The organism is Enterococcus plantarum (assembly GCF_001730295.1).
In the GTDB taxonomy this organism is placed as follows: domain Bacteria; phylum Bacillota; class Bacilli; order Lactobacillales; family Enterococcaceae; genus Enterococcus_L; species Enterococcus_L plantarum.
The window spans coordinates 1-115,343 of sequence record NZ_MIKA01000034.1 but is presented as its reverse complement, the minus strand read 5'-3'; the positions used below and the strand labels follow the sequence as shown (position 1 = coordinate 115,343).

The 115,343-nt window shown below is 35.3% G+C and carries 99 protein-coding genes, 1 tRNA gene, 2 other RNA genes, 5 pseudogenes and 1 other annotated feature (1 of these 108 running past the window's edge); of the genes and pseudogenes, 22 read left to right on the top strand and 85 right to left on the bottom strand.

Annotated elements, in window-relative coordinates; translation table 11 throughout:
* The 4 genes from BCR22_RS10310 to BCR22_RS10295 form a co-directional block, all read right to left on the bottom strand.
* Positions 1-363, bottom strand: partial view of an ABC transporter permease gene (locus BCR22_RS10310; protein WP_069654814.1) — the start only. 525 nt of this gene lie to the left of the window's left edge; the window shows 363 of its 888 coding nt (coding positions 1-363); it begins with the start codon at positions 361-363; its stop codon lies beyond the left edge, outside the window.
* An 18-nt stretch (positions 364-381) separates the two neighbouring features.
* Positions 382-1,371 carry a tryptophan ABC transporter substrate-binding protein gene (trpX, locus tag BCR22_RS10305; RefSeq protein ID WP_069654813.1) on the bottom strand — a complete coding sequence of 330 codons (990 nt, stop codon included), beginning with the start codon at positions 1,369-1,371 and terminating at the stop codon, positions 382-384.
* Positions 1,372-1,724: 353 nt separating this feature from the next.
* Positions 1,725-2,312 (bottom strand): GNAT family N-acetyltransferase, encoded by a 588-nt coding sequence (locus BCR22_RS10300; RefSeq protein ID WP_069654812.1) that lies wholly within the window; start codon positions 2,310-2,312, stop codon positions 1,725-1,727.
* A 112-nt stretch (positions 2,313-2,424) separates the two neighbouring features.
* Positions 2,425-3,069 carry a hypothetical protein gene (locus BCR22_RS10295; RefSeq protein WP_069654811.1) on the bottom strand — a complete coding sequence of 215 codons (645 nt, stop codon included), beginning with the start codon at positions 3,067-3,069 and terminating at the stop codon, positions 2,425-2,427.
* A 412-nt stretch (positions 3,070-3,481) separates the two neighbouring features.
* Here BCR22_RS10295 and BCR22_RS10290 point away from each other — a divergent pair, with 412 nt between their 5' ends.
* On the top strand, positions 3,482-4,600 hold the full coding sequence (locus tag BCR22_RS10290; protein ID WP_069654810.1) for a 5-methyltetrahydropteroyltriglutamate--homocysteine S-methyltransferase: 1,119 nt from the start codon (positions 3,482-3,484) through the stop codon (positions 4,598-4,600).
* A 500-nt stretch (positions 4,601-5,100) separates the two neighbouring features.
* A complete protein-coding gene (gene efbA / locus BCR22_RS10285) occupies positions 5,101-6,807 on the top strand; it encodes a fibronectin-binding protein EfbA (RefSeq protein ID WP_069654809.1) in 1,707 nt (568 codons plus the stop codon).
* 18 nt (positions 6,808-6,825) lie between these two features.
* On the opposite strand, the gene BCR22_RS10280 is transcribed toward efbA, so the two are convergent.
* From BCR22_RS10280 to BCR22_RS10225, 12 genes are all read right to left on the bottom strand, one after another.
* On the bottom strand, positions 6,826-8,640 hold the full coding sequence (locus tag BCR22_RS10280) for a penicillin-binding transpeptidase domain-containing protein (RefSeq protein WP_069654808.1): 1,815 nt from the start codon (positions 8,638-8,640) through the stop codon (positions 6,826-6,828).
* A gap of 349 nt (positions 8,641-8,989) precedes the next feature.
* Entirely contained in the window at positions 8,990-10,438 is a 1,449-nt protein-coding gene (locus BCR22_RS10275) for a DEAD/DEAH box helicase (RefSeq protein WP_069654807.1), read from the bottom strand.
* A 388-nt stretch (positions 10,439-10,826) separates the two neighbouring features.
* On the bottom strand, positions 10,827-13,070 hold the full coding sequence (locus tag BCR22_RS10270; protein WP_069654806.1) for an ATP-binding cassette domain-containing protein: 2,244 nt from the start codon (positions 13,068-13,070) through the stop codon (positions 10,827-10,829).
* A gap of 254 nt (positions 13,071-13,324) precedes the next feature.
* Positions 13,325-14,617, bottom strand: coding sequence for a hypothetical protein (locus BCR22_RS10265; protein ID WP_069654805.1), 1,293 nt, complete (start codon positions 14,615-14,617; stop codon positions 13,325-13,327).
* Between the two features lie 22 nt (positions 14,618-14,639).
* A complete protein-coding gene (locus tag BCR22_RS10260) occupies positions 14,640-17,420 on the bottom strand; it encodes a hypothetical protein (protein WP_069654804.1) in 2,781 nt (926 codons plus the stop codon).
* A gap of 28 nt (positions 17,421-17,448) precedes the next feature.
* The gene (locus tag BCR22_RS10255) at positions 17,449-18,129 is read right to left on the bottom strand and encodes a hypothetical protein (RefSeq protein ID WP_141706567.1); all 681 of its coding nucleotides are present in this window, start codon (positions 18,127-18,129) and stop codon (positions 17,449-17,451) included.
* A gap of 49 nt (positions 18,130-18,178) precedes the next feature.
* Positions 18,179-18,991: a hypothetical protein gene (locus BCR22_RS10250; RefSeq protein WP_010761511.1), complete on the bottom strand. Its 813-nt coding sequence runs from the start codon at positions 18,989-18,991 to the stop codon at positions 18,179-18,181.
* An 83-nt stretch (positions 18,992-19,074) separates the two neighbouring features.
* Positions 19,075-19,773, bottom strand: coding sequence for a hypothetical protein (locus tag BCR22_RS10245; RefSeq protein WP_069654802.1), 699 nt, complete (start codon positions 19,771-19,773; stop codon positions 19,075-19,077).
* Between the two features lie 29 nt (positions 19,774-19,802).
* Entirely contained in the window at positions 19,803-21,017 is a 1,215-nt protein-coding gene (locus BCR22_RS10240) for a hypothetical protein (protein WP_069654801.1), read from the bottom strand.
* Positions 21,018-21,071: 54 nt separating this feature from the next.
* Positions 21,072-21,869: a signal peptidase I gene (locus BCR22_RS10235; protein ID WP_010761514.1), complete on the bottom strand. Its 798-nt coding sequence runs from the start codon at positions 21,867-21,869 to the stop codon at positions 21,072-21,074.
* Between the two features lie 41 nt (positions 21,870-21,910).
* Positions 21,911-22,579, bottom strand: a complete 669-nt coding sequence (locus BCR22_RS10230; protein WP_010761515.1) for a winged helix-turn-helix domain-containing protein — start codon at positions 22,577-22,579, stop codon at positions 21,911-21,913.
* A gap of 287 nt (positions 22,580-22,866) precedes the next feature.
* Positions 22,867-23,994 (bottom strand): tyrosine-type recombinase/integrase, encoded by a 1,128-nt coding sequence (locus tag BCR22_RS10225; protein ID WP_069654800.1) that lies wholly within the window; start codon positions 23,992-23,994, stop codon positions 22,867-22,869.
* 1,050 nt (positions 23,995-25,044) lie between these two features.
* On the opposite strand from BCR22_RS10225, the gene BCR22_RS10220 reads away from it, so the two are divergent.
* Positions 25,045-26,637: a helix-turn-helix domain-containing protein gene (locus BCR22_RS10220; RefSeq protein ID WP_069654799.1), complete on the top strand. Its 1,593-nt coding sequence runs from the start codon at positions 25,045-25,047 to the stop codon at positions 26,635-26,637.
* 103 nt (positions 26,638-26,740) lie between these two features.
* On the opposite strand, the gene BCR22_RS10215 is transcribed toward BCR22_RS10220, so the two are convergent.
* The 22 genes and pseudogenes from BCR22_RS10215 to BCR22_RS10110 form a co-directional block, all read right to left on the bottom strand.
* Positions 26,741-27,724, bottom strand: a complete 984-nt coding sequence (locus BCR22_RS10215; protein ID WP_069654798.1) for an aldo/keto reductase — start codon at positions 27,722-27,724, stop codon at positions 26,741-26,743.
* Between the two features lie 219 nt (positions 27,725-27,943).
* Positions 27,944-28,264: pseudogene (locus BCR22_RS10210) on the bottom strand (CorA family divalent cation transporter); the annotation flags it as partial.
* Between the two features lie 79 nt (positions 28,265-28,343).
* A complete protein-coding gene (locus tag BCR22_RS10205; RefSeq protein WP_069654797.1) occupies positions 28,344-29,303 on the bottom strand; it encodes a LacI family DNA-binding transcriptional regulator in 960 nt (319 codons plus the stop codon).
* Positions 29,304-29,316: 13 nt separating this feature from the next.
* A complete protein-coding gene (locus BCR22_RS10200) occupies positions 29,317-32,622 on the bottom strand; it encodes a GH36-type glycosyl hydrolase domain-containing protein (RefSeq protein ID WP_069654796.1) in 3,306 nt (1,101 codons plus the stop codon).
* A gap of 14 nt (positions 32,623-32,636) precedes the next feature.
* Complete coding sequence (gene bglX / locus BCR22_RS10195; RefSeq protein WP_338030539.1) at positions 32,637-34,796, bottom strand: beta-glucosidase BglX; 2,160 nt, start codon at positions 34,794-34,796, stop codon at positions 32,637-32,639.
* A 10-nt stretch (positions 34,797-34,806) separates the two neighbouring features.
* Positions 34,807-35,637, bottom strand: coding sequence for a carbohydrate ABC transporter permease (locus BCR22_RS10190; RefSeq protein WP_010761523.1), 831 nt, complete (start codon positions 35,635-35,637; stop codon positions 34,807-34,809).
* A 14-nt stretch (positions 35,638-35,651) separates the two neighbouring features.
* Complete coding sequence (locus tag BCR22_RS10185; RefSeq protein ID WP_010761524.1) at positions 35,652-36,536, bottom strand: carbohydrate ABC transporter permease; 885 nt, start codon at positions 36,534-36,536, stop codon at positions 35,652-35,654.
* A 117-nt stretch (positions 36,537-36,653) separates the two neighbouring features.
* The gene (locus tag BCR22_RS10180; protein ID WP_069654794.1) at positions 36,654-37,895 is read right to left on the bottom strand and encodes a sugar ABC transporter substrate-binding protein; all 1,242 of its coding nucleotides are present in this window, start codon (positions 37,893-37,895) and stop codon (positions 36,654-36,656) included.
* Between the two features lie 267 nt (positions 37,896-38,162).
* A complete protein-coding gene (locus BCR22_RS10175; RefSeq protein ID WP_034682678.1) occupies positions 38,163-38,852 on the bottom strand; it encodes an alpha/beta hydrolase in 690 nt (229 codons plus the stop codon).
* A 213-nt stretch (positions 38,853-39,065) separates the two neighbouring features.
* Entirely contained in the window at positions 39,066-39,803 is a 738-nt protein-coding gene (locus tag BCR22_RS10170) for an SDR family oxidoreductase (protein ID WP_069654793.1), read from the bottom strand.
* A gap of 26 nt (positions 39,804-39,829) precedes the next feature.
* Positions 39,830-40,546: a dihydrofolate reductase family protein gene (locus BCR22_RS10165; protein WP_083241818.1), complete on the bottom strand. Its 717-nt coding sequence runs from the start codon at positions 40,544-40,546 to the stop codon at positions 39,830-39,832.
* 2 nt (positions 40,547-40,548) lie between these two features.
* Complete coding sequence (locus tag BCR22_RS10160; RefSeq protein WP_069654792.1) at positions 40,549-41,709, bottom strand: MFS transporter; 1,161 nt, start codon at positions 41,707-41,709, stop codon at positions 40,549-40,551.
* A 43-nt stretch (positions 41,710-41,752) separates the two neighbouring features.
* The gene (locus BCR22_RS10155) at positions 41,753-42,067 is read right to left on the bottom strand and encodes a carboxymuconolactone decarboxylase family protein (protein WP_010761530.1); all 315 of its coding nucleotides are present in this window, start codon (positions 42,065-42,067) and stop codon (positions 41,753-41,755) included.
* Between the two features lie 28 nt (positions 42,068-42,095).
* Positions 42,096-42,503 carry a cupin domain-containing protein gene (locus BCR22_RS10150; RefSeq protein ID WP_069654791.1) on the bottom strand — a complete coding sequence of 136 codons (408 nt, stop codon included), beginning with the start codon at positions 42,501-42,503 and terminating at the stop codon, positions 42,096-42,098.
* A 29-nt stretch (positions 42,504-42,532) separates the two neighbouring features.
* Entirely contained in the window at positions 42,533-43,039 is a 507-nt protein-coding gene (locus tag BCR22_RS10145; RefSeq protein ID WP_069654790.1) for a flavodoxin, read from the bottom strand.
* A 112-nt stretch (positions 43,040-43,151) separates the two neighbouring features.
* Positions 43,152-44,036: a LysR family transcriptional regulator gene (locus BCR22_RS10140; protein ID WP_069654789.1), complete on the bottom strand. Its 885-nt coding sequence runs from the start codon at positions 44,034-44,036 to the stop codon at positions 43,152-43,154.
* Between the two features lie 77 nt (positions 44,037-44,113).
* A complete protein-coding gene (locus BCR22_RS10135; protein WP_069654788.1) occupies positions 44,114-45,166 on the bottom strand; it encodes an NAD(P)-dependent alcohol dehydrogenase in 1,053 nt (350 codons plus the stop codon).
* A gap of 26 nt (positions 45,167-45,192) precedes the next feature.
* A complete protein-coding gene (locus BCR22_RS10130) occupies positions 45,193-45,531 on the bottom strand; it encodes a MerR family transcriptional regulator (protein ID WP_069654787.1) in 339 nt (112 codons plus the stop codon).
* 13 nt (positions 45,532-45,544) lie between these two features.
* Positions 45,545-46,180: an NAD(P)H-binding protein gene (locus BCR22_RS10125; protein ID WP_069654786.1), complete on the bottom strand. Its 636-nt coding sequence runs from the start codon at positions 46,178-46,180 to the stop codon at positions 45,545-45,547.
* A 30-nt stretch (positions 46,181-46,210) separates the two neighbouring features.
* Positions 46,211-47,194, bottom strand: coding sequence for an aldo/keto reductase (locus tag BCR22_RS10120; RefSeq protein ID WP_069654785.1), 984 nt, complete (start codon positions 47,192-47,194; stop codon positions 46,211-46,213).
* A gap of 18 nt (positions 47,195-47,212) precedes the next feature.
* On the bottom strand, positions 47,213-47,977 hold the full coding sequence (locus tag BCR22_RS10115; RefSeq protein WP_069654784.1) for a carboxymuconolactone decarboxylase family protein: 765 nt from the start codon (positions 47,975-47,977) through the stop codon (positions 47,213-47,215).
* 187 nt (positions 47,978-48,164) lie between these two features.
* Positions 48,165-48,557 (bottom strand): MerR family transcriptional regulator, encoded by a 393-nt coding sequence (locus tag BCR22_RS10110; RefSeq protein ID WP_069654783.1) that lies wholly within the window; start codon positions 48,555-48,557, stop codon positions 48,165-48,167.
* Positions 48,558-48,706: 149 nt separating this feature from the next.
* Between BCR22_RS10110 and BCR22_RS10105 the strand changes: the two genes are divergently transcribed.
* Positions 48,707-49,537, top strand: coding sequence for an SDR family oxidoreductase (locus BCR22_RS10105; RefSeq protein WP_069654782.1), 831 nt, complete (start codon positions 48,707-48,709; stop codon positions 49,535-49,537).
* Between the two features lie 86 nt (positions 49,538-49,623).
* Here the strand turns inward: BCR22_RS10105 and BCR22_RS10100 are convergent, their stop codons facing one another.
* The 5 genes and pseudogenes from BCR22_RS10100 to BCR22_RS10085 form a co-directional block, all read right to left on the bottom strand.
* Complete coding sequence (locus BCR22_RS10100; RefSeq protein WP_069654781.1) at positions 49,624-49,992, bottom strand: nuclear transport factor 2 family protein; 369 nt, start codon at positions 49,990-49,992, stop codon at positions 49,624-49,626.
* Positions 49,993-50,054: 62 nt separating this feature from the next.
* Positions 50,055-50,597 (bottom strand): annotated as a pseudogene (locus BCR22_RS15865) (aldo/keto reductase).
* A gap of 8 nt (positions 50,598-50,605) precedes the next feature.
* Positions 50,606-51,019 (bottom strand): aldo/keto reductase, encoded by a 414-nt coding sequence (locus BCR22_RS15860; RefSeq protein ID WP_276205061.1) that lies wholly within the window; start codon positions 51,017-51,019, stop codon positions 50,606-50,608.
* A gap of 35 nt (positions 51,020-51,054) precedes the next feature.
* Positions 51,055-51,900, bottom strand: a complete 846-nt coding sequence (locus BCR22_RS10090; RefSeq protein ID WP_069654780.1) for an aldo/keto reductase — start codon at positions 51,898-51,900, stop codon at positions 51,055-51,057.
* Between the two features lie 263 nt (positions 51,901-52,163).
* Positions 52,164-53,315, bottom strand: coding sequence for a hydroxymethylglutaryl-CoA synthase (locus BCR22_RS10085; protein WP_069654779.1), 1,152 nt, complete (start codon positions 53,313-53,315; stop codon positions 52,164-52,166).
* A 184-nt stretch (positions 53,316-53,499) separates the two neighbouring features.
* On the opposite strand from BCR22_RS10085, the gene BCR22_RS10080 reads away from it, so the two are divergent.
* From BCR22_RS10080 to BCR22_RS10070, 3 genes are all read left to right on the top strand, one after another.
* Entirely contained in the window at positions 53,500-55,917 is a 2,418-nt protein-coding gene (locus tag BCR22_RS10080) for a hydroxymethylglutaryl-CoA reductase, degradative (RefSeq protein ID WP_069654778.1), read from the top strand.
* A gap of 1,078 nt (positions 55,918-56,995) precedes the next feature.
* The gene (locus BCR22_RS10075) at positions 56,996-57,214 is read left to right on the top strand and encodes a DUF378 domain-containing protein (RefSeq protein ID WP_069654777.1); all 219 of its coding nucleotides are present in this window, start codon (positions 56,996-56,998) and stop codon (positions 57,212-57,214) included.
* A gap of 359 nt (positions 57,215-57,573) precedes the next feature.
* Entirely contained in the window at positions 57,574-58,572 is a 999-nt protein-coding gene (locus BCR22_RS10070; RefSeq protein ID WP_069654776.1) for an IS30 family transposase, read from the top strand.
* A gap of 70 nt (positions 58,573-58,642) precedes the next feature.
* Here the strand turns inward: BCR22_RS10070 and BCR22_RS10065 are convergent, their stop codons facing one another.
* Positions 58,643-59,125 carry a GNAT family N-acetyltransferase gene (locus tag BCR22_RS10065; protein ID WP_069654775.1) on the bottom strand — a complete coding sequence of 161 codons (483 nt, stop codon included), beginning with the start codon at positions 59,123-59,125 and terminating at the stop codon, positions 58,643-58,645.
* A 618-nt stretch (positions 59,126-59,743) separates the two neighbouring features.
* On the opposite strand from BCR22_RS10065, the gene BCR22_RS15755 reads away from it, so the two are divergent.
* Positions 59,744-60,175: a hypothetical protein gene (locus tag BCR22_RS15755; protein WP_240485875.1), complete on the top strand. Its 432-nt coding sequence runs from the start codon at positions 59,744-59,746 to the stop codon at positions 60,173-60,175.
* Positions 60,176-60,304: 129 nt separating this feature from the next.
* Here BCR22_RS15755 and BCR22_RS10050 read toward each other — a convergent pair whose 3' ends face one another.
* The 7 genes and pseudogenes from BCR22_RS10050 to BCR22_RS10020 all read right to left on the bottom strand — a co-directional run bounded on the left by BCR22_RS10050 (position 60,305) and on the right by BCR22_RS10020 (position 64,837).
* Positions 60,305-60,682: a YxeA family protein gene (locus BCR22_RS10050; protein ID WP_069654773.1), complete on the bottom strand. Its 378-nt coding sequence runs from the start codon at positions 60,680-60,682 to the stop codon at positions 60,305-60,307.
* 370 nt (positions 60,683-61,052) lie between these two features.
* A tRNA-OTHER gene (locus BCR22_RS10045) sits at positions 61,053-61,129 on the bottom strand.
* A gap of 86 nt (positions 61,130-61,215) precedes the next feature.
* Positions 61,216-61,314: pseudogene (locus BCR22_RS10040) on the bottom strand (cold-shock protein); the annotation flags it as partial.
* 283 nt (positions 61,315-61,597) lie between these two features.
* Entirely contained in the window at positions 61,598-61,945 is a 348-nt protein-coding gene (gene rplS / locus BCR22_RS10035; protein WP_069654772.1) for a 50S ribosomal protein L19, read from the bottom strand.
* A 144-nt stretch (positions 61,946-62,089) separates the two neighbouring features.
* Positions 62,090-62,839, bottom strand: a complete 750-nt coding sequence (gene trmD, locus BCR22_RS10030) for a tRNA (guanosine(37)-N1)-methyltransferase TrmD (protein ID WP_167351527.1) — start codon at positions 62,837-62,839, stop codon at positions 62,090-62,092.
* Positions 62,829-63,353, bottom strand: coding sequence for a ribosome maturation factor RimM (gene rimM / locus BCR22_RS10025; protein WP_069654770.1), 525 nt, complete (start codon positions 63,351-63,353; stop codon positions 62,829-62,831). Before rimM ends, trmD begins: the two co-directional genes overlap by 11 nt.
* 116 nt (positions 63,354-63,469) lie before the next feature.
* Entirely contained in the window at positions 63,470-64,837 is a 1,368-nt protein-coding gene (locus BCR22_RS10020) for an Nramp family divalent metal transporter (protein ID WP_069654769.1), read from the bottom strand.
* A 603-nt stretch (positions 64,838-65,440) separates the two neighbouring features.
* Here BCR22_RS10020 and BCR22_RS10015 point away from each other — a divergent pair.
* A pseudogene (locus BCR22_RS10015) lies at positions 65,441-65,830 on the top strand (TVP38/TMEM64 family protein); the annotation flags it as partial.
* Positions 65,831-65,920: 90 nt separating this feature from the next.
* Positions 65,921-67,723, top strand: coding sequence for a glycerophosphoryl diester phosphodiesterase membrane domain-containing protein (locus tag BCR22_RS10010; RefSeq protein WP_069654768.1), 1,803 nt, complete (start codon positions 65,921-65,923; stop codon positions 67,721-67,723).
* A gap of 55 nt (positions 67,724-67,778) precedes the next feature.
* Here the strand turns inward: BCR22_RS10010 and nth are convergent, their stop codons facing one another.
* The 7 genes from nth to BCR22_RS09975 all read right to left on the bottom strand — a co-directional run bounded on the left by nth (position 67,779) and on the right by BCR22_RS09975 (position 73,497).
* Positions 67,779-68,426 (bottom strand): endonuclease III, encoded by a 648-nt coding sequence (nth, locus tag BCR22_RS10005; RefSeq protein WP_069654767.1) that lies wholly within the window; start codon positions 68,424-68,426, stop codon positions 67,779-67,781.
* 11 nt (positions 68,427-68,437) lie between these two features.
* A complete protein-coding gene (locus tag BCR22_RS10000; protein ID WP_069654766.1) occupies positions 68,438-69,154 on the bottom strand; it encodes a DnaD domain protein in 717 nt (238 codons plus the stop codon).
* 36 nt (positions 69,155-69,190) lie between these two features.
* Positions 69,191-70,690: a carboxypeptidase M32 gene (locus BCR22_RS09995; protein WP_069654765.1), complete on the bottom strand. Its 1,500-nt coding sequence runs from the start codon at positions 70,688-70,690 to the stop codon at positions 69,191-69,193.
* Between the two features lie 10 nt (positions 70,691-70,700).
* On the bottom strand, positions 70,701-71,864 hold the full coding sequence (locus BCR22_RS09990; RefSeq protein WP_069654764.1) for a THUMP domain-containing class I SAM-dependent RNA methyltransferase: 1,164 nt from the start codon (positions 71,862-71,864) through the stop codon (positions 70,701-70,703).
* A gap of 127 nt (positions 71,865-71,991) precedes the next feature.
* An RNA gene (gene rnpB, locus BCR22_RS09985) (RNase P RNA component class B) lies at positions 71,992-72,406 on the bottom strand.
* A 23-nt stretch (positions 72,407-72,429) separates the two neighbouring features.
* Complete coding sequence (gene gpsB, locus BCR22_RS09980; protein WP_069654763.1) at positions 72,430-72,861, bottom strand: cell division regulator GpsB; 432 nt, start codon at positions 72,859-72,861, stop codon at positions 72,430-72,432.
* A gap of 96 nt (positions 72,862-72,957) precedes the next feature.
* Complete coding sequence (locus tag BCR22_RS09975) at positions 72,958-73,497, bottom strand: SLOG family protein (RefSeq protein WP_069654762.1); 540 nt, start codon at positions 73,495-73,497, stop codon at positions 72,958-72,960.
* A gap of 61 nt (positions 73,498-73,558) precedes the next feature.
* On the opposite strand from BCR22_RS09975, the gene recU reads away from it, so the two are divergent.
* Together recU and BCR22_RS09965 are read left to right on the top strand one after the other, a co-directional pair.
* Entirely contained in the window at positions 73,559-74,200 is a 642-nt protein-coding gene (gene recU / locus BCR22_RS09970; RefSeq protein ID WP_069654761.1) for a Holliday junction resolvase RecU, read from the top strand.
* Entirely contained in the window at positions 74,190-76,523 is a 2,334-nt protein-coding gene (locus BCR22_RS09965; protein ID WP_069654760.1) for a PBP1A family penicillin-binding protein, read from the top strand. The genes recU and BCR22_RS09965 overlap by 11 nt, the downstream gene beginning before the upstream one ends.
* Before the next feature lie 52 nt (positions 76,524-76,575).
* Here the strand turns inward: BCR22_RS09965 and BCR22_RS09960 are convergent, their stop codons facing one another.
* From BCR22_RS09960 to BCR22_RS09945, 4 genes are all read right to left on the bottom strand, one after another.
* Positions 76,576-78,177 carry a CTP synthase gene (locus BCR22_RS09960; protein WP_069654759.1) on the bottom strand — a complete coding sequence of 534 codons (1,602 nt, stop codon included), beginning with the start codon at positions 78,175-78,177 and terminating at the stop codon, positions 76,576-76,578.
* A gap of 242 nt (positions 78,178-78,419) precedes the next feature.
* Positions 78,420-80,090, bottom strand: a complete 1,671-nt coding sequence (locus BCR22_RS09955) for a peptide ABC transporter substrate-binding protein (protein ID WP_069654918.1) — start codon at positions 80,088-80,090, stop codon at positions 78,420-78,422.
* A 31-nt stretch (positions 80,091-80,121) separates the two neighbouring features.
* Positions 80,122-81,492, bottom strand: a complete 1,371-nt coding sequence (locus BCR22_RS09950; protein ID WP_069654758.1) for a transglutaminase-like domain-containing protein — start codon at positions 81,490-81,492, stop codon at positions 80,122-80,124.
* Between the two features lie 16 nt (positions 81,493-81,508).
* A complete protein-coding gene (locus BCR22_RS09945) occupies positions 81,509-82,573 on the bottom strand; it encodes a dipeptide epimerase (RefSeq protein ID WP_069654757.1) in 1,065 nt (354 codons plus the stop codon).
* Positions 82,574-82,874: 301 nt separating this feature from the next.
* Here BCR22_RS09945 and BCR22_RS09940 point away from each other — a divergent pair, with 301 nt between their 5' ends.
* Both BCR22_RS09940 and BCR22_RS09935 read left to right on the top strand, forming a co-directional pair.
* A complete protein-coding gene (locus BCR22_RS09940) occupies positions 82,875-83,441 on the top strand; it encodes a helix-turn-helix domain-containing protein (protein WP_069654756.1) in 567 nt (188 codons plus the stop codon).
* A gap of 186 nt (positions 83,442-83,627) precedes the next feature.
* A complete protein-coding gene (locus tag BCR22_RS09935; protein WP_069654755.1) occupies positions 83,628-83,969 on the top strand; it encodes a metal-sulfur cluster assembly factor in 342 nt (113 codons plus the stop codon).
* A gap of 326 nt (positions 83,970-84,295) precedes the next feature.
* On the opposite strand, the gene BCR22_RS09930 is transcribed toward BCR22_RS09935, so the two are convergent.
* The 6 genes from BCR22_RS09930 to ppdK all read right to left on the bottom strand — a co-directional run bounded on the left by BCR22_RS09930 (position 84,296) and on the right by ppdK (position 91,495).
* Entirely contained in the window at positions 84,296-84,640 is a 345-nt protein-coding gene (locus BCR22_RS09930) for an EamA family transporter (RefSeq protein WP_240485874.1), read from the bottom strand.
* Positions 84,640-85,008 carry an EamA family transporter gene (locus tag BCR22_RS09925; RefSeq protein ID WP_069654753.1) on the bottom strand — a complete coding sequence of 123 codons (369 nt, stop codon included), beginning with the start codon at positions 85,006-85,008 and terminating at the stop codon, positions 84,640-84,642. The genes BCR22_RS09930 and BCR22_RS09925 overlap by 1 nt, the downstream gene beginning before the upstream one ends.
* Before the next feature lie 15 nt (positions 85,009-85,023).
* Positions 85,024-85,992, bottom strand: a complete 969-nt coding sequence (locus BCR22_RS09920; RefSeq protein ID WP_069654752.1) for an alpha/beta hydrolase — start codon at positions 85,990-85,992, stop codon at positions 85,024-85,026.
* A gap of 259 nt (positions 85,993-86,251) precedes the next feature.
* On the bottom strand, positions 86,252-87,553 hold the full coding sequence (gene lysA, locus BCR22_RS09915; protein WP_069654751.1) for a diaminopimelate decarboxylase: 1,302 nt from the start codon (positions 87,551-87,553) through the stop codon (positions 86,252-86,254).
* A 91-nt stretch (positions 87,554-87,644) separates the two neighbouring features.
* Positions 87,645-88,751: a serine hydrolase domain-containing protein gene (locus BCR22_RS09910; protein WP_083241816.1), complete on the bottom strand. Its 1,107-nt coding sequence runs from the start codon at positions 88,749-88,751 to the stop codon at positions 87,645-87,647.
* A gap of 134 nt (positions 88,752-88,885) precedes the next feature.
* Positions 88,886-91,495 (bottom strand): pyruvate, phosphate dikinase, encoded by a 2,610-nt coding sequence (gene ppdK, locus BCR22_RS09905; protein ID WP_083241815.1) that lies wholly within the window; start codon positions 91,493-91,495, stop codon positions 88,886-88,888.
* 175 nt (positions 91,496-91,670) lie between these two features.
* Between ppdK and ccpN the strand changes: the two genes are divergently transcribed.
* The 3 genes from ccpN to BCR22_RS09890 all read left to right on the top strand — a co-directional run bounded on the left by ccpN (position 91,671) and on the right by BCR22_RS09890 (position 95,094).
* Positions 91,671-92,306 carry a transcriptional regulator CcpN gene (gene ccpN, locus BCR22_RS09900; protein WP_069654749.1) on the top strand — a complete coding sequence of 212 codons (636 nt, stop codon included), beginning with the start codon at positions 91,671-91,673 and terminating at the stop codon, positions 92,304-92,306.
* A gap of 65 nt (positions 92,307-92,371) precedes the next feature.
* A complete protein-coding gene (locus BCR22_RS09895) occupies positions 92,372-93,184 on the top strand; it encodes a pyruvate, water dikinase regulatory protein (protein WP_069654748.1) in 813 nt (270 codons plus the stop codon).
* A gap of 14 nt (positions 93,185-93,198) precedes the next feature.
* Positions 93,199-95,094, top strand: a complete 1,896-nt coding sequence (locus tag BCR22_RS09890; RefSeq protein WP_069654747.1) for a fructose-bisphosphatase class III — start codon at positions 93,199-93,201, stop codon at positions 95,092-95,094.
* Positions 95,095-95,139: 45 nt separating this feature from the next.
* Here BCR22_RS09890 and BCR22_RS09885 read toward each other — a convergent pair whose 3' ends face one another.
* On the bottom strand, positions 95,140-95,799 hold the full coding sequence (locus BCR22_RS09885) for an ABC transporter ATP-binding protein (RefSeq protein WP_069654746.1): 660 nt from the start codon (positions 95,797-95,799) through the stop codon (positions 95,140-95,142).
* Positions 95,800-95,814: 15 nt separating this feature from the next.
* Positions 95,815-97,350, bottom strand: a complete 1,536-nt coding sequence (locus tag BCR22_RS09880) for an ABC transporter permease (protein ID WP_069654745.1) — start codon at positions 97,348-97,350, stop codon at positions 95,815-95,817.
* A 324-nt stretch (positions 97,351-97,674) separates the two neighbouring features.
* Between BCR22_RS09880 and BCR22_RS09875 the strand changes: the two genes are divergently transcribed.
* Positions 97,675-98,631, top strand: a complete 957-nt coding sequence (locus BCR22_RS09875) for a serine hydrolase (protein WP_167351526.1) — start codon at positions 97,675-97,677, stop codon at positions 98,629-98,631.
* Between the two features lie 46 nt (positions 98,632-98,677).
* Here BCR22_RS09875 and BCR22_RS09870 read toward each other — a convergent pair whose 3' ends face one another.
* The 10 genes from BCR22_RS09870 to BCR22_RS09825 all read right to left on the bottom strand — a co-directional run bounded on the left by BCR22_RS09870 (position 98,678) and on the right by BCR22_RS09825 (position 108,035).
* Positions 98,678-99,313: a V-type ATP synthase subunit D gene (locus tag BCR22_RS09870; RefSeq protein ID WP_069654744.1), complete on the bottom strand. Its 636-nt coding sequence runs from the start codon at positions 99,311-99,313 to the stop codon at positions 98,678-98,680.
* A 6-nt stretch (positions 99,314-99,319) separates the two neighbouring features.
* Positions 99,320-100,696 carry a V-type ATP synthase subunit B gene (locus tag BCR22_RS09865; RefSeq protein ID WP_069654743.1) on the bottom strand — a complete coding sequence of 459 codons (1,377 nt, stop codon included), beginning with the start codon at positions 100,694-100,696 and terminating at the stop codon, positions 99,320-99,322.
* Complete coding sequence (locus tag BCR22_RS09860; protein WP_069654742.1) at positions 100,689-102,470, bottom strand: V-type ATP synthase subunit A; 1,782 nt, start codon at positions 102,468-102,470, stop codon at positions 100,689-100,691. Before BCR22_RS09860 ends, BCR22_RS09865 begins: the two co-directional genes overlap by 8 nt.
* 156 nt (positions 102,471-102,626) lie before the next feature.
* The gene (locus BCR22_RS09855) at positions 102,627-102,938 is read right to left on the bottom strand and encodes a V-type ATP synthase subunit F (RefSeq protein WP_069654741.1); all 312 of its coding nucleotides are present in this window, start codon (positions 102,936-102,938) and stop codon (positions 102,627-102,629) included.
* Positions 102,928-103,929 carry a V-type ATPase subunit gene (locus BCR22_RS09850; RefSeq protein ID WP_069654740.1) on the bottom strand — a complete coding sequence of 334 codons (1,002 nt, stop codon included), beginning with the start codon at positions 103,927-103,929 and terminating at the stop codon, positions 102,928-102,930. The genes BCR22_RS09855 and BCR22_RS09850 overlap by 11 nt, the downstream gene beginning before the upstream one ends.
* A gap of 36 nt (positions 103,930-103,965) precedes the next feature.
* On the bottom strand, positions 103,966-104,547 hold the full coding sequence (locus tag BCR22_RS09845) for a hypothetical protein (RefSeq protein ID WP_069654739.1): 582 nt from the start codon (positions 104,545-104,547) through the stop codon (positions 103,966-103,968).
* A gap of 13 nt (positions 104,548-104,560) precedes the next feature.
* Complete coding sequence (locus BCR22_RS09840; RefSeq protein WP_010760283.1) at positions 104,561-105,034, bottom strand: V-type ATP synthase subunit K; 474 nt, start codon at positions 105,032-105,034, stop codon at positions 104,561-104,563.
* A 15-nt stretch (positions 105,035-105,049) separates the two neighbouring features.
* A complete protein-coding gene (locus BCR22_RS09835; protein ID WP_069654738.1) occupies positions 105,050-107,050 on the bottom strand; it encodes a V-type ATP synthase subunit I in 2,001 nt (666 codons plus the stop codon).
* On the bottom strand, positions 107,037-107,363 hold the full coding sequence (locus tag BCR22_RS09830) for a hypothetical protein (RefSeq protein WP_069654737.1): 327 nt from the start codon (positions 107,361-107,363) through the stop codon (positions 107,037-107,039). The genes BCR22_RS09835 and BCR22_RS09830 overlap by 14 nt, the downstream gene beginning before the upstream one ends.
* A 164-nt stretch (positions 107,364-107,527) precedes the next feature.
* Positions 107,528-107,575: a sequence feature (sodium ion sensor (DUF1646 type); this cis-regulatory element may regulate processes involved in with the transportation of sodium ions), on the bottom strand.
* Between the two features lie 142 nt (positions 107,576-107,717).
* A complete protein-coding gene (locus BCR22_RS09825; RefSeq protein WP_069654736.1) occupies positions 107,718-108,035 on the bottom strand; it encodes a hypothetical protein in 318 nt (105 codons plus the stop codon).
* A gap of 888 nt (positions 108,036-108,923) precedes the next feature.
* Here BCR22_RS09825 and BCR22_RS09820 point away from each other — a divergent pair.
* Positions 108,924-109,838, top strand: coding sequence for a helix-turn-helix domain-containing protein (locus BCR22_RS09820; RefSeq protein WP_069654735.1), 915 nt, complete (start codon positions 108,924-108,926; stop codon positions 109,836-109,838).
* Positions 109,839-110,136: 298 nt separating this feature from the next.
* Here BCR22_RS09820 and BCR22_RS09815 read toward each other — a convergent pair whose 3' ends face one another.
* Positions 110,137-110,712 (bottom strand): DapH/DapD/GlmU-related protein, encoded by a 576-nt coding sequence (locus BCR22_RS09815; RefSeq protein ID WP_069654734.1) that lies wholly within the window; start codon positions 110,710-110,712, stop codon positions 110,137-110,139.
* 123 nt (positions 110,713-110,835) lie between these two features.
* Between BCR22_RS09815 and BCR22_RS09810 the strand changes: the two genes are divergently transcribed.
* The 3 genes and pseudogenes from BCR22_RS09810 to BCR22_RS16105 form a co-directional block, all read left to right on the top strand.
* The gene (locus BCR22_RS09810) at positions 110,836-111,702 is read left to right on the top strand and encodes a LysR family transcriptional regulator (protein WP_069654733.1); all 867 of its coding nucleotides are present in this window, start codon (positions 110,836-110,838) and stop codon (positions 111,700-111,702) included.
* A gap of 280 nt (positions 111,703-111,982) precedes the next feature.
* Positions 111,983-112,117: a hypothetical protein gene (locus tag BCR22_RS15855; RefSeq protein WP_276205058.1), complete on the top strand. Its 135-nt coding sequence runs from the start codon at positions 111,983-111,985 to the stop codon at positions 112,115-112,117.
* 239 nt (positions 112,118-112,356) lie between these two features.
* Positions 112,357-112,744, top strand: a pseudogene (locus BCR22_RS16105) (transposase); the annotation flags it as partial.
* 142 nt (positions 112,745-112,886) lie between these two features.
* On the opposite strand, the gene ssrA reads toward BCR22_RS16105, so the two are convergent.
* The 4 genes from ssrA to BCR22_RS09790 all read right to left on the bottom strand — a co-directional run.
* Positions 112,887-113,254: a transfer-messenger RNA gene (gene ssrA / locus BCR22_RS09805) on the bottom strand.
* A gap of 135 nt (positions 113,255-113,389) precedes the next feature.
* Positions 113,390-113,713, bottom strand: a complete 324-nt coding sequence (locus BCR22_RS09800) for a DMT family transporter (protein ID WP_069654915.1) — start codon at positions 113,711-113,713, stop codon at positions 113,390-113,392.
* Between the two features lie 159 nt (positions 113,714-113,872).
* On the bottom strand, positions 113,873-114,349 hold the full coding sequence (locus tag BCR22_RS09795; RefSeq protein WP_069654732.1) for a GAF domain-containing protein: 477 nt from the start codon (positions 114,347-114,349) through the stop codon (positions 113,873-113,875).
* Positions 114,350-115,119: 770 nt separating this feature from the next.
* A partial coding sequence (locus tag BCR22_RS09790; RefSeq protein ID WP_141706565.1) for a family 1 glycosylhydrolase occupies positions 115,120-115,343 on the bottom strand: 224 nt, incomplete at its 5' end.

Here is a 115,343-nt window from a genome sequence, read left to right as displayed (position 1 = left end):
TTGTAAAAAGAAATCTTGAATTTTAGGTTTATTCAACAACGATAAATTTGGAGTTTGCATCACATAAAGAATAACCGAATTCAAACCGGACATCACCAAAATTCCTGCTAATATTACTGGAATTTTTCCTTTCGTAAAGAGTAATCCAGTCACAAGACCTGCACACATACCTGCCAAAACACCTAATAACGTTGCAAAAATAGGATGGATTCCTGATGTGATAGCCGTAACACAAACTGCCCCTCCCAGTGGAAACGAACCTTCTGTTGTCATATCTGGAAAATTTAAAATACGATAGGTCATAAAAATTCCTAACCCTAATATTGCCCATAACATTCCTTGTCCAATTGCTGAAACTATCATTTGATCCTCTCCCTGTGTTTAATCTATGATTTTTGCTTTTGATGTGACATTTTCAGGGATTGATATTCCCAGTTTGTCTGCTTGTTTTTGATTGATGATAATATCTCCTGTTTTAAAGGTATAAATCGGTGTTGTTGCAGGCTTAGCTTTTCCTGATAAAATATCTGCTGTCATCTTACCTGTTTGGACACCAAGATCAAATTGATTGATTCCAACTGTAGCAAGTCCGCCTTGTTCAACCATTGTATCAACAGAAGGAATAATCGGTGTCTTTGTTTTATCAGCTTCACTGACGACAGTTTGCATGGCATTGGCTATTGTATTATCTGTAGGAATATAGATGAAGTCAACTTCACTCGTCATCACTTGAACGGTTTGCGCGATTTCGTTACTGGATGGAACCGCAAACGTTTTTACCGTCATTCCAATTTTTTCAGCGATTCTTTTTGCCTCTTCCACTTGGTATTTGGAATTTTCTTCAGATGAAGCATATAAGATGCCGACTTTTTTCCTTTTTGGTAAGATTTGCGTTACTAACTCAAACTGAGCGGTGACAGGTGATTTATCACTTACACCCGTAATGTTCCCACCTGGTTTTTGATTATCTTTGACTAGTCCAGCACTAACAGGATCCGTAATGGCTCCAAGTATGATTGGTATTTCTGAAGTTGTATTAGCAAGTGCTTGAGCTGCTGGTGTTGCGATTCCGATCAAGACATCGGATTTTTTTTCTTGTACTAATTGCTGACTCATTGTTGCTAGCTTACTTTGGTCTGCTTGACCATTTTGAAAAGCAAGCGTCATGTTTTTACCATCTTCATATCCTTTTTCTTTTAAACCAGCCTGAATCCCTTTATAAATCTGATCCAACGCAGGGTGGCTAACAAACTGCAAAACTCCGACTGTCGGTATATTTTGCTTTACCGTTTCTTGCTTCTCGATAAAAAATGACCCTATCAAAAATACAACAATAATTGCTACAACGACTGATAAACGATTTATTCTCATCCTTTTCCTCTCTCTCTAAACATATAAATAAGTCAAAACAAAAAACAACGACAAATCCTAGAAAGGAGCGGTCGTTGTTATATAAACAAAAACCACATAGAAAACTCATCTATGCGGTCAAAAAATCATCTTGAATAAGCCGACATAGATACAAAATTTAGAACTTGTCATCTAAAGTTGTATCTACGAGAGTATCATACATACAACTATCTACGCCAGTTTTGCCATGAATTATTTAATTGCTTCATTGGTTTTGATAGTCTTTCCATGTAATCACTCCTATAGTTTCTGTTGCAATCAGTGTACACTAAAAAGAATTTATTCGTCAAGTCTAAAACTGTTTTTAACAGCAATTATTTCAAATTGTGTTTATCCTTTTTGAGATTTTTTAATCGTTTTCGGTAGCTCCAACTGTCTTTATTTTCTTTAAAAGGAAAAAAATCTAAACGTGTAAACATCTTTTGCGATGCCTTATTCCAATTGAATATCTCACTGACAGTCATAAAATCTCGACCCATTTTTTTTGATTTATAGATAAAGTACTTAGTGACCATCCGTCCAATATGTTGATCACGAAATGCTTTGTCGATCACGATGGCATAGTCATCTTCAGCGAGCCAGACATCCCCTATTATTTGAGTTTTTTTATCCTTTTTATATTCAATGTAATAAAGTAACCCATGCTCATTTTGCCACTCATACATTTGTTGGATTTGTTCTTTTGTGTACGTAATTCTGACTCCTACGATGTTCCGCATACTTTCTGGATCCTGATACCATTTTAAAGACTCCTCACGAAGCGTATCAAAAGGAATCAACCGAACAGTTTCAGACAATCGAACTTTTTTTGGTGTCGTACGATTGAAAGAGGACTCAGGCTTAGACCGAGTCCTCTTTTTAGCTAGATCTGTCGCCAAAGTCCGCCATTTAAAACTTGTCACGTCGTTCACTTCTTACATACACACGCTGTAATCTAGGTTTTATCACAAAAAGTCCCAATAAACTGAATAGAATAAATTCTCTCATATCAAGCCCTTCTTTCTGAAATTGATTTTATTGTGCTACTGAATCAGCTTCCACAGATTGATCTAACGTTTGCTCAGATTCACTAGTCGCTGGTTCACTTGTAGTGCTTGTTGTTGAATTTGATGTAGCAGATGGCTCTACTATACTAGACAATGACAACTGATTCAAAGATGGGATAAGCATCTTTTTTGTGTCAAAATTTTCATCAATAGAGATTCTATTTTTTTCTTTTCCGTTTTCAAAGAAAACAATCGCTACTTCATTTTTTTTGATTTTGTATTTTTGCTCGATTTTCTCTACATCATAAACCATCGGATAAAGGTAAATACTACGGTTAAAATCTTTCATTAGTTCTGAGTCTTTTAATACATTCATCACGTTACCATAAGTACGGCCACTTGGCACTGAAAATAAAACGGTCATTGCTGTTTTTTCACTAATTTCTTTATCTGCTGTTTTGGGATCTAAATAATTTGCCTTTTTTGATAAATTCTCTTGGTTTACTAAAGATTTAATTTCAGAAGCACGAATATTCGCCTGTACTTTAGGTACTACCATGAACAAGCTTATTATAACTAGAACTATTACAACTAAAATAATTGCCGTCAGTTTCTTCTGTCTATTAATGAATTCTATAATATTATCTTTAACATTGATAAAATCTTTCTTCATTTTGTCTCTCCTCTACTACGTATAATCCTATTATACTAGTAGTTCTTTCCTTTGCCTAGTATAACAAATAATGCTCCAGCTATTTTTAATAAAAAATAGATTTTTTTCATTTTAATCTATATAAATGTTAAAAAACAACAATAATAGCAAATGGTTTCACTCATTGACAAACTAGTATTCCTAACCTATACTTTCACTAAAGATCGATAAATTAAAATACGATGAAAAAAGATCGTGCTATTTTAGTAAAATGATGAGAGAATCTCAGCTGATGAAAAGATAGAAGGTGAAAAAAAGAAGAATAACCTATAAAACACGAACAAGCTCGTTCAGTTATCCGTTATTTTTACTGAGTGTACTTGATTTATTATGTATATTTTTATAAATTTAACTAAAAAATGGAGGACTATTTATGCCAAACAACAAGCAAAGAATCCCTTTCCGTTATGATATTGTCGGTAGTTTTTTACGCCCTGACTATTTGAAAAAAGCACGTGCGGCTTTCCTTGACGGGACTATTACAAAAAATGAATTAACAACCATCGAAGATCAAGCAATCATTGATTTAATTGAGAAACAAAAAAATGCTGGACTTTATGCTGTAACGGATGGTGAATTTCGCCGACGTTGGTGGCATTTAGATTTTATTGCAGGCTTAAATGGTATTACTGTCTATGATTTCCAAACAACTGCTTTTGGTATTACGACAGACGCTCAAGGAACATATGTAAGTGGCCAACTATCTTTTTCAAAAGATCATCCGTTTCTTGATCATTTTCGTTTCACTCAAAAATATGCGTCGCCTCTTTTGGCTAAACAGACCATTCCTGGACCCAATATGATATTTTTAGATTCACTGATTTTATCCAAACAATACAATCAGAATCCTATTTATAGTTCTTTAGAAACGTTCAAAGAAGATTTAATTAAAACCTATCAAGACGCAATCCAAGCTTTTTATGATGCTGGTTGTCGTTACTTACAATTAGATGATACAAGCTGGGGTGGATTATTTGATGATCGCTTTCGTGAATTGATTTCGAATAACGGTCTGGATGCTGATCAACTATTGAATGCTTTTCAAGACGTAACTGAAAAATGTTTAGTAAACAAGCCAGCTGATCTTGCTGTTACCTTTCATTTTTGTAAAGGTAATTTCCAATCCCATTGGCTTTATAACGGCTCTTATGAAACAATCGCAAAAAATTTATTTTCTATTGAAGCATTTGACGGCTTCTTTTTAGAATATGACGATGAACGTTCAGGTGGTTTTGAACCTTTGAAGGAATTAAAAAATCAAAAAATCGTTCTAGGACTAATCACCACTAAAAAGGGCGAACTTGAAGACGTCTCAAGCGTTGAAAAGCGTATCAAAGAAGCGAGCAAATTTGTGCCGTTGAATCAAATTTGTCTCTCTCCTCAATGCGGTTTCGCATCGACACACGAAGGAAATCACCTAACTGAAGAAGAGCAATGGGCTAAAGTTCGACTAGTCGTTGATATAGCTAAAGGTGTTTGGCAAGACGCTTAACTAAAGGAGGATGGAACAGAAGCTTATTTTCAAAGGCTTTTGCTCCTGCTCCCACTGTTTATTCGCATTTAGGGTGTGAAACAAAAGTGATTTTTACTTTTGTCTCGCACCCTTTTAAACAGTAAAAATCTGTTTAGTTTTCTTTACAAATTTCATTATTTTTTTACTTTATCGATTTACTAAATGTGCCATATAGGTAATCCTATGATGCAAGCCACGAATCGCAACGGATATTTCATAAATCAACCTTAGGCAAGCCCTTAAACTATTCCGACTGCTTATGATAATAAAAAAACTGTGCTTACTTGGCATAGACTTCCTCAACTTCGTTTAAACCAACTGGCTCATCTACACTAACTATATTAAAAAAGAAAGCGTATTTATTTAGTAAAGCGATTCATTCATTTCATATTATCAGGATTTTATTCCTCACTTCCTTTATAAATAAAAAGAACTCCGTTATAATGGTATTATTATGTATATAGAATTGAGGGATGTTTATGTCATTTGATGGCGTATTTACTCATGCAATGGTCTCCGAATTATCAGAGACTTTAGCCACCGGCCGAATTTCAAAAATTCATCAGCCATACGAAAATGAAATTATTTTAGTGATCCGGACTAAGGGAAAAAATCATAAATTACTATTATCAGCTCATCCAAGTTATGCTCGAGTCCAGCTAACCGAAATCGCTTATGCCAATCCAGATACACCGCCAAACTTTGTCATGATGTTGCGGAAGTTTCTTGAGGGTGCTATTTTAGAACAGATTCACCAAGTCGAAAATGATCGTGTGATCCACTTTACCTTCACTAAAAGAGATGAACTCGGAGATCTCCAAAATATTGTTCTGATTGTTGAATTAATGGGCAGACACAGCACGATTGTTTTGGTCAACAAAGAAAACGGCAAAATTTTAGATGCTATCAAACATATTGGTAGTTCACAAAATAGCTATCGCTCGTTGTTACCAGGGGTTGAATACATCGATCCACCGAAACAAACCCAACAAAACCCATTCGAATCAAGTAAAGAAAAAGTCTTTGAAATTCTTTCAAAAGCAAGTGAACTTAATGGAAGCTATTTACAAAGTCAATTTCAAGGGTTGGGCAAAGATACTGCTGACGAGATTGCCTTTCGTTTAAATGAACGTCCTAATGAGAAAATGCTTGTGTGGCAGTCATTTTGGTCTTCTCTTGAACATGAACTCGCACCCACGTTAACAATCACAGAGAAAAAAGAATTTTTTACCCCTCTTCCATTTTCATCACTTGAAGGTAAGCAAGAAAATTTTGTGAACCTCAGTGAATTACTCGATACTTTTTATGGTGGAAAAGCAGAAAAAGACCGCGTTAAGCAACAAGGTGGCGAACTGATCCATAAAATTGAAAATGAACTGAAGCGAAATCAAAGTAAACTGGTTAAACTCCAACAAACCTTAGCCGATACTGAACATGCAGAAAATTATCGTCGAGATGGTGAACTTTTAACAACTTTTATGGCTCAAGTTCCAAAAGGTGCTGCATTCGTTGAATTACCAAACTATTACGAAGAAGATAAGTTGTTGAAAATAAACCTGAACCCAGCACTTACACCAAATCAAAATGCTCAAAAGTACTTTCAAAAATATCAAAAACTGAAAAATGCTGTCAAAGTGGTGCATGGCCAAATTGAACAGACTAATCAAGAAATCCGCTATTTAGAATCCGTCCTATCACAATTGGAAATAGCAGGCCCAATGGATATTCAAATGATTCGTGAAGAATTAATCGAACAAGGCTATGTTAAAAACCGCGGTGCAAAAAAACAGAAACAACCAAAGAAAAGCAAACCAGAAGAGTTCTACTCATCTGACGGTAGCCTGATTCTTGTAGGGCGTAACAACCTGCAAAATGATCAATTGACGCTTAGAACAGCTAAAAAGACAGATATTTGGTTGCATGCAAAAGATATTCCTGGCTCTCATGTGATCATCAAAGAGAGCGATCCATCTAATGAAACATTAGTAGAAGCAGCAAATCTTGCCGCTTATTATTCTAAATATCGTTTATCTGCACAAGTTCCCGTAGACTATGTACAAGTAAAACATGTCCATAAACCTAATGGAGCTAAACCTGGATATGTCATTTATGAAAATCAAAAAACGATATATGTTACTCCAGATGAACAATTACTTGAAACATTAAAAACGAACACACCTCATTAAGAGGGATGTTCGTTTTTTTTAATCGCGAGCAACCATCGCTCGTTTTACTAAATTATTAGAAACCTCAGAAATAATATCGTTCGCTGTTACACCTTGCAATAACGGTTTTTTTAGCGTCATATAAAAAATATACTTTGGATCTTCCGTTGGAGTAATCGTCACAACCGAATGTAGATATTCTTGTTTTTGATAAATACCATTTTCAAAGAATTCTGCTGTTCCCGTTTTAGCGGAGACATTGATTCCGTCCATAGCATATTCTTTCCCCATACCATATTTAGGATCTATCGTAACATCTTTCATATACTCCAAGACTTTTCCAGCTGTTTCGCTTGAAATCGGTGTTCCAACTACTTCTGGTTGAATGATGGTTTCTTTTCCATTCGAAGAAACAACTTTACTGATCATATTAGGTTTTAGCATTTCCCCTCCGTTAGCAATGGCTGTGTAAGCCTGAAGCATCTGTAAATGAGTCACTGAAATTCCTTGTCCATATGATGTCATTGCTCTGTCGACTGTTGTTTTATTCTGGATTTCTCCAGTGGCCTCACCCGTCAACCCGAAATTTGTACTTTGACCAAAACCAAATTTTTTTAGATATTCTTGCCATAAATCAGGCATCCGCTCTTGAAGTGTCACCATTCCGACATTACTTGACCAAGCTAGACCTTGTCTAAATGTCATATTGCCCTCTCCAACGCCATTATTCCAATCATTGATTTGTGTACCGTCGATTTTGATATTTCCTGAAAGGAACTGCTCATTTTCACTGAATTTATTTTCTTCGATTGCACTTGCTACCATCATACTTTTCATCGTTGAGCCTGGTTCATAGACATCCTCTACAAGAATATTGCTCCAACGGGCTGTATTCGGATCTTCTAACCCTTTTCTTGTGTCTAATTCAAAAGAGGGTCTTTGTGAGGTCGCTAATATATTACCAGTTTTTGCTTCCATCAAAGTAGCTGTGATATGCTCAGGTTGGTATTTTTGTGCTGCATCATTTAATAGTTCCTCTAGGTAAAATTGTAAGTTGCTATCCAATGTCGTATAAATATCACTTCCGTCAACGCGTTTTTTCTCTTTCGCACTTCCCGGTTTTACATCACCGAATGCAGAATTTTTTTCATAACTACGAGAACCATTTTGACCAGATAATTTGTCATTATAAGCCTCTTCGATTCCCATCACACCTTGTTCGTTGCCTTTATCATCTTGATTGGTATAGCCAATAAAATAAGAAGCGAAGTTCCCAACTTGATAGGCACGTTTTTTCTCTTCACGGAAATAAATACCTGAAATCTTTTTCTTCTTTAATTCTTCTTCAATCGTTCTTTTTGTTTCAAAATTCAAATTTTTGCCATTTGTCCCAAATTCGACCGTTGTAACCTGTTTTCCCTCTTTATTTACACTTGGTTTTAATTGTTTTAATGTTAGTTCTTTCTCGATTTTTACATATTTTTCAAAGATTTCAGCAATTGTTGGCCAATCTTTTTCTTGGACATACAACTTGTTTCCTTCTAAATCAGTATAGTTTTCATCTAAAATAGCATATAACGAAAATGCACTCGAATCTTCGACTAAGACATTGCCATCTTTATCCAAAATCGATCCTCGTCTTGCTTCTAATGTCTCATGAACTTCATACAACTCTTTCGTTTTTTCAGAAAGAGAAATTCCTGCAACTTTCCCTGTAATGAGAATATAGGAAAGTCTAATTGTAAAGAGTAAAAAGATCAACATCGTCAAAAATAAAATTATCACACCAACACGTTTTCTATTTTTAATTGTTGAAAGATTATGATTCCTTATTATACCTTTTATTTTTTTCATTCTAGCTTATCTCCAAATTGAGTTTTTGTGTTCATCTCTACATAAAATTCCCTATTTATAGGGAATCTTATAGAGAAGAGTATGCATTCATTTTACCTCTTTTATTTACCGATTTTCTGCTTCTATTTTGCTTCTTAAACAAAAATTAGAGTATTGAAAAAAACACGGCCCTTTTCCTTAGTTGGGCTTTTTTTATCTGTTCTATTCTTCTCTCTTGAAATTCTAAAAAGCTACTAAGTTGATAAATGAGTCGAAGTCACATCTAACGCGTCTGTTAAGAAAGAATCGATCAATATACCGTTAAAAAAGAACATAGCCCAAAGCTCTTTGAGTTATGTTCCTGCTTTACTTATTTTTTTCTTGCTACGTGTACTTTCAATTGCTTACCTTTAATCGTTCTTTCTTTCATTGCTTGAATAACCAGTGGGCCTTTTCCATTTAAAATATCAACGTATGTCACATTTTCTTGGATAGTGATGATTCCGATATCTTCAGATGTGATTCCTTCGATTTTTGAAATAGTACCTACAAAATCAAGTGCTCGTAATTTCTTTTTCTTACCGCCATTAAAATAAACTTTTGTAATTTCTTCATTCACACGTTTGGCTTTTTGGTGCTTTGGCTTTTGCTTAGTTGTTATTTTCTTCTCAAATGCTGCTTTATTTCTTGCTACTTGTTTAGCATTCGGTAGCGTGATTCGTGTCATTGTTAATTCACCAAAAGACTCGATTTCTTTTTTTAAGGAATCTTCTTTTGATGTGACAAATGTTAATGCATACCCTTCTCTACCTGCACGACCAGTTCTTCCTACACGGTGAACATAACTTTCTTTTTCAAATGGAACATCTAGATTAATAACATGCGTAATATTCTCAATATCGATACCACGGGCCGCTACATCTGTTGCTACAAGGTAACGAAACTTGCCTTTTCTAAAAGCATCCATTACGTCAAAGCGATCTTCTTGCATCATACCACCATGTAATTTTCCAACAGGATATCCTGTTTTGACTAAGAAATCGTATGTGTCATTGACTTTTTCTTGAGTATTAGCAAAGATGATACATGTATCTGGATTTTCAACGATCGTTACTGCCTCTAAAGCAGCAAATTTATGTTCTTCTGTTACATCTAAAAAGGCATGTTGAATCTTTGGTGTTGTTTTTTCTGATGCTTCGATTTTTACAACAACTGGTTCACGTAAATACGCGCTACTCAGTTTTTCAATTGTTTTTGGCATCGTCGCAGAGAAAAGCAGCGTATTTTTAGCTTCTGGTAATGCCGCTATAATCTCTTTTACTTGTTCAATAAATCCCATGTTCAACATTTCATCTGCTTCGTCGATTACTAAACAATTGATTTTTTCAAGAGGAAGCGTTCCTTTTAGAATATGATCTAACACTCGTCCAGGCGTTCCAACGACGATATGGCTTTTTTGTTTTAATTCTGATTTTTGTTTTACGTAAGACGCTTTCCCGTAAACAGCCGTTGCTTTTATTCTTTTATAGCGACCGATATTGATTATATCTTCTTGCACTTGTTGAGCTAACTCTCTTGTTGGCTCTAAAACAAGGACTTGTGGTTTATTTTCGACCCAGTCGACTTTTTCGCAAAGCGGGATAGCAAAACTAGCAGTTTTCCCGCTGCCAGTTTGAGATTGAACTAAGACATCTTTTCTATCCAAAACAGCTGGAATTACTGCTTGTTGGACTGGTGTTGGTGTTTCATAGCCTAAATCTGAAATGGCTTCTAGGATTACGTCACTTATAGGATATGTATTGAAATTTATTTTATTCATTGTTTCCCCATTCTTCTATTTTTATCGATCAAAATATTTTGCACACAGTAAAAACTTTTTTCGTGTGAGTTGAATTTTACTTTTAATTGTCTGAATATTTTTTAGGCTCAGTTCCTTATTATCCATGAAAAGTCACTGAACTGCAAGAGGCTAAATTATTATTGTTGTTTTGTGTGAATCGATTTAACGGTGTTTCAAAAAATCTATTACCAGCTAAAATTCTTTATCTTAAAGAAAACAAAAAGAAGACGAGACAAAAGCATTTAGCTCCGAGAAATAAGAGGGAATTCACGAAAATTGCTTTTTAAATTTTTGTGAATTTCAGTTAATTTTCAAAGGATCTGCTTTTTTTCTCGACTTTTGTACTTTTTTCACACTGTTAATTCTATTACAAGTAAGGTTTTGTGATTTCATCATTTGAAGTTGATAGCTCTTCGGGTGTTCCGCTAAATATTAATTGACCACCTTTTGCACCGCCTTCTGGACCAATTTCAATGAGCCAATCAGCTTGTTTGATGATACTCAAATGATGTTCTAAAAGAATCAAACTACTTCCTTCATCAACCATTTGATTAAAAAGCCTCAATAAATTGTTGATGTCTGCTAAATGTAAACCATCCGTTGGTTCATCTAATAAATAAATCGTTCCTTTCTTATGCAGCTGGTTTGCTAATTTCAAGCGTTGCAACTCGCCTCCAGAAAGTGTTGTTAAAGACTGGTTTAACCTTAAATAACCCAATCCAACTTCCATTAATGTTAATAATTCTTTTTTGAAGGGCTGACTGGAAAAGAATTGGCCACTCTCATTGACTGTCATTTCTAAAACATCGACAATCGTTTTACCTTCATATGTGTACTTCAGAACTTCTGGATCATAACGTGTACCATGACAGACTTCGCACGTTGTCACAATATCTTCCATAAAAGCCATATCAGAAATGATTACACCTTTACCGCGACACCTTGGACAAGCGCCTTTTGAATTATAGCTAAATAAAGCAGCACTTACACCATTTTCTTTGGCAAATAGTTCACGGATTTTCCCGAAGATATCTAAATACGTCAACGGAGTAGAACGCAAATTGATTCCAATGCTTTTTTGTGAAATCGCTACAATCTCTTGATTTTCTTCAACAGAAGTCTGACGGATGACCTCACCCAATGATGATTTACCTGAACCTGCAACACCACAAATAACCGTCATGACACCTAATGGTATTCTTGCGGAAAAGTTTTTTAGATTATGAAGATTGACATTTTTTATATCCAAAAAGTTCTTTGGTTTCCGTGTCTTCTTCTTTATTTGTATCGTTGTCTGCAATGCTTCACTTGTGATGGTTTTGGCTTCAAGGAACTTAGAATAATCGCCCGCAAATTGAAGCTCTCCTCCGCCTTCTCCAGCACCAGGTCCCATATCAAGAATATAGTCTGCAGAGCGAATCAGTTGAGGGTTATGTTCTACTAAGATGACTGTATTGCCTTTATTTTTCAAAGAAAGCAACGCTTTGTTGATCCGATCGATGTCTTTTGGGTGAAGACCAGCACTTGGCTCATCTAAAATATACATCATATCATTTAGTGCGCTATTGATATATTTCGAAATTCTAATACGTTGCGCTTCCCCTCCAGAAAGACTGCCAGTCGATCTCCCCAAAGTTAAATAGCTTAAACCAATTTCCATTAATGCCTTTAAGCGCTTTTGAATTTCGGGTTTAATATCTACAGCCAATGGGTCTTCGATTTTTTCTATAAACGATGTTAATTTATCAAGCGAATAGGTGACTACATCAGCAATACTTTTACCAAAAATTTTACAACTTCTCACTCGTTCGTTTACTCGAGTGCCATAACAAGCTGGACACGTTTCAATAGTAACGAAGAGATCTAATTGTTTTTGGTGCCTTTTCCCTTCGTCTGATTGAAGAATACTTCGTCTCATCCTAGGTATCAATCCTTCAAAAAGTGCAGTGTGAGGCCATTTTTCTGGTGGATTTTTTAATTTTTGTTGCGGTGCATACAAAAATAAATCTAGCTCTTCTTTCGAATAGTCTTTTATTTTTTTATCCAAATCAAATAGTCCACTGTCCGCGTAACGTTTCCAACGCCAAAAGCCTGAATGGAAAGTTGGAAAATCTATAGGTCCCTCGTTTAGTGATTTATTAAAATCGACTAATTTATGAATATCAATAGTTGTTACAGTGCCGATGCCATCACATTCTGGGCACTTACCGTCCGGATGATTGAAAGAAAAAGTATCCGAATAGCCAACAAATGGTTTGCCTACCCTTGAAAAAAGTAACCGTAAAAATGTATAAATATCTGTATATGTTCCGACTGTTGATCTAGAATTTGAAGATAATTTCTTTTGCTCGATCACGATCGCAACAGGTAAATTTTCAATGTTATCTACGGTTGGTCTGCCATATTTAGGTAGATATTTTTGTAAGAAACTTGGGAAAGTATCATTTAGTTCTCTTCTAGATTCAGCAGCTAACGTATCAAAAATTAGAGAAGACTTTCCAGATCCAGAAACACCTGTTACAACAGTTAATTGATGTTTTGGTATTTGTGTTGTGACGTGTTTTAAATTATTTTGAGTAGCATTTTTGATCTTAATGAATTGATTTTCCATAAACTTTTTCTCCTACATGAATTTTACTAGTAAATGATGTTTCATTTTAGCGTTTTATAATACCTCTATTTATTATAAAGCTAATTATGTAGCATTGCGAATAAAGAGATAGTTTAACTCTAGATAAAAGAAATCAAACATTTTTTCCAAAAAAAAAAATAGAGCGGGTTACGCCACTCTATTTTCAGTATGATAATATTGTTTAGATGTCTAGCGAAACAAACAGCCTTTCAATTATAATTTAGGTGCTAAATTTATCGAACAAAGCGCATGTTACTTATTCTTCCGTAATTTTGCATTTGGAATTGTGTTTTAAATTGATCGTTATCAGCATAGTCTATTGTTGATCGAGCAATGACTGAAGATCTATTCGGATTGTCTAAGGTTAAGCTTACATTAGAAATAGGTCTCCAAAGATTTGTTGGTGTCGGAGTAGTCGTTTTCCCTCTATTCACCCAACCTTCAATAAAACCTCTATCCATATTAATATTCAGAAACCCAATACTTGTATTTCTCATTGAGATAGGTGTACATCTATAGTATTGATTATTAAAATCAAACCCTCCATTGTCGATATCGATGGAGCCATATTCCCCTAAATCAATATTTCTAACATTCGTTTTATTTGGAGAAGTCACGGTCAGCTTACCATTGCTTCCTACAACACCAGTTCCTTGTACGGAAATATTCTGAATAGACAGGACGCTATAAAGTACGCCAGGTCGCATTTTACTTCCGTCTGATTGGATTATTACATTGGCTCCATCAGATACTGATAATGTTCCTTTTGGGGCATAAACACCATTAGCTATTCCATTTACATTTAGTTTCGCACTATTGTTCACAACGATTGAATGCTCTCCATTAAGAACGATACTTCCATGATCCATTCCCATCGATCCGTAAGTTCCTGTAATTGTTAGTTCACCTGAATTAACAATCAAATCACCGTTGTTCACTTTTATTGGTCCTGAAGTTGTCTGTGCACCTTGGTACTTGATACTCCCAGCTTCAATAGTAAAATTATCATATCTTGATTCTATTTCTAATTTGTTGTTACCAAATAATGTTACACTTCCCGGAACTTTTACTAATGGTTTATTGCCAGAATAGTTTACCGAATCAAGTTCAATCGAACCAGTTTCATTAAAACTATCTTCTATCAAACTTTTTGTTCCGCTAGAAGTAACACTTATTCTTTTCAAAACTATTTTAGTAAAATTACCATAGTCTGTATTTAATCTATAGCCATTTGTTATTAATCTTCCGGAACCATTAATTTCTAAATCTCCATCCACGTAAACATCGTCCGTGAAAATAATGGTTCCATTCACAGTGATTACAGTTTCACCCGATTCTATTAGCTGTTTAAATTGTTTAAAGTTATTAGCTATAACTCTTGCTGCTCTTTGTTCATTTGTATTAACCTTCATTTCACTTGACGCTTCAGCATTCGCAGTTGTTGCATTGCTAAACAATAATAAGCCTGTTGAAACTAAAGCTACGGTTAAAACACTTTTTTTTACAATCCCTTGAGTATAGTTCATTTTATTCTCCCCACTTATTTCATTAATTTACTTTTCCGATTTGATTAAACTTTAAAGAACCACTAAAAGGTTTTTCAAAATCTAAAGATGTTTTATTTACTGGTTCATAAATAAACGTTACATATTTTGTTTTCGTAATATCACCTGTCCAAGTAGTATTCGTTATATCCGGTAAAATACTTTGATTTTCATTTGTGACTCCTTGGGGCACAGGAAGTTGATCCTCTATTTTCATTCCAACGTATCGATAATACATAGGCTGTTCTACTGCTCTGATCGATACATCTTTCATCGATAGTACATTACCTGCAACTTTACTTGGAACAATCACTTCTGTAAAACTGCTCGGCAACCCGTACTGTCCTCCAAAAGTAACACCCGTGATATTATAATTATAACTGACTATTGGCATAGAAAAATTATAGCTATTATTCGCTGTGATACGAGCATAACCTGGCGTTGGAATAGGTAATGTTGGTTTTACCAATATCGGTTTTACACTGGTTTCATCCGTTCGCATAACCTGTCTTAAAAATAGATGGGCATCCGTTTGAGTTTCTTTTAGTAAGGTTACATCCGCATCGGTCAATTTTGTATTTCCCGTTGCGTTTATTCCTTCGTAATCTGTATCAAAATCTATTTGAGCTTCATTTTTTTTGATGACTTGATTTCCATCTTCTGTTTTAAATGTATAAACAGATTTCGCATAGAACTCAATCATAACTTTGTCTCCTGGGTTTAAAGGATAAGGAAACCCTTTTTGTCCCCCTTGATAAGATGGCCATTCGAATTGATCTAGTTTAGAAGTAGATACACTTGATTTCCAAAAATTGTCAGCTTGTTGTCCGCTAATCGGAAAACCTGATTTTACATTGCCACTTGCATTCATTATGTTGATTGTTGTTCCTGAACTTTTATTATTTGAATCATATGGAATGTATTCAAAAGGCTTATCTGCTATTTTAGATAAATCATCTGTAATATTAAACTGAGTAATTTTTTTATTATCAGATGCATCATTTTCAAATTCGATTGAAAACTTACTCGTTTTTTGAGATAAATCACTTGGTGGTGTGTCTTCTTTATAAACTATTTTATCTGGAGCAGCAGTTTTCTTAACATTTGTTTTTGGTTCATCATTCAAGTTATTGGTTCCACGTCCAGGTATGATTGTAGGTAAAAGGTTTTGATCAACACTCCCACCCTTTCCATATCCTGCAACACCTGTGGAAGACGTTACTTCAAAATACACAGTATTATCTGAAGTCTTAAACTCTTGTTGGATATTGATTCTAGCTGGTTTTTCAAACCTTGCAATCACCCCTTTAGGACTTCTATCAACGTTAAGATATTTAATTGTTGAAATTCCAGAGGCTGCTCCCAACTGAGGATTTATACCTGAGCGATTAAAGTCAGAATCTAAAGCGTATACTGTTGCTGATAAATCCCCTTCTGTAACTGGAGCAGAAGGATTAGTTTGATTTTTAAATGGATCCCAAGTAACTTCCATATACCGCCACGCACGTCCACCTTTTAAAAGCCCTTCTGACTTAGTAGGAATTACTTTATCCCAAACTGGTCCTACTGGTGTTCCATCTGCTGCAGAAAAGTAATTATGATACGCATTGGATTGTGGCTCTACATTCGTAATAATACCCGATTTAAACTGTTCTGGTTTGATCATTGCCATATGACCTGAAAGACGTGATGGCGCTTCAGAATAGATGTACTGATTATAGGCACTTCCTAGTGGACCATTTAAACTTGCTTCTGGATTTTGACCACCATTAAAATCTAGTTCAATAGAAACTGCATTTTCAATATAATCCGTTTCATATTTTTTTGCACTAAGGTTGTCCAGATTCCAGCCACTTAATCCCCAAGTACTAGTGTTACTGGATCCAGATACTGAATTAGCATAACTTTTTTCTATATAGGTTAAAGGATAGGCCCCTAGTCCAAAACCACCACCGCCAATAGGTCCAAACATACTCTCAACTAATGGATCTGACAATTCGTTTCCTGTGGAAGGTTTAAAATTGGTATCATTGTGTAAGGTAGCAGTAAATCCTGGTCCATCAACACTACTGCGGTAATAAAATCCCATCACTTGTTTTTTATTTAAATCTAGTTTCTGTCTATAGAGAAATCCAGCAGGTCTATACCCTAAATATTTACTTGTATACATATCAACTTGATACGGCATCGTCCGATACATTTTAAATTCAGAATAAGAATTCAAAGTCTTAGGACCTATACCAGCAATTTGAACATACTGATATTGCCAGTCATTTCCAAGATCTCCCAGCTTACCAGTAAAATAGTCAGTCCCATACTCTCCTGTATAAATACTGTTATAAGGAGGCCATTCTCCTTCAAATCCAGAAGGTCTAGTTATCGAAACTCCATTATACTTATATAGATCAGGTATATAATCATAATAATGACCTGCATAAATACCAAACGGCGTGATTGAAGAAGTAGGATTATCCACTCCCTTTTTTTCTTTATCAGGAGCAGTAATTTTCTTTGCAGATTCTTTTGAGTCTTGTGTAGACGCTGAAGTAGTAGAGGATGATGTTTTTTTCGTATCCAATTCTTTTTCTGAGTTGCTGGATTTTTGACTTTCTGAAACTTGAGTCGAACTTTGTTTCACTGTTTCTTCCGAAAAAACAACTGAACTTTTGAAAAAGCAAATAGAAGCTAAAGATAGAGCTAAAATTACCATCAAATAAGTCATTTTTATCTTTTTACTGATGAAAAAAAAGCGTGTAAATAGATTCTTATTAGAATGATGTTTCAAGTTTGATTCACCTCCAATTCTTTATCGCTTAATTTACTAATCCATCTAACCGACTTCTAATTGTTGTATCAGTCGGTCCATTCCATGCATCAATGAATGCCTTTTGACCTTCACGTTTGCTATATGCACCAATTGCTTCAATTTTAACATCCATATTTAATTGATAACCTTTAAAATCCGTCATGTTATTCGGTTTTGTCACTCCATTTATTAAATTATCTGTCGACTCACCTTTATTAAGAACGGCTAAATAATAATAATAGCCATCACTTCCCAAATACCATTTTGTTCCTTGGCTGTTGATTGCAATCGTATTTATCCCTGCAGATTTATCAATTACAACAGGCAAAATCGAAGATTCTTTTAAGAGATCACTTCGCTCTTGGTTTGCGGTTTCAGTTTTTTGGAAAGTCGGGATGACTAAAGCTCTAACAAATACTGCCGTCTCGCCAGTATTTGTTACTTTTGCTTTTTTGCTAGCCAACATATTTTCTGTACTACCATTTGGATCACTAACAAAACCTTGTTCATCAAGTACAACCTGTGTTGTAGGTACAGTTAATATATTATCTTTTTGATCTTCACTAACCTGCAAAGCGTATGCAATACTTGCTGAAAAAAATAATAAAAAAGCAATACTACTAGCTGCAACTAAACATTTTTGTTTTTTCGTGTTCTTTTTTTGTATTACATTAACAAAATAATCCATTGACTCACCTACTTTAATTTTGTTAATCAGATTTAGGTGCTCTCTCTTATTACCACGAATCATTTTTTGATAGTCCTTCTACTTTAATTATCAAATCATAAAGAGAACCTTTAAAATAGTTAGGCGTTTCATTTGATAATGTTAAGCTTCTCAACAATGGTGTTTTTGTTTTTTCTCCTGGATTAAGTATAGTAGAATAGTAAAAGTATCCATTTTTATAATACCAATACTCCCCTCCACCACTTTGATTTGACTGAACATAGGGTCCAAAATTAATGCGAATCCATTTTGACATTTCAGTCTCTCTATTTCCTCCATTAAATCCTATTTCTGTTGTACCACTAGTTGGAATTCTCTTACGTCCTTCATAATAATGCTCTTGTTTTTTTTCATCTAAAGATTTGTACTTTTGTCCTACAATCCATGTCTGACTATTACTTTTCTCTATCGTCGCTGAACCTTTTCCTGCTTCGTATAGGTCACCATAATCGTAGCTATCTTTAGCATATTCGGCTCGTGGATAAACTTCATAGGTCATTTTGAATTGTAATAGTACTTCTTTTAAGGATACTCTTATCTGGGCATCTATTTCACCAGTGTTGATTATGTTTACTTCTTTTTTTGTTTCTATGTTTGGTATCCAATTAGGATCAAAATCTTCTTCAACTTTGACTTCTAAACGCTTCTCTGTTCCTTCTGATTGGGTGTGGTTTTTTGTCCACTCAGCATAACTGGTCCATGCTAAAGTCGCTCCGACAACTAATACAAAGGAAAATAATAGCGCAAAACTACCGAAGAAAAGTTTATTTTGATTTAATCTCAACCCTTTTTTATAAAAAAATCTTTTTTTTCTATTCTTCAATGTTTCACTTCCTTTCTCTGAAATTCAATTTTTACAATACTTGTAAAATTCAAAAGATCAGATAAGATTCGACCGTGTGTTCTTTAACGACGCCTATTTCTATTCCTTTTTATCGTAACAACAATTACTAAACTTATAAAAAGTAGACCTAAGATAAATCCTAAAAGAACATTCCTTAGATCTTCACCCGTTTGAGGGAATATTCCAAAAGGTTTGGACGGCTTAGGGTCTGGTTGCAATTTAGTATCTTCACTCGCATAGAATACCCAATAAAAGTCGGATTGACTTATTTCACTCCAATCGTCGTCACTATCATTTCTTACAAAAAAATTAACGTTCAAGGTTTCTGTTTGACCTGGTTTAAAAGTTCCCAAATCAATAGCTTTATTTTTTGCATCTGGTAATCCATTTCCAATTAGATCACCAGCGTATAACGTTTTACCACTCATTGTCATGGTGACAGAAATTGCTCTATTCAAATCTATTTTTCCTTCTTTAAAACTTGAATGATTGTCATCACCTTCAGAAAATCTTAAAGATAGGCGATATGGTTTTTCTTCTATACCATAGTTACTAATCATAATAGCTCTCTCAAATGTTAGTTCAGGTTTAATTTCATTGTGTTCAATAAAATATTTACCTTTTTCATTCGCGTGGATTCCATTTTCATCTGCAATAACTAATCCAGGAGGAAGACTCTCCGCAGCATTTGCGGAAAGTCCGAATCCAGTGAATATGATTAGTCCTGCGACTAAAATGATGATAGCATGAATTCGCTTCATAATTGTTCCTCCCAGAATGTGTTACTTCATTACTCGGCCATGCCTGGTAAAGCAGTAAAGTAAGCTTTCGCTTGAGAAGACATGTTGCTCCAGCCTGATGAACCTGATCCAATTTGACTGCCATCAAAAGCAATATCTAAAGCCGCTTTACTAGCTGGAATAGAGTCTAGACCAACCCATAAATCGTATGAAGACAATTTCCAAGTGGTATCTGCAGCGCCAATATTAATATTTTCTAACACTGAAGATTCTGTTTTAGCACCATCAGCCAGTACTTTATCATAATAGAAGTAACCATCACTATAGAACCATTTTCCTTGACCTGAACTTGGAATCGTAGTTACTACATTTGGCATATCAAACGTAATATCTGAATTTACAGAAGACACTTTAGCTGAGCCAGCTGCTGGAGTCATCGTACCCACTGTTCCTGTAAAGCCTGGATAATTAGTACTATTAAGATTTAAAACAGGGTTTTTCCAATCATTTGCAGTATCGGTATAAGTAGAAGCATATGTGAAATATTTAACATCACTCAACTCATAAGTACCAGTCGCGCCTGCTCCATCTTTAAGCGTAGCTTTTGCAGTAACCTTTTGTTCAACCGTTGCACCTGTTGCATCTGCCCATTTTGTTCCATTGATTGTTGGAATTGTATATTCTGGACCCGATGTTTGGAAAGCTTTTGGCAATTCTACATTGCTATCAGCTGGTTTATCAGCATAGTATTTCAATCCGCTTGTTTGGTTTACCAGCATTGTACTATTTCCATTAACAAATAATTTCAAATTAGCTGGTTTAGCAGTAGATGTACCATTTTCATCAAGAATTGTCACAGGACCTGTAACTTCCGTCCAACCTGATGCATGAGAATCAGGATTTACAATCACAGGAAAGGCAGTTTTACTAGGTGTATATGCGGCATTCCCAGCAGTTGTTTCCCCAGAAGTTAGTTTACTTAACATTTCTTCAAATGATACACGAACAATAACATCATTTCCTGATGCATTTTGAACGTCAACTTTCTTTTGGATCGTTGCATTAGCATCTAGCTCTTGTCCTGGTGGGAAGACCTCGACGATATTTACTGCCCCTTTTTCATACCCCGCAGATTGCATATGATTTCGAACCCACTCAGTGTACGATGTGAAGGCGAAAGTACCTGCTACTACCAACAACACAGCCGAAGCTGCTGCTAGTGACCCCACTTTCTGTTTTTTACTTTTGTTTTTCCATTTTTTCATTGAAAAAACCTCCTATATTTCTTTTTATTTATAAATCCCTAAATTTCAGGGAGTTTATACTGATTTAGACTTTGCACTTGGAAGACTCAAATAATATTTAATCGTCAAACTAAAGGCAAATATTGCACATAATAAAACAAGAACGATGATTAGATTGTCTCGAATAAATTGAATAATTCTTCCTATATACTCAATATGAAATACTACCTTACCTACATATTGATTTGAGTGTATTGGAGAATCTGGATTATCATTCGCATCACCTTGTGTTGTAAAAAATAAACCTGTTTCTTGGTTTAATTCTTTATCTATTTTAATCAACCTATGGGTCAAATAGATTTCCTGTTCACCTTCAAAAGGTTTGTAGGTGATAATATCTCCCACTTTCAATTCTTCTGGTGGAATACTTTTTAAAAAAATCATCGCTCCAGCCTCAAATCCATCATTATGTTTTGGGCGATCTTTCTTTTGAGCCATGGAATTTGTTTTGACTGTCATAAATCGGTAACCAAAGAATGATTTACTCTCACTATCATTAAATGAAAACATTACAGCACCAAATAGCATGATTAAGATAAACGTATAAAAAACGAGATTCCAACCTCTTGCTAAGATCCGTTTTCTTCTTTTTTTCTTGATTTTTTCTCGATTTATTTTCTTTTTTCTATTTCGCTTTATAACTGAGTCACTCATTTGACCTCTATTTTGTTTAGCTTTCTGCTTGGATTTTTTTGCTGTACTATTTTTTTTCACACGTTTCTTCCTCATTTTTTGTTCAACTTCAATATGTTCAGCCGTATCATTCTTTTTCAAAGAACGTGCCTTTTTCAATACTTTTTTTTGTTTTTCCAAAAGTCTCCTCCATTCATAATGACTTTATTGTGAAGCGAAAACTATTCGACAAATCGATACCCTTTAGAACGAATTGTTTTGATATATTTAGGATGCATTTTATCTGTTTCAATTTTTGATCTTAAATGAAAAATTAAGTTAGAAACTCGATATGTTGATTGTTTGAATGGTTTATTCCAGATACTCTCGTAAAGTTCTTTATACGTGAGTGTTCTATTAGGATTTTCCATCAATAGTTTTATTAATTTATATTCTAGTTTGGTCAATCCCACATGGTTATTTCCGTCTATTATTATTTCTCTATTACTTTTATCTAAAACTAGCAAAGAATTTTTTTCTGATTTTTTTTTAAAGTAATTACGGTTCTTCAATGCATTTAAGACAATTAATCGATATTCATCTATTGACTCTTGCTCACAAAAATTGCCATTGACCCCTAACTGTAGATAGACAATATTCGAAATAGTATTTTTTTCTTTTGATATGGTCCAAATCAGACAATTTATCTGTCTTTTAATTTTTAAGATTAAATCACATACTTCTGAAAACTTCGCTGGATCTTCATTAAAGATCAAAATTCCATCTATATCATTTGTTTGTGAATAAATAAGCGTCTCATTGATTTCAGAGATTTGACATTCTTTTTTTAGCGCTTTTAAATATGGATCCAAATCAAAAGTAGCCACTTTTATATAACACAAGTTATACATTTTCCTACCTCCGTTTATATTTTTTATAATTTCCGTTTAAACGTTTCATTTCTCATTACTTTTTCAAGCATTATTGTTTTTAAGTTTATGATTTTTCGTTATAATATAGTTAGCATTATTTTTCCTTATTCTTTGAAAATAAAGAAACAGACGAAAAAATAGTCTAAAATTCATGGTGTATTTTTTTTTGACGGTTATTAAGACGGCTTATATAGAAAAAACAAAATGGAGAACACTATAAAATAGTCATTCTCCATTCTGTTTTCAGCTCTTTATTATTTAATTGTTTACGTTTTACTTTCAACCGAACACCATAGCAAATCAACTGCTGAAATAACCGCACGCCGATTTTCGAACATTGAATCAGTATATGTATCTAATGTTAACTTAGCCGAATTATGTCCAAGTAATCGACTTAAACTCGCTATATCAGCTCCCTGCTCTAAGCATCTTGTAGCGAAAGTATGTCTTAAAGAATGGAAATGAATATCTTTTATATCTGCATCTTTTAAAAGCTTCTTAAAACGATAATTAATCGTTCTAGGCTCTACACAATTTCCATTAGACGATATTACATAATCACAATCTGATTTCTCTTTTTTTTCTATTAAATAATTTTGTAAGTTTTTTGACATTGGAATTGCTCGTTTTGAACTTTCTGTTTTCGGACTTCCTTCAATCAAAATAGTCTTTTTGTTATTTTCTTTTATGTCTGAAATTCTATATACTGTTCTTTTTACATAAATAACTTCTTGCTCAAAATCAATATCCGACCATTTCAAACCACTAATTTCACCAATTCTCATTCCAGAATAAAGAGCCAATATAATGGCAGAGCACTCGTCCAATTTTAAAGCAGCTCGTTCCAAATTTTGTTGCTCATTTAATGACAATGCGTGGACTGGCTTCATTTTCATTTTTGGTAATTTCACATATTTTAATAAATCTTGATCAATAAAGCCTAGCCTTTCAGCCTCTTTCAACCCCTTTTGTAGAAGGTTAAAAACGTTTCGAATATAACCAGAAGAAAGGTTTTGTTCTTCCAGTATGTTCACAAATGTTTGTATTTTTTGCTTATTCAATTGTCGAATTCTTATTTTTCCAAAATAAGGAATCAAGTAGTTCTGTGCCATATTTGAGTAGACTGAAAAGGTAGTTGGCTTAACTTTCTTTTTTAAACTTTTATTCATCCAAGATTCAAACCATTCTAAAAAAAGACTATCCGGAACGATACTGTGTTTTCTGCTTTCAGCCTGAGTGGCTTTCAAATGTACTAAACGTTCCTTTACATCTTTATATTTTTTTCCATATATATATCCATATTGGATTTTCCCGCTGGGTTTCCGATATTTTATATAGCGACCTTCCCAACGTCCATCTTTTCTTTTATATATATTTTCACCTTTTTTAGCCATAGAATCTCACCCTATCTGATAATTATTTTGACGCTAATTTTGACGGCTTATTTTTAAAATCGCCAATTTAATGTACAAATAAGTCATTTCGTTGTTATTATTTTAAAAAAACTGTTATTTCTATCATTTTTTTAATAAAACATCTAAAAAAATGATAGAAATCAACGTAATATCACATTGACTATTAATCTTTTATCCATTATCATAAATATATAAACGAAATGTCTTATTTAACTGACTTCCTTATTTTCAAAGAATAAAGATAACTATATAAATTATTTATTCAAATAAATTTGACTTACTACTAAGGCTCAATTTTCCTTAGTATTTTTTTATACAAAAAACCTGTTTGAAAATAACTAATATAACTTGTAAATTTAAATACTGAAATGCAAAAAATATCAATAGTATCCCAAATATCAGACTGAACATGGTCTGAATAAGAAAATAATTTTGATATACATCAGTTGTAGTAATAGATTATATAAATTCAGATTTATTTTAGTTAAAAACCTCGTTATGTGTCCAAAGATCATCAATATTTACTGATACGTACCTGTTATAATTAAAGAAAACTGCATACGTATTTTATTTTGATTAGACTTTTCAACCGATTTTTCCATCTGAATACTACCTCAAATCTTATTTATTCGCCCTTCTTTATTTAAAACACAATTTCCTAGTATATTAGTGGGTCTATAAATGTATAAACAGTGATTACTGCTCATTTATCTGCATATGAATTTTTTTTGATTCCGTTACATTGAGGCTATAATTTTAACGTTCTTTAATAAATAATTAACAAGTTAAATAGCAATATATCTAATAAAAATATGTATGTTCTTCTACCCTATTTACCTTTTGTCTCCTCCTCATCTAATCTTTTCATTATTTTTCTCTTTCAAATTATCACATAATTTTATAACAATAATTGCTCAATTTTTATTATAAAATATCAAAAATATTGATTTTTTTCCGATATTAAAGTGTTCTTTTAATACACAATTTTTTTAAAAGTGGTATCAACTGATTTTTCACTTTGTACTAAAAATGATAACTCCATGTATAACTTCCAATCTTTTAATACATTTTATCGAGTGGCTAGTTTGTGATGTATTTGATTTTATAGTAGAATCAGTTGGTGGAAATAAAAAGGGAGGGCTATTTATATATTACTTAGATGAATTGTACGATAGTGTTCTAAAAACCAAAATTGATATTATGGATTGTTTACTTAATTCAACTGAAGGTAGAACTACAATTGAGCTTAGCCAACATCTTGATTTATCTTCTACAACCGTGACAAAATACATTAAAGAAATCAACTCTGATTTGATGTATCCTGGTCATGAAGTTTCTATTAGAACAAGTGAAAATAACATGCTTTTTTTAGAATATTCAGATATTTTATATTACAAGCAATTTAGAAGAAATCTTATTTTTGAAAATTGGAGTATAAAACTATTCTTGCGATTATTGTTGGGTTACAAGGTCAACAGAATAAAGTTTGTTCAAGATAATTTTATTAGTGAGGCTACTTATAGAAGATCTATTGCAACTATAACTAAACAGATTTCGGCATACAAGTTAATAATAAAATCGAATAAAGGATTCAATTATCTGATTGGTGATGAAAAAAATACACGATTATATGCAAATAAAGTTTTCTGGCAATTATTTCATGGTGAAGTGTGGCCATTTGATGAGATAGATGAAGACTTAATATCTGACATTGTTAAATCCAAAAAAAATGAATCCTATATAAAAAATGTCAATAATATTAATATTAAACAAACTATGTATTCATTATCAATACAAATCATTAGGTATAGAAATGGTTATGAAGTAGATATCCCTTATTATTTAAGAGATGAGGCTGAATACATAAGTGAAAAGTTTCATTTAGATAAACTTAAATCTACACTTTCAAAAAAAGAAATAGAATTTTTTTTCTTACGTTTATTTAGTTACCCTAGATTTATGAATACTGAGCTAGGAAGACATTTTATTAAAAATGCTAAATTGAACAATACTTTTCTTTCAAGAATTTCTTCAGAATTTTCCTATTATCTTTCAACTAACTATCTTAACCTTTCTCTCGACGATCAAAAGAATATTGAATCTAGTGTCTATTCAGCCCATGTAAATGCCTTGCTATACCCTACATGGAGCGACACTGAGAATAATCATTATTTCGAAGAGTTCCCAATGTTAAAAAAGAATATGAACATTATAGCTTTTCATTTATCAGAGAAATTTGGCTTATATAACATCGTTAGTAATAACTATATTTTAAATCAATACATGTTAATTTTCAGTCAGTTAAAAGATTTAAGTTATTTTGAACCTACTGTAGATATACTTTTAGACACAGAATTTGGTATTTTTACTGAAAATATCATAAAGAAAACATTAGATGGCAGACTAAGAGCCTATTTGAATATTTCTATCCATACCTCACTCGCTGATTTTGTTGATTCAATTGCTGATCTTAAAATAGTAGTTACCACCAGTAAAACACCTGAATTAACTAGACAGTTCAAGGCAGAAAATATCCTTTATATCAATGAAGTACCCACAGATGAAGATTACCATACAATCTATACATCAATAAAACATCTCATAACAAAATTGTCTAGCTAGCTCTTGTCCAGTAACAAAATTTTTTTTGGTGGCATTAATAAAACGTATAGTATTTTATTAACGCCACCAATTTTTAAGAGCACTCTAACTATAGAAACACTTTTTAGCGTCCGGTACGTTTTTTCTCAGATTCTGGGTATCGATCTCCGACAATCCGAATTTGCTCTAATGCTTTCGAAATTATGACTCTTTCGTCTGGGCTAAACGTTGTATCGGTTGCTGTAATATTTTCTAAAATCCGGTCCTTTTTAGTAGTTCCTGGAATTGGAACAATCCACGGTTCTTGATCAAGTATCCAAGCAATCGCAAGTTGAGCAGTTGTGATATTTTTCGTATCCGCAATTTCCTGCATAAAATCAAGCAATACTTGATTCGCTCTCATGGCTTCTTGAGTAAATCTCGGTAATTCTCCTCGATTGTCATTTTCATTAAAACGGGTATTTTTATTTAACTTTCCTGTGAGATATCCTCTCCCTAATGGACTATATGAAACTAAACCGATTTCCAGCTCTTCCAAAACTGGTAAAACTTCTTCTTCAACTTCCCGCCACCAAATAGAATATTCACTTTCAACTGCTGCTAACGGTTCTACCTTGTGAGCTTTTCGAATCGTTTCGGCCCCAGCTTCAGAGACCCCCCAATGCAAAATTTTACCTTCCTGTTTGAGCTTTTGGATCGTTAGAGCGACCTCTTCGATTGGTGTATTTGGATCAATTCGGTGAATATAGTATAAATCGATATAATCCGTTTTCAACCGTTTTAGCGAGCCTTCTACAGCAGATATAATCGCTTTAGAGCTGCTATCTGGTTGATTTTTTAGTCCGTCGATTTTAAATCCACCTTTGGTTGCAATTTGAACTTGATTTCTTTTTCCAGCCAATGCTTCCCCAACTAATTCTTCATTTGTATAAGGCCCATAAACCTCTGCTGTATCAAACATTTTGATCCCTGCATCGATTGCTGTACGCACTACTTCAATCATTTCATTTTTATCTTTAGCAGGTCCTCGATGATAATTCAGTCCCATGCAGCCAAATCCAATTTCTGAAGTAACTAATCCGTTTTTACCAAGTTGTCTTTCTTTCATAATTAATCAATCCTTTCTAATTGTTTATGTATCCAAACTATATCAATTAGAGTGCACTATAAGTCAAGGGTTTTCTCTCAATGATCTTTTTAATTGTACATTATATGAAACATCAAAAAAATTAATCTTTACTGAAAAAAAAGTGCTGGAATTATTTCCAGCACTAAAAAATACAATTTTCTTAGTTCAGAGTAACGTAACAATTATATTTTTAATCTCTTATTTTAATATAAGACGCAACATAAAAGATAAGCCAAACCAACCAAGCAAACTTATTCCAATTGCAATCACCCATCCTAAAATATTATGTTCCAGTGGTAAAGGCATATTCATCCCGAAAAAACCAGTTACGATTGTTGGAATCGTTAATAAAATCGACAGTACTGTCAAAATTTTCATCGTGTCATTCAAGTTATTATTCAAGATATTGTTATACGTTCCAGATAATTGCTGTAGAACTTGTGATGTTAACTGCACCATTTCGACTAGTTGTCTTGCTTCAATCAGAGTATCTTCCCATTGTTCTTTTTCAACCTCATTTTATAAAAAGGTGTGACAAGACTGAAAATCGCCTTATCACACCTTTCACAATTATTCTATTGATCTATTCTTTGCCTACTCAAGAAAATGAAGACCCATCAATAAAACTTGTATAAATATGGTCATCTTCCGTTTCTTCTCCCGTAATCAATTGAATGATTTTTTCAGCAGCCAACATACCCCAACGATGTTTAGAATATGAAATCGTCGCTAATCGCGGCTGAATAAATGCACTGATATCAATATTATCAAAACCGATCAAACGAATATCCTTGCCAATTTCATACGGTGTTTCTTCAAAATATTTATAAATGCCGATTGCCATTTCATCATTCAACGCAAAAATATCTACAGGAAACTTAGGCTCACTTCCCATGATTTCCTTAGCTGCCCGATAACCAGAAGGTTCTGTAAAATCTCCTGAAATAATATCATAGTCAATTGAAAAGCGTTCTAATTCTTTGATACTGGCATTTAATCGTTCCTGACTATCATAGCTTTTTTGGGGACCAGAAACTAAAAATATTTTTTTCGTTTGACTGGCCACAGCTTTTTCAATGGCTAACGTTGCGCCACCTTTATTATCTAATAAAACTTTACGCACATTTTCATGAGTAATCAAACGATCTAAAATCACTAAAAAATGACCTCGATCTGCATATTGTTCAATTTCTTTGTTTTTGAACGTCCAGTCTAAAATAATTGCACCATCAATCATTCGCTCGGGAATAAACAAATGTGATTTATTCCCACTGCAAACAATCATTTCATAGTTCTGGGCTTCCAGTCCTTTTTTTATGCCATCCAATAGTTCACCATAAAAACTACCACCGTAATCAGCAAGATATACACCGATAATATTGGTTTGTTGCCTTTTTAACGTACGAGCAGCCATGTTAGGAATATAGTCCAATTCCTCTGCAATCGCTTGGATTCTTGCTCGAGTTGCTTCAGTAACTTTTGGACTGCCATTTAATGCATAAGAAACAGTTGAAATCGATACCCCCGCTTTTTTTGCAATCTCTTTGATTCCTACCATGTACGCTCATCTCCTAGCAAAAAATATCTATTTGGTTTTCTTTCTTATCTAAACAAGCAATGAGTTCATCTAAAGGAACGATATACCCACCTTGGCGATAAGGATTTTCTTCTCGTCTTATAGAAAACTCAGTTCCGTTTGCGAGAACTGCCTCTTTTTGTCCCACTAAATGAAAGACAATTCTCACGTCTTTATCAGCAATTTGATACCCCATCGCTAGACCATCTAACTCTTTAGGTAAAATTGGATCGAAGATCATATTCTCCTTATCTTCCCGAATGCCTAAAACATTGGTCAACAGTTGATTCATATATATTCCAGGACCACTGGAATATATTCGCCAGCCACCTTTAACTCCAACACTGCCATCTTTCAGCTTGGTAAAGTTTTCTTGCGCATCGTATCTTGTTTTAAAATCACCATCGGAACTACTGAAATAGGCATTGGCTTGACGTATCTCAGCATTCTCAACATGCTCTTTTATTTGAATCGGATTAATGCTATTCAAGGCTCGCCACGTTTCATCAGGTTTACCAAGTTTAGCCATCGCTTCTGTGAAACGAATGTGCGCATGAACATATTGTAACCCAATTTCACGTCCGAAATTAGCTGATTGTTCCGCACGCTTAAAGTTGGTGCTGACACCACCTTGATAGGTTGCTGGTCGATTCATCAAACGGACGCCATCTGGAAATTGCAAATGTTCTTTAATAATAGCATAGTGATGTTTAGCTTGTTCAGCTGTTAATAGCTCAGCGATCATACTACGTGTCATTGGCAGTAAACGATATTGAATTCCTGTTTTTTTATCTGTTGGATGAATCATAAATTCCACATGATCTGTGTCTTCCATATAAATAAAACCAGGAATTGTTTCAGTCGATAAAATATACTTTTCAAAGTCATTTTTAATATTAACAGCTAAAACTTGTAAATGCTCGCCAAATACGGCGTCGACCTCCATTAATAAATTGGATAATTTATTCACGATTTGATACGTTAACGCAACTGTCCAACTACTTGCCATATATTTTTTCAACTTATTATCATAAGGTTGTAGCGTATCGTCCCAATCTCCATCACTATAACAAGATAAGTATGTTCCTTCTAAAAAGTTATTTTCAATAAATTGAATTTCTTTTTTTATATGCTCAAACAAGGTGTAAGTCTTCGTTGTTTTTAAAAAGGTTTTACGATCAGTATAGGGAATTTTTTCCTCTAAAATACTGAAATCTTTTGTTTTAGCCAAATAATCAGCCACAATCTTCATCGGCCAAACGATCACATCACCATGGCTCTCATCGGCTTTTTGTTTTTCATAGCGATCAAACATAAACCACTGCGGCCAATTTCCATCATCTTCAAATTGATTTGCATAGACATTTTTAATGATTGAATGGACAACTTCTGGTCGATTGACGGCAAAGAAAAATTCTGTTGGACCTTGTGAAACATCTCGTGTTCCCCAAGCAGCACCCCCATACTGTTCTAATCCGTGTGGTGAAAGATAATGTACCAACATATTGTGTGTATACCAGCGAGACAACACGTTTATTGATTCAACTTCTTCAGTTTTATGTGTTAACTGGAAATTATTTAATAGCTCATTTACAAAGTCTAAGAATTGCTTGATTTCTTTTTCGTATGCGGTCGTTATTGTCTGAAATGGTTCTCCCGTCAAGCTTCCTTGGATAGCCATAGAAAATTCTGTTTGTTCTTTAATCACAAAAATAGTTAAAACTCCTGCAGATTTACTAGATAAAAACAAGCGCTCATCCGTTAGTTCAAAAGGTTTATCTAACGAATAATAATAAGTTAAATCAGGATACTCTTCATGGATCACTGACTCTGGTAAAGCTTTTATACTTACCAATTCGTTTGATTTAGTCACTTCATAGGTTGGCTCTTCTTCATCTGCATTCATCACCAATTGATTGGTTACAGCAAAAGTATATTTCAAGCCTCGTTGACTTATCACTTCTGTACGGATTTCTTTAGTATCACATAACGTAAACGTTCTCACCATAAGTATATCATTCTCTAATTTATAATACCATGTAGCGGAGTTTAATCCCATTACAAATGCAGAGGGCATTGTTAATAGACGCCAATTTTCTGCATCTTTGATATAAATTCTTTGACCTGATTGTTTCATGATATTTAGTGAATTGCGGCTGTTGCTCATTAATTTGTTCATAGATGTATTGCCTAAAACAATTTGAGAATTGAAAAGACCATACATATAAACAGTCGTGCTCAGGATGGGACGCTCTACATCTAGTTCTGTTCCACTTAATAGAATATGCCCGTGAGCTCTTTCCATGGCTATTTCCTTTTCTTTCAAAACCACATGATGATACTCATCTGTAAAGAAAGAAGCTACTTTGCCATCAATTGTTTCGACTAGGTTTTGATTAGGAAATAATTCGTCGCGTTCTATATCCGTCAATGTTTTACCTGTAATTGGTTCACCTATTTTTTTCTCATAGTTTGTTGATTGCTCATCAATTTCTTCAAATTTTAATGCATCATAATTTTTTTGGATATCTGCTTTAGAAATAAGTGGCTCTTTAATGACTGTTCTTTGGTTGTCTATTGGTGCTCCATAAAAAACAATTTTAGTCTCTTTCTCACTTACATCGTAGATTTCAGTCTGTAACGCAATATAGGCAAATTCGTATTGATACACTTCATTTGCTAAAGATGCTTTTTTCAAAGCTTGAGCTTGATTTGTTTCCTTATACTCGCGACCAAAAAATTGGTAACCATCTGTAGAAAAAGCAACCAACGAATTTAAGCTTCCTTGCTCGATTACTGGAAAATTTCCTTCTTGCGGTTGATTTTGTCGAGAAGAAATAGTAATTGTTTCATTTTCTTTCCAGACATGATGATCCACGTATTGTGACATATACGCTTCATTTGATCGAACAGCACCTTTTGTCGCATTACCGATATCTTGACCATAAATAACATCAACTTTCTGCCCAGAACCTGTCAATGTCACTTGCCAAAACCAAATACCCATTTCAGTTAATTTAAAATCAACTTGGTAGTTCACGTCGAAAAAATTGCCGAACCAAGTCGCTTGTTCTTTTCCCATCAGAAATGTACTGGCTGAATTTGAGCCGATCATGGGGGCACTATGAATACCATTATTATCATAAACTCTCAAATAGAGTTGGTTGCAACTTCCATCTAATGCATTCCCATTTAGTTGGTTGATCATGATATGTCCATGTATTATTTCGTATAGATCTCCCGTTTCTAAAAACGAAACGGTCGTCCCACCATTTTTAATTGTTCGTTTTTGATGCGTCATCTCACTCTTCCTATCTATTTCAATAATTTGAATGTTTTTGTTAAGACATCTCTACTATTTGATCCAATCATTACATCAAAAGTTCCTGCATCGCTAGCAAACGTTTGGTCACTATGCACATATCGAAGAAGTTCTTCAGTAATCGTAAATTGAACCGTTTTTTTCTCATGTGCTTGTAGGGTTATTTTTTCAAAGCCTTTTAATTCTTTGACAGGACGAACAACTTCACCAATTTGATCTCGAATATATAATTGAACTGTTTCTTGACCCGAGATATCTGATTGGTTTTCTACAGTGATAGAAACGGTAATTGTTTGATCTGAATTCATTTGATGCGAACTTAATTCAAAATCAGTGTAAGCAAATTCGCTATAGCTTAAACCAAAACCAAAGGGATATTTTGCAAAATTGGAAACATCTAAATATTTAGTTACATATTTTTCATCACCTAGTTTATATGGTCGACCTGTATTATCGTAATTATAATAAACAGGTACTTGTCCCACTGTTTCAGGGAATGACATACTTAAACGAGCGCTTGGATTATACTCTCCGTATAGAATATCAGCTAATGCTGTCCCAGCTTCTGTCCCTGGGAACCACGCCTCAACGACGGCTTTGGCTGAATCGATTCCTTTTAGATCTAAAGGACGACCATTATACAAAGTCACAATGATATTATTATTGACAGCTTGAATAGCATCGAATAAGTCTAGTTGCGCTTGTGGAAGTCGAATATCACTGCGACTTGATGCTTCCCCACTCATCCAATCTTCTTCACCGAGTGCTAAGACAACTTTGTCAGCCTCTTTGGCTAAAGCCACAGCTTCATCAATCGCTGCTTGACTTGGTTTAAAATAATCGAACGCTTCTTTGCCAATCACATATTCTGCGCCAATTTGAGCAACACCTTGTGCTAAAGAAATCGCTTCGTCTTTTTTACCTTGCCAAGACCAAACACCAATTACATCGTGAGAATCAGCAGCGGGGCCTACAATAGCAACTTTCTCTAATTTCGATAAGGGTAATACATGCTCATTTTTTAATAAGACAATTGATTTTCTCGCAATATCCCTTGCAATATCACGATGCTCTTTTGACAAAACAACTTCTTTTTCTAAAATCACGTCAGCGCCTCTATGGGGATTTTCAAATAAACCTAAGTCATTTTTCAACGTGAGAATACGTAGAACAGCTTCATCTAAGGTAGATTCAGTTACGATATTTTCTTCAATCAGTTCTTTTAGATTTTCGGTATAACAGGTTGTCATCATTTCAATATCCACACCTGCTTTGATTGCCAGTTCAGCAGCCTGTTTTTTATCTGCCGCTACACCATGAGGAATCAACTCGATGACTGCTCCCCAGTCTGAAATAACGACTCCATCAAAACCAAACTCTTTTCTCAACACCTCTCTAAATAGCCATTTATTTCCTGTTGCTGGGACACCATCCACTGTGTTAAAAGAAGTCATCACTAATTTTGCCCCAGCATCAAGTGCTGCTTTATAACCAGGTAAATAGCTATCTCGTAATTGTCGTTCAGACATATTGACTGTATTATAGTCACGACCACCGATTGCTGCACCATACGCCGCAAAGTGTTTAACACAAGCCGCTACACGAAAGAAATCATTTTTCAGGTCATTCCCTTGGTAGCCTTTAACAAATGCTTCCGCAAAACGACTATTTAAAAAGGGATCTTCCCCAGTTGATTCCATTACGCGACCCCAACGTGGATCACGAACCAAATCGACCATTGGTGAGAATGTCACGTGTAAACCTGAAACTGCTGCTTCTTTCGCTGAAACTTCCGCTACTTTTTTTGCAGCTTCTAGATCCCATGAACTACCCAAACCAAGCGGAATAGGGAAAGCCGTCCGAAAACCGTGGATGATATCTGCCATTAAAATCGTTGGTATTCCTAATCGATTATTCTCCATGTATGCTTTTTGTACTCGAATTGCTTCTTTTGCACCTGAAATACCAAGGGTTGTCCCTGCATTATTAATGTCTTCATGTGTCAAACCAAGATCCGTCATGGGTCCTGTTTTTTCCTCCGCCTTTTCAGAATAAAATTCAGCTGCGAGTTGAAGCAATTGTCCAACTTTTTCATCTAATGTCATTTGCTCCAGTAAATCGATTAATTGCTTTTGTTCCATTTTTATAGTCACCTTTTCTTTTTTATTTTATTCCGGAAACGTTAAATCCTTGTAAAATGTATTTTTGAAAAATCGAGAATACGATCAAAATTGGAATAACCATAAATGTCGCTCCAGCCATTTGTAAGGCATAATTTGAACCATGTTGTCCTTGTAATAGTTGTAAGCCAACAGATAATGTATAATATTTTTCATCATTTGCGATAATCAACGGCCATAAAAATGAATTCCAGCCACCGATAAACGTCAAGATGCCCTGAACTGCTAAAATTGGACGACTGACTGGTAAAATTATTTTGAAAAAGATGTACCACTCACTAGCGCCATCAAGTCTTGCTGCTTCAAGCATTTCATTTGAAATAGTATTCATAAATTGTCGGAATAGAAAAATTCCAAATGCACCAGCTAGTCCTGGCAAAACGATTCCGATTAATGTATTCGTCAAACCAACTGAATTCAACAATAGATACACGGGGATCATGGTTACTTGTCCTGGGATCATCATTGTGGCTAATACCATCAGAAAAAGTCCATTTTTTCCTTTGAAATCAAACTTAGCAAACCCGTAACCTGCCATAGCGTTTAATAACAAGCCGATAAAAGAACAAGCCGTAATGATCAACGTATTTTTAAGATAGGTGCCAAAATTCAATCTGAAAAATAACTCTTTAAAATTATCAAATGTCGCATCTTTTGGGAATAAACTAGGTACGATCTGATTGATTTCCGCATTGGTTTTAAATGAAGAAAAAATCATCCAAAGAAACGGGAAAAAAGTCATGATGCCCAGAACGCCTAAGAGGATACCAATAAAAAGCTTAAAACTCATTTGCGCATTTTTATGTGAATTCATATCGTTCTCTCCTTTTATCCTTCATTTTCTTTTTGTTTTGTTTGGATTTTCATTTGGATACTTGTCACAATAATGATCGCAATGAATAAAATGACAGAGCCTGCTGCTGCATACCCAAATTTGTTGTATTGGAAACCTCTTTGATAAATAAATAACGCAACGGATAACGTACTATCCAATGGACCACCTTTGGTCATAACGAACGGCTCATCAAAGAATTGGAACCAACCGATCAAGGTCGTTACTGTTACGAAGAAAATCGAAAATTTTAGCAATGGGATCGTGATTTTTAAAATTTGCTGCCATTTGTTTGCACCATCAATTTCTGCTGCTTCATAATATTCTTTTGGAATGCCTTGAATCGCCGCTAAAAAGATCAGCATATTTAAGCCAATTGCTTTCCAAACTGCAATGATAATTAATGAAAGTTTCGATGTACTTGGATCTGTCAGCCACATAATCGGGCCAATGTTTAAAAAAGATAATAAATGATTTAATAGGCCAATTGTTGGATTATATAAATACATCCATACAACTGATACAGCCACTGTATTTGTGATTGAAGGGCTATAGAATACTAAACGCATAAAAGAGAAAAACTTATTCTCCCCAAAGTTGATCATAATAGCTAACGCTAATGAAGAAAGAATAACTAGGGGCACACCGATGACAACATAATAAGCAGTGTTAAACATCGCTTGTCCAAAAACTTTATCGTTGAAAATGTTTAAATAATTATCTAAACCTACAAATTTAATCCGAGAAAAATCTGCTAATCCTGCTAAACTCATATCTGTAAAACTAATTGTTATAGCGATAAAAATCGGTATGATAGAAAATACCAGTAACAATGCAACGGCTGGAGCAATAAAAAAATAAGGTGATTTTGATTTTTTCATGGTTTCGTTCCTCCTTACTAAATCAATAAAAAGAACAAAAGACAAGTTTACATTTATCATTCACTAGATGCATGATCGATAACATATTCTAGCCTTTTGTCCCTTCACTCCTTAAGATTATTTAATCAAGCTTTCCGTTTGCTCATTTAGTTCATCCATTGCGTCCTGAAGATTTTTTCCGCTCACAACAACTTGTTCCCATTGCTTCATAAAGTTTTGAGAAATTTCATCCCATTGTTTTAATAATGGCATCGGTTGTGATTCGTTTAGTTGTTCTCCAAATACTGAAATCAATGGGTCATTTTTGAATACATCTGAATTCCATGATTCTTTATTGGTTGGAAGTGAATTCGTACTTTCAAAAAATTTCGTTTGATTTTCAGGTTTTGATAGATATTCAATCAACTTCATCCCATCATCTTTTTTCTTAGAACTACTAAAAACTGCTAAATTGGCTCCACCTGTTACTGACATATTGTTCACAGGTCCTTTAGGTAACTCAGCCACTCCCCACTTCCCGTCAATATCAGGAGCGGAATCTTTGATACTATTGATCATCCATGGACCACTGATAAACATCCGTACAACACCTTCTCCACCGAAGCTTTGTCCGATCTCTAATCCTAAATCTGTCTTAGGTGCAGAACCATCTTGGACTAACTTATCTAAGAATTTTAAGGCATCTACCATTTCAGGTTGATTAAATAGTGGCTTATTATCTTTATCAAATAGCTCGGAGCCATTTTGACGAGCGAACATAAAACCAAATGTAGGCTCTTTTAGCTCAACACCAAAGCCGTATTTATTGTCTCCACGAGCTGCTAGTTTTTTTGCTGCATCAGCTAATTCATCCCATGTTTTGGGTGCTTCTTTGTAACCAACACTTTCTAACAAATCTTTTCTATAATATAGCCCACGAGTTTCGGTATACCAAGGTACTGCATAGGTTTGACCATCAAATTGAGTTGTTGCAACAGAACCATCGAAGAAATTTTCTGATTTCATGACGTCACTTTTTTCTACATCATCTGATATATCCAACAATGCACCAGCATCAACAAATTCACTCATATACGTCGTTCCCATTTGTACAACATCTGGTCCTTCTTTAGAAGCCACTGCCGTTAGTAATTTATCTCTCGAGGTAGACCACGGAATACTTTGGATTTTGACTTTGATTCCAGATTCCTTCGTAAATTCATCCACAATCGGCTTGATTCCTTGATCACCATCACCCATATACCAAAAGGTTAGTTCATCCGAAGCGCTTTCTTTACTTCCCGAAGAACAAGCTGCCATAACACCTACAGTCGCAAATAAAGTTGTTCCTAATAAGCAAAGCTTTTTCCATGATTTCATACTTCCACTCCTCAATAATATTTAGTGAAACGTTTCTGCAAAAATGATTATATTCCTCATTTCATTTAAAAGCAAGCGTTTTCTTTCGGGTCGAATCCTGATATTTCCGGAATCGGAACAACATTAAATAGAAACGTTTCACTAGAAACTAGATATATACACTCTTTGCAGTGAAAATCTTAATAAAATTTACTCAAAATAAAAAAATTCTCATTATAAGTATTTTTCACTTAATTAATAAGAATTTTAAATAAGGTAAAGATTCAATTATTCGTGGAGGATAAATTTTTTTATATCTTCCACTGCAATATTTTTATTTTCTCCTAAAAACAATTGATGCCTCCCATTCTCATATATTTTTAGAGAAACTTGTGCTTTACTAGCTTTTGCAAGGTAATACGCACTTTTATAATATGTCGTTTCATCCTGTCTATTCTGTAGAATGAGCATTCTTTTATTCGTTGTTGATTGCGTTTCGTTTTTCAACTTTTTCTTTGTTTTTTGAAGTAACGATAAAAACTGGAAGCAAGAACGAATAGAGGCTGTTTTGGCAGAGCTAAAATAATAATCCAATTTCTCTTGCTTTTTAAAGAAGATGCCTCCCGCGATATCTTGCATAATCACGTTAACATTATAAAGATAAATCGGAGTACTGCATAAAATGAGTTGATCTACTGATGCTCTTTCTGAAGCTTGGATTGTGAGTAAGCCCCCCATTGAAAAACCAATGCACGTGATATATGTATACTGTTGTTCCAGTTCATCTAATTTACGCTTAACATCTGCTAACCACTGGTCGGATGTCGCTTTTGAAAAATTTTGTTTATTTCCATCGTGTCCAGTTAATTGAATCCAAAATGAATCAAGATTATTTTGTTTTAAGTATTCATGTAAATAAAGAATTTCTTTCTCATTGCCGCCAAACCCATGAATAATCAATATCGCTCTTTTTTCCATTTTGACCAACTTTCTTGTAAATGAATAATTGTTTAATTGAAAGAGTGTCTTAACATTTTTTTCAACGTTTTTATTTTACCTTGAAAGTGTACGCTCATTCTTCATACCCTGACTAAATTTAATAAAAATTTAGTATCCAACACATTTTAGCGATAAAAAAATAAAAGTAAAACGAAGTCTAATCTATGCGTTTTACTTTATTACTTTTTATTTTTAAGCTTGTTTCGTTGGTAAAATCGTCATTTCTGTAATACCAACTGAATCCGGCTGCGAAATGGCAAATAAAACTGTTTGCGCCACCGCATCTGGTGTAATAGCAATTTGATAAAACTGCTCCATCCCATTTTTTACTTTTGGTGTGGAAATTGTTTCTAGCAATTCAGTTGCAACTGCTCCTGGATAAAGAGTAGTTGTTCGAATATTCGTTCCTTCCATTGCAGATTCCATGCGAAAACCATCCATAATCGCACGAACCGCATGTTTGGTTCCCGTGTAAATACTATTACCAGGGAAAACCTTAAGTCCCGCAATCGAACTTGTCGTAATCACGTGACCTGATTTTTGAGCTGTGAATTCTGGTAAAACTGCTGCTAATGAATTGAGCACACCTTTGATATTAATATCAACCATGTCATCCCATTCGTCTGTTTTCAATTCACTCATATTTGAAGCTGGCATAATTCCTGCATTCGCAAATAACACGTCTACTTTGCCAAATTTATCTTTTGCAACTTTAACAAGTGTTTCTACCTCTTTAGCGTTACGAACATCTGTCACAGCGTAAATACTATTATCTCCGAGTTTTTTCACAAGTTCTTTCAACCGTTCTTCTCTTCTAGCGCCTAAAACGACTTTTGCACCATTCTCAATCAATAATTGAGCTGTTGCTTCCCCTATTCCAGATGAAGCACCGGTAATGACTACAACTTTATCTTTTACATTGTTATTCATTAATAAGACTCCTTTAATTTCGTTTTTTATTTATCCACGCCATATCTCAACCATAGCCTATCTTCTTCGATGATATCGACTGACTTTAATGTAAACCCAACTGGTGCTATTTCAGGCAGGTTATCTGCTCTTTCAAAAATCGTATTGGTATCTGTTCGTCCGTCAGTTACTGGTGTCATCACAATACTCACTTCATCAATCAATCCCTCTTGTAAAAATGACCAATTGATATATCCGCCGCCTGAAACCATTAATGTTTTAATACCAAATAAATTCAATAGTTTTTCTGAAGCGAGTGTGCAATCAATCAGCACTTGTCCTGCAAAAATATAAGAGATTTGTCGCTCTCGAAGATAAGCGACATACTCATCACTAGCTTTATCCGTTAAAATTTCAATAACGTGGGCTTCTGGACGATTTTTGTATTGAACGGTGTTTTCAATCCAGCCAACTTTACCAGCAGGATCAGCTGAAACAATATACATTTGGGCGTTTCCTTGTGCAACGTAATCTGTTCTAGGATAAGGTGTTTCTATTTCTTTCAACTCAGGTTTATGGAAATGAGTAAAATTCTTTTCCATCGTGACTCTACCACATAACCAGGCTTGACTATGGTAGCTGCCATTGGTTGTTTCATAAGCTTCGCTGCCAGCAATGGCATATTTTGAATTCATATAAGCACCGCTAATTTTTCCATTGATAGAAGTTAGCATATGACAAATAATTTTTGGCCTTTTCATCATTGTTACTTTCCTCCATTATTTTTTTGTTTTTTCGTTATGGTGCTGATTACAGTACAAAAAGCCAACAGCATCATGATCATACCTTCTGCCATAAAAATGTCCGTATTTTCTTTAGAAGGAAGAATATTTCCTAATAGTGAAATCGAAATTGGGGCAAAAGCTGCGCCAATATTGAAACCTATCAATAACAAAGATGTACTCTTTTCTGAATTGCCATTGCTATCTTGATTCACCTCATTAAATAAATATGGGATAAAGGTGCGGAAAGAAAATCCACACAACAATACAGCAAATGAAATTGACACTAAATTTTGAGAATAGGCGATCATAAACATTGAAAAACTTAAAACAATAAATGATAGTGGTAATGTCCATTTTTTAGTTATTGTAACGATTGACCCAAATGATGCACCCGCAGTCATAGCACCTAAACCTACCAATGCAATCAAATTACTGCCATCAGTTGCATTTCCAAAACCTTTTTCTAGCAGTAAGGAGGTGATTTTCACTGTCACTGACATATAAATAGTGACAACTATTATCAATAAAGCAATATAGCCATAAGTTGAAGGAGTGATTGTCTGATTCACTGTTTTACTTTTATTCTCCTCTTTCTCAAGAGCAACATCTGGGACAAACCCTGTAAATAAAAGTAAAACAGGTAAAGCTAGTAAATAAGCTAAAAATGAACTACGCCAATTCATTATCAACAGTTGACCTACTGTAAAAGTAATAATCATACCACCAATTCCTTCGAATGCACTTTGAAAACCAATCACAGATGAAAGTTCTTTTCCTTGGTACATTTTTCCAGCTAGAGAAAAGAGTAGCGGATTAAATAATCCAATGCCAATCCCAAATAATATTCTGCTGAAAAATAAAAACCAAAAGGACTGTGCAAAGACAGGTATAATCCCTGCGCCTAATACAATACCAATACCAAGCTGTACAGATAGCTTGTAACCAATTTTTTTAGCGAAGATATGGCTAAATGGCACGGTTAAGATAATAAACAAAGAAGGGATTGTGGTAATCAATTCTACTAAAGTAGGATCGATCGTCGGATAAGCTGTCATAATCGCTGGAATATTCGCAGCAATTGCGCCACCCGATACCACAAGTAATGACACAGATAATAACGAAAACTTGGTTAGTTTATTCACTGAGTTGTCTCCTTTACAATACGCAAAAGATAGTCCGTATTTTTTATTCACCAAATATTTCTTTTGCTAGAGCAAACGCGGACCATGCTTTTGGCCATCCTGTATAAAAAGCTAAATGAGTGATTAATTCCACCATTTCTTCTTTTGTCACACCATTTTGTTTGGCGATGTTCATATGGGCTTCTAATTGAGGTACGCCTTGTGTTAATAAGCTTGAACAAGTAATCAAGCTACGTTCACGTGGTGAAAGTTGTTCTTCTCGCGACCAAACTTCACCAAATAATACATCATCGTTTAATTCTGCGAATTTTGGTGCAAATGCACCTAATTGATCTCTGCCAGCTGTTTGTTTTTTCATTAGGTAGGACTCCCATCTTTTATTCATTTTATAATTGATTATATAATTCATCTGAAACAGGTTCTAACCATTCTGGCGTGCCTGCTGTAATGGCTAAATGTTCAAACCAGCTATCTTTTGCCGCTCCATGCCAATGTTTCACACCATCATGAGTCACAATCACATCTCCAGCTGTTAAAAATTGTGCAGCCTTGCCCTCTTCTTGATACCAGCCTTCCCCGCCAGTTACTAATAACAATTGAAACCCATCATGGTGAATATGCCAATTATTGCGGCAACCAGGTTCAAAGGTAACATTGCCTACACCTACATTAACCTCTGGATCTGCAATTAAATTGTTTAAATAGCTTTGACCGATAAAATACTGCGCATATGCCTCATTTTTTTCTCCTACAGGAAAAATCACACCGTTTTTCACTTCTTCAAATTTTGCCATTTTTTATTCCTCCAATTGATTTTTTTTGGTTATTCATGTTGTAACCAGTTTTTGATTGCGATATCTGCTTTTTCAACTCTGGAACCCCGAATTGGTAAGCCAATGTGGATGTTTGCATTGGAACATAATTGCTGTAAGTCATGAATACTATTGCCCATGCCACTTCCTTCATGAGTACAGAAGGGATAAATATTTTTTCCTGATAAATCATTTTTTTCTAGAAAAGTTGCAACAATCATTGGAAACGTTCCCCACCAATTTGGATACCCTAGATAAATCGTTTGATGTTTTTCCAAGTTAAGAGAGATTGGCTTATATTTCGGTCGCTCGTTCATTATTTTTTCCTGTTCAGCTTGAGCAAACACTGCTTGATATTTTTTTGGATAGGCAGTTTTTGGAATAAGTTCAATTGTTTCCGTATCGAGTATTTCAGCAATTTTTTGTGCAACGATTTTCGTATTTCCTACATGTAAATTTTCTTTCTCTCCATCAATCAAATTTTCAAATGCTCGAGAAAAATATACAATTGCAGTCATCTGATCACCTTCTTTATCATTTGCTATGCAAAAAAACAGGCTGCATCATCTACTTACAAATAAATGATACAACCTGTTTAACTGTCCGTCTAATGCCTAAATCATCCAATTACTATGCCTTAAAAGCATCATTAAACCGTTGGATAAATTCTTTTACTGCAGGTGCTTGAAGTCGATTTTTTTTCCAAACAAGAACACAATTTGTTTTAACTTCAGGAGTTAATGGAACAAACGTCAACCCGTCATGCTGACCATTGATTGTTGCCCCCTCAATCGTCAAAGCTGAACCTACGCGATTTTCTACTAAAGAGAATACATTAAAAATCAAATTAAAGGTACCAACTACATTTAAAGCATTTAATGGTTTATCCAACCAACTTTCAAGCATCCACTGGACTTCTGAACGATTTGAGCTTAGTAATGGAATTCCTTCTAGATCATCTGGATGAATCGCTTTTTTTTGTGCAAGAAAAGAATCATTGGACACTAATAAGCCCCATTTTTCTTCTCGCGGCAAAACAATTTTTTCAAACTTAGTCGTAGCAATAGGTTCTAATAAAATGGCTATATCCAAAATTCCCTTTTCTAGTTTATCGCTAATATCATCGCTTGTGCCAGAAACAATGTTGAAGGTCACTTGGGGATAATCACTCACCAATTCCTCCAACATCATAGCCATCGTATCTGAATTATCCGCTTCAACACAACCAATCGAAAAATGTCCACTTAAAAAGCCTTTGCTTTGTTCTTCAAATACACGTTCTGTTTGGTCAGCTAAGGTTAAAATTTCTGCTGCTCGTTCTTTTAAAAAAAATCCTTCTTCTGTTAATGTCAACTGCCTATTTTCTCTACTAAAAAGTGGTGTGCCTAATTTCTCTTCTAATTCTTTGATTTGTCGGCTTAAGGTTGGCTGTGTAATATGCAGAACTTTTGCAGCTTTTGAAAAATTTCTTTCTTCTGCAACAGTCCAAAAATATCGTAGTTCTCTTAATTCCATAATGGTTCTCCTTTTTAAGTTCACATGCTTATTTTACAATCAAATAGAACAAATTTCTAAAAGAACCGTTTTCTACTTTATAAGGTTTCCATATCAATTACGAAACGATATTTAACATCACTATTCAACACACGTTCATAAGCAACTGGCACTTGATCCACCGTAATCATTTCAATCCTAGGCAACACATTTTTTTCAGCTGCAAAGTTGATCATTTCTTGCGTCATTGGAATTCCCCCAACATTGGAAGCTGTGATAGTTGCTTGGTTTCCGAATAGATTTCTCACATGGAAGGTTTGTGCTTCTGTAGCCAAACCAACATAAACCATCGCTCCATTGACTGTTAATAAACTTAAATATAAATCAACATCTAAACTCACTGCGACTGTATTTAAAATAAAATCAAACTGACCTTTTAATTGCTTGAATGTTTCTAGATCACTAGTTAAACAATACGCGTCCGCTCCAAATTGTTGTGCTTCATTTTTTTTACTTTCAGAATGGCCTAAAACAGTTACCTCAGCACCTAATGCGTGTGCAAATTGAACAGCAATATGTCCTAAACCGCCCATTCCGATAATAGCGACTTTTTTACCTGGTCCAACATTCCAACGTTTCATTGGTGCATACGTCGTGATTCCAGCACATAAAAGCGGACTCGCTTCAGCTAAATCAAGACTCTCAGGTACATGAATCACAAAGCGGTCTTTCACAACAATACTTTGACTATAACCACCATAGGTCAAGTTTCCATCATAATCTTTTGAGTTAAAAACAACAACCACACCTTGGCTACAAAATTGCTCTTCTCCTCTTAGACAATATTCACATGCTCCACACGAATCGACAAAACAACCAACCCCGACACGATCACCCACTTTAAATCCAGTCACTTGATCACCAATTGCGGAAACAATCCCGGTTATTTCATGACCTGGAACCATTGGGTATACGCCGGAACCAAAATCATTGTCGACTTGATGAATATCCGAATGACAAATGCCACAATATTTAATATCGATTGCCACATCATCTGGTTTTAATGCTCTTCTTTCAATCACCGCTCGTTCAAAAGAGCCATAATTGCTATCTGTTGCTTGTAATACTTTTGTTTGGCATTTTTCACACATAAGAAAACTCCTTCTATTCCTCTTATTTATTTTGCTACTATTCGTCTTTGAAGTTCGTCTTTTGCTGCTTCTAGTAAATTGATTTGTGCTTGCAATTCATTTCTTTGTTCAGTCAATAGTTCTTTTCTAGCTTGAGCTGATCCTTCTGGTTGCTTAGATAATGTTACATATTCAATCAATCCTTCGATAGAAAGATCAACCTCTCTCATTTGCTTGATGAAACGAATCCAATCAGCATCAGCTTCATTAAACTCTCTTAATCCATCACGATTTCTCTTTACCTGTGGAATCAAGCCAATTCGCTCAAAATAACGAATGGTATTGATTGGCGTATTGGTTTGCTTGCTTATTTCTTTACTATTCATATGCTGAACTCTCTTAATAAAAAGAGGGTTTTTCCCAATCAGTATTAGGCTCGCTTACCCCTAAACTGGTCTTCGCGTATTTAACTGGTTCATGAATAATCGTCATAATCAGTCTAGCCACAGCATCTCTTGTAACTTGAGCACCAATAAATGGTTCGCCTTTTTGAGTCAATTCATAGTCTTCATTGCCTTTTTGATTGTATAACCAAGTTAATCTTAAAATAACATAATCTAACGAAGACTGCTCTAGCGCTTCTGCTGCTGCTAAATAGTTATGGGTAGCTGAACCAACCATATTAGCATTCCACCGTCCAAATGCCCCCGCAACTTCATTGTAAATGCCTAAAACATTCGCACCTATCAAATAATTCACACCAGAATCTTCCATTGCTTTCACAATTGATTGGGTCGCAGCTGGTGAACTCATATCATTCAAATACGCAATATCCACTCCGATTAAGGCTTGTTTCAATTTGTCTTGATCATTAAAATCACCTTCAATAATGACTTCTCTCGTTGGATTTTTCACAGAAATCCGACTTGAAAGATTGCGACCATATAAAACAAGGTCGTGATCTGTTTCTGTTAAAATCAACTCTGTCACCATTCTTGAAATTTGACCTGCTGCACCTAAAATTAGTATTTTCACTTTAATCCTTCTTTCTAAATCACTCTCTTTTTATTGATGACCAACAATAACATGGGGAACATAAGGTTCTTCTAGGTAGTGCACTTCTTCTTCCGTCAAAATTAAATCCAATGCAGGAATTGCATTCGTCAAATGACTTTCTTTTGTTGCGCCAATAATTGGTGCGACAACTGGTCCTTTTTGAAGCAACCAAGCAAGCGCAACTTGGACACGTTCCACCCCACGTTTTTCTGCAATTTCCGCAACTCTCTCAACGATGATACGATCTTGATCTGCTGTTGTGTCATATTTTAATCTCGCTGTTTTATCTGTTTCAAAACGTTTAGTTTGTGCGCTCCAATCACGAGTTAAGCGACCTGATGCCAATGGACTATAAGGTGTTACCGCGATTTTTTGATCTTCACATAACGGTAGCATCTCTCTTTCTTCTTCACGGTATAACAAATTCAAATGATCTTGCATGGAAACGAATTTTGTCCAACCATTTTTCTCTGCTACTGCTTGGGCTTTAGCAAATTGCCACGCAAACATCGCAGAAGCACCGATATAACGGACTTTTCCAGATTTCACGACATCATGTAAAGCTTCCATAGTCTCCTCAATAGGTGTATTGTAATCCCAGCGATGGATGATATATAAATCAACATAATCCATCCCTAAACGTTCTAAACTTGCATCAATTTGATGGAATATTTCCTTTCTTGAAAGACCGCCACTGTTGGGAACCTCTTTTTTCATGGTAGTAAATAATTTAGTTGCTACCACGATTTCATCACGATTCGCATATTCATTCAATGCCTTGCCAAGAATTCGTTCACTTGCACCATATGAATAAACATTGGCTGTATCAAAGAAATTAATCCCTAAATCTAACGCTTTTTTGATAACTTTTTTACTTTCTGCCTCTTCTAAGACCCACTCGTGAAAGCCACTATTCGGATCACCAAACCCCATTGCTCCTAAACAAATTCTTGAAACTTCCATTCCTGTATTGCCAAATTTTACATATTCCATTGTGTTTCCTCCTCTATTTTATTTTTCGTTTTCTTCGGGTAAGACTTCATTGATGTAATTTAATGCGGTTAATGTTCTTGGATAACCGATAAATGGCAGTAAAACGGTCATCGTCTCGATTAATTGTTGCTTATCATTACCAACACGTTGATTGTTGCGGATATGCCCTTTTAGTTGTGCATCCGCTCCACCCATTGAAGCCAGCATTGTGAAAATCAGTAATTCACGTTCTTTCGATGTTAGCCCATTTCTTGTAAAATAATCACCAAAACAATTATCCGCTAAAAATGTAGCAAAATGTTTTTGATTTTCAGGCATCGTTGTGAGCATCTGATCCACAGCATCTCCAGCAACTTCACGTACAACTTCCAACCCTTTTTCATAACGATTTTCGTTGGTGGTTGTTCCTTGTTTTTCCAAAGGAAGTGAAATCCCTCTTTCGGTTAACACTTCATTGGTCGCGTGTAAGAAATCGAACAGCTTCCCTAAACCGGCATATGGCACTGCTTGATAGACAATTTCTTTTATCTCAACTGCTGAAACACCCACATTTAAAGCTGCATTCATCATTGCTTTGTACTCATTAACACATTGCATTACGATTAAAGAGGCCAGCGTTACTTTCATACGTAACCTTACATCTAGGTTTGAGTACTGAAACACTTCATCGAACGTAAAATTGTCAAAAATTTCAATAAATTCTGGATCCGTTTTAGCTAAGGCTGACTCATGGTTTGGAAATAATTCATCATGATTCTTCTGTGCAGTTTGACTGATTAACATAGCATTCCTCCTCGATTTAAAAGCAGTATGACAAATGAGCACTTTTTCTTACTAACAACAACAGTTTAGCTCTTGAAGTTCACTCCAAGTCAAGTGATTTGCTAAAATAAACAAAAAAACTTCTAAATTCAAACTTCCTCTAATAAAATTAGAAGAAAGACTCGATTTAGAAGCCATTCATTTTCTATTATTTATTCATATTAAAATCTCTTAAGGCATTTTCAGCTGGAATCATATGCTCATCATAGTTGGCTAATTTAAACTCTAACCGTTCAATAGCTGTATTTAATTCCGAGGCTTTTTCTTTCAATTCCCCAATTTGATCTGCAATAATTTCTTTACGAGCAGGCACTGTTTCATTTCCCACTTGAAATAAGGTTAAATATTCCACTAATGATTCAATAGATAAGCCCGCATTTCTCATTTGTCTACTAAAAACAATCCAACGCAAATCTTCTTCATCAAAATTGCGAATCCCATTATCATTACGTTTCACAGGTGGAATCAACCCAATTCGCTCATAATATCTGATGGTATCTGCAGAAACTCCACTTAATTCACTTACTTTCTTTATGTTCATGCCCTATTCCTCCTCTAGCCATTCCTTAACTCGTCTACTTCTTTTTCATTATAAAACAAATTTAGCCTCTTTTACAAACTTTCTTATTGACTTAGAGTGCACTTAAAGAGATAAACTAGCCTCAGAATGAACAATTGGAGGAATGCAATATGAAAAAACAAACTTGGCTAATTACTGGTGTCAGTAGTGGATTTGGCTTAGAATTAACAAAGCAATTATTGGCGAATGGACAAACTGTTATCGGGACGGTACGCAAGGATACAACTGTGCAAGAATTAATGGCACAATATCCAGAAACCTTTGATCGAGAATTTTTAGATGTAACCGATGCAACTGGTATCAAAACCTTGGTAGATAAAGTTTATGAAAAATATGGCGCAATCGATGTGCTGGTAAATAATGCTGGCTACGGATTATTTGGAGCGGCGGAAGAATTAACCGATCAAGATGTAGCTAAAATTATCGCAACCAATTTAACAGGCTCTATTCAAATGATACGTGCTGTGACTCCATTTATGCGTGAACAAAAAGCTGGACGCATCATTCAAATTTCTTCATATGGCGGACAAGTCGCTTTTGCTGGAAATTCTATGTATCATGCAACTAAATGGGGAATTGAAGGCTTTTGCGAGTCTATCGCTCAAGAATTGGCACCATTTAATATTGGCGTAACGATTGTTGAACCTGGTGGTGCACGTACAGAATTCCGCTATGGCAGTGCACAAGTTGCTGAGTTGATGCCTGAATATGACAATAATCCAGCGCATGCCTTTTTAGCTATGTTAGACCCAGCAAATGGATTGGCCGCTGGTGATCCAGAAAGAATGGCAACAAGAATTATTGAAAGTGCGGCGATTGAACCTGCTCCATTACGGATGGTTTTAGGATCACAAGCCTTGGATAGTACAATTCAAACCTTGGAAAAACGAGTGGCAGATTTTAAAAAGCAAACTGAATTGGCCGCTTCGACTGATTTTTAATTACTCGGATACATTGAATGATAGAATAAGAAAAGTCAGAAATGTCATTTTCAGAACGTTTCTGACTTACTTTTAGTACATTTCTATTAATACATGCTTGCCTCTTGCCGAACAATCACCCAGGCTCCTGCTTTTTTCTCAAAAATCATTTTCATTTCTAAATTCCATGTGTTTCGTGAGCCATAAATTCGCGCATCTACTTTGTTTTGTCCAATAAAGCTTGCATGATTTCCCTCAATTTGTATCTCTTTGATTGCCTCTTCTTCTGATAAAAAATAACGCATTTGTTCACTCTCAATTTGCTCTAACCATTCTTGCTTTGTTTGGTCATATCCGGTCATATGAATCAAATGCATGTCATCAGATAAAATCTTTTTTAATATTGGTAAATCCTTCTCAACCATTGCTTGATTTTCTTGACGATATATTCTAATGATTTGTTGCTTATCATCCATAGACTTTCTGACATCCTTCCTTCGCTATTATGAAAAAACAAAAATTCGTGGAAGCTGCAATGTTAAAAATGAGTCTCGTCAATCGTCATTTCAGCTAATGCTTGATTAATTTGAAGACGCTCTTCATTTGTTATTAGGATATTCATCGCACCAAGATTTTCTTTTAATCGATGTATTTTCGTAGTACCTGGAATAGGAACAATAAAGTCGCGTTGCGCCAATTCCCAAGCTAAAACAATTTATGCTGATGTGGCTCTTTTACTTGCCGCAATATCAGTTAAAAGATCTAAGACTACCTGATTTTTTTCCATTACCTCAGGTTTAAAACGCCCCATAAAGCTACGGAAATCGCCTTCCTCATACTTGGTTTCTTTAGCATACTTACCACTCAAAAAACCATTTCCTAAAGGGCTATAAGCTACAAAGCCAATCCCTAATTCTTCACAAATTTTAAACATCTCTGCTTCAGGTTCTCGCCAAATCATTGAATACTGGTTTTCTATCGCTGTGATTGGACTCACTGCATGGGCTTTTCTTACATAATTTTCTGGTGCATTAGACAAGCCCCAGTGTAGAATTTTTCCTTCTTTGATTAATTGATTCATTGTTTCTGCTACATCTTCTGGAGCGACGTTTGGATCAATTCGATGCTCTGATAATACAAATCGATATAATCTGTCTGCAAACGGCGCAGTGACCCTTCTACCTGCAGACGAATTGATTCTGGTCGGCTATCTACAATATTTTCTAAACTGTTCCCAATCCTTTGTTGCCCGGTAATCCCAAATTTTGTTGCAATGACCACTTGATTGCGAATTTTCTTGGTTGCTTGCCCTAACACTTTTTCATTCTCTTCACCATAAACAACTGCTGTATCAAAAAAATTCCCGCCTAGTTCAACCGATTCTTGAATCAAACGAATCATCTCAGCTCGATCTGCTGGTTTACCATAAGCATGATCCATTCCCATCAAGCCTAAACCAATCGCTGATACTTCAAGATTTTTACCTAAAATTCTTTTTTTCATCAGATAGCCTCCTTAATTAGAAAAAAGTGTTTCGATTATCTTGCTAATCCTGTTAAAAATTTCACTGTTTCAGGATCATAATGAGAGAAGAATAAACTTTCCTTTTGGTTTAATTTTAAGATTTCGTTCATATCGTCCTCTGTTAATGCAAAGTCAAATACATCAACGTTTTGTTCCATACGGTTTTTATTGACCGTTTTGGGAATAACGACCACTCCTCGTTGAATTAAATAGCGCAATGCCACTTGTGCAGCTGATTTATTGTACTTTTCACCCACTGCTTTTAATGTTGGATTATGAAAGAAATCATTTTTTCCTTCTGCAAAAGGACCCCAAGATTCAATTTGAGTATTGTATTCCTTCATGATTGCTTGTGGTTCAATTTGTTGGTTAAATACATGTGTTTCCACTTGATTGACCATTGGTGTGATTTCACTGAATTCTGCAAGATCAATAAAACGATCCGAATAAAAATTACTTACACCGATTGCACGCAATTTCCCTGCTTTATAATATTCTTCCATTGCTCGATATGTGCCATAATAATCATTAAATGGTTGATGAATCAGCAAAAGATCAATATAATCGGTTTGTAATAGCTTCAAAGATTCTTCAATAGAAGCTTTCGCTTTTTCATACCCAGCATTTGTGATCCAAACCTTTGTTGTGATAAAAAATTCTTCACGAGGCAAGCCACTTTTTTTAACTGCTTGCCCCACAGCCGCTTCGTTTCCATAAGCTTGGGCTGTATCAATCAAGCGATATCCTATTTGAATCGCTTCACTGACAACTCGTTCGCATTCTGCTAAGTCAGGTACTTGATAAACACCAAATCCTAAAATCGGCATTTCAACACCATTTGATAAAGTAACTGTTTCCATAATTGTATTCCTCCTAGTAAAAATAACCTTGTGATACGCTATTCTCTTTTCTACATTTTTAAATTACCACTTAGAGTTCACTTCAAGTCAAGCATATTATGCTTTAAAAATAATAATGATCAAGGTTATAAATCTTTTGTAAGGTACAAAAAAGCTGCAACACATCCACTATAGGAATGATGTTACAGCTTGAATTTATAAAAGTATAATACTTTATTAGTATCCTTAAGATGCCTAAAAAGCATCTTTACTATTTTTGTACGTTAATTTTCTTTATATGCTCTAACCGTATTTGAAATAGAAGCGATACTATACAGAAGTGAATCATCATACTCACTATCCGCATCTGTATCCAAAGTATCTTTAAACATCTTTTCATACTCAACAATGGATAATCCTTTTCGTTCCGCTAACTGCTTTTGATGAAGATCAGTGAATAAATACTTTTGGTATCCTTCAACTAAATTACCGCTAAAGAATTCTGCAACAGTGCCTGAACCATAACTGAATAAGCCGATTTGTTCTCCTGCATTCAATTGAGCGTTCTCTAATAACGAAATCAATCCAAGATACAACGAACCAGTGTAAAGATTACCTATTTGTCTACTATAGACAATACTTGCTTCATATTTTTTTAAAATTCGTTCTTGCTCTTCTGACGACTCATTTTCTAAAGCTGCCAACAACGCTTTTTTTCCCATTTTCGTGTACGGGATATGGAAAGCTAACGCTGCAAAATCAGCAGTTGTTTTCTTATGTCGAAGCTGATATTCTTCCCAAATCTTTTGAAATGCTTGGATATACGTTTCATTAGATAATTGCCCATCTACCATTGGATAATCATGTCCAACTGGACGCCAAAAATCATAGATATCTTGCGTTAGCGCCACACTATCATCATTTACTACGATTATTCTTGGGTCAGCTGAAACGAGCATGGCTACTGCTCCAGCACCTTGTGTTGGCTCACCGCCAGAAGCTAATCCGTATTTTGCGATATCAGAAGCAACAACCAACACTTTGCTTTCTGGATGCGTTTTAATATGTGCGAGTGCATATTGTAATGCCGCTGTTCCTGCGTAGCAAGCCTCTTTTACCTCAAAAGCACGAGCAAATGGTTGGATCCCTAACAATCGATGTAAGACCACTGCAGAAGCTTTTGACTCATCAATACCAGATTCAGTCCCGACAATCACCATATCGATTTTCTTTTTATCTTCATCGGATAAAATATTCTTTGCGGCATTTGCAGCAAAGGTCACGATATCTTGAGTCTTTTTATTAACAGCCATTTTATCCTGCCCAATTCCGATATGGAATTTATTCGGGTCCACCTCTCTTGCTAGTGCCAAATCGGTCATGTCCACATAAAATGGTGGGACAAAAAAACTAATTTTATCTATGCCAACGTTCATTCTATATCTCCTCTATTATTATTCTCTTTCATTACATACTATAATTTATCATATTTTCGAGTAAGATTGGTAGAAATAAGAATAATTTAAAATTTGTTAAAGAATTTCAGAAGTTTTTTTAATCTGATTTATAGAGTATTATTTTTTCACAAAGCATGGTATATTTCATATTGGAGGTGACGTCGTGGAAATCGTAATTATCGACGCCTTGAGAACACCTATAGGTAAGTATCGAGGGCAATTAAAATCATTATCAGCAGTGGAGCTGGGAACAGCTGTTACAAAAGAGTTAATAAAAAGAAATGCACCAATAGCTGAACATATAAACCAAGTAGTTTTTGGTAACGTATTACAAGCAGGAAATGGACAAAATCCTGCAAGACAAATTGCACTCAATAGCGGATTAGGCTTTGACGTACCCGCTTTCACCGTTAATGAAGTGTGTGGATCAGGTCTAAAAGCAATCAGCTTAGCCAAACAAGCGATTCAATTAGGTCACGCTGAAGTTGTTATAGCTGGTGGAACCGAGAGTATGACAACTGCTCCTGCCATCACATACAAAGAAGAGGATACTTATTCAAAACCCGTTCCAACTATGATGGTAGACGGTTTAACCGATGCATTTAGCGGAAAAGCGATGGGATTGACAGCGGAAAATGTTGCTGAACAGTTTTCTATCACTCGTAAGATGCAAGATACCTTCGCAACTCGATCACAAATGAAAGCGGCTAAAGCCCAGACAGAAGGAAAGTTTGTGAATGAAATCGTTCCTCTTTCTATCGATGACACTATTTTTGAATACGATGAAGGTGTCCGAAAAGAGACTACTGTCGAAAAATTAAGTACATTAAAAACAGTTTTTAAAGAAGATGGCTCTGTCACAGCAGGTAACGCATCAACCATCAACGATGCAGCTTCAGCCATGATATTAGCGTCAAAATCGTTCGCTGAAGAACATCAAATCCCTTACCTCGCTATTGTTAGAGATGTTACAGAAGTTGGGATCGATCCAAGCATAATGGGCATATCCCCTATTAAAGCCATCCAAACCTTATTGAAACGCAATGATTTAACGATTGAAGACATTGATTTATTTGAAATCAACGAAGCTTTCGCCGCCTCTTCCATTGTTGTTCAAAATGAATTGGACATTCCCGAAGAAAAACTCAATATATGGGGCGGTGGTATTAGTTTAGGCCATCCGATTGGTGCTTCTGGGACTCGAATCGTAACCACTTTAACATACCAATTAGAAGATAAGGATGCTAAGTACGGTGTTGCTTCTCTCTGTGTTGGTGGTGGTCTTGGACTTGCTATACTAATAGAACGCCCACAAAAAAGAGAAACTGATAAAAAGTTTTATCAACTATCAAAAGAAGAACGCTTATTGTTTTTACAAGACATGGGTCATCTTTCTTCAGATAGCAGACAAGAATTGGAAAACGTATCTTTAGATGCAGATACTGCAAATCACTTGATTGAAAATCAAATCAGTGAAATGGCTTTGCCGATGGGAATTGTTCCAGAAATTTTAGTGAATAATAAAACCTATCAAGTTCCGATGGCAACAGAGGAACCTTCGGTTATTGCTGCATGCAGCAATGGTGCTAAAATGATTCGAAATTCTGGAAGTATTCAAAGCGAATTAACCGAAGGCCTTTTGCGTGGGCAAATCGTTTTTATGAATGTTACAGAGCCTGCGTTGTTAGAAGAAAACATCAACCAGCTTTCAGATGAGATTTTCAAACAAGCTGAAAAAAGTTATCCCTCTATCGTAAAACGAGGCGGGGGTTTAAAAAGAATTCAAATTCGTCATTTCCCAGAAGACACTAACTTTGTATCGGTAGATTTACTCGTTGATACGAAAGACGCTATGGGCGCTAATATCCTGAATTCCATTTTAGAAGGGGTCGCAGATTTATTCCGTCAACGGTTAGAAAATGAACAATTATTTAGTATTTTAAGCAATTATGCAACGGAATCTATTGTCACAGCGACGTGTGACATTTCATTTGCTAGTTTAAGTAAGACAGGTGATTTAGAAGCTGGCAGATTCGTTGCAGAAAGAATTGTGGCAGCTTCTCGATTTGCCCAATTAGATCCCTATCGTGCTGCCACACACAATAAAGGCATTATGAATGGTATCGAAGCTGTAGTTTTAGCAACTGGTAATGATACTCGCGCAGTAGCCGCCGCAGCACATGCTTATGCCTCTACAAATGGCTATCACGGATTAAGTCGATGGAAACTGACTGAGCATGGCTTAAAAGGCGAAATAGAATTCCCCTTAGCGATTGGAACTGTTGGTGGTGCTATTAGTGTTTTACCAAAAGCCCAAGCTGCTTTAGAAATTTTAAATGTCGCAGATGCAAAAGAATTGACTGAAGTTATCGCAGCTGTTGGGTTAGCACAAAACTTGGCTGCCTTACGCGCTTTAGTCTCAGAAGGCATCCAACAAGGTCATATGTCTTTACAAGCTCGTTCTTTGGCTATGTCCGTTGGCGCAAAAGGTCCAGAAGTAGACATCATCGCAGAAAAGCTAAAAACTGGCTTGATGAATCAAGAGAAAGCTTTGGCATTTCTATTAGAATTGAGACAATAATAGAGCAAACAAAAATAAACCGAAACCAGGAACTGATCTTCTTAAGCTCCTTGTTTCGGTATTTATAGTTGCCTTGTCATCATCAAAACATCTAAAAATACTACCTTACTGTTAAACAATATGCCTTCTTACCTTCTATTCTCTCTCCCATTAGAATTTACTTTGTCGAAACCCCTAATTTTTGCTAATTTTTATTTTAAGCTGTTACAATTAGTTTTGAGGTGAGAAGTGTGATTTTATCAATAATTTTCTTTACTTTAGGTATCTTATCATTCATTAAGTACAAAACAACAAGGGAGAAATTATATCTATATATTGCTTTATCTTACTTTATTTTTTCACTCGTCATAGGGTTTATCGTTCATCGTTTTTTTGTTTAGCTACCTTATAACGGATGATAAATGCAAAGAATAGATGAATGTGTCTAATATAATATTAAAAAATAAAAAGACAAAACAATAAAGCTCCTGATAAACAAGGGATTCATTGGTATTTACTAACACGTTTTCAACAACGATTTTCTTTAATACGGGCTGCTTTACCATATAATACACGTAAGTTTTAAAGTGTATTTGCATCATATGTCAACAATAAAAAAAGGGGAAGTATTGTCATCATACTTCTCATTTATATCCACTACTCTGGATTATTGAATAAGCTTCCTCTGCTACGAAAAATAGCTTTTGGCGGAACCGATCCTCTATTTGGCACTTTAGCTGGAGTTAAGATAGCTCCTTTCGTTTCAACCTTAAGCTATGTATGCCAAACTACATAGCTACTACTAGTTTTATCTGCAATGTCATGCTAGATGTTAGAACTTTGTAAAACTTGTGAGATTCCTATATCAACTAATCCTTACCTTAAGTGGCCCCAAACTTTTTTTATCTCAGGCCTCTGAAGTACTTTTTCTTTATCTACAAACCATCCCATCAAAAAAGATTATTTAAACGAAAAAAACACCTAAAACATACTATCATATTAATTAAATTTTTCAAAAAGATAATTCTCATGAGCATTGTATATGAAAAATTCTTCCTTATGACTTATACTTAAAAATATTAAAGAAGGAGGAATACTTATGAAAGCTTTAGACTCAGTTGCATTAGCATTAGTTATCGTTGGGGGATTGAATTGGTTATTGGTCGGACTCTTTGAATTTGATTTAGTAGCTGCAATCTTTGGTGGACCAACTACTATCCTTGCTAAAATTGTGTATGTATTAGTAGGTCTATCTGCGATTTATTGTTTAAAATTATTTCCACTGATTGCTAATAAAGATAAAGTAGATACAATGTAAATAATCGTTAATCTGCAGCAGCTACCGAAAAAGGTGGTTGCTTTTTCTTTTTCAGAAAATAAAAAATCTCATCTCAAAAAATACGAGGATACTTTAGAATTTGTTCATCTCGTGGGTAGTTTGAAGAGTATTACGGAGTTGTATGCGTTCTACGTCTTGTTTGTTTTAATCTCGTCAAACTGCTCTTTTACTTGTTCTGCCTCTTCTAATATTTCTTCTGTTATAGCTTCTTTAAACTTTTGTTGTAAAATATCTTATTCTACTAGAATGTATAATTTAAGTGCAACACTAAAAGTGGAAGGTGAAAAAGCCTGCTATAATGGTGTTGACGAATTATATCTACTAGGAGGTATTCAGCTATGACTTCATACACACACCTTACTATACGTGAGCGGGAAATGATCTTTCTCTATCATGGTTTTGGATTTACTATTCGTAGAATTGGGCGCTTGATCAAAAGAAGTCCGTCAACTGTTATGAGGGAACTTAAAAGGAATACTACAAAGTTTAGAACATATTCTCCTTCTCTAGCACAAAAATCGTATCATAAGAACAAGCAGAAATGCAGGAGAAAGAGAATTTTGGATCAGTCACCTTATAAAGAAATTATTCGCAAACTACTTTTTGAGGAACAATGGTCTCCAGAACAGATAGCGAATAGAATTAACTTAGAGAATAATGAATCTATTGTCAGTTATCCTACTATTTACCGCTCTATTTACGATGGTCTATTTGATGAAGGGTTCTCTGCAAGTAGTCCTGGGGCACGAAAAATGTTAAGACGAAAAGGAAGGAAATCAGTGAATAAAAGAATTGGAGATCGACGTGGGCGGTTTACTGATGTGAAAACGATACACGAACGTCCAACAAAAGCTGAGACTAGAGAGGAGCTTGGGCACTGGGAAGCGGATACTGTGTTAGGACACAGAGGAAAATCATGTCTTGTAACCTTAGTTGATCGAAAGTCTCGCTTTTTACTAGCAGGTAGAATTGCTAAAAATGATTCAATTTGTGTAAGGGATATGATTGTAAAATTATTATCTCCTCTAAACAAGAAGCAACGTAAAACCATTACACCAGATAGAGGGCCCGAATTTGCAAAGTACAAATATTTCAGTAGAGTATGCGGTGTTGATTGCTACTTTGCAGACCCTTGGTCTCCATGGCAGCGCGGGACAAATGAGAATACAAATGGATTAATACGTGAATACCTACCAAAGCGTACTGATATGGCTCCTGTTTCAGAGAAATATATTGAATCTATGATTATTAAATTAAACAATAGACCCAGAAAGTGTTTGGATTGGCAAACACCTTATGAAATATTTTACGAGATATCTTCAACTTTGATTGACTGATCTTAATCATGAATGTAAATCAATTAAGGAGCAAGTAAGTTTCCCTTGCTCCTTAGTTCATAGTACATTCTTATTCTAAATCAATATAATAAAGTAGTATATCTTCATACTCTCCAGAAATATTTCTATAAGATTTTGGAACTTTACCTATTTTAATAAATCCAAGCTTTTCATACAATTGGATAGCGTATTGATTTGTTGTAACGACAGCATTAAACTGTAGTATCTTATATTTCAGTATTTTTGAGGTCTCAATAGAATGTAAAACTAACCGTTCTCCAATCTTGTTCCCTCTAGCACTTTCTTTGACAGCGTAGGAAGCATTGGCGACATGGTCAAGTCTTCCTATTGAGTTAGGGTGCAAAATATAAACCCCAACTACTTCAGAATTGATTATAGCAACCCCAGTAAAGTCTTGGCTTTCAAAAAAGGGTTTTGCTTCCGTTACTGTTAAAGTGTTTTCTTGCGGAAAATACACACCTGAGGTAATCGCATCATTCCAGACGCTAGTAATATCTTTCAAATATTTATCGTTGTATTCTTCAATAATCATGTTCTCTTCCTCCGTTAATTTATATTTGTTTTAACGAAAGAATGGAACATCACATTCATACAATGGTGAATAAAGCATAATTATCCTCCTTTAATTTAAAAATTATTGTTACATATAAAGTTACTTTAACATAATAATACTAATAACAATCTCATAATGCAAAAAACAATTATTAAAAATCCTTTTTCTGAAGGATATATTAAATGTTGCGCTTAATTAGACAATTCTAGCAGACAAAGAGAACAAAAGTTCGTATAATGTTCTCAAGGTGATGATAATGAGATATGTAAAAACTGTACATCTTAACGAGCATATACGACCAGCTCAATATTGTTACTCGTTTCATCTTATTCCCTTTAGGAAGTTACCCTCTAAGCGAATAAACATAGAAGGAACTGTTTACAATTTTTGGTCTTTTCCTCCTGTAAAGAAACGAGATTACCTTGTAGCATTTCTGTTAGAAAAAATTGATCACTTCATAGTCTTTGAATACATCTATCCGAATCAGTATTCGCTACTATCTACTAGCAAAGTCTACAAGTTAACTGACTTTAAAATGGAAACTAGAAAAATTGATTATCCATTCGATGATTGGTTACTAAAAAAGAGGGGAAAGAGATGAACATAATAGACAAGTGTGAAGCAGGATTATTATCTTACGAAGAGTTTCAGTACTATTCACAGTGTAGTGGACAAAAGGGAATAAACGAGGTCGAATTGGATAAGTTTATATTTTACTTATATGTAAGGAAGGTGCACTTTATTAAAAAGAATAGTTATGTAGGTGTAATTGATAAAATTAGAGTAATTAAAATGTTTCCAGATACCAAAATTCGTTTTACACTTCGCTCTTTCGAGAATATCAACTGTATAGTTAGAAAAAAAGAGTTAGCAAATTTAATTTTATTTTTAGATGAAGGCAAATATGAAGTATCTGTTCATGGTTATTACAACAGTAGAAATCATCTGGTTATAGAGAAATTCTTCGTTCGCAATCCTGATAGTTTTATTCGTGAATTTGTCTTAAAATCATTAAAATCAATTGCATAAAATAATTTTCTCCCCTCCTTGCGTATATTATCGTAAGGTTAATTTTTATATGAATCAGTTAGGTTTGTCAGGATTTTCCCGAACACAATAAAAGACCCTCGGAAACGCTAGGGTCTTTTCACTTAAATTTTAGTTATCGAGTTCTTCTCTCACTTTGTTCGGAACTTCATTTTCCGAAATTTGAGTTGGACTATTTACTCTTTCTTTGCTTATTTCTGCTTTAATGTATGCCCCTGATTCAAATGGTTTTGGGTTTTTCCCGAACAACTCAAAATCCATCTCTTGTTTGTCTCCGTTTTCTTTCACGAATGTGACATTGTACTTATAAGAGTAGGTATCTTTTACCTTTTTACCATCAATATCCAGAGTGTCTGAAATTTCAGGAACATCCGTTGGGACCTTCGCATACGCTACCGTAGTATTATATGTTTGGTTGTAGTAATCAAAAGCAAAGTAACCAATAGCGCATAATGCAATAAGACCAATCAATCCAAGTATTTTATTCATAATGATTCACCTCATATAATTTAATTTAGTATAGTTTAACACTACGGAAACAATTTTAACCATGTATTCTTCTAACAATTTTGTAACTTTATTCTATAAATAGCTTCACTATAGGTGTATCAAATTATAAATTCTTTTCACAAAAAAACCGCCTTGTTAGAGACGGCATACTGAATCACTCTTGCAAAGTGGACAGGCATATAATACCAACTAATAGTACAACTTAATAGCAGTTTTTCATCAAATATAAAATGCCCCCGATCGCATGGACGGCATTTTACAAGGAGTATTCATAATACCACTTTATTAGAATATGATTAGTATATACTAATAAGTTTGGCTGTGCAAAGCATATACTCACTTACTATAATGTACCTTGCAGAACTCGAACCTGCGACCGGACGGTTATGATGAGCCGTCTGCTCTGACCAACTGAGCTAAGGGTACGAAAACCGCCCAATAAATGGGCAGCTGATGATTGTAAGAAAACATAGATGGGTGTTCTTGGTTAGTATATATGGTTTTCAGTGTGGGATTACTGAAAAATGTGCAAATATGTTATTACCAGCTTCACCAGTGATGAAACCAAAACCTTTGTCTGAGTTAAACCTTTTTACTGTCCCTTTATTCATATACGTTTACTCCTAATATGAATATGATGCGTTTTTTTGTAATTTATAGCATCTAGCAAAAGAAGTTTTACAGTGTGAATATATTACTCAAATTAGATTGTTTTTTTATGCAACACGAGTACAACGGTAAAATAAAAAAGGGCTCATAGCCCCTTGCCCCTTTTTTGCCCCCTTTTGCTTTTGGAAAAATATATTTTAAAATCCAAACAACACTTAAGAAAACGAGCAAAAAAATAAAACCCCTTGATAAACAAGGGGTTCACTGTTAATTAATAACAAGTTTTTAACGACGAATTTCTTTAATACGAGCTGCTTTACCATGTAATGCACGTAAGTAATAAAGTTTCGCACGACGAACTTTACCATAGCGAACTACTTCGATTTGAGCAACACGTGGTGTGTGTAATGGGAAAGTACGTTCCACACCAACACCGTTTGAAATTTTACGTACTGTATAAGTTTCGCTGATACCAGCGCCGCGGCGTCCGATAACAACTCCTTCAAATAATTGGATACGTTCGCGTGTTCCTTCAACTACTTTCGCATGTACGCGAACAGTGTCTCCAGGACGAAACGCAGGGATATCCGTACGTAATTGTTCTTGTGTTAATTCTTGAATTAATTGATTCATTCTTTTTTCTCCTCATTCCAAACATTCTTATGGCCTATGCCACAGCGGAATATCGTAATAGTTGAGCGCTTTGCACTCACTGAAATAGTTTAACATAGCTCATCTAAGCTGTAAAGGAATTTTTCTTTAAAGATGGTTCGATTTCTATTCACGTGCGGACTTTTCTTCCTTGATGATTTCTGCAAGGAATTTTTTCATTTCATCGTCAAATTCAAGAGTTTCCAGCATATCTGGACGTCTTAAATACGTTCTACGCAATGATTCTTTCAATTGCCATTCCGCAATCAATTTATGATTGCCATTCGTTAGGACTTCTGGCACGTTCATTCCATTAAATTCAGCTGGACGTGTGTATTGTGGATGTTCCAACAATCCTGTTGAATGAGAATCTGTTTGCGCAGATAATTTATTTCCTAAAACATCTGGAAGTAAACGAACAGTTGCATCGATCATGACCATTGCACCTAATTCTCCACCAGTTAAAACATAATCTCCTAATGAAACTTCGTCCGTAACAAGAGAACGAATCCGCTCATCGTACCCTTCATAATGGCCGCAAATAAAAATTAAATGCTCCTCTTCGGAAAACTCTTCCGCCATTTTTTGGTCAAAACGTTTCCCCGCTGGATCTAGCAAGATCACACGTTTTTTAATTTCTGGTGATGCCTCTTCGATTCTTCTTAAGTTGTCAAAAATTGGTTGAACTTTTAGCAGCATTCCTGCTCCACCACCATAAGGATAATCGTCAACCGACTGATGCTTATTATCAGAATGATCACGGAAATTAGAAACATTGATTTCCAGTAAATTTTTCTCTACAGCTTTTCCAATGATTGATTCCCCCATCGGACCTTCAAACATTCGTGGAAAAAGCGTTAACACATCAATTTTCATCATCAATCAAACCTTCTGGAATTTCTACACGAACGACTCCTTCTTCAATATCAACAGACTTAACAACAGATTCGATATAAGGAATCAATGCATCTTTTTTCTTCGGTCTTTGAACAACCCAGACATCATTTGCTCCTGGTGAAAGAATTTCTTTGATTTTACCAAGTTCTTCATCGTTTTCATCGATAACCGTCAACCCAATGATTTCGTGATAATAAAATTCATCTCCTGGTAAATCCTTCAAACCATCTTTTGACACTTTTAGTATCCCATCACGATATTTCTCAACATCGTTGATAGAAAAATGATCTTCAAATGTTACAATATCAAAATTTTTATGTTTTCTGTGCGTTTTGATCGTTAATTCAATTGGTGCCTTTTTTTCTTGAAATAATGTCAAAACTGATCCTTTTTTATAGCGTAGTTCTGGAAAATCCGTTTGGGAAATTATTCGTACTTCGCCTTTTAAGCCTTGAGTATTGACGATTTTTCCAACATTTAAATATTCAGTCACTTAAAACCCTCATTTCAAAATTTTAGTCTTGTTCATTCTACCATTTCTGCAAACCAAATTCTATTATATATGCAAAAAGAAAGCCACCCCAATAAGAATCGCTTTCTTTTTCTATTCTAAGCATTTACTCCTGTTAACGTTCCGTAAATCAAGAATAAGTTCAATGCTGTCAAGATAATCGCAATGATCCAAGCCAAAACTTTGACCCACATTGGGTTAGCGAATCGGCCCATGATTTTTTTATCACTTGTATACATCGTTAAAGGAATGATTGAGATTGGCAAAGCTATACTTAAAAATACTTGAGTATATAACAGTAAATCTTCTACCGCTGATTCACTGCCGCCATAAAGAATCACACAGATAATTACCGGTACGATCGCAATCAAACGTGTTACGACTCTACGCATCCACAGCGGCATTTTTAAGTGAATAAACCCTTCCATAACGATCTGACCAGAAAGTGTCCCAGTTATCGTTGAATTCTGACCAGATGCAAGCAATGCTACGGCAAACAGAATACTCAAAACAGGGCTCGCAATGTTTCCAACAATATTAGGGTTCTTCAACGCATCATACAGGTCCACAAACTTACCCAAATCACTATTTGTCCCGTAAAACAATGCACCACCTAAAATCAACAACAAACAATTGACAATAAATGCAACCGTTAATTGGATATTGGAATCCCAAATTGTAAAACGGATGGCTTTTGCTTTTGCTTTATCATCATTACGATCGAATTTTCTTGCTTGTGCAATAGATGAATGCAAATATAAATTATGGGGCATTACAGTTGCTCCAACGATTCCTAGTGCTAAAAATAGCATCGATTTGTCACTAGCTATTCTAGTATCAGGAATAAAACCACGCAGGACTTCACCAATGTTTGGATCAGCTAATGCAACTTCATACGCAAACACAAAAAAGATAATGGCAATCAAACACGCTACGATCGCTTCGATTTTTCTAAAACCTAATTTCGTCAACAGCAACAATAAAAGGACATCAAACGTCGTAATCAATACACCGATCAATAATGGGAAACCAAATAATAATTGTAAAGCAACAGCGCCACCAATTACCTCCGCAATGTCTGTTGCCATAATTGCAAGTTCAGTAATGATCCATAAAACAAATCCTGTCTTTTTGCTTGTTTGTTCTCTAGTCGCTTGAGCCAAATCTCTTCCCGTTACGATACCTAATTTAGCTGCCATACTTTGAAGCAACATAGCAATCAAGCTAGATAATAAGATGACACTCAGTAATGCATATTTATATTCCGCACCACCAGCAATCGATGTGATCCAATTCCCGGGATCCATATATCCGACCGCTACCAGAGCCCCAGGTCCACTATAAGCCATCAATGTTCGCCAAAAATTAGCATTTTTCGGTACATCAACAGTATTATTGATCTCCTCTAAACTAGGCCCATTTGCATAGTCCAATAACTTCTCTGCTTCATTTTTTTCTTTCTTCATCCTTAATCCTTCTTCCAACTATAAATCATCAGGTTTATACTATTATATTTTTAGGCATACCTTAATCTTTAAAACAATTATAATCCTCTCATTGTTTCTTGTAAATAGGAATCACTTAGTAATTTTCTCATTTAGGGCTAAAGTAGGATGTTTTCCATAATAATTCTTTGTATAATACACATAATAAGTTCCTTCTTACAACTTTGTTCGTGAAATTTGCTAAGTAACAATGGTAAAATAATTCAAAGACTTTTATACTATAAATAATTAATTTAACAAAATATTTGTTAGTCTCTAGAAAAAAATAAGCTATTGTCCATGACAACCTTGTTTTCTAATTGTTCTACGAGATTAAACGAGCCATTACGCTTATAAACTAAGGAGATGATAGACATGAGCATCGCGCTTTCAAGAAAAATTATTAACTGCATTTCAATCGTGGGAATTATAGCAACGATTGCTGTGACCATTTATTTTATACGATTAGGTGTTTTTAAAGATGTAGACGCATTGAGAGGATTAGTCGGTGACTCTGTTATCTTAGGTCCTATATTGTTTATGTTGATCCAGATCATTCAGGTCGTTATTCCAATTATACCAGGCGGTATCAGTTGCGCTGCCGGTGTTCTTATTTTCGGACCATTTGCTGGCTTTATCTATAACTATGTCGGAATCGCAATTGGGTCTGTGATTATTTTCCTTTTAGGTCGTCAATACGGAAAACCATTTATTTTAAGTTTAGTCAGTGATAAGACATACAATAAATATATTGGCTGGTTAGACAATGAGAAACGCTTTGAACGTCTCTTTGCTTTAGCTATTTTCCTACCGATTGCGCCGGATGATGCGCTTTGTTTAATGGCCGGTTTGACAAAAATGTCCTTAAAGAAATTTACATTGATCATCATCTTAGCAAAACCCGTCTCAATCTTCTTGTATAGTTTAGCATTGATATACGGTGGGACATTCTTAAACGGTTTATTAGGCTTTTAAAGCATAAAAATATATAATAAAAACAGAGTTGGGATAGGATGCAACAGTATCCTATCTTCTTTTATTCGTTTTGTAGGGGTGGAATAAACAATGAAATACTTAAAAAATAGTTTTAAAAACATGATTGATTTTTTTGCGGGTACCTCAGCATATTTTCGAGATGTCTTGTTGATGCACGGGTTTATGCTCTTTGTGTTACTCCCTCTTTTAGCTAGTTCGACTCGATTTATATTGAGACAAGGGAAGATTGATTATCTATCTTATGATACGATTCAACTGATATTTTTAAAGCATCCTGGTGTCTTGATTGCATTGATTCTTGTATTACTGGCAATCGTGATTGCAGTCTTCTTCGAATTTACTTTTTTACTCTTGAGCATTTTTTTTATCAAGAAAAAAGAACCCATTTCTCTAACCAATTTACTTAAAGGTACGATTCTTCAACTTAAGAAAATTCGCTTTAGTACAATTCTTTTTTTCCTGTTCTATTTCTTCTTAGTGTTACCACTTAGTGGATTAGGATTCAACTCGGATCTACTGGCAAAAATAAAAATTCCAGCCTTTATCATGGACTTTATTTTCGCCAATCGTGTCACGATTATTGCATTAGTTGGTCTAGGTTATTTACTTTTCTTCTATCTTTCAATTCGTTTGATTTTTGCATTACCTGAAATGATTTTAAGAGATGTTCCCTTTCGTCAAGCTGTTAAAGAAAGTTGGCGCTCAACTAAACATCACTTTTTTAGGATTCTAGGACAATTTATTATAATCGGTGGAAGTATTCTTGTCGTTTTCGTTCTTAGTTATACCGTGATTCTAAGTGTACAGGCTATTATCGAGATGGCTATTCCTGATTATGCGCTAGTTAGTGCGGTGATTGCTATGACGCTTTTACAATTTATTTTACTTCTTAATATTGTCTTTTCGACAGTAGGGATTTTCTATATCACCATTGATTACATGGATGATGAAGGCTTTTTACCCGAGCTACCACAGTGGTTTTACGATCAGCCCAAACAACCAAAGAAAGAATGGACTGTTTTCAAAATTGGTTCATTTGCTTTTATAGCAGCTTTGTTCGGCATTGGTGTTGGTACTTATAATACGAATTATTTAAGTAATCCTTCCGTAACCGAACCGCTAACAATCTCTCACCGCGGTGTTGATGCAGAAAATGGTGTTCAAAATACATTGCCCTCTCTTGAAAAAACAAGTTTAGAGCATCCTACCTATGTCGAGATGGATATACAAGAAACCAAAGACAAACAATTTGTCGTCATGCATGATTTTAATTTAAAAAAACTTACTGGTGTTGATAAAAGACCAAATCAGCTAACCTTAGATGAATTAACTAAGTTAATAGCGAAAGAGAATGGCATGGAAGCAAACGTTTGCTCCTTTGATGACTATCTCGAAAAAGCAAAGGAACTCAACCAAAAATTACTGATTGAGATCAAAACAACACCACAAGATAGTCCAGATCTCGTTAAACGATTTATCAAAAAATATCGGAAAGTAATTCTAACGGAAAAACACATTCTCCATACTTTGACTTTTGATACAGCAACACAATTAAAAGAACAAGAACCCGAATTTTACGTTGGTTATATTTTGCCTTTCAATATTGTTGGACCACCCATATCTAATGTAGATTTCTTCACGATGGAATATACTACTTTAAATCGTAACTTTATTAACGCAGCTCATAATGATGGGAAAAAAGTCTATGCTTGGACCGTTAATGATGAAGATACGATGACGCGAATGATGTTTTATGGTGTAGATGGGATTGTTACAGATGAACTGAAATTACTGAATGAAACGATTAAAGTTGATTTAGATGAGCTTACTTATTCAGATAAATTATTCCATTTCGTTGTTGGAATTGGTTAAAATAACATAAATAAATAGAGTACCGTAAACTAATTATCCGTTTACGGTACTCTATTTATTTTGTGTTCATTCTTGTTTTCCCCTCTTGGCACATATACAAAAGCGGACAACTATCGCATTTAGGATTTCGTGCTAAACAGTGATAACGACCGAAAAAAATCATTGTATGATGGGTTTTGACCCATAATTCTTTAGGAATTTTTCTCATCAATGTTCGCTCGACTTCCATCACATTGGCATCTAACTTGCAAATACGTAAACGCTTTGACACTCGTTCTACATGCGTATCAACCGCGATAGCTGGTTCACCAAAAGCATCTCCCATCACCACATTAGCCGTTTTACGACCAACACCGGGTAATGAAACTAGCTCTTCACGTGATTCAGGTACTTTTCCGTCAAACTGATCCAGTAATTGGACAGCACACGCTTTAATATTCTTTGCTTTATTTCGATATAACCCGATCGTTTTGATTTTTTGAATGATATCTTCTAATGGTGCTGTTGCAAGTTCCTCTGGTGTTGGATATGCGGCAAATAGTGCAGGTGTTGCTTTATTCACAGAAACATCTGTTGCCTGTGCACTTAAAATAACAGCAATCAATAGTTGAAATGGGCTTTTATGGGTCAGCTCACATGCAGCATCTGGGAACATATCGTACATGATTTCTATTGCTTCCATCGTTTTTTCTTTAGAAAGCATTTATCTACCTCCTATTCACTATCTTCCGGATTAAGCCAATTATGAAGTGTCACTTTAGGAATTGGCTCATTTTGGGTCCCCTGTTGCTCGATTTCCTTTTGAATCAACACTTGCTTCCGACGTTTTTGATCTTCCGCTACTTGCTCTTTCGTCGTAATATTTTTACGTTCCCAAGCCAACAAGATCCGATCGATATATTTTAAACTATACGCTTGATTTAACACTGCTTCTCTTAACGCTAGTCTGATAAGTTCAGGTTTATAATGATCTGTTTCTAACCACTGACCAATCATCTCCAGTTCTATTGGAGATAGTTGGCGACCAAACTCTTTTTCAAACCCTTGATAAAGTTGTTTGATTGTTTCTTCTGACGTCACTTCTTTTTCTTTTTCAGTTAGCTTTTGTTGCAAAAGATCAATTTTTTCGAAAATTGGGAATAAATCATACGTATCCATCATCTGACCTTGATCATTTTGTTTCGTTTCAATAACCAAAAAACCACGCGTTACAAGCTCATTCATCAATTTATAAATAACATCGATAGGTTTCCCCATCATTTGACTGATTTCAATTAAATCTGGAAATAAATCACCTTTTGATTGGGAACGGAACAACTGCAACCAAAATAAAAATTCTTCGTCTGTTAAACCAATTTTTTGATAATTCTCAATAACTAAATTGGAAACAGTCGTTTCACCGGCCTTCAGGTATTCGTTGATTGATAACATAACTGCTCCCTCGTTTCTGTTGCTTGCTAAAAATAGTTATTCATTTATTTTATAAACATCATAATAAATTGATTTCATATAGTCGATCAAGTATTGCGGATTCAACGCTTCACCTGTTGCATCTAAAATCAATTGATTTGGCTTTCTTGATGCGCCATATTGATGAATATGCTCTGTCAACCAGTTTTTGATCGATGAATAATCATCACTCGCTAACACCGCATCTACATCCATTTCTTGCCCCATTGCGTGGCGTAACTGAGCAGCGTACATGTAGCCTAAAGCGTATGATGGGAAATAACCAAAACTGCCACCAGACCAATGAACATCCTGTACGATTCCTTCTAAATCATTCTCTGGTCGGATCCCTAAATATTCCTCATATTTGTCATTCCAAATTTGAGGTAGATCATCAACTGAAACGCCCTCATTAAAAATCATTTTCTCAATTTCATAACGAATAATAATATGAAGTGGATACGTTAAACTATCTGCTTCAATTCGTACCAAGCTCGCTTTGGTCTCTTTTAAGGAATTATAAAAAGTATCAAAATCAATGTCGTCAAAAGTACCCTCTGTGCATTCTTTAAAAAACGAAAATTGTTTTTGCCAAAATTGTTTATTGCTCCCGATAATAATTTCATTAAACAACGATTGAGATTCGTGAATCCCCATAGAAGCTCCTGTAGAAAGTGGCGTATAATCATATTTAGGGTCGATACTTTGCTCATAAATCCCATGACCTGCTTCATGAATGACCCCAAAAGTTGCCATTGAAAAATTGGTCTCATCCCAACGTGTAGTGATCCGTGCATCGTTACGATTTAAATCCAACATAAATGGATGAACCGTATCGTCTAAACGACCACGAGAAAAGTCATAGCCTAATTGCTCTGCCACTCCTATAACAAAAGTTCGTTGTTGCTCTTTCGTAACACGTCTAGATAAAAAGTCCGTACGAGGTACAGTCCCTTTTTCAGCTAATGTAGCTCTGATTTCCAAGATTCCAGTTTTTACTTGATCAAAAATCTGATCTAATTTTTCAACTGTCAATCCAGGTTCGTATTGATTCAATAAAACATCATAATTCGTTGCTTCCTCTTTTTTCCAATAAGGAATAAACTCCTTTAGGAAATCGATGATCGCTTGAATTTCGTTTTTCATCTCAGCAAAATCTTTTACGTTTCTGGCTTTCAACCAAGCTGTGTGAGCATTTGTTAATGCTGTATTGTACGCCTGCATCCGCTCAGCTGGTATACTATGGTTGAGTTCGTAATCTTCTTTGATCTTCTTATAAACAGCTAATCCAACCTCTGATAACTCATCTGAATGTGTGTCAAAATAGGCAAGAGCTTCTTGAACTTTCGGGCCCACACTGCGCTCAAATGACATACCCGATAAATAACCGACAGCTTCTCCTCTGAATTCACTGCTCGCTTCTGGCATACCAGTTTGACTATCCCATTCTAATAAACCTAAAGCTGCGTTTAACAACTCAACTTCTTTGATTTCTTGTAAAAATTCTTGTTCTTTCATGTCTCTTCACCTACTCTTCCCTTGGTTTTCTCGGTGGTCTTTCACCCCAGTATTGGAACAAATCAGTACGTAATGCACCATTGTATAACTTTCTTTTCTTCGTCGCTCTTGCACCGTAATATTGTTCAAACGTCAAATCACTCGTTAAAATATATTTGCTCCATGTTTTTAGTGGGCGGAATACTTCGCCCATTTCTTTATACAACTTACGTACAGATTCCTCTTCACCTAAACGCTCTCCATAAGGTGGATTCGCAACCATCACGCCATATTCTTTTTCCGTTGTAAAATCACGTAATGCTAACTGTTTAAACGTAATAGAATCGCCTAACCCGATTTCTTCTGCATTTGCTTTAGCGATTTCAATCATTTTTCCGTTGATATCAGATCCCATAATGTCTAATTCGACATCGTAATCTGCCTTTTCATCAGCTTCTTTGCGAACTTTTTCAAAAACAGCGGAATCAAACCAATCCCAAGTTTCACAGACAAACTCACGGTTAAAACCTGGTGCAATATTATGACCAATCAAAGCGGCCTCAATACAAATCGTACCCGAGCCACAAACAGGATCAAAAAACGGACGATCTTTGCGCCAATTCGTTAACATCACTAAAGCCGCTGCCATATTTTCTTTTAATGGTGCCCCACCTTTTTCAATACGATAACCTCGTTTAAATAAACTTGGTCCAGTTGTATCGATCGTTACCGTTACATGATCTTTTAAAAGAGCAACTTCTAATTGAAAAAAGGCACCAGTTTCAGCTAAAGGCACTGTTGCTGGGCGATGATACACTTCTCTTAAACGATTAACGATTGCTTTTTTAGTGATTGATTGACAGTCTGGTGTGCTGTATAATTTAGATTTAATTGATTTTCCAGCCACAGGAAATTCTGCATCCATTGGCAAATAATCTTCCCAAGGCAACGCTTTGACTTTTTCAAATAATTCATCGAAGCTAAACGCATCAAATTCACCAACAATGATTTTGATGCGATCTGCTGTTCTAAGCCATAAGTTAGCCGTAGCGATTGTTTCCATTGTCCCTTCAAATAAAGCCTTACCATTTTCTACTTCACAAGGAATACCTAAATCTCTTAATTCTTTGCCTACTAATGCTTCTAAACCACTTGCAGCTGTTGCGACAAGTTTAAATGTTTTTTCTTTTGTCATTATATCTCCTCTTGTTCTTGTTATCGTTAAGAACTGCTCGTTACTCTATAATAAAACTTTGTTTGTCTCTTACTTTAAAAAAAGCCTTCACAACAAAGTTGGAAGGTCATCCTGAATACTTGTAATTTTCTGTAAGCCATGTTCTGTATCGAATGCCTCTCAGGGAAAGACACTCGACGGTCATCATCTATCTGCAGAAATCAATCTGCCTCTTCTACTCGTTCATTTCCTTTAGAAGAGTGCCCCTACCATTGTTTGGGTTGCTCGCTCGAGGGGTTTACCGCGTTCCACCAATTCCGTTTCCAAAATTGCTTCGTCACTGTGGCACTTTCAAGGGTACTTTGACATAGCCGAAACCTTAGTCATTTTTCCTGCCGTTACTTTAAAAAGTAAAATCAGCTCGTTTAAAAACTTGCAGACCTTACTAAATCAAGTACCTTAGCTTATGATTTCGCTAAGCACGAACACTACAGACATCTCAGTCTGTGCGAGCATGGACTTTCCTCAGCTTGAATAAATTCAAACCGCGATCACCCGAAAATTACAAAAAGTTTGATGCAATTAATTAAAATTGACGTGTTTCTGAGTTGTCTATTTCACGCTCATAAGAATTGTGTAAATTGCTGTCGTACGAATTAGAGTGGCTCATTCCTGAGATAGGATTAGAAACTGGTGTGTCATCCAATTTTTTGCCAAATACTTCGCGCTCTAAGTTTGACAGACGTTTTAGAATATCAAAATTTGTCACAGCTGCACTCTTAGGCATCTCTTGTCCGCCACGCGGTGGCATTGATTGTTGTACTTTAGATGCTTGATCAAGCTTCGCTAATAAACGATTGTTTTCTTCTTGTAATGTTAAAATTTCTTTGTTGTACGCTTCATAATCTTTGATTACGTTATCTAAAAATTCATCAACTTCAACCGGATCATAGCCGCGCATTTTTGTTTTAAATTCTTTTTGTAAAATATCTTTGGGACTGTATACTAAATTTGCCATACTTACACCTCATTATTTTCTTTGATTAGGATAAAAGTTCATAGTTCAACAGCATTATTGTATAGGAAAATCGTCAGAAAATCAAACAGATTCTCACTATTCCATCGAGTTTTGTAAATCATCCATTGTTATCAAGCGTATTTCATAAGGAAATCTTTCAGAAAAAAGTTCAGCATCCTTTAAGAAATACTCCGTTTTACCAGGATATTCTTTATCATAAACTAATAAACTAGCGCCAGAATGTTCCAATAAAAATTGGGTATGCATTTTTAATTGCGCTGGTGATTTATAGGGCTGATGGCTAACTGAATTCACATAATCTGCTAAGACTTCTATTTTTTCTAAATTTCCACGATTTTTCTCATTCCAGTTACTTCCAAAATCTTTAAAAGGATAAATAAGTCCTAATTTCAATTCTGGGTAATCATTTTTCAATTCGGCTACAACTTCTGCTGCCCAAATCTCTGTTCCAAGATTGCCAGAAACTAAAACCCACTCCAATCCAGTGTCCAAATAGCCCATAATTTCCTTTTTTAATACATTTTTAATAACTGTAATTTTAGGGTCATTGTCTTGAAAAGCCCCGATTTCAAAGCTTTTGTAACCAGTCACATAAAGTGTTTTTACGTTTTCCATAGACATTCCTTTTCTTTCATAAAGATTTTTTGTTATAATGTTGGCTAGGAGTGTGATAGAAATGGCTTTTCATTATCCTAATGGTACTCCCTATAACAATCATGAGGCACCCAAATCAAAAAAACAAGTAAAAAACCAAAAATCGATTCAATTTGGAAAACGTGGAATGGACTTTGAAGAAGAAATCAACAAAAGCAATGCGTATTATTTAATGCGCAATGAAGCGGTGATCCACAAAAAGCCCACTCCAGTTCAAATTGTTAAAGTTGATTACCCCAGCCGCAGTGCTGCCGTAATTAAGGAAGCTTACTTTAGACAAGCTTCCACAACTGATTATAACGGTGTCTACAATGGATATTATCTGGATTTTGAAGCAAAGGAAACGAAGAATAAAACCTCATTTCCTTTGAAAAACTTTCATCAGCACCAGATCGATCATATCCAACAATGTATGACTCAAAAAGGCATTTGCTTTGTTCTGTTGTGGTTTTCTTCATTGAACAGATGTTTCTTTTTTAGCGGAGAAAAATTAGTAACCTTTTGGTCAGAACAAGAAAGCACTGGAAAAAAATCATTGCCTTTAACTGTCATTGAAAAAAAGGGAATAGAAATCAACATCGGAATTGCGCCTAGAGTTCCTTACTTGGATGCAGTCAAGTTACATATTCAATCAAACAAAGGAGTTGCGATGAATGACAACTGATGAAATAGGATCACGTGCTGCAAGATACGGACGTACTTCGGCTTCTAACAGCACAGGAAACACACCCTCAAATGGCGGAAAAAAACCAAAGAAAAAACGAATTTTTCTAAAAATATTCTTGGGACTAGTTCTGCTTGGGGTTTTAGGTCTTTTAGCTGGTTTAGGTCTATTTTGGTCATACGCGAAGGATGCACCTAAATTAGAAGATGAAAAACTTAGCGCAACTGTTTCTTCAAAATTATACGATGCCAATAACGAAGTTTTTGAAGAATTAGGCGCTGAAAAACGTGAAATGATCAAACCAACAGATGTACCGCAATTACTTAAAGATGCAGTCGTATCCGTTGAGGATAAACGTTTTTACAAACATAGTGGTGTTGACCCGATACGAATTTTAGGTTCTGCCTTTTCAAACTTTAAAACGGGTGGTCTTCAAGGTGGTAGTACGTTAACCCAGCAATTGATCAAGCTTTCGTACTTCTCTACAAAAGAAAAAGATCAAAATCTCAAACGAAAAGCGCAAGAAGCTTGGCTTGCTATACAATTAGAAAAAGAAAAATCAAAAGAAGAGATTTTAACTTACTATATCAACAAGGTCTATATGGCAAATGGTCTGTACGGCATGGAAACTGCGGCTCAATCTTATTACGGAAAACCGTTAGCTGAGCTAACTCTTCCTCAGACTGCTCTCTTAGCAGGAATGCCTCAGGCACCTAATGATTACGATCCATATGTTAAACCAGATGTAGCAAAAGAACGACGAGACGTTGTTTTATACACTATGAAAGAAAATGATAAGATCACACAAAAAGAATATGAAGATGCTAAAGCAACGCCGATCGATGACGGGCTACAACCTTTAAAACAATCAAACGAAAACCGTAAAGTCGTTGACAACTACATCAAAGAAGTTATCGCTGAAGTAGAAAGTCTAGGCAAAAATCCCTATACAGACGGTTTAGATATTCATACTAATCTTGATATGAACGCTCAAAAACGTCTTTATGACATCATCAATAGTGATACTTATGTAGACTATCCTGATGCAGATTTCCAAGTTGCTTCTACTGTGATCGACGTGAAAACAGGTCAAGTAAAAGCTCAGATCGGAGGTCGGAATATTCCAGATGATGTGCAATTAGGCTCGAATTTGGCAATTGAAACAGATCGTGATGTCGGATCAACAATGAAGCCAATAGCTGATTATGGCCCTGCTATTGAAAACTTAAACTATTCAACTGGTCGTATTATGATGGATCAACCGACTACTTATGAAGGAACCAATATTCCTGTAACTAATGCGGATATGCAGTATTATGGTGCTTTGACGATGCGTAAAGCGATTATGTATTCTCGAAATACAACGGCCATTCAAACGTTCGATGCCGTTGGTAGTGATAAATCAGCCGATTTCCTTAAAGATTTAGGCATTGAGTTCAAAGATTTTGTTGCGGCAAATGCAATTTCTAGTAATACCAGTGATTTAGGTGGCAATAAATACGGTGTATCTTCCTTGAAATTAGCTGCAGCATATGCTGCTTTTGCAAATATGGGTGTCTACAATAAACCTTATTACGTAAGCAAAGTAGTTTATCAAGATGGCTCCGAAGATGTAACTGAAACTGAAAGTAAACGTGCTATGAAAGATTCAACAGCCTATATGATGACCGATATGCTTAAAGATGTCATCTCTGGCGGTACAGCTTTTAATGCAGGAGTTCCTGGGTTGATTCAAGCTGGAAAAACTGGGACTGCCAATTATACAGAAGATGATCTTGCTAAAATAGGTGCCTCTGCATCGTCTAGTATCGCTCCTGACAGCACGTTTGTTGGTTATACACCACATTATGCTGTTTCTGTTTGGACAGGCTATAAACAGCGATTAACACCCATTCCTTACGAATATTGGGGAACGGCTTCTGATGTGTACCGAGAAATGATGACTTACTTATCTGAAGGTGTCTCCACTGACGATTGGGTCATGCCAGATAGTGTTATACGATCTGGTAGTGAATTATATGTTAAAGGAGCCTATGAAGAACAATTATTACCTTCAAATTCTGGTTATGAAAGTTCGTCGTCATGGGAAAATCCTGTAAGTTCTGATCCAGGGACTACTAGTAGTTCTACCGTCCCTTCACAGACCGAACCATCAGTATCCCAATCTAGCGAAGCGCCAGCTACTTCTACTCAACAAACAGAGCCTTCGTCATCAACAACGCCACCTGAGGTGACACCACCGAGCTCTGACCCTCCAGAAGAGTCGTCTACGCCTCCAGTTGTGCAAAATAATTCAGCTAGAAGAAGACCCTCTCCAGACTGATACAAATTAAAAAGGTCCAATACCTCATTTAGAGGTATTGGACCTTTTTTTGTTATTGGTTATTTAAAGACGCTTCAACAAATCCTTTGATCAAATGCTGTGGTCTATTTGGTCTAGAAATCAATTCTGGATGGAATTGGCACGCAACAAAGAATTTCTTCTCTGGTAATTCAACAATTTCAACTAAGCGATTATCTGGTGACACACCGGAAAAGACTAACCCTTTTTCTTCAAATAATTCACGGTATTTATTGTTAAACTCATAGCGATGACGGTGACGTTCTTGCACAACTTCTTGTCCTTCATAAGCTGCTGCTGTAACCGTACCTTTTTTTAGTTTACATGGATACAAGCCTAAACGTAATGTCCCACCCAAATTCTCAACATTTTCTTGGTCTGCCATCAAATCAATAATATTGTTAAGAATATCAGGATTATTCTCAGCAGAACCAGCATCTTCAAGTTTTACAACGTTACGAGCAAATTCAACGCAGGCCATTTGCATTCCCAGACAAATGCCTAAAAATGGTACATCGTTTTCACGAGCAAAGCGGATCGCTTCGATTTTACCTTCTACTCCACGATCACCAAAACCGCCTGGTACAAGGATTCCATCAGCATCTTTTAAAATCTCTGCAACGTTTTCTTCCGTCAATTCTTGTGAGTCGATCCAATCGATTGCAATATCAGAATCAAATGCAAAACCTGCATGCTTCAAGGCTTCAACCACTGAAAGGTAGGCATCAGGAAGTTCTACATATTTACCAACCAAGGCAATTCTAGTTGTTTTCTTCAAGCCTAATACTTTTTCTTCCAATGCACGCCATTCGGTCATATCAGCAACTGGAGCTTCTAATTTTAAATGATCGCAGACAATTTGATCCATATTTTGTGCCTGGAGCGCCAACGGAATAGAATAAAGCGTTTCGACATCACGTGACTCAATAACCGCTTCTGGTTCCACATCACAGAATTGAGCTAATTTATTTTTTGTTCCTTGAGAAACGGGTAATTCTGTACGAACAACTAAAATATTTGGTTGAATCCCTAAACTGCGTAATTCTTTTACGCTATGTTGTGTTGGTTTAGTTTTCATTTCGCCAGCTGCTTTTAAGTAAGGGATCAATGTTGTATGGATGTACATCACATTATCACTTCCTACTTCTGCTTTCATTTGGCGTAATGCTTCTAAAAATGGTAAAGATTCAATATCGCCAACTGTACCGCCAACTTCGGTAATAATGATATCAGCGTCTGTCATGCTAGCTGCACGCATGATTTTATCTTTGATTTCATTTGTAATGTGCGGAATAACTTGGACAGTTGCGCCTAAATACTCACCTTTACGCTCTTTTCTAAGTACTTCTGAATAAATTTTTCCTGTTGTGACATTTGAATATTTATTTAAGTTGATATCAATAAATCGTTCATAGTGACCAAGATCTAAGTCTGTTTCGGCACCATCGTCTGTGACAAAAACTTCTCCATGTTGGTAAGGACTCATTGTTCCTGGATCCACATTAATATATGGATCAAATTTTTGAATCGTTACTTTTAAGCCACGATTTTTTAATAATCGTCCTAAAGATGCTGCGACAATTCCTTTACCGATTGAAGAAACTACGCCGCCTGTAACAAAGATATATTTTGTCATAATATAAAAAACCCTTTCTCGAAATAGATTTGTAGAGAGAAGTGAACAACGAACAGCTTACTTTTGCAAACATAAAAAACAAAAGCTCCCTATCCAAAAAGAATAGGGAGCTGGAATTTGTTGTAAACTTCTGACCTTCTCAAAGGTGCCCAAGTAGTATAATACAAGCAAATCTAATTAAGGTCAAGCATTTCTGTTAGAAGATTTTTGGTTTTTTAGCAAACTTTTACACCTTGGCTCAATTATTCTTTGATGTAAGCATTTTTATAAGTGCTAGTTGCTCCAAAGTTGTGATAATCGATCCCTTCAACACCTGGTCGAACTAATTGTCCTCTGGCTTGTTGGTATAATGGAATTAAAGCAACATCTTCTTCTACTAAGACTTTTTCTGCGGCAATCAAGGTTTCCCAACGTTTTTCAGGTTCATTCGCATATTTGTTAGATGCTTCATCGATCAATTGATCATATTTTTCACTATGGTAACTAGTTTTATTTTTTGTACTAACCGAGCTTTCTAAAAATGTCATTGGATCTTGGTAATCAGGTCCCCACATGCTAACAGAAAGTTCATAGTCTCCTTTTTTCATTAGTTCGATTGAATTATTTAAAGGAACTGTCTTTACATTGATTTTTAACCCTGGCAATGTTTTTTCTAATTGCCCTTGAATAAACTCTGCGACTTTCTTGTCACCATCGCCGTCTTTAGACAATAGTTCAATCGTTACATCTCCATTTAATTCTTTTTTCGCTTTATCTAAATAGTCGTTCGCTAATTTTTCATCTGTTTTGACTAAATTTCCCGCTTCTTTTCTAAAGTCTTCTCCTGTTTCAGGATTAGACACAAAATCTTTTGGAATATAGCCATATATGTCTTTTGAACCATCAGCTAAAATATTCTCTACTAAACTTTTTTTATCAAGAGCATAGGCAATCGCTTTACGAACATTTTCATTTGCAAAAATCGATGGTTTGTCATTTCTTTTTTGATTCATTCTTAGAGAATAAACCTTGGATCGTTGAATGGCTTCGTAGTCTGGATTGTCTTTATTTTGTTTGGCAAAATCTCCTGTAAGGATCGCCACATCTAATTCGCCAGATTCATACAAATTGAAGACCGTATTCGTTTCTTTTAAGACTTCAAAATGAATTTTTTCTGATTTGACTTTGTCTGCATCGTAGTAATTCGGATTTTGAACTAGATCCCAAGACATTGACGATTGGTCCCAGTTTTCCATCAAGAAGGGGCCATTAGAAACGATATTGTCACTGGATGTTCCGTATTGCTTACCTTTTTCCGTCACAAACTTTTCATTTTGCGGGAAAAAAGGTGAAAATGCTAGTAAAGAGGTGAAATAGGTGACAGGTTTTTCCATTTTGATTTCAAGCGTATAGTCATCTAAGGCCTTCACGCCTAATTCATCAGCTGATTTTTCTTCATTCACAATCTCAGTTCCGTTAAGAATCGTACCATCCATTAAGAAAAAGTAATTAGCTTGATTTTTGGGATCAGCCATTTTTTTCCATGCAAAAACAAAATCATTGGCTGTTACGTTATCTCCATTTGACCACTTTGCATCCTCTCTTAATTTAATTTTATATGTCTTACCATCTTCGGAAATTTCGGGCATTTCTTTCGCTACTGCTGGAATAACATTGTCTTTTTCATCTAATTGATACAATCCCTCAAAAACGTTAGATTGAGCATTTACACTCGGCTCATCTTGTGTGAAAATCGTGTCCATCGATCCCACTTCTGAAGCTTCCATTAAATTAAGCACTCTCGTTGATTTTTGACCGGTTGATGTCTTGTTGTTTGTACTATCTTCTGCTTTATTGCTTGTATTTCCCCCGCAAGCTGAAAGCAACAGCACCGTTGTAATCAATATCATACTTTGTTTTAACCCTTTTTTCATACGTTCCACCTTTTCCTTCACATTTTTTATTTTATACAAGTTCCTCCATTGAAATTAACTCTTGTTGTACCTCTAAGTAAGCATATGGAAGACCTTGGTTTTCATATTCGAATTCTCCACGTTGATTGTCGATTGGATCTGCTCGTAAAAATCGTTTTGGCGGATTGAAATCTTGTTGAATCTCACTATTGGCAGGCATTCTGAAAATATCTAGATTGCCAAAATAATAATTCCAACGATCTAAATCCTCATTCCGACGTGCCCCACCACCAAAGGATAAATCAGCGAAAACCCAACCATACGGTGCCACGTAAAATTGCGCCCAGTCATGACAACCGGTGTAGTATTGCGATACATACAGCCCTGACTGCCATTTTGCGGGGATATTAGCCATTCGGCATAACGTAATGAATAGAATCGCTTGAACGCCACAGTCCCCTTTTAAATTAACAGCAGCATACTCTGAAATATTTTCGATCGTAAAATACTCCCGCATAAATGAATAATTGACTTTTGTTGTGATAAAATCATAGATTTTTCGTGCTTTTTTTATTGGATTCGTTTCACCAGATAGAATTTCATCCAGTAACTGTTCCAAATATGGTGTAAAACGAATGTGTGGCAATTCTTCACTTAATTCAAATTCAGGTTGTAAATCAGATGCTTTTTCTGGATCTAGTTCTACATAATCTACTTGATTTATGTAGCTATACTCTACTGAAAAAATTTGATTTTCTTCTAAAACCGTTTCAAAATAAACAGTCCGTTGCGCTGTGTTTTCCGGTGCAATGAACGTAGCTTTAGGGGTCGTGTTTAAAATCTCGATATCTGATACTTGTTTACACTCTTTTGGCAAAGGTAAATACACTTTGACCGTTTCTCCTGGACGTTCGTACTCTTTTTTCACTTGAATACTCGTTTTTAAATGGATTCTTACTTTTCTGCTTCCTTTTTCTTTCATTTGTTGAACATTTTGAGTCAGCTCTTGCTTTCGTAAACAATCCACTTCACTGTCTTCTTTTACAATTAATCTTGCTTCATAATCAGCTTGAGTCTTGATTAGATTCAGTAAAAAGCGACGTTGAAAATGAATCTTTCCATCAATATAAAGCCAGTCTACTTTTCCAGTTTCTTTTAGTTTCGTTAATTCGTGGTCTTGATACTCTTTGAATGTTTCTTTCATCATTTTATTCGCCTCGTTAAAATCAAACGGATACTCATTGATTCCAACAATTCGAATAATGTCTTGCTCTATTTCCAAACGCTTTCTCAATGCAACTGGAAGTTCAGTTGATAGTAAGTGTTCAATCAATTTTTCAGCACCTTCAAAATCACCATAGGCTTTTAACTTAACGATGTCTTCGGGTAATGGGACACTCATAAATTTTAAATCGTAATACATAAGACACTCACCTTTCTTATTTACTCAAACCTAAACCAGCTTTATCAGATAATGAAATTAGACTAGTAGCTTCCAATCCTACACCACCAGGTATTGCCACTTCATTCAGTCCAAAGGTTGCATCTAAATCTGCTCTCGTGATGTTTTTAGTTGCTGCCGCTAAATGAGCTGCGGCAGTCACACCAATATTTGTTTCTTCTACCATACATCCAATCATACATTCGACTCCAGCTGCTTCACAAATACTATTGATTTTAAGGGCTTCATGAATCCCACCACACTTCATCAATTTAATATTCACAAAGTCAACAGCACGTGCTTTAATCAAACGCAACGCATCTTTGGAATTAAAACAGCTTTCATCTGACATGATGGGTGTTGATACATTATTTGTAACAAAAGTCAGCCCTTCAATATCGTAATAAGCCACTGGCTGTTCTACTAATTCAATTCCATACTGTGATAGATGATTAATAGTATTGACAGCTTCTTTCGGCTTCCAAGCTTGATTAGCATCTAAACGCAGATTTATATTAGAACCAACCGCATCTCTGATTGTTTTAATGCGAGCGATATCCGCTGTAAAACCTGTCCCTACTTTGATTTTTAAAGTGTCAAACCCCTGTGAAACTGCTAATTTTGCTTTTTCAGCCATTCTTTCTGGATCATCGATTCCAATGGTCATATCTGTCCTGACACTCGAATCAAAACCGCCTAAAAGTTTATAAACAGGCAGATTTGCCTTTTTTCCAAATAAATCATAACAAGCAATATCGACCGCAGTCTTCGCAGAAGGCGCAAGTGCCGCCACAGAATTCATTAAACTATGAATTTTCTCAGTATCTAAAGGATCAACACCTATTAATTGCTTTTCAAATAATTGAATACATTCTGCTGTTCCTTTTAGTGTTTCACCTGTAATTAAAATTCCTGGTGACCCTTCACCATAGCCTATAATTCCTTCATCTGTTTCAATTTCAACTATTGCACTCATTGAATGGTCAATCGTTCCCAACGAAATCGTGATTGGTTCTTTTAACTTTACTGATTTTGGCGCTACGTTGATTTTTGTTATTTTCAATTCATTTCCCCCAATATTCACTTTAATCCGACAGCTTGTTTTTATACTAAATTCTAATTATTCTCAAAAAAACTAAATCAACCTAAAGGGAACAATAAATACACTTTTTTTAATTTTGAATTAATTTATTCTACAAAAATTGAATTATTGGTTACAATTTTAAGTTTACTCTATGTAAATGTCAACATAATAATGAGATTATAGTGTGTTTTTTTTAATCAAATAGTAAGTACTTGTAATTTTTTGATGAATCCGAGATAATATGAAGAAAAAAAGGACTCTAAACAAAGGACGGCTATAAATGGAATTTAGGAAAATCAAGAATTTAAGGAAAGAACAAAGGATCACTTTGACTGAACTAGGTGAAAAGACAGGATACTCCGCCAGCTTCTTGTCGCAAATTGAACGCGGTATTAATCGCCCGTCACTTGAAGCATTGAGAAAAATTGCTGACGCACTTGGTGTTACTGTGGCTTCACTTTTAGCCAATGAAGCACCTCAGGTTATGCAAGATAATGAACCCTCTAAAAATGGATACAAAGTTATTCGAAACTCTTCTGGTACAATTTATAATCCATGGCAAACAAACTCAACGTATTATGATACTTTGTTTAATTTACCAGTACATACAAATAATATGGTCATCTCAAAAATTTATATTGATGCGCAATCATCATCAAGTGGTAAAAAAATTGCACATAATCTTTGTGAGATCAATTACGTTATAAAAGGAGAAGCAACCATCGAACTAAAAGATGACGTTCTTATTTTACATGAGGGAGATGCGATATTTTTAGAAGCCTATACGCAACATAATATCGTAAATGCAACCGAAAATGAGTTGATGCTGTTTACTATGCAATTTTAAATTTTCGTCAGCAATCCCCAACTAATTGCACTGACCAATCCCTTTTTATTGAAAAAGATTCTCATTTACAAAGCATTTAAAAAAAGGTATCATATGGAAAGAACAAACTGTAAAAGGGTGCCGTGTAAGCTCATACGAAGTAATTCATATAGAGTCATCGGACGACTACAAAAAGGAGTAGATACAATGACTGAACTAAACCAAGAATGGTCTGCTGAAGAAATTGAAGATATCAAGGAACAAATTTTAACCGCTCTGGAAACCGTAATCGATCCTGAACTTGGAATCGATATCGTTAATTTAGGATTGATTTATGAAATTGACTTTGCACAAAATGGCGATACTGTTGTCAAGATGACTTTAACTACTATGGGGTGTCCCTTAGCTGATGTCCTGACTGAACAGATCCATGAAGCATTAAAAGAAATTCCAGAAGTAAAAAATCCAGAGGTGAAATTGGTTTGGTATCCAGCTTGGACAACGGATAAAATGTCACGTTATGCTCGAATCGCTTTGGGTATTCGTTAAATCTTTAATAGTCAGTAGCAAGAGTCAAGGTGATGAAACATAATCACTCTGACTCTCTTTTTACTTTCAGTACGTATTGCAAAAAAAAAGCATTACTGTAAATGCCCATTACAAGAGCATTTGCAGTAACACCTTTCAATAAACCTATTTATTTTTTGTTTGCTTTCAATACAGCATTTAACATGATGACTCCCGTAACAATTGTTGTTACAGCCTGCAATAATTTGATTTTGTCCATTCCTTTTGATTTAACGGTCATAATAACCCCTCCTGTTGTTTATAAATCCATACTACAACTAGAATGATTTCATTACCAATGACACGCTTTACTGACTGATAATAAAAACGCCAATAATAATCAAAATCACAGCTAGAACTTTTCGAATGCTCAGTTTTTCTTTGAAAATAAAATAGCTAATAATAACGGTCCAAACATATGTCAATGATGTCATGGGAAAAGCAATTGAATAGTCTAAAAATTTTAATAGAACAATATTAGTTACAGCACTTAAAATGTACAAAAATGACCCTAAATAAATCCAACCATTCCTCAATACCAATTTGAGACTTAATTGGGGCAGATCATTCATCCCTTTTTTCAAAGCCAACGCACCTGCACTGCCTGAGAAGGTTGTAATGACCAAAATCGTCAAAATTGCTGCGTAATCCATCATATTTTCTCCTCGTTTCCTTCAATGCCTAAAAGAATCGAACCTATAATGATAAATCCTGTTCCTAATATTTTATACCACGTAATACGTTCATTTAAAAATAATGCCCCTAAAACGATTGACAGCGCAAAACCCAAACTCATCATTGGTTGTAAAATAGAGACTTCACCGTAGCGGAACGCCGCCATCATAAAAAACATCCCAGCACCGGCAGCTACGAAACCAATCGCATATAAAAAGAGTGCATAACTCCCCGTGCCATCAGCACCAAATTTCCACGCCAACTGACCTAAACTACTCAATGTAGCCGCAATAAGAATCAACAGAATCCCTAAGCTCAACTTTTGTTGTTTATTTCTAGCATCCATATGATTTCTCCTCTCCTAACAATAACGATGAATAAATTCAAAAACAGTCGCAAAATAATGTTCTGGTTCATAGATAAAAGAAGACAAATGCGGCGCTTTTTCAATAATCAAACTTTCCTTCACCCCTGAAGTTGCCTCCATATTTTCATAGAGCATTTGATGAGGAACAAACTTGTCCACAGTACCATGAATAAATAATATCGGCAACTGATTCTTAGCCAACTGCGCGACAGAAGAAGCTTCTTTAAGTGAATAGCCTACTTTCTTTTTTGCTAATACATTGGCAATTGTCAAAATCGGAAATGCGGGTAATTTAAATGCCGATCGTAACATAGCACCAAACTCGCTATATACCGAGGAATACCCACAATCTACCACTAGTCCTTTTATATTTTTTGGCAAAGATTCTCCACTTGTCATCATCACTGTTGAGGCCCCCATCGAACCGCCAAACAACACAATCTCTGCTGTCGGTTCAAATGCAATCACTTCTTGAACCCATTTTAATAAGTCTAAACGATCAAGCCACCCCATTCCAATGATATTTCCTGTGCTTTTGCCATGTGCTCTTAAATCAGGAACCAAAATATTATATTGTTGCTCTGAAAACTTAGAGGCAACATAGGCCATATCGCGCTGTCCAAACGAACGATAACCATGAACACAGATTACCCATTTTTTACTTTCAGGATGCGGAATGATCAAGCGACTATATAGTTTCTCTCCGTCTGTTTCTATCCAATGATCTTCTGCAAATGATTGTTGCCAAAATATGTCCCCTTGCTGCTTTTGTTTCTCTTCAGTAAGGTCATAATGAGATTTTCCTTTATTAAAATTATCTGGATTCATCATTTTATGCCCTGTCTTGTCATACCAATTGTTATGTCTAAAAAGTGCTACATTTAAGAAAAAATTCGCTGCGTAAATTGAAATTCCAATAATCAAAATCGCAAAAACAACTAGAATCAATACAATCCATATCAAACGAGACACCTCTATTCTGAAAATTTAATTCCTTATTTAATTATACTCTTATTTAAGAAAAAGAGTATGAATGTACTCAAAACAAAAAAGGTGTAGGATATGACTCTACGAGTCACACCCTACACCTAAGGAATCCGGACAAACAGTGAAAGCAGAAGCAACTACCGTGCTTTGCTTCTATCACATCAAATTCTTATTGCTTTAGCACCTAGAAATGGATTGAAAATGAACACGTTGTCCCAACCTCTTAAAATTCTTATTATTCGCAATCCAATGCAATCAAATCTTCATACGTTTCGCGACGAATCACGAGTTTATCTTGACCGTTTTCTACAAAAACAACAGCAGGTTTTAGATTACGATTATAATTATTTGCCATTGAGTAACCATATGCCCCTGTGCTTGTCATAGCAAATAAATCTTCTGGTTTTAGAGGAGGCAACTCGATAGTTTTAATTAAAATATCTCCCGATTCACAATATTTACCGACAATTCTCATTTCTTCTGGCGTCTCTTTACTAATTCTGTTTGCTAAAAATCCATCATAAATTGCATCGTATAAAGCAGGACGAATATTATCCCCCATTCCACCATCTACTGATACATAGTGACGTACATCTGGAATGACTTTTTGTGAGCCAACTGTATAAATCGTTGTGCCTGCTTCGGCGATAATGCTCCGACCAGGTTCAATCCAGATTTCAGGAAATGTATAATCTAACAATTCGCACTGCCCTTTTACTGCATTGACGATAGCTTTAACAAATGCTTCTGGTTCTAGTGGATCATCTGCTTCTGTATACTGCACACCAAAACCACCGCCCATATTTAAAACATCGACCGTATAGTTAAATGCTTTTTTCCAGTCATTTAAGATGAGTAACATTTTTTCAACAGCAGCTAAAAACCCTTCAGCAGAAAAAATTTGTGAACCTATATGACAATGAGCTCCTTTTAAAATTAAACGCTCATCAGCCAAAATTTTTTCTAGTGCTTGAGTTGCTTGTCCACTATTTACATCGAAACCAAATTTAGAATCTTCTTGTCCAGTTAAGATATATTCATGCGTTTCGGCATCTACACCTGGTGTAATACGAAACATGACGTGTTGTTTCTTCCCAGTTTCTTTTAAAATAGCACTTAATAGCTCAATTTCATAAAAATTATCAATAATGATCATCCCTACACCTTGTTCAACTGCATAGAGTAGTTCTTCTTTAGTCTTATTATTTCCATGAAATTCTATATTCTTAGGTGACATACCACCCTTAATTGCCGTAAAGATTTCTCCAGCAGAAACCACATCACACCCAAGTTCTTCTTCTTCTAAAAGTTTATACATTGCTAAACAGCAAAATGCTTTACTTGCGTATATAACCTTATTTTTTACGCCTAAAGAGTTAAACGTTTGTTTAAACCCTCTTGCACGTTCTCGAATATGGGCAACATCATAGACAAATAATGGCGTTCCATATTTCTCAGCCAAACGAACGGTATCACATCCACCAATCGTTAAATGCTCTTGTTCGTTAAATTCTGCCGTTCCAACTAATAGTGGCATCTCTTCACCTTCTTCAATGGATTTATTAAAAATAATAGCATAAAAATGAAAAACTTCCTATCTCTTTTTCACTCATTTCTAAAAAGGTAACCTACATTTTTAGTAATTGTTTATATAACTCTTCCCCTAACCCTTTCATCCCATCTTTTGCCGGTTGATTTCCAAAAAGAATGACCAGATTTTTATTCCCCTGATCGCCATAAATAATTGTTCCATAACCACCTAAACTACCTTCTGAATATTTCAGGCCATCATAATAGATCATCCCTGACTGATACCCTTGTGCCTTAACATTTGCAAGTTGCTCATATTCATCTTGGTCAAAAAGTTTCCCATTGGTTAAACTTTGAAGAAAGACCCAAAAGTCTTTCGTTGACATATACATATTACCAGCACCTAACAAACTAGAAAATAATTTTTCATTTGCAGGTGAAGGATCCGCTTGGTAATCCTTTTCTCTATAAAAATAAGGAATCGGTATTGTTTCTTTTTTTGGTAAATCGTCCCAAAAATAAGTATGTTTCAATGACAACTTATCGATTACTCTTTTTTGCACAACTTGATCATAGGGTTGTCCTGTTACGTTGGAAATAATGCCAGCAAGCAAGGTATAGTTACTATTAGTGTAATGAAACTCTTTACTTTCTACCACAATCAAAGTTGCTAAAACATGATTTATCTGGGTTTCCTGATTGATCAAAAGCGTTTCAGGTTCTTCTTCTGCCATACTAATACCTGAATTGTGATCAAGCAATTGCTGAATCGTAATTGTCTGACTTGAGGTGATTTCCGGATAAAAACGATCTAAAGTAGTATCTAATGTAAGTTTTCCTTCTTTCACCAACTCTAAAATAAGCGCGCCTGTGATTATTTTCTGTAAAGAAGCAATTGGAAAAATACCATCTTTTTTATTTGGACGCTTATTCTGTGCATCTGCATATCCGTAACTTTGTTGATAAAAAATCTGATCTTTTTTGACAAGCAAAGCCGAACCTTGAAAATGGGCTTTATTGATTATCTGATTGATTTTATTTTTATTGTCAGAGCTCGCAATATCGTCTTTTTGATTCAGTTGTTGCTTTTCTGATAAATGATTTACAAAAACACGATTTTCTTTATTAAAATACCAACTCGCTAACAGGAGCATAAGTAATAAAACCACCCCTCCTGCAATGGACCATTTCCACCGCATTCCCATCTCGTTCCCTTCTTTCTTGAGCCACGTTCAATAAATTATACCATCTACTGAAAAAAAAGCAGACTCCTAAGAAAAAAGAATTAAAAAAGGACTAAAACAACCGCTTTAAAAGTCATCTTAGCCCTTCTCTTTTTTTATAGTTCTTGGGCAATCGTCAATATAGCAGCTGGAATTCTATATGGTGAACAAGAGATATAATCTACACCCATTTTTTTCAAAAAGTGAATCGTTTGAGGGTCTCCGCCTACTTCACCACAGACGCCGATTTTAATCGTCGGATCAAACGCTCTAATTTTATCTACAGCCATTTTCATCAAGGTACCCACGCCTTCTTCATCGATATGCTGAAATGGATCTTCTTTTACTAACAGTTTATCTTGATAGACTCCGATAAATTTACCAGAATCATCACGTGAAAAACCATATGTCAATTGCGTTAAATCATTCGTTCCAAAGCTGAAAAAATCAGAAACTTCAGCTATTTTTCCAGCTGTTAAACAAGCTCTAGGTATCTCTAGCATCGTCCCAATTTTATACGGAATAATTTGGTCCATTTTGGCAAAAATCGTTTGGATGGTTTGCTCTAAGTGCTTTCTTAGAAATGCTAGCTCTTCTTTACTACCGATTAGAGGAATCATGATTTCTGGTGCAATATTTAGTGTTGCATCTTTTTGACTAACTTCTATTGCGCTTTCAATAATGGCCGCTACCTGCATTTCATAGATTTCAGGGGTTGTAATAGCTAAACGACAACCACGATGTCCAAGCATAGGATTTTGCTCGTGTAGTTCTTCAATACGATGCTTAATTTCACTGGTTGTGCGTTGTGTTGCATTTGCTAAATGAAGGATGTCTTCTTCTGTCTGTGGTAAAAATTCATGCAACGGTGGATCTAGCAAGCGGATCGTGCAAGATTTTTCTTTCAATACAGTAAACATTGCACGAAAATCATTTTTTTGAAATTCTTTAAGTCGCTCTAAAGGAGACAGCAGTGCTTGCTTGTTTTCCGCAAGAATCATTTTACGCATTTCACTTATTCTTTCTTCTCCGAAAAACATATGCTCTGTTCTTACTAAACCAATTCCATGTGCACCTAATTTCAGGGCTGTTTTAATGTCGGTTGGCGTTTCTGCATTCGCCTTAACATCGATACTTGCTCCTTCTTTTGCCCAGTTCGTGACGGTTTTTAATAACTGCCATTCATCCCCTTCAATGTACGGAATGCTACCAAGATAGATGGTTCCTGTTGTTCCATCGACTGAAATGGTATCTCCTTGACGGACTAAAACATCGCCTACTCTTGCTTGTGTTAAAAACTCATCTACATAGACTTCTTCACACCCAACAACACAACAAACCCCCATTCCTCTGGCTACGACAGCCGCATGAGAAGTCATTCCACCTCTAGAAGTCACGATTGCTTCACTTACCACCATACCTTCAATGTCTTCAGGAGAGGTTTCTTGACGGATCAAAATAACTTTTTCACCTTGTTCGCTCGCTTTTTTTGCTTGTTCTGCTGTAAAATAAACAGCCCCATTAGCAGCACCTGGGCTGGCAGGTAACCCTTTCGCAAAAACCACCGCATTTTTTAGTTCATTTGGTTCAAAAACAGGATGAAGTAACCGAGTGATCATCGTTGGATTAATTCGTTTGATCGCTTCATTTTTTGATATTATGCCTTCTTCAACTAACTGAATACAGATTTTAAACGCGGATTTAGCCGTTCGTTTTCCAGTTCTAGTTTGCAAAAGATACAGCTGCCCATTCTCTATCGTAAATTCGATATCTTGCATATCTTTGTAATGACTTTCCAGCAAATGGCTCAACGTTAAAAATTCTTGATAAACATCTGGCATCAACGTTTCAAGTGCACTGATCGGTTTAGGTGTTCGTATACCGGCAACGACATCTTCTCCTTGGGCATTTAATAAAAATTCACCGAAAATTCCTTTCTCTCCTGTTACAGGATTTCTAGTGAATGCAACACCTGTCCCACTTTTGACACCAAAATTGCCAAAAACCATCTCTTGAATATTGACTGCCGTTCCCAATGAATCAGATATATCGTGTAAACGACGGTACGTAACCGCTCTACGGTTATTCCATGAACGAAAAACAGCTTCCACAGCTGACATTAATTGCTCGTATGGATCTTGTGGGAATGCTTGATGTGTTACCTCAAGAAAAATATTTTTATACACCGCTACCAATTTTTGCCAATCTTTCGCTTGCATCTCAGTGTCTAATAGGTATCCTTTTTTTTCTTTGTAAAATTCGAGCTGTTGATCAAAGCGATTTTTATCGATCCCGCAAACGACGTCACCATACATTTGAAGAAGTCTCCGATAACAATCAAAAGCAAAACGACTATCACCTGTTTTTTGACTTAATCCTAAAACCGTTTCATCATTTAACCCTAAATTCAAAATAGTGTCCATCATACCAGGCATTGAGAATTTTGAACCACTTCTCACAGAAACTAACAAGGGTTCTGAAGAGTCGCCTAATCTCTTCTTCGTTCGTTCCTCCATACTCAAAACATGTTGATGTATTTCTGAGTGAATATCCGTTGACATCGTTTCCTTCTTTTTTAAGTACTCTAAACAAGCTTCAGTTGTGATCGTAAATCCTGTTGGAACCGGGAGATTCATTTTTGTCATTTCAGCTAAATTTGCCCCCTTACCTCCTAATAAATCGGCTTGTTCTTTACTACCCTCTGAAAAATCAATTACATATCTCATAAACAAATTCTCCTTTTCACGTTTTATAGTGTATCACATTTAACTTAAAAACGATTATATAGTGTGTATTATTCATTGTCAACTTGTATTAGTATGGCTTATTTTTATTGTTGCTTTATTTTTATAAGAAATATATAATAATTAGTGTGTCACATTAAGAAAGTAGGTCGATAAAATGAAACTTACCTCAAGACAATTGGAGATCATCAAGATCGTTAAGGAAAATGAACCAATCAGTGGTGATAATATTGCAAAAACACTTGGTTTAAGCCGAGCAACCCTGCGAAGTGATTTAGCTATTTTGACGATGACTGGTTTGCTTGATGCTAGACCAAAAGTTGGTTATTTTTATACGGGTCAGGCAATTGAGCCCTTACTTTATGAAAGACTCTACAAAAAAACAGTCGAAGATATTATGCTGCCGCCAATACTTATCCATCAAAGTACAACGGTTTATGACGCTGTCACAAATTTATTTATGTACGATGTTGGTTCATTATATGTTAAAGATGACAATGATGAATTGATTGGTGTTCTATCACGTAAAGACTTACTACGTGCTGCTATTAGTAATCCTAATACTGAAAAGACACCCGTTGCGATGATTATGAGTCGCATGCCAAACATCATCACGATCCATCGTGATCGCACGATTTTAGAAGCCGGTAGTCTTTTGATGCAACACAATATCGACACCATACCCGTTGTTGAAACCAATCAACCGAAGAAAGTCATAGGAAAAGTGACAAAAACTAGAATAATGTCTTACTTTATTCATGCTGGCAACGATATTGAAAAAGAAAACTATTGATGATCTGTGAGAATGAAATAAAAAATACTCACGTATCAAACCTCAAAAATTAGGAGAGTGCATACATGCAAAAAAACAAAATCAATATTTATTTAGTATCAGATTCAGTTGGAGAAACGGCTCAAAAAATCATTTCAGCCGTCTCAGCTCAGTACCCGAGTATTGATATGAGCGATATTCAACGTTTTCCATTTATCACAGATGAAGAATTATTGAAACCTATTTTGAGAGACGCTTTACATGACAAAGCTGTTGTTGTTACGACATTAGTGAATAAAAAACTAGTACTTTTAGTCAAAGACTTTGCTCAACGAACTGGATTACAGTTTGTCGATTACATGAGCCCACTAAGTGAGATTGTGGAAGGAACGTTTGGCATTCAACCATTACAAGAACCAGGTGCCATCCATAAATTGAACGAGCAATATTTCAGCCGAGTTTCAGCCATCGAATTTGCAGTCAGATACGATGATGGCAAAGATTCAAAGGGCTTTTTAGAAGCTGATTATGTATTATTGGGTGTTTCTCGTACGTCTAAAACACCATTAAGCATGTACATGGCTAACCGAAATCATAAAGTTGCCAATTTACCATTGATTCCAGAAGTTCCTTTACCAGCTGAATTGGATCAAATCAATCCTAAAAAAATCATTGGTTTAACAACTAGTATTGATAGTTTGATGAACATCCGTAAATCTCGTTTACATTCATTAGGCTTAAAAGAAGATTCAGCCTACACGAATGCCGATCGAATTCAAGAAGAACTAGACTATGCTACTAGCATTTTCGAAAAATACAACGCTCTTGTGATAAATGTTGATAAGAAATCGATTGAAGAAACAACAACCATCATCGAAGACTTAACCCAAAATAAATAACAAGGAGTCCCACTATGAATAACGCTCGCTCTAATGAACTAATTGCTGAAATTATAAATTTAGAAGCTATTTTGAATTTACCCAAAGGAACTGAACATTTTATCAGTGACCTTCATGGAGAATTTGAAGCGTTCAACCATATTTTAAGAAATGGCTCTGGGAGTATTCGTGACAAGGTTACAACTCTTTTTAATCAAGTGCTTTCAGAGGAGCAAATAGATGAATTGTGTTTTTTGATTTATTATCCTGAAGAAAAAATTCAGTCTTTGACAGTTCAGCAGTCACTCTCTGACAATTGGTGGTTTGAAACCATTAACTATCTTTTGATTGTTGTTCGTTTTTCATCAAGTAAATACACTCGCTCTAAAGTTCGCAAAGCATTGCCTCAAACTTATGCATATATTTTAGAGGAATTGATTTATCAATATGATGAAACCACCAATAAAAAGGCATACTACAAACAAATCATTCAAAAAATCATTGACCTTGGTGAAGGGGAACGATTTATAACAGATCTAGCTTATCTAACTCAGCGCTTTGTGATCGACCACCTTCATGTAATCGGAGATATTTTTGATCGGGGACCATATCCTGATAAAATCATGGACACTTTGATTGGATATCATTCTCTTGATATTCAATGGGGAAATCATGATATCATCTGGCTAGGCGCCATGAGTGGTTCAAAAGCTTGTTTGGCCAATGTCTTACGTATTTGTGCTCGCTATGGTAATCTTGACCTTCTAGAGGATGCCTATGGGATTGATTTGAATTTGCTAAAATCATACAGTCGCAAAACATATCTGGACAATAGTCAATTTATGCCTAAGAAAAATCCTTATAGGAAACTTAGAATTTCAGAAGTAACTGATGCTATGAAAATTCAACAATCAATGGCGATCATTCAAGAGAAACTTGAAGGTCAACTGATCAAACGTCGCCCAGAATTTCAAATGGATCACCGTTTGCTCTTAGATAAAATATCTGATAATCAGATTTTAGTTGATGGTCAATCCTACAAGTTGGTCAATTCCTGTTTTCAAACAATTGATTGGTGTGATCCTTATCAATTGTCTGAGGAAGAAGAAATGATTGTAAACGATCTAATGGACCAATTTCAACACGCTAAAAAGTTGAAGCAACAGATGACTTTTCTTGTTGAAAAAGGCTCGCTTTACCTTTCGTACAATCACAATTTATTGATTCACGGTTGTATTCCCCTAAATAAAGATAGCACGTTTCAATCTATGGTCTTTAACGGAAAATGCTATGCTGGCAAAAGCTTACTCGATTTCTTTGAGGTAAATATCAAACAAGCTTTTGAAGAACCGTGGAAAAGCGAAGATTTTTCAACTGATATCGTTTGGTACCTGTGGTGCGGTGAAAGTTCTTCTCTCTTTGGAAAAAAAGCGATGAAGACCTTTGAACGTTATTTTATCGAAGATAGTGAAACCCATGTGGAAGAAAAGAATCCTTACTATGACCTAAGAAATAACGCTGAAGTATGTCAACGTATTTTAAAAGCCTTTTCTATTACTGATTCAGATGCACATATCATCAATGGACATACTCCCGTTAAACTGATCAAAGGAGAATCTCCAATCAAAGCCGCTGGTAAAATGATCGTTATAGATGGTGGCTTTTCAAAATCCTACCAAAAAATAACGGGAATTGGCGGCTATACTCTTTTATATAATTCTTTTGGTATGCAACTAGCTGCTCATAAACCTTTTTCCGATAAAAAAACAACGATTGAAAACAACGATGATATCATTTCTACACGGCAAATTGTTGATCGCCAATTGACGCGATTAAAAGTAAAAGATACCACAATTGGTCTATCACTAATCGATGAAACTAGAAAACTAAACCAACAATTAAGTCATAATAAACTTTCTCCTTCTAAATAAAAAATAAGAACTAAAGCGTATTGATTTACACTTTAGTTCTTATTTTTACTCGATCAATTCAAAAGCTTGATTCTTTAATTCATAGACTTCATCACATGCTTTTGCTACTTCTTGTTCATGCGTCACGATAATAATACATTTTTTTTGATCATGCGCTACTTTTTGAAATAACTGAACAATATCTTTTGACGTCTTTTCATCTAAATTACCAGTCGGCTCATCCGCTACAATAAGTTCATGATCACAACATAGTGCTCTAACGATCGCTACACGTTGCTGTTGACCTCCAGAGAGCTGATTCACATTCTTCTTAGCAAGTATTTCATCAATCCCTACATTAGCTAAATTTTCCAACGCATACGCTCTCTTGTCATCTTGTTTTGAGCTAGAAATCGCCATTGCAGTTAAAACATTATCTAATGCTGACATATAAGGCAATAGATTATATGCTTGAAATATAATTGATACATCGCTTTTTCGATAGTTTCTTAAACCGATTTTGGTGAGCGCATCTCCGTTGTAAAGAATTGTTCCTGTCTTAGGCACGTCTAATCCTGCTATTAATGAAAGAAACGTTGTCTTGCCAGACCCACTTGCTCCTAAAATAGCATACATCTTTCCACGTTGAAATTCTAAATTTACATTCTTATAGAGAAATTCATCTTCATTTTTATACCAATATCCTACGTCTTTTGTTTGTAACATTCCATTCCCTCTTTTCTATGTGGTTAAGATTTTTTTAGGCTGTAGTCTTAAAATTCCAATAGATGACAATACAATCGAGAAGAAACTGATTAACAATCCTAATCCAGCTAATGTTGCGATTTCTTTTGGTTGAACAGAAATCTTTAATTCTTCGATTGCTTTCGCTGCTTCTGCGGAACTAGCACCCATTCTACTCATACCACCGGCAGCTGGTCCTCCTTGTCTTTGTTCACCGCCTCTACCACCTTTTTCAGTTGGTCGGCCTTGATTATTTACAGATTGTTGAACCGATTCTGTTTGTTGGTTGATCAACTGCTCACCAACTACATTTCCTACAATATTTCCGCTAAAGGTTGCAATTACTAGCGCGACAAACATACAAATAATGATTTCGCTAAAAAATTGTAAAACAACCTTGAATCGAGATTCTCCAAGTGATAATAATACGCCGATTTCATAACGTCGTTCTCTAATTGTCATCATCACGATCAACGTCAATATAATAACGCCAGCTACAGCAACTAAAATAACAATATTTTTGGCAAAGCTCGCAACATTGTTTAACGGTTGTAGCATTTGTTGGTAGGCTTGATCATTTGTTTGCAGACTATAACTTTCTGTATCGATCACTTTTTCTGCAGCTTTAACAAACGTATCCATTTGTTTGGGATCGTCTAATGTGTACGAAGCTGAGTCAATGGTATCTTTTGCATCATCACCTTTTAAAGTATTCGCAAATGTATAAGATGTATACAACGTATTGGCTGGATTTAAAAAATTAAACATCATCCCCATACTGTCACCATTTTCAGTAGTTTTATAAATCCCTTTAATCTTTACTTCATACGTTTTTGTATTATTTTCTGGATCTGTCACCTTAAATGTGTCACCGACTTTTAGCTCATTTGCATCAGCTAAAGTTTGCTCGATCACCACATTATTTGTGTCTTTGTCTGAATCATTGATCGCTTCACCGCTAGTCATTTCAGAGGTAGCATCAGAAAAGTTACTTGTCATTGACAAATTCATAACACCACTTACCTGAAAATCACTTTCATTCATGTCAGACGTTGGTCCTCCACCCATTCGTCCACCAGCTTGAGGTGCACCTTCAACTTCACTGTTCGTTTGATCATTACTGTCTGCCGATGAAGTTGTAGTCTCACTGTCGGATTCAGTAGAAATTGGGGTAATGCCCTCTCCTGCTCCTGCAGAAGATGAAGATAAAAATGAATACGATTTTACATTAGTCAAATTAGCTATCTTTTCTGCTTGAGTTAAAGAAACGGGTGTTAAACTAAAACTACCTGGATTTGGTTTTTCCCCTGTGGTCCCTTCTTGGCTTTTTTTCATCGCCGCTTCTCGATTAGCTGACAAAGTAACTGTTGCACCTACACTTTTTTTAGCATTTTCTGTTGCAGTCAAAGCTGCACTTTGAATCGTTAAACCAGCTAAAACAAAAATCAAAATAGCTGAAAAGACAGCACATAATAGAAATGTTCGCCCTTTCTTTGTCTTCATACTTAACATTGCACGTTTGATAAAATTCATGGACTTTAATTCCTCCTTAAATATAGGTAAAATAGCCTGTTTGACTATAACAGAGACTTTCAAGCTTATGCTTTGTTTCTTACATGCTTCCATTTGAAAGTACTCGTGAACAGGTATTACTTTATTCTCCTTACCTTAAACAAACCTTAAAGAGAATTTTATTTATCCATTCCCACTAAAACGAACCTTGCAAATCCATAGAAAAAGTGATTAAATGGTTGTGGTCGTATTTTTAGCTAAATTATTTATAGGCGATACATTTTCTATAATGATTCTTTGTTCTAATCATGACGATTCTAAAATTTTGAAAGGAACGAACGCGATTTGAAAAAGCAGAAAATGACTCTATATGGGATGATTTTCTCTATTTGTTTCTTTTTGATTGTTTCGTTCTTTTTTTCTACTCATACAGTAGATTACGCAAACGAAACGGAAACGAGTGAAAAAATTACTGCTCCAATAAAAAATACATCGGCTTCCACAGTTGAATCCCCTGCTTCTGAGGAAAAGGACAGTCCCGAACTGACCGCTTTTTATCATAAGATCGAACAAATAATGACCGATACTGCTAAAAGTTTTAATGGAGATGTCGGGATGACTTACGTAGATTTGACAACAGGGAAACAGGTTTCAATTAATGGAACAAAAGAATTCTATAGCGCGAGCACAATCAAAGTTCCTTTAGCAATGATGATTGCTGACAAGGTTCAAAATGGCGATTTAAAATGGGACGATCAATTGACCTTCAATGAAAAAGAGGATTATGAGGATGGTACAGGCATTATTATTAATAACATTCAACCAACCTACTCATTAAGAACGTTACAGGAGTATAACATTACTTATTCCGATAATATTGCTAAAAATATGCTTTACGATACATTCGGCGGAGATGTTGAAGCTAAAAAAGCTCTTTATGCACACTTCTTACAGAAAGAAACAGATTGGGACGATGCAAAGTTTACTTCTGAGGATGCTGCAAAAATCCTTAAAATGTTATACGAAGAAAAATCATCCAATCAAGAATATCAAACGATTTATGATTATATGAAAAATACCGTTTTCCATGAGCGTATGGATACGCCGACAACATCAGGTAAAGTGGCACACAAGATCGGTTCATACGCTACTTTCTTACATGACATCGGCATCTTGGAAACGGAGCATCCGTTTATTTTAACTGTGTTTACAAACGGACCGACTGATGCTGGCATCTCATTTATTTCAACCATTACAGATCAATTGTGGAATATACAAAGGGATGAGCACCCAAAAAAATAGAGTAGCGATAACGTCCTTCTGTTATCGTTACTCTATTTTTAAATTATCATGCTTTACTACCCATATTTTTGATCTTGATCAAACGAGTGATTTCGCTACGTTCATTTTCTTCTAATTTCATTTGAATATAGTAAATTGTTTCTTCTAATTGAGGAATCGTCATATATTCTAACGCATTTACACGACGACGTGTCTTCTCGATTTCTTCAGCCATCAACTGACAGGTCTTTTCCACTTCTGCTAATTCCAACAATTTGGGTAAAACAGTCGAAATTTTACTAAAAACATGATCCAATTCTGCATTGGAATTCAGATAACCATAGTTTAGTGGTGCTTCAGCTACTGTTTCGTCATAGTGAAAATTCATGATTGGAACCGTTACGCTCATAATATTTTTTTCAATCACATCGAGTGTGACATCGGCGGCTGGAACAGCCACAAGTTCTTCGATAAACGCTTCATTCAATGTCGCATTAGCTAACACGAAATTAGATAAGGCTTCTGTCAACTTTTCTTCTACATCGATTCGCAACTTATTATTCTTTTTCACAAGTAAAATAAACCGACGCATCAATTCATCTTGTTTATCTTTTAATAATTTGTGTCCACGACTTGCCGTTCCAAGTTGTTTCTTTAAACGAGAGAGTTCCATTCGAGTAGGATTCACATTTAACCGAGTCATAATCGATCACTCCCCTTCAGTCAAATACTCGTCCAGCATATCATCTTTAATACGCTTCAATTCAGTTCTTGGAAGCATTGACAATAGTTCCCAACCCAAATCAAGTGTTTCATTGATGGAACGATTCGCATAAAAACCTTGATTGACGTATTCTTTTTCAAAACGATCCGCAAATTTTGCATAAATTTTATCTACTTCTGACAATGCTGATTCTCCAAGGACAACTGCTAGTTCTTTCGCTTGTTTTCCCTGTGCATATGCTGCAAATAATTGATTCATCGTTGGCGCATGATCGATCCGAGTCTTCCCTTCACCGGTTCCTTTATCCTTTAAACGAGACAAAGATGGCAGCACATCAATCGGAGGCTGGATTCCACTCTTATATAAATCTCTAGATAAAATAATTTGTCCCTCAGTGATATAACCCGTTAAATCAGGAATTGGATGAGTTTTATCGTCCTCTGGCATTGTTAAAATCGGAATCTGCGTCACAGAACCTTTCAATCCTCGAATACGGCCAGCACGTTCATACAACGTGGCTAAATTAGTATAAAGATAACCTGGGTATCCACGACGTCCTGGCACTTCACGACGGGCAGCGGAAATTTCGCGTAACGCTTCACAATAATTGGTCATATCTGTCATGATCACAAGAACGTGCATCCCTTTTTCGTAGGCTAAATATTCAGCTGCTGTCAATGCCATTCTCGGCGTAGCAATTCGCTCAATCGCTGGATCATTGGCTAGATTCATAAACATTACAGACCGATCGATTGCACCTGTTTGACGGAAATCTTCCATGAAAAATTCAGCTTCTTCAAATGTGATACCAATTGCTGCAAAAACAACGGCAAACTCTTCATCACTATTTAAGACATTTGCTTGACGAGCGATTTGAGCTGCTAACTCTTTATGCGGCAAACCAGAACCTGAAAAAACAGGTAATTTTTGTCCACGAACCAAAGTATTTAAATGATCGATAGCGGAAATACCAGTTTGAATAAATTCATCTGGATAATCTCTAGCAACTGGATTGATTACTTCACCATTGATATCAACCATTTTTTCTGGTAAAATTTCTGGTCCATTATCCTTAGGACGACCTAAACCATCAAAAATACGCCCGACCATATCTTCTGAAACACCCAATTCCAAAGGATGACCTAAAAAACGAACCTTTGAACCACGAAGATTGATACCACTTGTTCCTTCAAAAATCTGAACCATTGCTTTATCACCGTTAATTTCCAGTACTTGACCACGACGGATTTCACCATTTTGCATACGAACTTCAATCAATTCTTCATATTTGACGCCTTCAACTTTTTCAACAATCATCAAGGGGCCGACAACTTCATTAATCGTACGATACTCTTTAATCATTTGTCATCCCTCCATCTGCAATAATTTGTTTTAATGTTTGCTTCATCTCACCAACTAAGTTATCTAATTGGTCGATTTGTTCCTCTGGTACATATTTACTTCTGGCAATTTGATCTCTTAACCCAACTGTTCCAGTCATGATTTCAGATAGATATGCCCCTAGATCCAAAGCATGTTGTCCTTCTTTGTAGAAAGTCAGAATCAAATACAACATTTTATATTGTTTTTCTCTTGAGGTAAACGTATCAACGTCATCAAACGCATTTTGCTGTAAATAATCTTCACGAATCGATTTTGCGACTTCTAATGTCAAACGATCTCTATCGGACAGTGAATCGATCCCAACTAATCGAACGATTTCTTCAAGTTGTGATTCTTCTTGTAAAATGCGCATACCTTCCGTAACCATCTCAGACCAGTTGACTTGAAGTTGTTGATCTAAATATTTACCAACTTCTGAATCGTATAAAGAGTAACTTTGAAGCCAATTTATGGATGGAAAATGACGTTTTTGTGCTAATGTTGCATCTAATCCCCAGAACACTTTGACAACTCGTAATGTATTTTGAGTGACTGGTTCAGAAATATCACCACCCGATGGTGAAACGGCACTGATTGCTGTAATACTACCTTCACGATGATCTTTGCCTAAAGCCACCACTTGTCCAGCTCGTTCATAATATTCTGCTAAACGGCTACCTAAGTACGCAGGATACCCTTCATCCCCTGGCATTTCTTCCAAACGTCCGCTCATTTCGCGTAATGCTTCTGCCCAACGAGAAGTGGAATCTGCCATAATAGCTACAGAATAGCCCATATCACGGAAGTATTCCGCAATTGTGATTCCTGTATAGATGGATGCTTCACGTGCGGCTACAGGCATATTAGAGGTATTCGCAATCAAGACAGTTCTTTCCATCACTGATTCCCCCGTACTCGGATCGATCAGCTCTGGAAATTCATTTAATACATCGGTCATTTCGTTCCCACGTTCCCCACAACCAACATAAACAACTAAATCAACATCTGCCCATTTAGCAATTTGGTGTTGCACGACTGTTTTTCCAGCACCAAAAGGTCCTGGAACGGCTGCCGCTCCCCCTTTTGTCACCGGGAAAAAAGTATCTATAACACGTTGTCCTGTAAGAAGCGGTACATCTGGATTTAATTTTTCTAAAATGGGACGACTGCGGCGGACTGGCCATTTTTGCATCATTGTAAATTCTTTTACACCAGTGGCTGTTTCTATAATATAAACCGTCTCTTCAATCGTGAACTCCCCTTGTTTGACGTCTTTCACAACACCGCTAATACCAAATGGGACCATGATTTTATGTGGGATCACTTTTGTCTCTTGTACTAATCCAATGACATCTCCTGTGGATACATCATCTCCAATAGAAACAGTTGGCTCAAATGACCATTTTTTCGTTCTATCCAACGCCGGAATCTGGACGCCTCTGCTTAAAAAATTACTTTCTGTAACTTCCGAAAAGGTATCTAAAGGACGCTGAATCCCATCAAACATTTCAGAAATCAAACCAGGTGCTAGCTCAACAGACAACGCTTCTCCTGTCGTTACTACAGGTTCTCCAGGTCCAATTCCAGTTGTTTCTTCATATACTTGAATAGACGCGACATCTCCTCGCATCTCAATAATCTCTCCTATAACACCCAGTTCTCCTACATGACAAATGTCCTGAATACTTGCATCAGACATATTCTCAGCCATAACCAAAGGACCGGATACTTTAATAATTCTACCAGTTTGCAAAATCATTCCTCCTATTCAGTAAAGCTGAGCGGGCTTGATCAACCTTGACAAGAAAAATCTAATGATATATTTTATCATTGGACTATTTTAGCTTTTCTTAAAAAGGCTAGCCTACGAAGCTAGATTATATGTAAAGTTAAAAAAATTCTCCAACTTTTACAATATATTTTGCCCAACAGCTCTCTCAACATTATCTTGAATTTCTTTCAAACCAATCCCTTTTGAGCCATTATGGCTTGGGATCAAGATAATTGCTGGTGTAACGTCACTTTTATAACGGTCGATTGTTTCAACAGCTAATTCCGATGCATCTTCTGTAATGAAAATAACGCCAAAATTATTTTTTGCCATTGCTTCGATTGTGTCTCTGACTTGTTTTGGTGAACTTGCGTAAACAACCTCAAAACCAAAAAGTTTGAGCGGCATAACAGAATCTCTATCGCCAATAACACCAATTTTATATGTCATCTGTCCTACGCATCCTTTCTCTAACAACTTCTACTGGGAAGTTACTTCGTTTACTGACTAGAATCAAACGTAAATTCTTCCATTCCACTTCTTTAGCGTTTAGAAATGCGAGTAAAGGCAATGGGCCAAAAGCCATAATTTTAGCTTTATCATACATACTAGTTAGATAATCATCTTTGACTTTTTCAAATGCTATCAAGTCTAATTCTTTTGTTTCAGCCGAAGCAATCGGCGCTAAAAGTCCGCTATATGTCGTGCTAAGAACATAATCGGTAAAAACAGCTAACGATTCTTGCGTATACTTTAAAAAGGTTGCTTTTGGAATAGTTCCTGAACTAGATAATACAGTAGACAAAAAATTTTCATTTTGCCCTTGAAGGATTCCTCTAGCCATCGTTGAAATATTCGTCAAATCAATAAACGCTGTAACTTCCGCTATGATATCTTTATCCCCTAATTTTTCAGCCAATTGTCGTTGAAATGTTAAAAAATTCCGATCATAAATGATGTCGATTGCCTGAAGAGTAGAAGATTCCTGAAAATAATCCAACACTTCAAGGACTGCCTTCATTAACGGTTGTGGTAATTCAGTTGAGACACGAGTACGAATCGCGCTTTTCAATGTTTCTATCGAATAACGACCATCCTCAATATACAAATAGTCTAAATTTTGACCTGTTAGCTCTGCTTTTGTTAAAACTTTTAAATTATGAAATGTCGCTCTCGACGTATAAATCGTGATGACTTCTGGTTCTGGTGCCATTTCATAGAGCCACTCATAAAGTTTCCCTTTTTCTTTTGAATAAATATACTCAAAATTTTCTGCAAAATCGTCCGTCATGTACGTAGCGTATACCGTATTTTTTAAACTATCTTTTAACTCATCTAAATTTTTCGCATTTACTAATTGTTCATACTGGGCATTGCTTAAAAGTTCTGTTTCTTTAAGACGAATCAAAGGGTTAATTTGATTATATGCAGTCTCTTTCATTATGACCCTCCCATCATATAAGGTGGAGAAATTCTTTTATTGAAACAGCAATTCTGCTATTTTAAAACTTTCCATTTTTTTAATTTCTTGAACTAGACTTGAAAATAAGAAGTTATATTCAATGCCTTCTTTGGATACAATAAATCCGCCATCGTTTGGAATAACATCTTTTTCCAGTAGCAACCTCACTCTATCATTAGAGTGTTCTACTACCCATTGATCGGACAACTTATCTTTTGAAAACTCACCTAATGTTACGTAAGCCTCCCCTTCAACTGGTAGTTGAATGACGATTTGTTCAACAAAATGTTGAAATTCAGATTCTGTCCAATGATTCATTCGCTCAATAGATTCTGAAAAAAGCAGTTCGAGATAGCCTTGCTTTTGGTTCAGTGTTGCTTGCTTAATTTCTAATTGTTGGCGATTCTCTTTTTGTTTAAACGATTTATTGGTTTGTTCCTGGTTTTTTTCGACTAGCTTGCGCTCTTGTAAAAAAAGCGCTTCTTCTTGTTCTTGATACTCTCGATCAATACGATCTATTTCAACTTTTTTCATTTTTGAAACTTCTGCTTGCCCTTTTTCAAGAATTTGTTCGACAATTTTTTCAATAGCATCCATGTTTTTCCTCCTTTTACTTCACATTTAGTACAAGTAAGAATGAGATAACAAACCCAAGAATCGCATAAGTTTCAACCATAGCAGCGTAAATAATCCCTTTTGTTGCGTGCTCAGGTTTTTTAGCTAAAATTTGAATACCAGCTGCTGCAACACGTCCTTGTGCAATTCCAGAGAATAAACCAGCAAATGCGATTGGCAATGATGCAACAAAATAATCCAACCCTTGAACCATTGTCATATCATTATTCAAGTTAATAAAAATTAAAAAGGCAATTACAAAACCATATAACCCTTGTGTCCCTGGCAATAATTGTAAGATCAAGGCTTGTCCGAATTTTTCTGGCTGTTCTGTTGTTAGTGCCGCCGCTGCTTCTCCTGTAAATCCAACGCCTTTAGCAGAACCAATTCCTGCTAAAATTGTCGCCATTGCCATTCCTAATACTGCAAAAAGAATTCCACCATTGTTGTTAATTAAGTAATCTATCATATCATTATTCCTCCACTATTCTTCTACTTTTGTTTTTTCAATATTTACGTACTTCTCTTCTGTTTTCAACGGCTTGAAAGCACGACCACCGCCTGTATAAAATTTCCCGAAAAACTCTACGTACTGCAGACGCGCGCCATGAACATACGCACTTAATAAACTTAAAAAAAGATTCAATGCATGCAGGGCAATGATTAGTACGATACCCACTGTAAACCGCGCTACTGGTGGCATGAATGCTACTAGCATGTTAAAAGCGGCTGCAATACTTCCGCCTGAAATCCCCAAAGCCATCAAGCGTGTGTAACTCACTAAATCACCTATATAACCAGTTAAACCATATAATCCATATAGTCCTTTAGCGAATCCTTTTACTTTTGATTTAGATTGGATAACTGGAACGATGACGATTGATAAGGCTGAAATAGCTGCCACAATAATTCCTGCTGTAACCAAACCATCATTACTGAAAATCAGCATACCCACTACTACAATCAAAATCCCTATCAACAAACCCTGCCATGCAAAGCTCTCACTTATACTTTCCAAGTAACGCTTGCGTTTCGTCAATTCAATCCCGTTGACCATCAATCCTGTCAATAGCTGAACAAACCCAAAAATAACAGATAAAATTAAAATGGTGTTCACGTCTTCTGTCGTGGATAATATCGGAAATGGTAAATCGATTCCTAGAAACACTTTCGGTAACGTGGCCCCAAAAATAGATCCATAGATAAACCCCCAAACAATTGTTGGAAACGATAGTATTAGAAAGAAATCTGCAAAGCGCTTCATTCCTCGTGGTAAAACCTTCAACTTCAACGCAAGGAATGCTCCAAACAACATCAACAAACCGTATCCAATATCTGCTACCATCATTCCGAAAAATACCATATAAAAAGGTGTCATGATTGGTGTCGGATCGATTTCGTCATATTTTGGCAAACTATACATCTCAGTAAGCATCTCAAATGGTGCTACCAAGGAATTATTTTTCAGTTTTACTGGAATATCCGCTTGAATCTCATCATTGGTTGGCTCGTCAAAGGCGATATATACTTCCTCCTTGGGTAATACTCGTTGTAACGCTGTAGACAATTGCTGTTTCTCATCCACAGGAATCCAACCTTGCATGATAAAAAAGTAAGACGTATTCAACAAATGTTTCTTAGCTTCTTCTCGATAAATAAAGGCATAGGTCATTTCTTCAGCTAAATATATTTCTGCTAAATGATTGCGATAAGAAGCTAAATTACTTTTCAGTTGCTGCTCTTCTTTAACAAGTGAAGCTAATTCTTCTTTATTTTTTTGATAAGCTTCATTTGGTAAAATATCATACGGATATTCAAATTGGATAAAACTATACCTACTTATAATTTTATCCAAGTCTGCTAATTGACTTCTCAAATAAATCAAACTGTAATATACGTGATTTTGACTCTGATAGATTTCTTCTACATAAACAGAGGAAAGACATTCTAAATCTGCTAAAAAATCTATCTGACTGGCTGAACTAATCGAACCTAGCAAAATATCTGTACTTTCAGAAGAATTTTCTTTTGGAATAATATCTAAATATTGCCAGCGAGCCAACCATTTTTCTTTTGATAACAAGTCTTTTCTAGTTGTCTCAATCAGTGTGAGCTTACTTTTCAGTGAGGTTATTTCTTTTAGATACTTCCTTATAATCTGCTCATCAAAATCTTGTTCTAAAGAATGTAATGTACGGATTTGTCTTTTGATTGATTTCTTTTTCGATGTACTTTCTGAAAAACGTTCAATAAATGTCAATGAATCTTGAATTTCTGTTAATAAGGCTTGGAAATGATTCTTTTTACTTTCTTCAGTTTCCAGAAAAGTTGTCGAAAAGTGTTTTTCTAGATAAGAGCTATCTACATTGGAATGAAAAAAATCTTTGATCTCAATTGCTTGCATTCCTTGAACTGCTTGGAGAATCTCTTCTTCTCTTTCAGCGGCCGCAATGATCGTCATTTTTTCCATTTTATTGACTGCCATAGACTTTTTTCACCCTTTCTATTACATGATCGATAATCGCTTCTTTGTTCTTTTCATATTTTGCTCTAAAATTTTGATTTTGTTCTTTCGCTTCGCTTAGTAAAATTTCTTTATCTTTTTGAAGTTGTTCATTTTGTTGTGTTTCTAATTCGTGAAGTAACGCTGTCACTTTTGCTTGACTTTTTTCCTGTCTTCTCTGAAATTCTTCTGACTTTTTTTTCTCATATTTTCCAAGCTCTTCTTTGGCAACTTGTCTCATTTTTTCAACTTTATCTTCAGCCTCACGGATTCTATCCAATGCTTCTAAAACCATTTTTTCACCCCTATCATTTGATGATCTAGTCATCATATTACTTATTGAACCTAGCCTTCTTTTTAAAAATAAAAAGAGAATAACTCGTGCTTTTACTCTTTAAGAACACAACTTATTCCCTTATTTTTTGAGTAGACAAAAAAGGACGTAAGTTCAAAAAACCGTTCTTCTCACCCCTTGAAGAACTTGATCCTTGAAGCTTGCGCCCAACCATTTTTATTAATATGCTCTTATCTTAGCAAAAAAAAACAAATATTACAACCGCTTTACGAGTATCCTTTATCCGAAAAGAAGAAAAAACAACCTAAAACACTTACGACATAAAGTAAAGTTTGGATAACTATTTTTAGATTTCTAAAAAAAGAAAACTTCCAAATCATACGGAGAACGACTAACACGTTCAACAATCGTTTCCATCCAGACATCCGTAAACCAGTCATATTGAATTTGATTGATAATACTTTTTTTTAGCTCAACAACCATCGTTCCACTATCTATTTCATCTTCATAAAATGAACCCACTATGGTTAACATTTTTGTATTAGAGTGTTGCTGAAATCGATAGACACGACCTTTTTCTATGTAATAAAACCAATGATTGATAATAACCGCAAATCGTTCTTCTTTATTTTCCAACAAGCTGATAAACATCTTAGTTGTAATCTTTTTCATGTTCTTTACTCCTTTAATCGCTTCTGTCATTTTATCATATCAAAAAAAAGGAGGAGAAACAATCTTCGATGAGATTCAAAAAATCTTTAACCATGTCTTTACTATTGAAAGTATAAAAAATGATTACACAGATCTATTTGTTCACCAATACAGGCTATTGATATAAACGAAAAAAGAATATATTCTTTACGATTGGAGAAATAGCATTTAATCAAAGTAACCACTACATTTCATAATACAGGAATAACTCTTATTACTATTCTGAATCGATTGCCTTAACCTACGACAAAGACGTTATATCCAGAGAGAAACCAACTGAGACTGGAGTTGCATTTTTCAACTATATGAAATTGGTTCAAGAAAAACCCTTTTCAAAAACGTTGGCAAACAAATACACTATAGAACAATATACCGTTTCTTATAAGAAATAATTGAAAAAAATAAATAATAGCCTCTGATTTACTTCATTCAACAGGAAAAGTAAATCAGAAACTATTATTTTGCACTTTTTTTGGTACGCACTTTTTACTTATACATTTTAGTTTTTTTAGTTAAATTGTTTGTTTACAAAATTGCTTTACTTAAAAATGAAATAGTTTAAATATGTTTTAGACTCCTCCTGTAACAACATATACAGAAATAACGCTTGTAAGAACTGCTATTAATGAAATCATTAACACACCTCCACTTCCTTTTTTTGAAATCAACGTTTGCAAACAAATAATTTCCCTTAGGTAAAGAATAACAAACAAGGGCCGAAAAATAAAGTAGTAAACGTGAAAAGTGCGAAATTGGCATTAAAAACAAATAAAATATTCACTTTTTTATTAAAAATATGAATTTTCTACTCGTTTCATGCTATAATCGCATAAGAAGGGAGAGAAAGTCTTGAATATCATAGAAACATTACGTTTTTTTAGACTGAAATTGAAGTTAACTCAAAGAGAAATGATGTCTGAATATACTGATCCCTCCACCTATTCTAAAATTGAAAGTGGTAAACGCTCTCTTAAGGTAAATGAATTAGAAGAAATCTTAAATCAAACTTCAATTAGTGTCGACGAATTTTTTAGTTTCACAACTTTTGATAAGCGCCAACAAGATTTCCGAGAGATTTTTTATTACTGCGGTGCTCATCTAGAAAATAAGAGTACCAAACAAAAATTACTTAACTATTATTTTTCATTAGAAGCCAACAATAAAAAAACACTGCGAGAATTATCAAATTATATTGGGATTAAAAACTTTTTCAATGCGCATTGGGAAGAAGTTGATTCTGTAACTTCTGAGGAAATAACAAATATTTTTGAAGATTTATTAAATAAATCTTTTTACCTTCAATATGACTATATTATTACTGCAAATCTGGCTCGCTTTTTCAATGCAAAACAATCTGATCTATTACTTGCACGGATGTTTCCGATAAAATATGAAGAACAACGAGATTTTACAACTAAAAAATTTGCTCATAATATTCTTATCAATTTAATATCAATGCGGTTATATGCAAAAGACTATGAGAGCGCAGAAAAATATATAAAACTTGCAAAAAAGCAAGATAAACAGAATGAAAATTACAGTTTTAAATTAAACCTCCAGTATCTAACTAATCTGTTAAACTATATTATTGAAGGTGAGCCTGTTTATATGGAACGTGTGTATGATTTTATACATTTATTAGAAAACACAGGTGATACGTTACAAGCCGAACAGGTAAAAAAAGAAGTGAAGATGCTGATACATGAACGAGACAGTGAAAAAATGCTAAATAACTATGCAGTCGGGTTATTAAAAGAATCTTAGTTTACGTAAAAATAAGAATATCCCATCTCTTTCAAGATGGGATAAGGAGTATTACTCGGATTGAGTAAAATGAAAATACTATTAGGGTATATTTATAATACTACACAATGTTATAAATATCAACCCTTTAGTTAATAAATGTTTTTTTAATGCAGTCCTATTTATAACTTACTTTTCTATTTATTTGATGCGTTGTACGTCACTCAGGTTCAACAACTGCATTTTTTTGCCTATAAACGTCATTTTTTTATAATTTCCTAAAAATAGTTTTCTTAGAAAAATAAAACTCTAAAGACTCTTATACTTCCTCTTCCTCAATTTTCCTTATCACTTTAGCTGGACTTCCTACTACGATTACATTATCTGGAACATCTTTTGTCACTGTAGAATCCGCAGCAACAATCGAATTTTCTCCAACTGTAACCCCAGGTAAAACAGTCACATTTGTTCCAAGCCATGCATTCTTCTTAATACGTATAGGCTCTACTTTGATTCCGCGTCTATTTTTAGGAGAAATCAAATGATTAACTGTGATTAACCTAGATCCTGGACCAATTAAAACTTGGTCCTCAATCATAATGCCTCCTAAATCTACAAAGGTCACATTTTGATTTATAAATATATCTTTTCCAAACGTGATATGCTTGCCAAAATCACTGTAAAATGGCTGTGAAACTGTTACTGATGAAGCAATTGTTTGGCCAGTAATTTTCTCTAAATACTGTAAGATCTCTTCATTAGGATAATATTGCGCATTCAGCATCATGATCAGTTGCTCGTTCTCTTTTTTTATCAAATGAATTTCGTTGAATAGAGGTGAATCTTTTAAAATCTCTTTCCCGACAATTTTCTTTTGTAAATCACTATCTGTCATTCCTTTTACCTCCTAGTGTCCTTTTAATTTATACTATCTAAATTATACCTGAATCGTTTATACTTAACTAATACTAATAACTTATACGCAACTATTCTTTTTAGTTATAGGAAGGAGTATTACATGGAACTTCGTGTGTTAACTTATTTTTTAACTGTTGCAAGAGAAAAAACAATTAGTAAAGCTGCTGAGGTTTTACATTTGTCTCAGCCAACTCTGTCAAAACAATTAAAAGAATTAGAAGAAGAGCTAGATGTTACACTATTTATCCGAGGAAATCGATCAATCACGTTGACAGAAGATGGTATTTATTTAATGAACAGAGGAAAAGAAATTCTTGCTTTAGTTGAGTCAACAACAACAAACCTTGTCAAAAATGATATCATAACTGGAGAAATAACAATTGGCGGAGGAGAAACACAAGCATTTACGTTTATTGGAACTATTTTGCATAAACTAATAGATACCTATCCAGAAATTGGCATACATCTTTATAGCGGAAATGCTGATGATGTCTTGCAAAAAATTGATAAAGGGCTAATAGATTTCGGACTTGTTATTGATCCTGTAGAAAAGCAAAAATATGACTATCTACGTTTACCTGTCATTGATCATTGGGGGATTTTAGTCAATAAATCAAATTCTCTAACAAAGAAAAGTTCAGTCACACCAAATGATCTTAAGGACACTCCCTTACTCATTTCAAATCAATCACTAGTTGATAATCAACTGTCTGAATGGTTTGGAGGAAATATCGAACACCTTAATGTTGTTGGTACATATAACTTACTTTATAATGCCTCACTGCTGGTAAAAGAAGGTGTCGCAAGTGCCCTTTGCATTGACGGTATTGTGAATACGGCGAATACAAACCTAACCTTTATTCCCTTTTCACCAGCATTAACTGCGAATATCACTATCGTTTGGAAAAAAGATAAAATTTTTTCACGTGCTTCAAAAGAATTTTTACGTCTACTAAAATTGGTTTAATTCTCTCTGCCTCAACTTATTAAAGAATCAAATCTGTACTTTACAACAAATTTTTACTTCATTTGAAATGGTTACATTTTTAAAAATCTATTCGTTAAGGCTTATTTAGACTTAATGGGAAAATAAAAAACAGCTATAAATACCAATAGTCAGGCATTTATAACGGCTCTATACTTTCTGATGTTGGTGAACAATCACCGGCATCTTTTTTTATTTTTTTATACAAACTATTAGAAAAGACACCCTGATAACCTTTAGAATTAAGTCGACTAAAGCCGATATGCTGAACTATTTAGCCCACTCCTGTCCTCATTGTGGTGCCAAAGAAGACGGATCGATTATTCGTTGGAACTTTACAACGGGTCTGATTTTAGTGAATGATGTTTCTGAATACCAAACGTATTTACGCTTATAGAAACAACCTTTCTTCTGTCATTCTTGTGATAGAACCTTTGTCGCTGAAACAAATCTTATCGAAAAGTGTAGTTCGATCTCGAATAATGTAAAGCTCTCGATTGCCAATCGTTTAAGAAAAACCACGACTATGAGCGAAATTGCTCGTCAAAAAAAGGTCTCCGTTTCTTCTGTGTATCGCGTATTGAAACAGTTTTATGAACCGAAAAAAATCAATCGACTCACTTTGCCAGAAGTTCTTCCTTCCGTGCCTATTTAACAGAAATAGAACTCGTAGATCGGTTACTTGCTTATGATGAAAAATTGAAAGCTGGCTACACCTGTTATCAGAATTTTCTCTATGCCATACAAACAAGAGATTACACACGGTTTCATGCGTTATTAGAACAAGATCATTCTAGGCTTCCAGCTTATTATCAAACGACCATTACTACCTTTAAAAAAAGTTCAAACGAGCATTAAAAATGCGTTGAATTTGCCTTATTCCAACGGACCATTAGAATGCTTGAATAACCATATAAAAGTATTAAAGAGAAACGCCTATGGCTTCCGTAACTTCTATAATTTTAAATTGAGAATTACTTTATGCTTTGGCACTGTTCTTTTTCAATCAAATAGAAAAACCTAGAGGAATTTCCCTCTAGGCTTCATTAGTGATTTAATTCTTTGGATTTCTTCACCAACATTAGTTGACAAAGAGCCTATAAATACCAATAGACAGGTATTTATAACTGTTTTTACGTTTCAACTTTTCTTCCTACATTTTCTAAAAATGGAGACGGCGGGAGTCGAACCCGCGTCCAAACACATTGTCACTTAAACTTCTACGCTCATAGTCATACTATTTTAAGGCTTCGCTGAAGTTTATGCCGCATAACAGGCCCAAACTCTCGCTAGTCTGATGTTCTCTTCTAAATTTTACAGACTGAAAAATTTAGCGTATCCCACTTAATTTGAGACCCTTACCCGAGCACATGGGCGATGCCGGGAGGATCTTCACCTGCTGTTTTTACGCAGCTAGAGCGAAAGTATTGTTTTCGTTTTTAGCAGTTATATTTAACTGTAACGTTTTTACGTAGACGTAACCTACGAAACGCAATTCAAGCTCAACTATGCCTGTCGAATCCGTAACGTCCCCGTTAAGATTAAATAGCATAATATACGCTTTTAATAGTATAACATATTTTTCTGGCATTTTAAAGGATCAGCTTTTGTTTCTTTACCTTTCTATTACAGCCGAATAACACTCTTTGAGTAATTTCTGGACAAAAAATTAATGCCCCGTTCCAAAAGTATTGACTAGAATCGTTCCAATAATGATAAAACCAATACCAATAATTGTTGGTGTATTGATCTGTTCTTTCCAATATACAACCGAAAAAATCGTGATCAAAATAATTCCAATCGCTCCCCATAATGCGTATGCTACATTTAAAGGCATATATTTTATTGCTTTAGATAAGCTATAAAAACAGACAAGATACGCAACCAAACATTCAACTGATGGCAATAATTTGCTGAATCCATCTGTCGCTTTTAATAAATTTGTCGCAATAACTTCGCTTATTATAGCGATAAAAAGATATCCATACCCTATCAAAAAAGTTTTCCTCCTTGTCTACTTGCATCAAATACTGTTTCATAAAATCGTTCTTAAAATACAAGTATATTTCTAACCTGGATATCATCCACTCTATCTATGTTTAACATTATCTCATGTAAAAATAGCTTAAGCGAAAAGCTTGCTCGTACTCTCCTAAAAATCTGTATCTTTTAAAAGCGTTTGAACAAATTGCTCTAAGTACTCCTGATCTATTTCATCATAACCATGTGTTACGGAACTATCTAAATCTAAAACGCCAAGTAATTTTCCGTCCTTGACCATTGGTACAACGATTTCGGATAGAGCAGCTGAATCACAAGAGATATAATTTTTATGATTTTTTACATCATCAACTATCAATGTTACACACTTTTCTGCGGATTCTCCACATACACCTTTTCCCATTTTAATTCGGGTACATGAAACTTTCCCTTGAAAAGGACCTAAGACTAGTTCTTCTCCATCAAACAAGTAATAACCAGCAAAAACGGTATCAGGTAATGCATCTGCTAGTAGTGCAGAAGAATTAGCAAGATTAGCGATTTTGTCATGCTCAATTTCAATAATCACGGCTTGTTGTTGTACTAAAAGTTGGTATGTCGCGCTCTTTTCCTCTTTGGTTTTCCACATTTTCAGTTCACACTCTTTTCTATGTTTTATAAATAAGAAATTTATTAATTGTTACTTATTATACCATAGACTTATTATTTCTTTTCACTATCGGTTTCTGCTTATAAAATTTGAATACTACCTTTTACCTGCTTGATATAGTGAAACTGTTTTAACATACGATTTTGTTTTTTCATTCGGTAATATATTCATACTCTTCATAGCAAATTCAAACGAATTCACACTTTTTTCAAGCTTTTTTATGTTTGATTTAATCTGTTAAGGGTATAGTTTAATCATGGTAAACAGCCAATAACTTTGTGGATGAACGTGGTGTTAAAACTCTTTGAGGACTAACGGATGTTTATTCTCGACCTGATGAGGTGTAGGTTCGAATCCTACCGTCCACGTATGTGCAGAACTTTTGCACTTGATTTATATAGTTGTTATTTCTAACTGAAAGGAAGGATGTTCTATGAAAAAAATATTCGTTACAGGAGCAACTCTATCGGCAATCACTATTGCTGCCTATTCATTTTTGAAATATACACCAAACCATCAACATGACTATGGTAAATTATAATCAAAAAGTTGTCCTGATCGATTTTTGTTCAAGACAACTTTTTTATGTATATTTTTGATAAGCATCTCGCAAATAATATCAAGTTAGTTATTTAGAACCAAGAGATATTCTCCTTCTTCTTCGCTGTCTATTTATTAACAAATAAGTAAAGGTAAGAACGAGTATCAAAATTCGTCCTTACCTTTTGTTATTTTTTATTGAAATAGATCTAGTTCGTCAGATCTTCTCCATTCGTCGCAATCACTTTTTTGTACCAGTCAAATGATTTTTTCTTCGAACGGTTCAAGGTGCCATTTCCCTCATTATCGCGGTCGACATAGATAAAACCATAGCGCTTTTTCATTTCGCCTGTTCCGGCAGAGACAAGATCGATACAGCCCCATGTTGTGTACCCTAATAAGTCGACGCCATCTAGCTCTACCGCATCTTTCA

Excerpts from the sequence above, each read along its gene's own strand:
- nth (WP_069654767.1), bottom strand. The coding sequence starts at position 68,426 with ATGCTTTCTAAAGAAAAAACGATGGAAGCAATAGAAATCATGTACGAT.
- BCR22_RS10010 (WP_069654768.1), top strand. The coding sequence starts at position 65,921 with ATGAAATACTTAAAAAATAGTTTTAAAAACATGATTGATTTTTTTGCG.
- BCR22_RS10180 (WP_069654794.1), bottom strand. The coding sequence starts at position 37,895 with ATGAAATCATGGAAAAAGCTTTGCTTATTAGGAACAACTTTATTTGCG.
- BCR22_RS10105 (WP_069654782.1), top strand. The coding sequence starts at position 48,707 with ATGAAAAAACAAACTTGGCTAATTACTGGTGTCAGTAGTGGATTTGGC.
- BCR22_RS09990 (WP_069654764.1), bottom strand. The coding sequence starts at position 71,864 with ATGACAAAAGAAAAAACATTTAAACTTGTCGCAACAGCTGCAAGTGGT.
- efbA (WP_069654809.1), top strand. The coding sequence starts at position 5,101 with ATGTCATTTGATGGCGTATTTACTCATGCAATGGTCTCCGAATTATCA.
- BCR22_RS09960 (WP_069654759.1), bottom strand. The coding sequence starts at position 78,177 with ATGACAAAATATATCTTTGTTACAGGCGGCGTAGTTTCTTCAATCGGT.
- ppdK (WP_083241815.1), bottom strand. The coding sequence starts at position 91,495 with ATGAGATATGTAATTGATTTTTCAGAGGGTAGTAAAGAACAAGCCGAT.
- BCR22_RS10050 (WP_069654773.1), bottom strand. The coding sequence starts at position 60,682 with ATGAATAAAATACTTGGATTGATTGGTCTTATTGCATTATGCGCTATT.
- lysA (WP_069654751.1), bottom strand. The coding sequence starts at position 87,553 with ATGCCACTATTAGTTGGAACGGCAGAATTTAACGAACAAGAGCATTTA.
- BCR22_RS10020 (WP_069654769.1), bottom strand. The coding sequence starts at position 64,837 with ATGAAGAAAGAAAAAAATGAAGCAGAGAAGTTATTGGACTATGCAAAT.
- BCR22_RS10270 (WP_069654806.1), bottom strand. The coding sequence starts at position 13,070 with ATGGAAAATCAATTCATTAAGATCAAAAATGCTACTCAAAATAATTTA.
- BCR22_RS10245 (WP_069654802.1), bottom strand. The coding sequence starts at position 19,773 with ATGAAGCGAATTCATGCTATCATCATTTTAGTCGCAGGACTAATCATA.
- BCR22_RS10225 (WP_069654800.1), bottom strand. The coding sequence starts at position 23,994 with ATGGCTAAAAAAGGTGAAAATATATATAAAAGAAAAGATGGACGTTGG.
- BCR22_RS10150 (WP_069654791.1), bottom strand. The coding sequence starts at position 42,503 with ATGGCAAAATTTGAAGAAGTGAAAAACGGTGTGATTTTTCCTGTAGGA.
- BCR22_RS10120 (WP_069654785.1), bottom strand. The coding sequence starts at position 47,194 with ATGGAATATGTAAAATTTGGCAATACAGGAATGGAAGTTTCAAGAATT.
- BCR22_RS10175 (WP_034682678.1), bottom strand. The coding sequence starts at position 38,852 with ATGGAAAAAAGAGCGATATTGATTATTCATGGGTTTGGCGGCAATGAG.
- BCR22_RS10265 (WP_069654805.1), bottom strand. The coding sequence starts at position 14,617 with ATGAACTATACTCAAGGGATTGTAAAAAAAAGTGTTTTAACCGTAGCT.
- BCR22_RS10190 (WP_010761523.1), bottom strand. The coding sequence starts at position 35,637 with ATGAATTCACATAAAAATGCGCAAATGAGTTTTAAGCTTTTTATTGGT.
- BCR22_RS10255 (WP_141706567.1), bottom strand. The coding sequence starts at position 18,129 with ATGGATTATTTTGTTAATGTAATACAAAAAAAGAACACGAAAAAACAA.
- BCR22_RS09835 (WP_069654738.1), bottom strand. The coding sequence starts at position 107,050 with ATGGCAGTCAATAAAATGGAAAAAATGACGATCATTGCGGCCGCTGAA.
- BCR22_RS09795 (WP_069654732.1), bottom strand. The coding sequence starts at position 114,349 with ATGTGGAAAACCAAAGAGGAAAAGAGCGCGACATACCAACTTTTAGTA.
- BCR22_RS10185 (WP_010761524.1), bottom strand. The coding sequence starts at position 36,536 with ATGAAAAAATCAAAATCACCTTATTTTTTTATTGCTCCAGCCGTTGCA.
- BCR22_RS10100 (WP_069654781.1), bottom strand. The coding sequence starts at position 49,992 with ATGGATGATAAGCAACAAATCATTAGAATATATCGTCAAGAAAATCAA.
- BCR22_RS10115 (WP_069654784.1), bottom strand. The coding sequence starts at position 47,977 with ATGTTAATCAGTCAAACTGCACAGAAGAATCATGATGAATTATTTCCA.
- BCR22_RS10000 (WP_069654766.1), bottom strand. The coding sequence starts at position 69,154 with ATGTTATCAATCAACGAATACCTGAAGGCCGGTGAAACGACTGTTTCC.
- BCR22_RS10170 (WP_069654793.1), bottom strand. The coding sequence starts at position 39,803 with ATGAATAACAATGTAAAAGATAAAGTTGTAGTCATTACCGGTGCTTCA.
- BCR22_RS09855 (WP_069654741.1), bottom strand. The coding sequence starts at position 102,938 with ATGACATATAAAATTGGTGTTATTGGCGATAGAGATTCTGTTATGCCG.
- BCR22_RS09840 (WP_010760283.1), bottom strand. The coding sequence starts at position 105,034 with ATGATAGATTACTTAATTAACAACAATGGTGGAATTCTTTTTGCAGTA.
- BCR22_RS09830 (WP_069654737.1), bottom strand. The coding sequence starts at position 107,363 with ATGGTTTTAGAAGCATTGGATAGAATCCGTGAGGCTGAAGATAAAGTT.
- BCR22_RS10280 (WP_069654808.1), bottom strand. The coding sequence starts at position 8,640 with ATGAAAAAAATAAAAGGTATAATAAGGAATCATAATCTTTCAACAATT.
- BCR22_RS09870 (WP_069654744.1), bottom strand. The coding sequence starts at position 99,313 with ATGACTCGGTTAAATGTGAATCCTACTCGAATGGAACTCTCTCGTTTA.
- trpX (WP_069654813.1), bottom strand. The coding sequence starts at position 1,371 with ATGAGAATAAATCGTTTATCAGTCGTTGTAGCAATTATTGTTGTATTT.
- trmD (WP_167351527.1), bottom strand. The coding sequence starts at position 62,839 with ATGAAAATTGATGTGTTAACGCTTTTTCCACGAATGTTTGAAGGTCCG.
- BCR22_RS09865 (WP_069654743.1), bottom strand. The coding sequence starts at position 100,696 with ATGATTAAAGAGTATCGTACGATTAATGAAGTTGTCGGCCCCTTGATG.
- BCR22_RS09825 (WP_069654736.1), bottom strand. The coding sequence starts at position 108,035 with ATGAAAAAGATTACAACTAAGATGTTTATCAGCTTGTTGGAAAATAAA.
- BCR22_RS15855 (WP_276205058.1), top strand. The coding sequence starts at position 111,983 with ATGCTGAACTATTTAGCCCACTCCTGTCCTCATTGTGGTGCCAAAGAA.
- BCR22_RS10240 (WP_069654801.1), bottom strand. The coding sequence starts at position 21,017 with ATGAAAAAATGGAAAAACAAAAGTAAAAAACAGAAAGTGGGGTCACTA.
- BCR22_RS10275 (WP_069654807.1), bottom strand. The coding sequence starts at position 10,438 with ATGAATAAAATAAATTTCAATACATATCCTATAAGTGACGTAATCCTA.
- BCR22_RS09850 (WP_069654740.1), bottom strand. The coding sequence starts at position 103,929 with ATGAAAGAGACTGCATATAATCAAATTAACCCTTTGATTCGTCTTAAA.
- BCR22_RS10200 (WP_069654796.1), bottom strand. The coding sequence starts at position 32,622 with ATGACGCATCAAAAACGAACAATTAAAAATGGTGGGACGACCGTTTCG.
- BCR22_RS10090 (WP_069654780.1), bottom strand. The coding sequence starts at position 51,900 with ATGGAAACAGTTACTTTATCAAATGGTGTTGAAATGCCGATTTTAGGA.
- recU (WP_069654761.1), top strand. The coding sequence starts at position 73,559 with ATGGCTTTTCATTATCCTAATGGTACTCCCTATAACAATCATGAGGCA.
- BCR22_RS10290 (WP_069654810.1), top strand. The coding sequence starts at position 3,482 with ATGCCAAACAACAAGCAAAGAATCCCTTTCCGTTATGATATTGTCGGT.
- BCR22_RS10070 (WP_069654776.1), top strand. The coding sequence starts at position 57,574 with ATGACTTCATACACACACCTTACTATACGTGAGCGGGAAATGATCTTT.
- BCR22_RS15755 (WP_240485875.1), top strand. The coding sequence starts at position 59,744 with ATGAACATAATAGACAAGTGTGAAGCAGGATTATTATCTTACGAAGAG.
- BCR22_RS10220 (WP_069654799.1), top strand. The coding sequence starts at position 25,045 with ATGATAACTCCATGTATAACTTCCAATCTTTTAATACATTTTATCGAG.
- BCR22_RS10075 (WP_069654777.1), top strand. The coding sequence starts at position 56,996 with ATGAAAGCTTTAGACTCAGTTGCATTAGCATTAGTTATCGTTGGGGGA.
- BCR22_RS09975 (WP_069654762.1), bottom strand. The coding sequence starts at position 73,497 with ATGGAAAACGTAAAAACACTTTATGTGACTGGTTACAAAAGCTTTGAA.
- BCR22_RS09925 (WP_069654753.1), bottom strand. The coding sequence starts at position 85,008 with ATGGATGCTAGAAATAAACAACAAAAGTTGAGCTTAGGGATTCTGTTG.
- BCR22_RS09930 (WP_240485874.1), bottom strand. The coding sequence starts at position 84,640 with ATGGATTACGCAGCAATTTTGACGATTTTGGTCATTACAACCTTCTCA.
- rplS (WP_069654772.1), bottom strand. The coding sequence starts at position 61,945 with ATGAATCAATTAATTCAAGAATTAACACAAGAACAATTACGTACGGAT.
- BCR22_RS10140 (WP_069654789.1), bottom strand. The coding sequence starts at position 44,036 with ATGGAATTAAGAGAACTACGATATTTTTGGACTGTTGCAGAAGAAAGA.
- BCR22_RS10145 (WP_069654790.1), bottom strand. The coding sequence starts at position 43,039 with ATGACTGCAATTGTATATTTTTCTCGAGCATTTGAAAATTTGATTGAT.
- BCR22_RS09995 (WP_069654765.1), bottom strand. The coding sequence starts at position 70,690 with ATGAAAGAACAAGAATTTTTACAAGAAATCAAAGAAGTTGAGTTGTTA.
- BCR22_RS10110 (WP_069654783.1), bottom strand. The coding sequence starts at position 48,557 with ATGAACATAAAGAAAGTAAGTGAATTAAGTGGAGTTTCTGCAGATACC.
- BCR22_RS09810 (WP_069654733.1), top strand. The coding sequence starts at position 110,836 with ATGGAACTTCGTGTGTTAACTTATTTTTTAACTGTTGCAAGAGAAAAA.
- BCR22_RS10065 (WP_069654775.1), bottom strand. The coding sequence starts at position 59,125 with ATGATTATTGAAGAATACAACGATAAATATTTGAAAGATATTACTAGC.
- BCR22_RS10085 (WP_069654779.1), bottom strand. The coding sequence starts at position 53,315 with ATGAACGTTGGCATAGATAAAATTAGTTTTTTTGTCCCACCATTTTAT.
- BCR22_RS09940 (WP_069654756.1), top strand. The coding sequence starts at position 82,875 with ATGGAATTTAGGAAAATCAAGAATTTAAGGAAAGAACAAAGGATCACT.
- BCR22_RS15860 (WP_276205061.1), bottom strand. The coding sequence starts at position 51,019 with ATGAAAAAAAGAATTTTAGGTAAAAATCTTGAAGTATCAGCGATTGGT.
- BCR22_RS09965 (WP_069654760.1), top strand. The coding sequence starts at position 74,190 with ATGACAACTGATGAAATAGGATCACGTGCTGCAAGATACGGACGTACT.
- BCR22_RS09950 (WP_069654758.1), bottom strand. The coding sequence starts at position 81,492 with ATGTATTACGATTTAAAATTTATGAGTGTCCCATTACCCGAAGACATC.
- gpsB (WP_069654763.1), bottom strand. The coding sequence starts at position 72,861 with ATGGCAAATTTAGTATACAGTCCCAAAGATATTTTACAAAAAGAATTT.
- ccpN (WP_069654749.1), top strand. The coding sequence starts at position 91,671 with ATGAAACTTACCTCAAGACAATTGGAGATCATCAAGATCGTTAAGGAA.
- BCR22_RS10130 (WP_069654787.1), bottom strand. The coding sequence starts at position 45,531 with ATGAATAGTAAAGAAATAAGCAAGCAAACCAATACGCCAATCAATACC.
- BCR22_RS10165 (WP_083241818.1), bottom strand. The coding sequence starts at position 40,546 with ATGATGAAAAGGCCAAAAATTATTTGTCATATGCTAACTTCTATCAAT.
- BCR22_RS09890 (WP_069654747.1), top strand. The coding sequence starts at position 93,199 with ATGAATAACGCTCGCTCTAATGAACTAATTGCTGAAATTATAAATTTA.
- BCR22_RS09885 (WP_069654746.1), bottom strand. The coding sequence starts at position 95,799 with ATGTTACAAACAAAAGACGTAGGATATTGGTATAAAAATGAAGATGAA.
- BCR22_RS10205 (WP_069654797.1), bottom strand. The coding sequence starts at position 29,303 with ATGGTAGGAATCAAAGAGATTGCAAAAAAAGCGGGGGTATCGATTTCA.
- BCR22_RS09845 (WP_069654739.1), bottom strand. The coding sequence starts at position 104,547 with ATGGATGCTATTGAAAAAATTGTCGAACAAATTCTTGAAAAAGGGCAA.
- BCR22_RS10295 (WP_069654811.1), bottom strand. The coding sequence starts at position 3,069 with ATGAAGAAAGATTTTATCAATGTTAAAGATAATATTATAGAATTCATT.
- BCR22_RS09815 (WP_069654734.1), bottom strand. The coding sequence starts at position 110,712 with ATGACAGATAGTGATTTACAAAAGAAAATTGTCGGGAAAGAGATTTTA.
- BCR22_RS09910 (WP_083241816.1), bottom strand. The coding sequence starts at position 88,751 with ATGGGAATGCGGTGGAAATGGTCCATTGCAGGAGGGGTGGTTTTATTA.
- BCR22_RS10155 (WP_010761530.1), bottom strand. The coding sequence starts at position 42,067 with ATGAAAAAACAAACAGCTGGCAGAGATCAATTAGGTGCATTTGCACCA.
- BCR22_RS09935 (WP_069654755.1), top strand. The coding sequence starts at position 83,628 with ATGACTGAACTAAACCAAGAATGGTCTGCTGAAGAAATTGAAGATATC.
- BCR22_RS09955 (WP_069654918.1), bottom strand. The coding sequence starts at position 80,090 with ATGAAAAAAGGGTTAAAACAAAGTATGATATTGATTACAACGGTGCTG.
- BCR22_RS10230 (WP_010761515.1), bottom strand. The coding sequence starts at position 22,579 with ATGTATAACTTGTGTTATATAAAAGTGGCTACTTTTGATTTGGATCCA.
- BCR22_RS10135 (WP_069654788.1), bottom strand. The coding sequence starts at position 45,166 with ATGTGTGAAAAATGCCAAACAAAAGTATTACAAGCAACAGATAGCAAT.
- BCR22_RS09880 (WP_069654745.1), bottom strand. The coding sequence starts at position 97,350 with ATGAATTTTATCAAACGTGCAATGTTAAGTATGAAGACAAAGAAAGGG.
- BCR22_RS10215 (WP_069654798.1), bottom strand. The coding sequence starts at position 27,724 with ATGAAAGAAAGACAACTTGGTAAAAACGGATTAGTTACTTCAGAAATT.
- BCR22_RS09895 (WP_069654748.1), top strand. The coding sequence starts at position 92,372 with ATGCAAAAAAACAAAATCAATATTTATTTAGTATCAGATTCAGTTGGA.